The sequence below is a fragment of the Acetobacter sp. genome, assembly GCF_052102375.1.
Taxonomy (GTDB): domain Bacteria; phylum Pseudomonadota; class Alphaproteobacteria; order Acetobacterales; family Acetobacteraceae; genus Acetobacter.
In genome coordinates this window covers 1-91,929 of the sequence record NZ_JBQDXI010000010.1, presented here as the reverse complement: position 1 = coordinate 91,929, position 91,929 = coordinate 1, and the positions used below count along the sequence as shown (strand labels likewise).

Genomic DNA, 91,929 nt, shown 5'->3' with positions numbered 1-91,929 from the left:
CCTGAATCATGGTTACCCATAAATTCAGAACTCAACATAAAATGCAACTGTAGTGCTAGGCTCAGGACCTATTAATTTATTGAACTGAGCGAATGGTTGTGTTTCACAGGCTTACCGATGGAGGGTGGGCCTGTGAATGATGTGTTTATGCTATCTGAGAGGCAGATGAAGCGGATTGAGCCGCTTTTCCTCTGCCGCACGGAGTGCCCCGCGTGGATGACCGGCTGTTCTGAGTGTGATAGTTTATGTCCATCCGTAACTGTCTTCAGTGGAAAGAGCTTCGAAAGCGTATGGTCCACACAAGACTTTGTATAAATGCTTTATCCGGTGGAGCCGCATCGGTGTTTTTGACAGGATCTTTGTCGCTCTGACAGAACAGGCTGGACATTCGAAGCGTCTGATGATCGATGCAACACACCTCAAGGCACACCGGACATCGGCGTCCCTGCTCAAAAAGGAGCTTTTCCCCGCCATATCGGACGGACAAAAGGTGGCCTGAACTCAAAACTTCATGCCGTGTGCGATGATCAGGGCCGACCTATCCGCCTTCATCTGACTGCTGGACAGGTCAGTGATTTCAAAGGTGCTGATGTGCTGCTGGCAGAGCTGTCGGATGAGACAGAGGAAGTCATCGGTGATCGGAGATACGACAGCAATAAAATCAGGCAGTCTCTCGCAGACCGGAACATCAACGTCTGTATTCCGCCAAAGAAAAACAGGACATCAAAGCCATCTTACGACTGGCATCTGTATAAAAAGCGCCATCTGATCGAAAATATGTTCGCAAAGCTGAAAGACTGGCGATGGGAGGCAACGCGATACGACCGCTGCGCTCATACCTTCATGTCCGCAAGCCACATTGCAGCAAGCTTTACCTTCTATCTTAAAGAATGAGTCCTGAGCCTATATTGGCCCCGGCGGCGATATCGACATGCCCGTTCGGCCTACTCAGGTGGTTGCGGCCTATGCGCGTCTGCTTACAGGAGGCACGAGCGCTTCTCAGGATGGCGATTTCTCGGGCATGGACTTTAACGGGGGTGACTTTGATACCGGCTCAGATGGCCTATCAACCGGAAACCCGATCGATTACTCCCTGACGCCCATTCCCTCCTACGAAGACTATGCGGGCATCAGTCTCAAGGGCCTGAAAACGTGGCCGAGCTGCTTTTATTACAACCCGGCTTTCCCGCAGGGCGAGTTCCGCCCATGGCCAATTCCTCAGGCTGGAGCGTGGGAATTCCACATTATCGTGCCAGAGGTTTTGCCCACGACGTTGAAGGCGACGGATGCCATCAACCTTCCGCCTGAATACTGGGACGCCGTGATGTGGTCTGTGGCCGCACGGATAGCACCCTCTTACGGACAGGAAGCATCTCCCACGGTTGTGGCCTCAGCAAAGGCCGCGCTTGCCACTATTCGCTCGGCCAATCTGCAAGTGCCAACCCTCGGCGTGCCAGCAATCCTGACGCCGCTCAACAACCCGTTTTACTGGCCCGGATTGGAGGCACAGAAACTATGAGGAAAATTCTAGTCCTGATTGGGGCCTTACTGCCCTCTCTGGCTCAGTCTGTCCCGGAAATGAACCGCAGGGTTACGCTTGAGGGTCCTACCGGACTGAACGCAGCGATGGCGACAAAGGCTGATGTGAACAAGCCGGTGGTGAGCAATCCCACAATCTCCGGGCCAACACCAAGCGTTGATAACGTGGATACCACGGCTTCTGCTGATCTGGGGCGCTGGCGGTGGACAAACAACAATGGAACGTTTGACCTGAACACGGTGAACGATGCGCAGTCAGCGGTCAATTCCGTTCTGTCCTGCACGCGCAATGGAGCAGTTCCAACGGGTTGCACATTTACAGTCCCCATCACCACGCCCAACGGTGTGTTCGGTCAGCCTCTGGCGGGGGATATTCTGGGGACGTGGCCCAATCTGTATCTGGCCCCGAACATCACGGTATCCAGTGGCCTGACGATTGGGAGCGCATCGTCACCGCAACTTACGCTGCAATCCACGCTCTCATCAAACCCTGTGACATTCTGGCAGGACCCTGATGGAAACGCGAATTTCTCGACAAATTCAAGCAATACGCGTTTCGAGTTCTACACTGCGAACGGCGCTCTGGAAGTGCATGATACGGGCGCAGGAGGAGCCGCCAAGATCAACCTGTACGGGCAGGGCAATAGTATTCCAGCCTCTCTCTGGCAGGATACTGGCGGCGGTCTCTACATGTCTCCGGGGTCCACAAACGGCAGCACGTCAATTTATTCGAACGGGACTGGGGGTATCGCGCTTTACGGTAACCATGTGCAGCTGCATGGGACCGCATCAGGAGGCACGAATGGTGCTGTTCTGGATTTCTTTGGGCCGGGTCAAACAAACCCTGCCTCTATCTGGCAGGATCAATATGCGAACATGTATATTGCGTCACAGGTCGGGAACAGTTGGCTCAATATCGAAGCAGCAGGGACGGGCTATGTTAATGTTTCCAGTCCTCTCAGAAATAGCGGTATGCTGACATCCGCGCCCTTAACTGGCGCTCATTTTGTCTGTGTCGATGATGCAGGCGATATCTATCGGAGCGATAGCGCATGCAGATGATCAAGCGACTGGCCATATTTTTGGGGTTTTTGGCGGCTGCTCCCCTGACGGCACATGCTGACCCGCATTTATCCGGCCCGCTTATCCGGTCCATCAATACTGATTTCTCACGGTACCGGGGAGGCGAGCAGATACGTATGCTCGTCACTCTGTCCAACAGCACAGGGGCGCCGTTTACGGGAACTGTGACGGGGACAGTATCAGGGCGTGGTGTGCAGGTGGGCCAGCCGGTGTCGGTTGCGGTGACTGCGCTCCCGGCAGGCGGGCTGATAATCACAGAGTTGCGCTTTCCATCGAGCCGGACCAACTGGCAGGGGTATTTGGTCACTTTGGTTGCAGCGGACCAGAACGGCCATCAGCTTGATCAGGAAGCAGGGGCGTTTGACCTCTCTACCGACTGGTGGACATACCCTCGGCAGTGCTGGGTTGTTGGCACATATACGGACTGGGGTGGCTGGAAGCCGAATTTGTTCGGTACGCCGCAGCAGGATTTGCAGAGCCTCAACGCTTATCATTGCAACAATCTTCAATTCTACAACATGCTCTACCGCTGGCATAAGCCGTGGACTGACACTCTGTCATGGGTCAATGGTGACGGACAGACTATCAGCACGGATTTGATAAAGCGCCATATATCAGCAGCAAAAACCCTTCGTATGGGTACGCTGATGTATATGCCGATCTATGCTGCCAATTATGGGGTTTCTCCCGGGTTTACACGCGACGGATCAGGGGCGCAATTATCATGGGGGATGTTTACAAAAGCGTGCGGGTCATCATGTACGGTTTCTGATCTGCTAAAATTCAACGACAAAATAGCTTACATGGACCCGAATAATAAGGATTGGCAGGCATACTGGGGTCAACAAGCTGAGTTAATGCGCCAGCGTCTTGGATTTGATGGCATGTTTATTGATACGTTCGGCACGATCAATACCGCGCTCTGGAACTGGGAAGCGTCCCGGATCATAATGGACACCACATATTCCACATTCCTGAAGACGGTTCAGGGGTATGTGAACGGCCCAATGGTCTTAAACCCGGCAGGTTCGTACAATGAGCAGGATCTCGTTCAGTCAGGACGCGAAACTTATCATTTCGTAGAACGCTGGAATAATCCATCTGATATTGGAAACTTTGGTGACTTCCTGACCAAGGCGCGGCAGATCTGGGGGTGGGCGCACAGAACCCCCAACAACATTGGTCTCGACTGGGATATGGGCATGAACAAGACGCTTGGTGCGTCAAAGTCATGCACCATCAATGGTGGCCCCATCGCGTGCACCTTCAACACGCCCGGCGTCCTCTATCAGGAAGCGGCAATGCTTGCGACTGGCGCGCATCACGCTTGGATTGTCGATGGCCAGCAGAACCCCGGGGATGGGGCGCGCTTCATCAGTAATGATGATTTCCCTGTCGGAAACCAGCTCAGTCCAAACCCCGACATGGTGCAGGGTGAGTATGACTACCAGACTTTTGGCGTGGCCTATGAGAAACTGCTGCGGCTGAACATCAGCGCCTCGGCCGCAGCAGTTCCATCCATCACGTCAGGTGCTACGGGCAGCACGACTGCGGCAGCCGGCAAGGTCTGGCTCTTCCAGAACCATCGGAGTGGTTTCGATATCCTGCACCTGCTCAATTACCAGCAGATGAGCGCGACCTCGTTTTCAGACGTGAATGACAACGCGGCCAATGCAGCCGCACCGACAGCCACCGGCGCGCTTCAGGTCAAGATGTACTACACGTCAGGCGGAACGCTTGGTGACCTCTACACAGCCAGCCCGGACGTGAACCATGGGGCTCCGGTGAAGCTGACTTATGCAACGGGCTCTGATGCATCCGGCGGCTTCATCACATTCACACTCCCATCCCTGAAATACTGGGACATGGTCTGGCTTGAGAATGGTGTTGCAGGGAGCGATTATGGAACGCCGTAGGCTTTAAAACCTTCAGGCCGCCTCTGTCTGTGTGTACATGCGGCCTCTATCTGATGTCTCCTCTGCATGAGCAATTCATGCGGGGCAGATCTCGGCGTAGTCGCCACCGTTGTCGGCCTTGCTGAAAAATACGGCCCAGAGGTTTACGAGACCGTGACTAGCGCTCTGGAGCAGAGCAAAAGCAAAACCGGCCCGACTGCTGACCAGATTGCAGCACTGTTTGCCAAGTGCACGGCAGACAATGCGGCTATTCAGGCATCATGATCGGGTATGTTGAAGCCTTCCTTGCGAGAGGCTTCACAGTCATAGGTAATAAATCTAGAAGTATTCAGTAAAACGGCATAGTTTCAGGATTATAAAATCTGAAATATTCAAAACCAATCCCAAAAAAAGAAAACTTTAATTAATTTCATAGGCCTGTAAGAAGCCATTTATGTTGTCGCTCATCAGAAGCTGCATTCTTTCCCTTATAAGAGCTTCGGGCCAATCCCACCATGCTATGGCAAGCAAACGCTCGATGGTTTTCTCGGGGAAACGATATTTGATAACATGGGCTGGATTGCCTCCCACGATAGCGTAAGGCGGGACATCCTTGGTCACCACGGCCGCTGCCGCAATAACCGCACCGGAACCGATAGTCACCCCCGACATAATATTGGCCCGCGCACCAATCCAAACATCGTTCCCGATAACAATATCACCTTTTGTAGAATGGTCATCCGTGGCATCAGCAGCCTCCGGCCATGCAAAAGAAATATCTTTAAAAGGGTAAGTAGTCACCGTATCTGAACGATGATTGCCCAAGATCATCAAGACCTCTCTGGCTATAGAGCAATATTTTCCAATACGTAGACGAGCATATTTTTCTTCGATTACAATTGGTGAACCTTCTGCACCATATGAGTGATCTCCAATTTCCCAACCCCACTCTTCAATTTTGTATGCCAAAGAATGACGTAAAAGCAATTGGAAGATATTTTTACGATGTAACATTACCTAAGCCTTTTTTTGTTCATCTTGCACAATGGCTGGTAAGATTTTCCGTAATAGGCATGAAATGAAATCCTGCAATTACTCACAGAATGAGCATTGAGGCGCTCTAGTTACATGAATGAGGCATGCTTCACCGACCATATATTAATGATACAGTTTCTTCTTTCTTATTTCTAGCTCCTGAATATAGGAAAGTTAGGCTCACGACACATTCTGCAAGATAAAAGATGAAGCCGGACGCGAACGCCTATGGCTAGATCTGCACAGATCCAGTAGGTCTGACATACCAATAGGCCCCTCACCAGCATCTACTGCTGGTGAGGCGAATCATGTGGTCTGATCCCCTGTGTATGCCCTCATACTCCTGCTCCCATAATGAGAGCAAATAGAGCGACCATGTCAAGGTTTATGCGCGTGCTAGGATGTAAGGGGGGGGGAGGGATATACCCACTGGCCCCGCAGCTTTAATGGGCAAATTAATCTAATAAGTTATTGCTTTATATGCATTTATTTCTTGATTGGTGGACCCGAAAGGACTAAAATAAATTTAATATGCATCTGATATAAATAGATATTTTAGGAGGAACAAAGAAAAGTACCCCCAACCATACCCCCTAAAAAAGTCTGACTTTCATATCTCGTTCCCCTTTATATTACTCCATCGCCCTAATAACTGATTGCTCCATAGAAAGTTATTTTCGGATCAACAAACAGGTAAATCGGGGCGGTGAACGTCCTTTTGTGCTTTAGTTATGGGCCATAGGAAAAAGGGGTTTATACGGGCGGATACCCAAAGATAGGCCTCACCCGATTTGTGAGGAGACGATCTTAAGAGACCTTTTTGATCTATTAGACAGGGGGCTTGGTCTTGCGAGGGCTCTTTATAGTTTTTAGGGAATCGTGGCAGAGAAGCCCTCTAAGTATGTTTCAGAATTGTTAAAAATGTTCTTTTTTGAAGTAGCTCCTATATACTTTCCACCTAATCATTAGAAAAATATAGGCAAAATCCAGTCATCTGTTTCCAGTTTGATAGACAGGAACGATAAATTGAACTTGAAGCAAATGCATGATTCCATTGAGGTTTAAAAATTTAACTTAAGATATTCCCAGAAGCTGTTGTCCTAATGAGTTAAATCTGTATAGGATCAAATTAAGCTTGACACGCGAATAAAACGGGAAGGCGACTTGTCTTGAAACCCTTGACAAGCGTACTACGTTATATAGAGAGCCGTGTCTAAGCTTAATAGAGGAACCGTAGCTGTGAAGAACTGAGGGATTAATTCGATCATTGCGAATATGTGGAAGCCATAAGTCTATGATCATATAAAAGCCCAATTGCGCAGCTCACAATGCTTATCATGACCCGTAATTCTTGCGTACCGCGCCTCAATAGGAGATGCCTGCCGTGTCAACAATGACCACTCAACTAGAACAAGCTCTGGGCCTTCTGTTCCCGGAAGGGGGACGGCAGGCTCTAGATGTAAAGTTTTTCTTCGATGCAACTGCGACTGTTGAAGGTCTCTCAGAGCAGATAGCAGTCTGTTTTCAAACGATGAATGACGATCAATATAGCATTGTCGATGTGGATGCGTAATAACATCTAACTTAAAATGACTTTGCCATCTTGACCTTTACTTTAGGTTACGCTTAACCCTTTCCTCTGTATTTAACGAGTATGCAATGTGCTCGTTATGATAGGGGAGAGGGTTTTGTCGTTTTATCGCTTTTTGATGGATTTAGAACGAACGCATGCTGCATTGTTAAGTGTAGCCCCAGCCCCAGCCCCAGCTGTTAAGATTTCCACGATTCTTCGGGTTATCAATCTGTATTGTTCAGAGGTTGGGAAAATTACCTTTAGGTATATTCCTGATCCCACAAATCGTCTTCAGGCAGGTAATTTTATATGGCTTGATGAGGAGCGTACTAGCCCCTACGACGAGCCATACCGGGATGCGATAGTTTATTTAAACGAGTATAAAACAAAAGATAATCTCCCGTTTCGTCGGCTGGTTTCTACTAAAGAGCTGATGCACATTTTTGATAGTTCAGATGAACGTGCTGGAAGTCGAGAAACCGTGTCTAAGCTTTTGGCGGAAATAGCGTCTCAGCCAACATCCGAGTTTTCATCCGCTCCATATAAGGCAGAAGGAGAAGCGCGGTGGAAGGCATATATGGCACTCATCCCTCCTACGTTGCGTGAAAAATATCTCAATGATTATCGTCAAGGTAGCATTTCGGCAGATGATTTATCTTGCCAGTTGCAAGTTCCCGCTTTTGTCGTAGAGGCTGTTATGCTTGATAATGGTGGTTTGTATGAGAAAATGCTCCAGAAATTTCGCGAAAAAGAAGAATTAAGAAGCAAGAGAAATCTCATTAATCAGGGATCCGTAGATTAATAGAATTAATGAGGCCTCACCTTTAAGTGCAGGCCTCTGGTAACTCTGCTAATTTTGCACTGCGGCATTAGCAGCATCAAGCGCTGCCTGCGCAGCATCCCACTCTTCCGCCGTAGGCTCCCGGCCCTCTTTGATCGGGGCCAGAATTTTGCGGATGTCATCAATGATGACGGGCGCTGCTTGCGCCAGGGCTTCGATAGCAGAAACAGCGATAGAAACGTAGTTCATGATTTTTGCTTTCTCTAATGCCTACAAATATGCATGGCAGTGTTGCGGGGCAGGTCATCCGGCCCCGTGACTTGGACGGATTAGTGAGCGGGCAAAAGGGCTGAGGCAGCACGGAATGCATCTTGAGCCGCTTCAATTTCTGCTTGCGTGAGCGGGTCGCCCGCCTTGGCTGCTTTCACGAGCGGGGCAATCTGATCATGCGCGGTGATGAATGAAGACTTGATCTTGCTCACAACAGCTGGATCTGCTGCCGGGTTTTTCTCATATGCTACAGCGAGCTGCGCTGCGATAACGTAAGACTGATCTAACGTGTAAACCGCCTGCTTGCGCTGAAGAACCTGATCTGCGCTGCAAGCCATCAGTCCGGTAGACATAACACCCAGCAGCAACAGAGCGGCACCCGTGCTTGCTGCGGCCTTCTTTTCCGTGCTTTGCACACCCTGCTGGACTACTAAAGCAGATGCAGCAGCAGCAATCAGAGCGCCACCGGGAACAGCCTCGGCCACGATTTTTGTGGCTTCTGGACCGATATTTTCATGCGTGGTGAGGGCATGGACCAAGCCCGCAAGAGTATCGCGGTCAGAAAAGGCTTTAGAAAGAGCACTACTGTTGTCGCTGATCAGTAGCGGCACGGCTGCTGCCAGCAGTGCAACAGAGGCGGATTCGGGCAATGCGCCGAACCATGCCGCAATGCCGGTGCCGAGCGTGAGCGCTACAGCGATGAGAGTAGTAGGCTGACGCACATAAGCACCGATTTTTCCGAGTTTCATTATGCAAGTTCCTTTGCACGCGCCAGACTGGCTGCGTTCAATGTTTCTGTTGAGTTGGTGGGGCTTGGTGCTGAGACAGGGGGCCGTACTGGGCTTGATAAGCCGTTAAATAACAGCCACTCAGCGTGCCTGCGCCGCGTTAAACCGGGGCTGACAACCAGCCGCCCGTTCTGATGCATATGGTTCCAGAACAAGAGCTGATCTGCGGCCGCACTGTATTGCCGGGCATTGAGAAGCCGCAGCAGCGTTGAGCCGGACAGGGCGGCTGTGCCGAGGTTGTATTGAAAATCAAGAAGAGCGCCTTCCTGCTTTGCAGAGAGCGGCACTTTCATCATCTGACGCAGTTTGATCTGCAATGCCGCAATAGTGCTGTTCAGCAGCGCATCTGCGTAGGCCTGTGTGATCACGGGCGTGTGCGCTGTGACGGCGGACCCGTTGGCCAGAGCACGATTGCCCCAGCCGATAGTCCAATAGCCTGCGGGGCATAGGTAGGGCTTGAGAGAACAACCCTCAAATTCGCGTGCAAGCCCTGCCGCGATTGCGCGTTCATCATTCATTTTTTCTTTTCCGGAAATAAAAAAGCCGCGATATGCGCGGCTGTGGGGGCGTGGACTTATTCTGAGCTGATAAAAAAATTAAGGCGGTGCGGTACCAACTCCCAGCATGTGCATGACCCCTTGAACTAGCCCCCAACCAACACCGATGCCGCCAGTTACTAGAAACTGTCGCCAGCCGCGCATTGTTTTGAGTTCTGCCTTGATTGTCGAAATACCGCTCTTGATAGTTCCAAGATCTGACTTTGTTTCAACGTGATATGCTTTCAGCATTGTCACATCTGCTTGCAGGCCGCGCACATGCAGATCCATCATTGCGAACTCTGACCGCGTGATAAACGGATCTTGCGGGACAGTTATGTCAGGCATTTTTTTTGGTCTTTCAGGCACAAAAAAAGCGGCTTAAAGCCGCTCGGTGATGGTAAATGTGGTTTGTTGCCGCGCTGCGGCACCGTAAGGGTTTGACAAGTCACCCCGCTGCACTCGGCCAAATAAGGTGCGCAGGTTTAGCGTTGGCGGGTCTGCTGCCGGGTCCGGAATAAACAGAATGTTGGCGCCAGAGGCTTCTAACAGCGGGAATTGCTCCAGAACCGGCACGTCTGCCAGATCCAAGGATTCATGCGTTACAACCGCTTTGCGCCGGATAAAATTGGGCGTGACAAACTCTCCCCCAGACCGGCCTGTGTTGACTGTGCTGTTAGCGTCAACCGCCGTTGTGCTTTTGGTACTCATGTTGCGCACCGGCTGCCAAAGCGGCCCTATGTAGGCCAGACCAAGCGCCACATAGTCCTCAGAAACGCTGCCATTGTGGTTGATTTCCACCCGAATATCCGTGGCAGAAATAGGTTGTGGCGCGACATGCACCAACTGGACAGGACCAATACTGCCTAACGTCGCAAAGGCACCTGATGCCTGATAAACCTGTGTGTCTCCGTTTTTGACCGTAATGGTCCAGGTTGCCCCCTGTCCCAGATTTGTACGCCCAACATAGAAGGCCTGAACCGGCTCTGCTGGCCAGTAAGCAGCATCAAACCAGACCATATCTTTTTTGTAGCACCAGAACGCGGCTGTTGCGTTGCCCTGTGGGTTTGCCAAATTAGTTACATCAAAAGCACGGCTACCTGCGGATGCTGTGTAACGTGGCGGGCTGCCCGTCAGGGTTGCCTCGGTCACTTTATTATGCAGCCCAAACGCACAATTTGCCATTATACCAACACCGTGAATGTTATTTCGCCATCGCTCGACCCGCGATAGGACTCACCGACCACAAGCCCCGGTAATCCATTTCTCAGGCCATCCACATTTGCAAAAAGCACCATGCTTGATCCTATTTTAAAATCGGCTAACCGATGGAAGGGCACCGTGACATAAAACAGACGCCGCTCAGCTTTTGCCCAAAGGTCGTTTATGGCCTGTGCAACAACACGCGCCGCATCAGCAGATTGCAGCGAGGTTAAAACGTCTGGCGGGCTCACAACTTCCGCTGTAGGGCTGTCAGTGCCAACTGTTACAGCAGACCATGCAGTTTTAAGGGCCGAACTGATAGCGCTGGGGTTGATCTGGTTACCAGAAAGCACGGTGTAGTTTCTGGCGTATGTACACCGGCCACATGTCAACGGCAGGACCAGTTCAGACGGCATATCAGCCTGCCGAAGCGTTAGAATTTCTTCTGGCAAGATGGCATTTTTCGCACCCTTGAAGATAGGCTGGCTTAAAAATGCTGCTGTAATCCCGATAAGCCGCAACGTGCCGTCTCTGTCATACGTCAGCTTGCGCATTGTGCCTTGCAACAGATCTGCCAGCATGTCGGAACCGGTATAGCTTTGGCTGCCATCCCAAAAACACCCCGCATCGCTCACAACTGCTTTTCCGTTCTGGTCAAATGGGTCTGACCAATCAGGCGCGAGAGCGCTTGCCGCTATCCTAACATCTTGTATCAGAACCTGCCGCACAACATCATGCAGCCTATGGGGGCTGTTGTAGTCAGAAAACGCACCAGACCCCGTACAGGTGATTTCGTAAACAGGCGTGCCGCCTAACCGAAAAAATGAACCCCGCTTCCCACTTTCGATTGTGTAGTGCCCTGCTGGCGGGCTGGCAGCAGTAATGTCACTGACCCAGCCATGATATGACCAACTGCCCGCTGTTGAGGCGTCATTCCAGCTACCCGGAAGGCCACCTTCCAAAACAGTGAGGTTTGGCGAACCATCAGATGTTGTCTGGAGCGGCGCATCAGAGATCTGGTAAATCTGATTAATGCTATCCACACAAACAGGCGTGAAGTTGTAGGCAAAGCCCCGCAGACGCGGCTTTACCCGGCCCGTCAGGCCTGCCCCTCCCTCAATCCCGCCTGTGCCAGCATAGGTTGCCAGAGGCAATTTACGGCTTAGCTCAATGGGACCGACCAGTGTCAGCGTGCCCTGTGTATCTCCCACACGCCATGCGGTTGCCGACCCTGAAAAGAGGGGCACACAGCCACTCAACGCAGGATCAGACCACCACCCACGCGCCATATCATAGGTGCGCAGGCCGGTTTTGAGGCTAATTTGTGCCGTATGGTTGCGCACATTAAACGCATCAGACACACCTGCATCGAGATTCAGCGTCAACTGCCCGAATGACTGTGTCATACCGCTGCCAGACAGCGAGATGTCTAGTTCCCGGTCAACATCCGGTAATTCTGATAAGATGGGCGGGTAGCTGATACCAGCTTGCGTATCGACAAAGCCGGTATCAGAAAAATAAGAGGCCGCCCCCAATACTGAGAGCGACCCCATAAAAGCACGTTGCTGCATGGCTCCCCTTATGCTGCTGCTTTAGCGGACTGGAACCTGAGCTCCGTGGTGTTTTTTGCAACAGCCTGCAATATCTGCTGAAGAATTGTTGCAAGTGTTGTCGTGCTGTCCTGTACAATCAGACGCATGGCATCTGCTGTCAGTTTGTCAGTATTCATACTGCCAAGACTTTGCAGCATAGTCTGGATTTGTTTGTAATCCGTGACATAACCAATTCCACCGCCATTCAATTTTTCAGATATACTCAAGAAAGATTGCATATCTTTCTGGACAGAAGCCAGCGCAGTGCTGTCACCACCCAAAGCCTTGCCATAGTCAGTCTGCAAGTTGTCGTTTGCAACTTTGTATTGGTCAGAAACCGAGAGAGGAGATGCGTCAGACAAAGATAAGCCCTGCGCATAATCCCGCAGATTATCGAACGTACTCGATAGCGATTGCTGCGCCTGTTTCTGGTTTGCTAGACTTTGTTCTGAGTATGTGTTCTGAATTTTAAGCCTTTCAGCAGCAAGTGTTTTGTCAAGATCCAGCATTTGCGCTGAGTAATCAGCATTTGATGCATAACTATCACCTAGATAGCTTTGCCACTCATCACTAAGCTGCTGGCGTTGCTGGGCCGCAGACACATCGAAATTCACAAGATCAGATCCAGCCTGATCCCCGATTGCCGCCAAATAGCGGGCCTGAACTGACTGGTCCGCTTGCGTGAGCTTTGTTGCCTCAGCCGCAAGCATCTGCTGTGCTATCGCGTTCCCTTTATCAAGGATGACCTGATAGTCCAGCCCATAGCGTTTTGCTTGATCAGCAGCCTGTGCATATTTGTCCCGCAGATCTGCAACTTGATCGACCAGACTTTCCGCATTGCCCGCAGTGACCCCCACCAGCTCTTTTACTGTGCTGATTTCAGATTGCAGGGCAGAGGTGGAAATTTCCTTGCCGTTCAAGCCTGACAGCACTTTTTGAACATCGCCAGTGTAGCCGGTGATATTGCCGACTGTCACATGCGTTGCATCATCAAATTTACTCACAGAGACATGCAACGCATCGAGTGTATCCGTGAGCTGCACAATGCTTTCAACGGCCTGTGTGTAGTCACTGATACTATCGAACTTTTTCGGCATGATCTGTTTCAGAGCGAGGTTTTCATTCGCCTTGTCGCTGCTCAGATCAACACCGCCCAGCAAGTCAGAGAGAGACGTGCTGCTGCGCTTTTTGCCTTTGTGATAATGGCCGACTTCGCCGTAGTCCCCAGCAGATACTGTAATACCGGCATCACTGTAGACAGAGTTGACTGTATCCAGATCGGTTTGCAGGCTGTCACGCACATCATCAGACGCATGTTTCGTGCGTGAGCCGCCGATGCTGAGCTGACCGTCTGAACCCACCACACTGTCATAGACATAGTGCTTTTTGTTGAACAAGCCGCCAATCACGCCGCCGACTGCACCTAAAACTGTGCCGCCGATCATGGACCCCAATGGGCCAAACATCCCGCCGACGACAGCCCCAATACCCGCACCAACAGCAGCGCCTATCTGCCCTCCTTTTCCGCCGCCAGTTAGTTTAGATGCTTTTTTGCCCACGCTGTAACCAGCCAAGCCACCGCCAATGTCACCCACGGCCATGGTGGCAGCGCCACCCAAGGTGCCTGCTGACTCTATGCCGTCCCCAAAGGAGTGCAGGCCTAGGCTGCTACCAAACCCCGAACTGGAAGCAGTCTTCCCCTCAAGGTTCCCTGCAAAATTTGCGGCTGAGCCAATATCCCCCAGAATTGAAGCAGCACCCCCAGACCCAGCACTTGTGCCAGACCCAAAGAAGCTCTGAGCCTCTTGTGGGGTAAGGCCAGAGCTTCCCACTCCTGAGCCAGCATTTGTGCCAACACCAAAGAAACTTTGCGCCTCTTTTACCGTCAGGCCCGAGCTGCCCACGACCTCACCAGAGCTTGTTACGCCAGCACGGCTGCCCCCAAGATATTGACTGAGACCGCCTGAGCCACTATCAGACGATGAGCCGGAAAACAGCTTATTAACATCTGAGAGCGTATCACGGCCTTTGCCATCAATCTCGTTCAGTAGCGGATTAATGAGGCCCATCTTGATGACGAGGCCCGCTATCTGCGTTTCAATGCCGCTCAGGACATTCTTGAACGACATGCCGGACGAGGTGCCCTGTAGAAAGCCTTGCGTGATGCCGTCTGTGAGCTGGTCTGTCATGCTTGACAAACTGCCCGTGACATCCTGCAAAACCTGCTGCTGGTGCTCGTATTCAGCAGTTGCCTGCGTCACACTGCGGGTCAGAGCAAGGTTTTCTTGTGCCGTTTCCGGCAGAACCGCCCCATATTCGCGGTGCAGTTCCAGGTCTTTCTGCATGACAGCCAGAGAGACTTTCCGTTCATCCGCGTTTTGGCCAAGGCTATCGGTCTCTAACTTGATCATCGTCAGATTATCGCGCAAGCCGTCATTTTGCTGGGCAAGCTGGAAAGCTTTTTGAGCTGTTGTCGCTTTTGACATAGCAGCAACCCGCGTATCCATCGCTTGCCTGAACTCCGGAGAGCCTTTGGCAAAACTGTTGGATGCCTCAGCGTAAGCCTGAGCATAAGCAGTGGCCTGCTCAGCCGTCATGCTGCCCGCTTTATAAGCCGCAGTTGCCTTCTCTTGCCCTTCAGTCTGTGTGGCAAGGGCCGCATTCCCGGCCTGCCACTGCTCCGTAAGGATCTGCTCAGCCCGTGCCTGAGCCGCAAGCACCTGCGCTGCTGTGGCGTGCGTGCCGTTCAGAGAGAGCTGCGCTTGGTCAACCTGCTGGGCCACGGCAATCATCTGCCGCTGATAGCCAGTCAGCCCAGCAGCACTGCGGGCCGCCAGATCCTGAGTATGATCCAGTTCTTCAACAGGGTTACGCAGGTTGGCGATGGCAGCGCTGGTTGCGTCCATCTGGTCTTTCAGGATTTTTACAGACCCGGCATAATCCGTAATCTGTGGATCGCCCGCCTGGTAAGCTTTATTGAGAGCATCCAGCGCGGTTTGCTGTCCTGCGTACGTACGCTGCAAGTCAGCCATTTGCCCGGCTGTACTGGAATCCCCTTTGCTGATGTAGGCATCAGATTGAGCGCGAAAACTGGCCAGAGTTTGCGGGCCGTAGGCTGCTCCCTCTGTTGTATTGGCTACATAGTTCTGTGTCTCCTGCGGCAACGCATTGGGGTCAGAACCATTCTGACGCCATTTATCAACATTTTTTGGCCCCCATTTATAAGCCATGGCGGTGAGAGTGAGATCACCGTCGTATTTTGAATAATAGCCCTTGAGCAGCTTTGCTGCGGCACTTTCATTGCCGTGCAGATCCGTCAGGTCAAAACCAGCCGCATTGTCTGGCATGACCTGCAACGCCCCGATTGCACCGGCAGATGATTTGACGATCTGCCCGGCTTTATACTGGCCTGTGCTGCTTTCTTGCGGTTGGATTTTGTGCAGCAACCAAGACGCATCACTGCTCAAACCCTGCTCAGCGGCCACTGTGTCCAGCATTGCCTTGGCCGCCTGAGCGCTTTGGGCATCTGTCTGGTTTGTAACAGTTTTGGGAGTGACTGCTTCCGCTGGACTTTTGAACTGCGGGTCAGGCGTGTTGCCCTGCTGCATGACATGCGCAAGCGTGCTAGGCACAAGATGCTCTACAGCGCCCTCTACTTCACCATACAGCCATGACCCCCAACCAGAGACGGTGGAAACCGCAGTGCTGGATTTCAGCTTTTCAAGCTTCTCTATGATCTCATTAAGCTTGCTAACGCTTGTGGCAGCCATGCTGACAATACCGCTGCCGATATGCTCAAACGTGAACGTCAGAACATCACCGACACCGCCGGTCTCATCCTTCAGTTTTTTCAGTGCCTGCTGAAGCGGTGTCAGCGCACGGTCTGCTGCGCCTTGCGTATCGGCTTCCAGCGTCTTGAGCACAGCACTCAGCGCCCCAGTACGGTCGCCCATTTGCTGCATGTGCTGCACAGACAGGATGAGACCGGCATCAAACCCCTGCAATCCCTGCTGCGCAAAGTCCTGCGCCGCTTTGGCTGGATCTTGCAAGGCCTGCGCCATTGTCTTTGCCGCATCTGGAACAGTGGTGCCCAGAATGGTGGACAGATTCCGGGCGTCTGTTGTCAGACGGGAAATTTCCGTGCGGTCCACAGTGGGAACAGAGACAATGGTTTGCACGACAGTGCGGCTATCTGACAAAGAAAGCCCATCTGCATCTTTATGCAGTTTGCGTGCCGCCTGCTCAGACGCCGTGGCAATATCGGAATAGTCTTGCCGCGTAGCCCGCAGGCGCTGGCCAAGACCCGCCAGACGCTCTTCCTCTTCCTCTGCTGCATATCCCATCGCGCCGAGCGCTACACCACCAGCCGCAAGGCCAGCGATTAAGGCACCCGGCCCAAGCAGCGCACTGGCAACACGCCCAATGCTGGCCCGCAGGCCGCCCATGACCTGCACCATATTGGGCACCTGATAGAACGCAGCCTGCATGGCGCTGCCACCGGCAAGCACCTGGTCAAAGAATTTATGGGTTTCATCGGCCAGAATACCCATCTCAAACGCAGTGAGCTTTGCTGCCGTTCCGTTGCCGCCGAGCGATGCGCTTTGCCGGTCCAGTGTTGTTTTGGCTTTGCTCACATAGTCATCATATTCTTTTTGAGAGATAACATTAGTGGCAAGGGCGTGTGCTGCTTTTTCTTGTGCTGCTGCGTAGTCACGCTGGGCAGCGGCAAGCGGGACGAGCTCGGCCCGCAGTTTGTCTGCCTCTGCGGCAGCAGCTTCAAAGTCGGCTTTACGGCTGTCCGTATCCGGAGTTGGTGCTGAGACACCCGTGACAGTGTTTATTCTCTGCTGTGTACCGGAAGACAGACGCTGCAAGGCGGCATTTGCTGCTGTGCCCAGACTTTCATAAGCAGTCGTGACGTCTTCCACTCCCTTCTGATACCCGGATAATGACAAATTGCCCGTATCATAGGCGCTTTTCAGGGTGCGGAGAGATAGAATTTCTGCTGCTTGTGCCGCAGTCAGACGGGACGTGACTTCACCTGCACTGGCCCCGCTCTCAGCCATGTTAGCGAAGCTATCTGCCGTGGCTACCAGGTCTACCCGAAGGCGGGCTTCCTGCTGGATGAGGCTGTCAATCTGTTGTTTTTTTGCGCTTAAAGTCCGGTCAACATCTGCCGGTTGCGTGCTACCGTTTGCTACAGCTTCCTGCCCGCGCACGTTAAGACGGTCATACTCATTAAGGGCAAGGCGGATCTGGCGCTGGAGCTTGGCAACGCCATCACCAGCCCGTGCCGCAGCATTCTGCCAGCTTTTGTCAACTGTAGCGGCCTCCTGCGTCATGACCGTGATCAGGTCAGACGCAGAGCCTTTTGCTCCGCCGAGACTGTTTTTGAATGCCGTGCTGATGGCTGAGGCAGAGTTTGCGGTGAGGTCAGCAGCCTCTTGCACACCGGTTAAAGCATTTTCAGCATTGCCCGCACCGATTTTGATATTGTGGCTGATCTGATCAATGCCGTCAGACAGGTGGGCCGTACTGGCCATGAGCCTGCTGACACCAGATAGGCTAGACGCAACAGAGTCCTGCACGGCAGATTTAACGGTGTTCAAACCCTTGGCCAGATCAGCGCTTATCTGCTGCCCACTATCTGCCAGTGCGTCTGCTTTTTCTGTCAGTGCGTCTAAAGCAGACCCAATACTGGCGGCGGCCTGACCGGTTTGATCTTCAACTAAAAATTTGGTGATGATTTCATTCACCTGGCTGGCTTTAGCCATCATCAGTCTCCGTCAGAACAAGGGCGGGGTAAGTAAGGGCTTGACCGGCGGCGCGGTCTTTACGGCGCGTGACGCTGCGAGGCCGCAGACGCTCAAAGCCGGTCTTTTTTGAGAAGCTCAGGCCGCTATCAATACCCTGAGCCTTCAGGACGTAAGGCAACGCACCGCCTCTTGCGTCCTGCCCCTCGGTCAACACAATGAATTTGCGCTGCACTGACAGGGTGGAGAACTGGCGTAGGGTTGCTTGGCGGGCCGCCTCTACAATACCAGGCGGCACACTGGTGATCTGACCGCCTGTGTCGATTTTGCGGGCATAGGGCATGGTGTTGACGATTTCGACCTTTTGCCCCGGCTGTATTGCGGCCAGTGGACGGGTCCAGAGCTTATCGTTCACACGCACAACCCATGCTTTACGAAAAGCGCCGCTGCGAGCTGGAGAACGGTCTTTGCAGTAAGACAGAGCATAGGCCGCTGCTTGCGCAAGATAGGAGAAGACATAGCGGACCATGCCCCCGTTTAGCCTGACGGTCTCTTCACGCTCCCTAAAGCGTCCATCAACACTGGTCAGATAGACGGATGAGGCGCGTCCATCCTGAATGATGCTGTCACGCATAGCACGGCAGCTATTTGCGGCCAGAGATCGCAATTCCGGAGAAGACAGCGTGTTGGCACGGATCGTTGCAACCTGACCGTACAAGACTTCAGCCATGCGCTGCCGTGCCATGCGATTTACTTTCTAAATGCTGTTTCGAGATCCTGCTTGATCTGATCATTGCGCAGGCTGATGTAGGTCCGGTCCAGAATGCTGACGCATTCAATAACAAATTCCCGGTTTTCACCATTCAGGCGGTTGCGGTCACACCATTCCTGTACGGCGCGATAAGGAAGCGGCTGAGGCTTGGTAAAGCCGCGTATGGCCCCCATACCAGCGCCGATGACTTCCGGCTGATGGAGCCGCTCCCCTGCCAGGTCATTCCAGCACCGCCATGGCGTGATGAGCCACGGCAGCACTTCAACATAGCGGGCCTGAGCATCGACAGCAGGCCAATCCCATTCTGGAATGGGGCACCCGTTATATTTTGCGACAACGGGCGCATCATCAATCAGCCAACTGAGGGCTGCGGTAAGTTTTTTTCCGCATCCTCAACCAGCGCTTTACGGGCGAGACCAACGCTGCCTGCGGCCTGAAGTGCCATAATGAGCAGGCCGGTATTTTCGCGCTGCTGGACGGCTTCCTTGAACTGCTCAACCGTCATTTCCAAGCCATCGTCATTTTTAAGGTCAGCAACGCCAAGAATGCATTTTTCAGCAAGTGCCTGCGCCTGGCATTTGTCTGCAACAGATGGCGGAAGTGTATCGGGCGTAACGCGGTCAGGAGAGGCCGGGGTCAAGCCTGTGTTGATTTTGATTGCAGCAGCACGCTGCAAAGCGGCCAGACGGTCAGCATAATCTGCGGTGAACCCGCGTGTGGTGATGGTGAACTGCTCACCTTCTGGCCCGACAAGAATGGCCTGACCATTGTTCAGAGCGTTGCCGTCACGAGTAAAGCGGGAAAGACGTGCCATGGGAAAAACCCTTCAAAAATATGGAAAGAAGAAACAAAAAAAGGCCGCGTAATGCGGCCTTGTGTGGAAGCGATGAAAAATCAGGCTGTGGGCGTAATGCGCGAAATTGCGAACGTGGTATCACCGGGCAGAGGGTTGCCCTCAATATCGAAGGTAGCCTTCACAGTCTGGTTTTTCTGGCTTGTGTTGACCTTGCCGTTCCGCAAAGCCGCATTCAGGAACGTAAAGGCATAGCCGTTCCCATCATCATCGACAGACTTGATAACAATAGGCCCTTGCGTTCCGGCCAGCATGGCATCGTACTCATCCCATGTGCGGAAATAGAATTCGATGGAGCCGCTGGCTGTGAACGAGCCGGAGCGAGCACCGCAGGCATCGGCATGACCGTTCCCGTAATCGTTCCCGGAACCGTCCCGAGCAAGTGTAATGGAACAGTTCGTGACACATCCAGCCGGAGCCTTGCCAAAAATCGTGACCCCAAGAAAATTCTTGACAGTATTATGAACTTTCCCGGTTGGAGCGGCCAGACTTCCAGATGATACATCAGACGGTGAGCGGGTTTCGCTCTTGGATGTAACATCAACACTGACGGTTCCAAACTGCCCTTGCTGAAGCTGGATCTGAACCTGCGTGACAAGCGAGCCCGAATACATCAGCCAGCCGCTCAGCAGCTTTTTGCGGAATGTGTAGGTTTTATCAATGTTGCCATTTACAATTCCAGCAACAGATACTGTGGATTTTCCCGACAACGTAACCGACTTATCCAGCCCCAATGATCCGGGAGAAAATAGTGCAGTAGCTCCGGTCGTTGATATCTGGGTTATAACGGACGAGTAGACTTTCCCAGAATTTCCATCAGTTATCGCAATCGTGTTACCAGCATTGTATTCTGAGAAAAAACCGTTTACTCCGCCATTTTTCGAATCTCCGCACCAGAGCGAGTCCTGACCGGAATTCCCAGAGTCTTTAGATGCAAGAATAAATACTTTGTCTGCTGGTAGATATTTTTTTAGAATATTCCCAGTATCATTCCCCATAACCGCTGATAGCATATCATCAAACGTCTGGCTGGACAGCGCCCCGGAAATAGACCCAGAGGCCTGTACCTGAGTGACAACAGATTGTGTCACTTCCTTGACCGAATTGATTTCATCCGGACGGGCGGTTGTCTGGGAGCTTGTCAGGGTTTCCCCTGTAATGCGCATGAGCTGATAATTACCAGATGGCGGCACGCCATAATTGACCTCCTGCGCGTAGTCCAGAACGGTATCATTAGTTTGTGCGCCAGCAGCAAGGCCGGATGTGGCACCTGTAAACGCCATGGTTTACCCCATAAAAAAAGCCGCCTTTTACGGCGGCTGAATTAGTGAAAACCCTGCTGGCAGGGCTGTGAAAGTTGGGCTGGCTTAGCCCGCAACGCCACCAGAAGTGACCGTGGCGCTGCCACCGGATGATACAGAGCTGCTATTGAGGGTTGCGGTAGCTACTGAAGATGAGGAAGCACTGGGCACTGTGGTAGGCGCATCCGGCTTTGCGGACACAGGCTGCTGGCCAAGGGTCATGAGGCCATAACGGATATTGGCACCCTGTTGCATAGCAAGACACAGCAGGGACGCATCAAACGGCATGGAAACCTGCACGGACTGGCTCAGCGTGAAAGGCTGGTCTACACCACCCATTTCAATCAGAACAGAGTAGCTTTTACCGACTTCCGCTGCGGGCGCGGGGCTGAACTCTGGCATTCCCGCCACTTCCCGGTTCAGCCACGCACCAAAACGCAAGCCTGCGCCGACTGTTGGGGCAATGAGAGCAAGGGCTGCGCTGGTATTGGGGGCCTGTACCGGCGCACCACTCGACAGCACAAACTTGCCAGAGCCTGCGGCAGTTTCAACAAGAGGATAGAATTTCATCATGGGGTTTGCTCCATGGCATCCTGATAGGTGTAGTCCACCATAAGCGTGAACACGTACCAGTTGCCTGCATCATCAAGATTTGGCGGGTTTGTGGATTGGCCCCGATAGAACAGACCGGAAGGCCAGTCTTGCGGGGTCAGTCCGGTTTTTCCTGCACGGAATGCGTTGCTCATGCTTTTGAGATGAGACAGCGCGGTGGGTGTGTTTATGCCGGAGGCCCTGCGCACCATCAGGTGCAGCATGATCTGCCCGGTTTCTTCCTGCTCTGCTTCCCCCATACCCAGCCGGTCGGCTGTGGCACTGGCGATGTCGAGCACCCAATAGCAGTCCGGCCTGCCATCTACTGACGCGATCAGCGGGTCAATCAACTGGAGGCCTGCGCCTTGGCAAACGCTCTGCGCGCGGGCAAATGCATCATTCCAAGCAGTTTCTGAGGTCATTACTGCCCCCCTGCCGCAATGAGCCGCCAACCGCAAATGGTCTGCCGATCATAGATCGGGATTGCATCTGTCAACGTGTAGAACTTGCTGCCATCCGTTATTTCCATGCGGGCGGCTGGCGTGATGCCTGCGGCCTGCACTTCATCTGCCAGAATTTCAGCCACAAACGAGGCTTGCGCCACCCCGGACTGAATGTCTGCCGCAGTGGGTGGCGGGGCGTAAGCCAAGAGAGGCACCCTGATGCCGCTATGCTCCAGAACCATCTGGCGGCCTTTTGTGCGGATCTGGCGGCGGCGGCGGTCTGTGCGGTAACTCACCGGATACCACCGGACTTACGATAACTAATCAAAAGATCCGCCGCCTGCTGTGGAAGACCTCCAGCGCCGCTAGATGCGGCTGCAAATGACGTTGAACCAATGCCTTGCTCTGATTCCTGCCGCAAGTTTGGGTCACGGGTTGCGCCGAGCCAACTTGCAGACGCCGTAATGAGAACTGCCCGCTGGATTGCAGGGGGTATTGTGCCCGGATCGCCCCCAACCGGCGGGATGTACCCCGCTGTGTACGTTACGACATAACGCCCCGGCTGCCAGAGGCAGGACGGTGCCCCGTCAGCCGGATAAATTTGGCCAGATGCAGTGTCTTTGCACAGTGCGGCAACATCATCAGCCGACAGAAGAGTGCCGTTGACTGATAATGCTGTGATGCTGACGAGCGGATAACGGCCAAGGGTTAGTGCAATACGCGCATTTTCGGGATGCAGCTCAATGACATCCCGCCACGTTGCAAAGATGATTGGGCGGCGGATGTAGGACAGGACAGCATCCGACGCACCGAGCAAGTGCCGTGCCAAGTCTGTGTCCTGCGTATCGTCTGTAATTTTCAGATCAGACTTGAAATTTTCCAGACTGGCAAGCGGCACCGGCGGGGCTGGTGCGCTCACCTGGTAAGTGAGCGTTGCCATGCTTATTTGTGGGACGCCGCAGCAAAAGTACCCTTGATGAGCGCCTGCGGGCGGTAGACGACAAGCGCCACACGCTCTTCCGCAATAATGCTGACAAGGCCACTGGTCGCGTTGTTGGCGTCTTCCGTGGAGATCGTGATGGTGGCGTCTTCACGGTCAAAAACCTGAGCTGCATATTTGAATGCACCAGTCATGAAGCTGCCGGGAGCCATTGACAGGCTTTCTGCTACCGGCAAGCCCCAAAGGACTTTACCGCTGATGCCAGACGGGTTGGCAAAAATATAGCGGCTCTGGCCGTCTTTCGTCAGTTCCACATTTGCCCAGTCTACAGGGCTGAGAATGTGGCCGGTTGCCGGATAACCAGCCAGAACCGCCTGCAACATGGCAATGCGCAGTGTGTCGATGGGGGTAGCAGATGCTACGTTTACGCCCGCAGGCGCGGCATAGGCAGTAGACTGGTTCATCAGCCCCAGAATGTTTGACCCTGTGCCGTCACCGTTGAGAAACTGCTGGTCTTCCCGCAGACGCAGGCCATAAAGCAGGCGACCGTTGATATAGGACTGAAGGCCGGGGGCATCTGCCAAAATGCTTTTGCCAGCACGGACAAAATGCCGGATTTCAGCAACAGGCATTTTTTTGAGGTCAAATTTAATATCAGACTCATTGGCCTGCGCACCCTCTGCCGTTTCTGCCGCTTTATTGGTGAAAACCGTTTCCAGCGGATAATCAATAACGCCTGAAGAGGTTGTACCAGGCATCAGCAGATCACGGATTGTCAGGGCCTGATTGGGTGTTAGCTGAATGATACCGGGCTGGCGATCTGCCGACACAAGGCCGGTAGAACCAGACGTTCCCGTTCCACCGTTTGCGGAAATAATGGTTTTTGATTCCACCTTGATACTAACACGCGCGGACGAGCCATGCTGAATGAAAGATTTGACCTCATCGCGTGCGAGGACCTGAGCACCAAGGCTCTGCGGGCCTGTGCCATGCGCAGGCTGGCCGGAGCGGGCGGCTTTCTGCTCCATTTCCGTGACACGAGCGGAAAGAGCGTTCATTTCCGCCAGGGCTTTATCCGCAGAGGCCTTAGTTTCTGCTGTTGCTTCGCCAATATTTTTGACTTCTGCCTGAATGGTCTCGGAAAATTTCTTTACCTGATCCGTTGCATCGGAAAGCTGTTTAACGGCGGCTTTGTATTCGGCTTCTGTAGACATGGGAGTATTCCATAAAAAAAGCCGCCTCAGAGGCGGCTGTGTGGTGCAGGTTAGGCGAGAGAGAAATTTGCCAGACTAGGCGGCAATAACCCCGACAGTGGCGGAGGCTGGCCGCTGAGACTTTTCATCTCAGCAACGACCCGGTGCAGCTCTGGCGGCATGGAAAACCGGGGCTGCTCTAGAGCTGACTTCATGCCGTCAGGCAGCCGGCTGCCTGTCAGGGCTTCGTAAGCATCCTGCATGTGGGAGAGCAGGGTTTTCCGCTCTTCTGCCGTTGGGGCATCGTTCCCTTGCAGGGATGCCTGAAAGATTTTCAGGGCTTCGGCCAGCGCGGTCTGGGCAGCGGTAATGCTGTGCGTACTTTTGCCTTCGCGGCCCATACGCTTGAGTTCTGACACGCGGCTGAGCGGATTGCTGGGGTCATCCACAAGACTGACCTCATGCAGATTAACCCGCTTGATATGCCGCATGGGGCCATTCGGGCTTGCAACTTTTTCAGAGCCGCCTTCCGGCACGCTGTAGCCGATAGAAAGGCCGCCCAGGGCACCATCTTTCACACGCTCATAGAGCAGCCGCCCGGCATCAGTATTAATACCAGAGATCTTGCCTTGCATGTGCAGGCCTTTGCTGTCTTCCTGCACATTATTCCAGACCCCGACCGGCAGGCCATCACCGCCATAAAACCCGTGCATAACATGCATTGGCAGCGTGCGGCCCTGCGCTTTGCGATCGGCCAGTGACTGCTGGAACGCACCGGGCAAGATGATGTCATTATGTGAGTCTGTGTTGCCGAAAATAGAGCCGTAGCCCTCTACCTGTCCGGTTTCTCCAGCCGTGCCTGCTGCAAGTTTGAACTGGAACGGGGCTGAGAAAATTTGCAGGCGGTCATTCATTGTCAGGATCTCCTACAGCGCCTGCACTCGATGGTGCAGCAGGTTGAGAACTTGGTTGCGCTACAGGCTTGAGGCTGGGCTGCACGGCAGCAATACCCACATCTGTAAGCGGTATCATTTGGGCCTGTACGGTCAGCAGGTCGCCGCCCGGCAGAGGCGGTAGGCCTTCTTTTTCCCGCACCTCGTTTCGGGTTTTAATGCCGTTGCTGACCTGCGTTGCCTCTAGCTGGGCACGTGCCTGACTATCGGCCCGTAACAGGGCATCGACATTATGTTTGGCAAAATACCCGTCTTTTTCGGCAGCAGTTAGCAAGCGCCTGGCAATGGCCTGCTCTATCCGTACCAACCAGGGCATGAGGGTGTAAGTGAGAAACCAGAGGTTCATTTGCTCCAGCCCGGAGCCCCATGCCGTTGATTTTTCCATCCTGCCGATCATGACGGGAGCCACACCGAACCAGCGGCAAATTGTCTCAACATTAAAACCACGGGTTTGCAGGAGCTGCATATCTTCTGGATTGAAACCGATGCTCTCGACTGACCACCCACCCTCAAGCAGCGGGGTTTTACCCGCGTTGAGCGCCCCGGAATAGTTTGACAGAATTTCTTGAGCGCGTGGCACCTCTTCTTCTGAAAGCCAGTCAGGGCTTTTGATGTAGGTCTGGCTGAGCAGGCCATTTTTGAACATGCGGCCCGCTGTTTCCTCTGCCGCCATTGCAGACCCGAGTTGCTGGCGACCGGCAGTGATGGGGGAAATGCCCATCATACCGTCCAGACAATACCCTTTGACGTGGAAAATCTGATCTTCTGTCAGGGTCAATGTCTGGCCCTGATAAATGTAGGTGTAAGTAAGAACACCCGTTGCACTGTTGCGTGTGACGGTCATACGGTCTGGCCGCAATGGATTGAGCGCAATAACCGTGCCATCTGCCCGGCGGATAACCTGAGCAAATGCGTTGCCCCAGCACATCAGGCAGCCGACCATACCAGACCAGAACTCCATGGCGGTCATATCTGCATTAGGAGCGGAGTAGAGCAGGCGATAGAGGGGGTGCTGGCGAGCCTCGACAGATTTTCCGTCAGCGCCGCGCTGATAGAGCTTGAGCGGCATTGCCCCGATTGTATCAGAGATCAGCCGGGTGCAGGCCCACACCGTGTCTAGCTGCATAGCGGTATCAACAGACACTAACTGGCCGCTATGCGTTGGCCCACCCGCAATGAACGCGCCCAGGCGCAGGTCTGTCAGAGACACGCCGGTAGCGGTCAGGGTAAGGGCGTTAGCCGCTTTATACAGCCAGCCGCGAACCCTGCTTTTTACGGTCATGTTGTGAGCAATCCTCTCCGCATGAAACTTTTGCGGTTTTTCTTGGGTTGTGGGTTAAGGGACATGAGCTGCACGGCGTCCAGCAGTGACATGAGTGGATCTATCTTTGACCAGCCTGCCGCCTGTTTTTCGATAACGATGGCATTGCCACGGGCTTCCGGCTTAGCGTTGCCGACAGCCCACGCCATAAGCGGCTGGGCGCAGTGGAACAGGGTGTTTCCGGCTAACTTGCGCTCTGTTGTTTTGATAGCGCCGGTCAACTTCCAACCTTGGGACACGCCATGCACCCGCTCGCCCTGCTTAAGGCCGCGCTCCTCCAGCTCAGCCACAAGGTCAGCAACCCCCTGCGTATCCAAGCCCACGCCGCTGAGCTTTCCTGACTTGTCAACATAAGCCACGGTGTCTGCCAGTTCGACCAGGTCTGGCCCGATGTTTGAAACGATTACAAGATCACCGGCCCGCACAAAATCTTCCATGAGCGATGCCTCACGCTTGCGCCGGGCTATGCCTTTTTCCGTCACCCAGCTTTTTTGCCAGTGGAGCCAAAAGCCGGTTTCTGCTTCACGCCCCAAAAAGCTGAGAGACAGGAGGTCATCCATCCCGCCGCCGTCTACGCCGCCGACGATCACTTCTGAGCGCTCAATAATTTCATCCAGCGTCATGCCGGGGTCTGCTTGCTCAGCCCAGAAGTCTGCGCCTGCCCAGCTATCGTCCCGGAGCGCCATGCCGATTTCTATATTAAGATGCTGGGAGGCCCATTTAGCGACCTCATGATCCCCCTTGCCTTTAGCTTTATCGAACTCAGCCTTTAGCCGCTCGACAGTGATGGGCCTGCCAAGATTAGGGAGCACCATTTTCCAGATAGCTGGATTTTCCCAGGGCGGCGCTTCACCGAGCACAGTCTTGGGCCGCTGGATGTCTTCCGGGAACTCATACAGAACCGGCAGAACGTCATTAGCAACAGGAACTTGCGTCTCACCATCTTCGTCAGACAGATAAAACGATTTACCGTCACGGATGGCGCGAGCCTGCTTTAGGTCAGCCTTGAACACACCGCGCGGGGGCGCATCGCTCTGCGTTGTGATGATTGCCAGAAAACCCTCTTCCTGACTGATCATGCCGCCGCGAAGCTGGATCATCACGCTATCAGCCGCAGAATTTAGCGCGATGATATGCTCTTCATCGACTAGAACACCCGCAGGCTTCACGCCGGTCACTACGTTTGTATCAAACGCTTTAATTGTGAGTGTGGCACCCGTAGGCGTGTAAGTCAGGCACTTGATATGCTCTTGCAGCTTGAAACGCTTACGCAATTCTCTATCGAGGAGCACCATACCAGATGCCTGCTTGAACGAGAGATCCGCAATCTGCTTGGTAGGTGCTACAATCAGGAACTCAGCGTTAGGCCGCGTGTTGAGCAGAACAGACGTGAGCATGAGCGCCGCGCCGTAAGTGGTTTTTGAGTTCTTCTTCGGCACGAGCAGGAATAGTTCGCGGATCAAGCGAATGCCGGTCATGGGGTCCAGAGCCCCGTGCAGCATGGCCACGATTTCCCGGAACCATTCACCAGCAGCATCTGCAAGCAGCGGAGTGCCCGCTACGTCAGGCAGGCGGAGCGCATTAAAGAAGGCAACCGCTTTTGCTGCGTGTTCTGGATTTACTGGCTCGATGTCCGGCAGGAGCGACTTGCCCGAGCGGATGCGCTCTCGCCAGTCTGGCCGGGACATTGTGAGCATTTAGTTAATCCGTGATCTAGGAGGCAAAGCTCCGGGAGGTAAACCATCAAAAGGAGACGGCGCTTGCGGCACAGGCTTGCCACTTTCGTCTACCGTTAAGGGCAACTCCCCTTGCCCCGCGTCCAGTTGTTTGGGCGCAATTCGCGCGTGCATGAGAGGGGCCAGCTTGTCGCTAACCATAAGCCGCCAAGATATTGGGGCTTTGCGGTCTCTCAGAATTGCAAGCCAAAGATCGAACGGGGTTAGGTTGGCAAAATCCTGAATGTCTGGGCCGTCATATTCTGGATCTACCTGCTTTTTTTTGCGACCAGAATTATTCCTAGATCCGCCGTGACCATTTGCCATAACATTCACTCAATCCGAAACCAGACTAACTTGAAAAACTTGATTGTTTTCAAACCTTCTTGAAAAATCTGCGGGTGGACCTGGAGCGGTTGGGGTGCCCGAAGGTCTTAGACTTTTGACCCGCCCCCACACCCTCAGCGGGTGTGCCGCTGAGCAGTCCGGGCCGCTCGGGCTTTGATTGTTTTTTTCGTGTGACACGAACCGCAGACTAGCTTGACGTTGGCCGGGTCCAATGTTGCGCCACCGTCTTTGAGTTCTTGGACGTGATCACCGAACAGGCGAGTACCAGTCCGGCCGCACTGCTGGCAGACAGCACCCCGGCTTTCAATGAGTACGCTCATTAATTTCCGCCATGCAGGTGTCTGATAAAACGGGTCTGCTCGTTTAGGAGCAGGCCGCGCTATCCGTGTGTCTATTGCAGTGAGGCCCGCTGGCACGCATTTAAGGCGTGGTGCCATTTGCTGTGCTCCGGGCAATAAAAAAGGCCGTGTAACCGTTTGGCTGCACGACCCCGCATCATGGTCCTTAAAAAACTGTATTTTGGGGTGTTTGGGAAGAGAAAAATGCAGGGTGTGCAATTTTTTTTGCAATCACCTCAACTGCGCACCTGTGCCAGTCGTGTGCCCGCTTGTGATCTGTGCCCATAACTTTGGCTATTTTCCGCCAGTTCCACCGATGCATTCCGCTGATCGGATGCACTATTAGACGCATATTTATCACACGCCGGTAGTGCTGCTCTGAAGGACCGAAAACCTGCACCCAACTCAATACCTGGTCGAGCCGCGATACTTCGTCAGGCTCCGGGCGCGGCGGCATGATATCACTGTCTAGCCGCCCCACATCTTCCAGATCCCGCACGATGTCTGGCCAGCCGCTGCGGGCTCCGGCAGGACGAAGGCCATTGGCAGGGAGGGCTGCAAGAGTGAATGCCGCTTCCTCTAGCCATTCCGTGACCTGCTGCGGCACATTCTGCGCGAAGTCTATTTGCGTGCTCTTACGCTTCACACTCATGCTGCGGCTGCTTTCTTCACAAAGTCAGAAACTTTAGGAGCTGGGCCGTTGCAGCCGTTTCGCGCCCAATCCTTGATAGCATTCTCACATTCACGCTCTGCAATCTGATCAGCGACCGTGAGAACCGGGGCAGGGATGGCACCTGATGCGATAGCAGCCTGAACTGCTTTTTTGAAATAGCCTAGGTGAGACGCTGGCTTGCCGCTGGCACGCTGCCGGTCAGCTACATCAGCCACCACCGAGAGCACTAACCGCTCAATTTCCTCAGCCGTCAGCCCCTTTGCTAAACCATCCGCAACCCACTGCCGGACGGCAGACCAGTTTCCCATGTCCCGTGCTGGATCAAACCCAGCAGCCTCAAAAGCCTTTGGCCCTAGCACGTTGAACAGAGCGTCTATCGCTTCTTTGCTGGGTTCTGCCTGCTTAGCTAAAGCTAAATTAGTATTAGTTTTATTAGCTAGCTTAGCTATAGGCGCGTGGGTTTTTTGGGTTTCCATGGTTTTCCCTCCCTGAATAGCCATAGGCGGCAAGTGTTTTTGTGCGGGGTCAGTGCGCTCGGTTATGCGTAGTTTTGGCGGTCTACCGCCCTTTGCGCCGTTTGCGCGGTTAGCCAGCGTGCGGCGGCTGGGTTGCTGTTCCGGCCCAAACGAGAGCGTTTCTGATGCATCATCCCATGCGAGCAATTGGGTTTCGCATTGGGTTTTGATGTGGGTTTTCAACTCATCAACCGACATGCGAAACCCAATTGCCGCAACATCAGAAAGCGCGGGAATACGGCCCACGCCAAACGTGACGGAGCCTTCAAAACCCATCTCGCAAATAAAGGCCATGAGCTGGAACCACACGCCCATTGCCGTGTGCCCCAGTGCTTGGAGCCGGATATCTGTTGCCATTGCGAGAATTTGCTTCTCTACGCTCTTGCGGGCCATTTTAAAAAACCTTCAACCGGTAGCCGGTGCCTATCTTTTCCATCACGTCACGTTCCAGCAGGTGCTGTAGCGCCGCTTGCAGTTCATCAGGGTTTGCAGCCAGAAGGCGGCACAGCTCATCCTTCTGCACGGCACGACCAGCAGGCGGCTGGCGCAGCTCCGGCATAACATCACCAATATCCGTGAGCTGTAGCCATGCTGCACGGGCACTTAACGGCAAAAGCACCCAGCGACGGTCTGCCATCACTGAGCGCGCATGTTTGCCGAACCTTTGACGCGGAGGCCTCTTCATTGAAGACTATCCTGCTCAGCCACAACCCATGCTGGGCTGCGTTCATCTTCTTCAAGATCCCGAAACCATGTTGTTTCGTTCGTGAACCGCAAGCGGCATGTGCCTTCTGGACCCTGCCGGTTTTTTGGAATGAGAACCTCTGCCTTGCCCAGCGCCATATTAGTGCGGTTCGTCAAATCACTGGTTCTGTTCGCAAAGTCTTCCATGCTTTCTTTATCTTTGCGGGTAAGGCCTGCATCTAACTGCTTCTTGAGATAGTAATGCTCACGGTGCAGCAGCAGCACCATGTCTGCATCCTGCTCCAGCGCACCGGCGTCACGCAGATCTGACAGCATAGGGCGCTTGTCTTCACGCCGCTCTGTTTCCCGGTTGAGCTGCGCAAGCACAACCACCGGCACGCCCAGCTCAATCCCCAACTGCTTGAGCTGGCCAGAAACTTTAGTGATACGCTCATATGAGCGCTGGTCTTCATAAGCAGATCCGGCAGACATCAGTCCCACATAATCGACTACAATAGCGTGCAGGCCTTTTTTGCTACGCGCCATGCGCCGCGCACGGCTGCGCAACCGTGCGACTGTAATGCGGCTTTGCGTGTCTATCTCAAGCGATAAACTGGCAGCATTGGAAACACCACTTTGCAGATCCCGCCACTGCCACTCAGACAGCACTTGCCTGTCACCCGTTTCAGCATCTTCCGGCACGTCATAACGCCGCCCGGTAAAGACTGCCTGCGTTGACAGACCGGCATATGCGGCACCTGCACGGGCGCCCAACTGCGGCGCTGTCATTTCACCAGACCAGAAAAGCACGCTACTGCCAGCCGCCGCTGTGCGGATAGCAATACCCAGACCCAGAGCCGTTTTGCCCATAGCCGGGCGTGCGCCGATGAGATACATGCCACCCGGCATCATGCCGCCAGTCATGCGGTCCAGCGCACGATACCCCCAAGAAATACCGGCCAAGCCGTTGCCCCGCAAAGCGGCCTCACGCGCATTATCTATAGCGTCCTGCATTGCATCAGTCAGGGCAGAGGTTGGCTGTGCTTCATCTGTGCCACGCGCTAGTTCCAGCAAGCCATTTTCAAGGCTGTCAACAATGTCTGCTGCCGTTTCCGTGCCGGGACGGCAGCACCGGTCGAGTGTTTCTGAGCATGTTTTGAACAAGCACCGCCGCACCCATGCATCACGGATAGCAATGGCGTAAGACTTGGCGTTAACCAGCCCAACAACTGACCGCATGAGCACCTGCAAGTGCTCACCAGCCGAGCGCTTGCCTAGCAGAATATCACCCTCGATGTGTTCGCGTATCGTAATCGGGTCAGCTTCCCGGCCCATGTTTATGATGACACGGATGACCTCAAAAATTCGGCCATAAATCGCCACTGAGAAGTGTTCAGGCTCTACAATTTCATCCACACAAGTGTAGGCCTTGTTATTGAGAAGAATTGCACCAAGCAGCGCCTGCTCAGCCGCAACATTGACCGGCGGTTCACGCAGAACATCACCAAACATGCCACCGTCAGCCATGGTTTTCGTTCCTTGCCAAAGGATAGAAGTAATTCAGCGGCTTGCCGTATCCCAAAAATGACAAAACAGCGCCAAAACCTCGGTCTGCATTCTGAATTTTGGATAGGAGCTTTTCATCTATTCCCATTCGTGCCGCTGCCGCCCTCTGGCTTCCGCACTCACGGACAAAATTCGTCAGTTTTTCTTGAATTTGCTTTTTTGATGCTACGGTTTTTGCATCTGTTAAAGACGGATACCGTAGAACCCGCATAAAGCCAAGCGCCCTTACGACCGCATCATCCAGACTTTTGAGGCTGCGGGTATCCCGCAAGGCCTGTTCGTCTACACCTAAGGCACGGGCAAGCTTTACGGCTGACCCATGCTGCCGGACGGCTGCATTCATGATGCCGCAAAACCCATAACAATCGAGAAGGTTTTTGGACATGCTATTTCTCCCTTACGCAGAGAGGACGCTGGGTAAACCCAGATAACACCCGAACCTGACAGCAGAGATCTGGACGAACTTTGTGCCCCCGTGCGAGAGCTACCGTATTGAGCGGGCGCGGCTGGATATAGTGCCGCCCTGCTATATTACGCTCTCCAAAAGAGCGTACCCGGACTACGTCTTTAGACATGAGCTTTGCGCTCCTGCTTGCTTTTGCGCCGAATACCTAAAGCAGAGCGGCGCTTATAGATGGATTCCTGAGAGATGCCGAGTTCTCTGGCTTGCTCACGGACAGGCACGCCAGCATTTGCCCAGCGGCGCAGTAAGCGGTCCATGCTGTAATTTCTGGCTTCCCAGGCGATAGGACGGTTTGCCATCAGTGCAGATCCCGCCAGCGTTCCAAGCCACGCCACAAACCGCGCAATGGCACTTCATGATTGGGAATAATTGCCCCGTTTTCACGCGGTAGCTGCATGACATGAAGCTGAGTAGCGGCGCTGGCATTTGCAGCATCGCGCAAGGATCGCAGGTGATTGCGTATAATCCGCCCTAAGCACGTTCTGGGTATGCTAAGCCGTTTCCCAATTTCCCGGCTGGAAACGCCACTTTCATGCATAGAAATTATCTGGGGAGTAAGGTGCTGATAGAGGGGCTGCATTACGCCTCCCTCACGGCTGGAAAGACAACATGTGGCTTGCCGTCATCAATTATTTTACGCATGGAAGCCTCAAGTTGAGCAAGCTGAAGCCCAGCTTTCTGCGCGTGGCGCAGAACTGTGTGGGCCTCAGCAATGTCTACTTGCCCGTCTTCCAGGCTTTGCAGGCCCTCTTGCAGAACATCGCTCGTAGCCGCAGCAAATTTGCTCAGATCACGCGGAATATTACCCTCCCCAAAATGCATGGGAATGAGCCGGTAGCCTTCAGCGGCTGCCATGGCAGATAAAATGTGTGGGTGCTGGGCAAGCCGGTCTATTTCTACCGCGACATCGACCGGAGCCATGAGCTGGCTGTTGCGGTTGCGGTATTCACCCAACTGGCTACGCCCGACCCGCACACTTTTTTCTACACTGTCTATACCGCCAGAAGCTTCCAGAGCGGTGATAACGGCGGTTTTGAGGGATGCGACAATATTGGTCATGAACGCACCCCCGCAAAGCAGGCAGCGGTATTGCTACCGCTACCTGTACCGTCCATTGTCGTGCTTTCCACAGCCCCAACAAGGGACGATTCTATGAAAAAGATGGATTTCAGCAGCTTGCCACCACAACTACGCGAGATATGGGAGACCCTTGAAAGCTTGGCGGGCTCTTTAGAAAAGATGAACTTTGCGGTGATGGCGCAAACATCTCTTATCGAGGCATTGATTAGAAACGCGCCACCTAAAGCAGCCTTAGACGCCGCTAAAGAATTAGAGGAGCAAGCAGTGGCTGCGCAGAATGCAGAATACAAGGAATTTGCGCTGGAGCTTTCTAAGAAATATAAAAACATTAGCGAAAACCTTTAATAAGGGTTTCTTCCAATTTCTTTATTTTGCTGGAAACTGGTGCTGTTATTTCAGCCTGTCTTTCCTGCTCTGGCCGCAAAAACCACTGGATAACCCGGCCCCCGCTGCGCTGGAGTTTTGACACAGCGCAGCGGACCAAGCCCCTACGGACAACATCCGGCTGACAGGCAGCAGGCGCGGGCGTACTGGTAGCGTTATGAGTTTTCATGCCGCTGCCCGTACCGTCCACTGTTGCGTCTCCAACAACCCCAACAAGGGACGATTCTATGAACGATGAAGACTGGGAAAACATCCAATGGTCGCGCGTAAGCATTATGAAACGCGTTTTAGCTGAGGTCATCAAACGGATGCCGGAGCAGGACAAAAACGCCATTCTGAGCATGATTGAGGACCATGCCCGCGGGGCAGACCAAAGAAACGGAACTGCGTTTGCCAGCATGGCGCCGGGATACGAGGAGATGATGCACGCAGAGAATGTAGCCGCGCAGGAATTGGCTGACATGATCAAGACCCCGCATCATCACTTGATGGGAAAATACGGCCCCGCGTCGTAACACCTAACGCCCTCGCACCGTGCCGCCTTGCTGAAATTATGCCGATGCTATCATTGCAAGTAACGGCACGGTTTTCATCCTCCTCAATCAGGCCATTGACAAACACCTGGCCGGCGCGAACGCACCGCCGCGCTTTACCGTTACTGCACCCAAGAAGATCAGCTACGGCACGGTACAATATACCCTCACGGACAACATCCGGCTGACAGGCAGCAGGCGCGGGCGTACTGGTAGCGTTATGAGTTTTCATGCTGCCTTTTCCCCATCACTTAAATCCCTGAGTTCAGAAAAAATATCTGGCCGCAGAAGATGTCTCGCTATTCCGCTTGCTGCTTCGATTGCCAAAACACGCGTAGCCGGAATACGACCTTTTGCTTTCCAGCTTTGGACGGTCGAGGGCGGAAGACCAAGCAACCGCCCGGCAGCACGCGTCCCTCCCATGGCAGCAATGGCGTCACGGATAATAGTCATAAGTCATCTGTGCGTTTTTTACGCACAAAACGCAAGCGGAATTTACGCACTGACATGTGCGACGGAATCGCACAATATAAAAAAATGACAGAACTCCATGTAACCCAACGGCTTAAGGCACTCCGCAATCGCGCCGGATACACCGTCCGAGAGTTTGCGGAAGCATTGGGCTACGATGATAAGCACTCTTCTTACAGGACATACGAAACGACCTTTAAAAAAGAGTTTCTTCCAATTCCAATGGTGAAAAATATACTCCCATTGTTAGTTGACCACGGTGAACCTCCCATTACAGCCAATGAGGTATGGTCTCTTGCCGGAGTATCGGCAGATGAAGACGGAATTAAAGCCGCCGTAGATCGTGCCGAGAACGCCAGTAAGATTTCCCGCAAAAATAGAGCGTCCCTTCACATTCGAGAGTTTGATGTGTCTCCTCAGGCTGGAGTTGGCTCGTATATTGATCAACATTGCGGGTTGGCCGAAGGGAACGTGGTTTTGGGTGCGTGGGAAATTCCCAAAAATTATATTGAGAGCTACCTTCCTAACTCGGAAAATCTAGCCATCGTAAGGGTGTCTGGAAATTCTATGGAACCTGAGCTGAACGCAGGAGATCGCGTTCTTGTTGATACCGATCACAAGGTGCCGACCCCCGACGGTCTATATGTAATTTGGAATGGGCTCGGAATTGTTATCAAGCAGATTCAAGTTATCCCTAGATCGGACCCACCGAAAGTGCGGATTATTAGCGTAAACCCTACTTACCCATCAGATGAAGCATATCTTTCAGATGTTATTATTAATGGAAGAGTTGTGGGAAAATGGACTTGGAAATAGGAAAAAGAAATGCGATACATTTTAGGTTTTTTTATTATTTCGATAGCATTTAATTACTTCATAGCTTGGAAATCCAATAGACATCGGATTGGCTGGGCTATTATGGGAATTGTATTGCCAATAGCATCAGGAATGGTGGTGTGGGCTCTCCCTAAGCGAGAAACGGTTGTGCATAATAAACACAAAGATGGATCGCAGGACTTGATACCTAATGGAGACAGTCACTTAGAAGAGCCTACCCAGAAACACCATGATTGTGCAGAGAATAATAAGTTAAAAAATGAAGAAACAACAAATATGGCTGAAATGGATCAGGGGGGGCGACAAGAAAATAATAAGGAAAATCTAAAATTAGAAAAAATTTACGATAATGAACCGAGCAATAATGAGCAAATAAAAAGAGGGATTTTATCCGAAAGCAGGTTTTATATTAAAGGAAGTAAAAAGCCCCTATTTTTAGACGTAGAGACCACAGGTCTTCACGGCAACGATGCAATTGTTAGCATTGGTATTTTTCTTTTATATGCTGAAGAAAGTCAAGAAACCCAGAAATTTAGGTATTTGACTTTCCACTGCATTTTTGATCCATGTAAAAAAAGCCACCCTATTGCCGAGAAAATTCACGGATATGATGACTGGACTTTAAGGCATCAGGAACTGTTCGAGCAAAAAGCAGATGAAATTTTAGAGTTGATAAAAGAAAGCGATCTAATAGTCGCTCATAATGTGAAATTTGACGTAAGATTTCTATCTAATGCCTTTTCTAGAGCAGGAATTGAAATTGGGAAATTAAATACGGCTTGCACGATGGAAATGCATGGAGGCAGTCTTGCCGCATGCGCTGATGCCGTAGGGATTACTAGATCGAGTGGGATACACGATGCGGCTGAGGATGCTGCCATGTGTATGTGTCTTTACCTAAAGTCAATGAGCAATATAAATATTCAACAGCTTTACCCCCTACTCAATATTCCCACTATCACTAATTTTATCTTGCCTCCTCCTAGGCCAGACGGGCCACTCCCACGCCGTAACAACATAAAAAAAAGAAATAAAGTCCTCCTTGGAATTTGAGAGCTAAGAGGGCAAGCGGCTTGGCACAAGACTCAAAATAACAAGACTGTGCGGTTTTTAAGCTTGCAAGCTGTGCGGAAAAAACGCACAGTGTCCCTCATCGCCACCACGCGATGGAGGAATGAATGGCACACAACACTACAACTGACAGCCAAGCAGAAGACGATGAGGAAGGTGAAGCCCCGCACTCTGTCCTGTTTGCACTGGAATTGAATTTCTACAAGCTGACAATAGAACTGCTTAGCAGCCTGCCGATGGGGCCAGCTAAATTTCCGGCAAGGCTCTATGTGCCATATGAGATGACGCGCTCTTGGGTACGGGCCGCAGAGAAATTCGAGAAACCAGATGGGTCTTCTGCTCAATTGATTGCGATGGACGCGGTTTGCGGTGTGTTCAACGCTTACCGTCAAGCTGGCTACCCCCGACTACCTACAGACTCATTTGCAGGCATTTTTAACGATGCCGTTTTGCGGGAAATTTCCGCTATTGGCCCAAGGTATGATCAGGCATTGCAAGGCGGTGCAGCATGACTGCCACCAAGCATTGTAACATGCATAAACACACACAGCATTTTGGACGCGCCTGGCATGACGGAAAAAGAGGTGAGCATGGAAGCCAACAGCGGGCCGGATGTGGGCGCAACGGGGGAAGCCTTCCCCTACTGGGCAGCGCAAGAGGCTTTGAAAACAGCCGAGGTTGCCTTAGCGGAAACCGACAAGTCGAGGGAAAGTCTGGGCAAAACAGCTACATCCCTTATTGGATGGGCCTTGCCGTTGAGCGTGGTTTTTGGGGGCGTGGTGTTTGCGCCAACACTACACATGTCACAGCGCACCGCAGCAGCCGCAGGCTTTGTTCTGACAACAGCCGCCGTGCTATGCGCCTTTCAGGCAGTGCGCGTGCGGAATTGGGCAAATGCTGGCCTTTCTCCCGACCAGTGGCTGCACTTGATAGAGCACCCGCCAGCAGAAGCGTCAGCGCTTTATATAACGCTGGAACGCCTGAAGTCCTTGAACAATGCGCTGCACAGGAACGACCAACTGATAGCCACATGCGGCAAGTTTGTGAGCGTAGCGTGGGTTCTTCTGCTGGCCATGCCTGCAATAGCCTTCCTGTGCGGGCTGATTACAACTTTGGTTTTCTAAAAAAGCGGGACAGGTCTCTGGCCAAGGCGGTCACCTGCTCTACATCGCTTGGCACGTCTCCTATAGTTAGTCCGCCGTTGTCTGCGCCCTTTTGCCCTGTGCGCTGCTCAAAAATAGAGTCCCTGGGCACAAATGAAGGCTTGCCTGTATCTTTAGCTGGCGGCTTTTTGTCGCTCATCAGTTTCCTCATCGAGTCTGTTGCAAGCCTGATGATGGAAGGCGCAGGGGTGTTTGGCAACATGCGCCCCTGCCAGCCCTGCGGCGGTGCAGCATGACCAGTACCCCAGCAAACCTACCCCGCAGCACAGGCGTTTTTGTGCGCCGCTACGTGATTGTAGATAGCCGTGGGCAAACCCGGTCTCTTACTGATGCAGCGCTACGGTCACGCCGCGTGCTGCTTGATATTTACGGCAACAATACCGGCTACCTCATGCAGCATTACCCACTGATAGTGGACGGCACTGTTAGTGATGATTTTGACGTTGACGCTGTTGCTGACAGCCTAAAGCGGCAAGCTTTGTTCAATTCTTATCATATCAATGCCGAATGGAACGCGGCTATGCGCAAGCGAGGCCTGAGAGCATGAGCCAGCCGCAAAGCATAGAACTCATGCGGCACGCCCGTGCAATGATCGGCATGTCCGGCAACATTCATCTGCTCAAAATAGCCAGCACTGATGATTGCCCGGAAGCCGCAGCGGCATGGGCACGGGTTATGTCCGTGCTGGAAACAGAAGCATACGCACTGCAAGACGCCGCCCGCCTAGATAGCGCGGTTGTTACGGCACTTGCAGGCAAGCAGGAATAGAAAAAATGCAGTCTTCTACACAGTTTGAACAAAACCGCGCACAACTAGAGCAGGCGGTGCATAACACAGTAACAGACCCCGCTTTGCGCAATGCAATGCTGCTCAATATTGCCGGAATGGCCGCCGCAATGCAGACGGAAATTCGCATGGTAGATGCTGCATTGCGCACCCACCACGCACGCAACCGGGCACGGGGCTTGGCTGGCTGGATACTGAATGTGCGGGAGTGCGCGGCGTGAGTGTGCAGCAGCTACCTGCCGGGCAACAAGCGGGTATTCTTGCTCTCGCAAAAGCCCCGCGTGGTGAATACATTTATCCGGAAGGACACACCAGCGCACTGTGCAACACAGTGGGTGGCAACGTGCCGCTGGTTGACCGGCTGCGCATTAAAAACCGCTGGCACTACCGCCTGACGCCGCGTGGGTGGGATGCCGCAGCCGAGCTGCAAGAAAGACAGCAGGAATGCAGAAATATCACATAGCCCTGACAGCAGCAGGAAAAGGACGTTACCGGGCCGTGCTGACAGATAATTCTGACAGCAGCCAACAGGTTTTTGACGATGTGTGCCGAGAAACAGTGCGCGGCAAGCCGGTCTATGTTGGCAAAGAAACAGGCCCGATAAGCCTCTGGACAGTCATTGTGCAGAAACGAGGCGATTTCTACAGAATAGACGCAACAGACTACAGGTTTTGGATAATTCGCTTTGATGAATGCGAACTGGACGAAACAGACGGGCAAATGTGCATCCAAGGCTGGGCAAAGCAAGCCAGCTTTTGGGAAGAGATAGAGGGAGGGGTGGCAGCGTGAGTAAGTCAGACTTCGAAAGATCATACGTTACAGATCTTTTGGTCACTGCGCTTCTTGATATTCAAGTAGGCCAAATCATCACATATAAGGAGCTACAATCATTAGTTAATCACGATGTTCAGCGGAAACACCGATATTTTTTGGAAAAATCTGTAACAATCTGTCGCAGAAAGCATAAGCGCGATTTTACCACCATTCATAATGTTGGCTTGCAACGTACACCTGCTCAAGATCTAGCAGAACGCGGCAAAGGGCAGATCAAACGCATCAGGAATGCAGCAAAAAAGGGTGCGGAGATTATGGATACCGCCGATCGGCATGACCTGAACCAGTCTCAAGCGCTTGAGCATGATGCAACACGCGGGATTATTGCAGCTATTCAAACTGCCAGCAAACCGCGAAAGAATACACAAACCCAAAAGGGAAATTCCGACCCACAGGTAACGCTATGACTGTAAACAGGACGGCTGCGGCCTACCGGCTGGATGGCAGGAAGACCGGAACCGTCTGGTTCCACGGTGCCACATGACGCGTTACCGCACTTCATGTCACGACACATCACCCCACAACGCAACGCCACGGGGAGCAAGGCTTCGGTCTTGTTCTCCGGGACGGTGCTTATCGTTCCACGTCGTTCCACGTCGATACGCGCTACGGCACAACACGCCACTGCGCACCACAACACAATGCAACGCCACGGGGAGCAGGGCCGAGGCTCTGTTCTCCGGGACGGTGCTTATCGTTCCTCGATGCCGCACGGCGCGACACGCCACTTCGCGATACTTTACGTCACAACGCACCACAGCACAAAGATAGGTGGGAGGCATTATGCCTCCCACCACCTACCAGGACAAAACAATGATCATTCGCAAATGTAATGTCACCATCAAAGGGGTTTCCCCTTATTCACCATCAAAACCAATGGAGGATAAGCCCAAGGAATATACGCACAAAGACTGGGAGGCGGCTCAGTGGCGCAACAAGGCCCATATTGATGCACGGACAGGGAAAGTGTTTATTCCCTTCATGGCTTTTAAAAAAGCACTGACATCCTCGGCAAAACTGACCATCAGAAAAGTTTCAGGCAAAGGCAACAAAACTTTTTCCAGCATTGTCCAAGCGGGCATTATGATTAATACGCCACTCATTCTGGACATGACCCGTGATGACCTGATCCCGGAAAGCTTTCTCTGCTCCGCTACTGGCGACCCCACAGGTAAGGGCGCACGCGTTATGCGGACATTCCCCCGCATTGATAGCTGGGGCGGAATTTTGACGTTTCACATCTTCCAAGAAGATCTGAGCAAAGATGTGTTTCAGGAGTACCTAGAAGAGGCTGGAATGATGATTGGCGTTGGCCGATTTCGCCCCGAAAATGGCGGCGTGAACGGCAGATTTCAGATCTTAAAAACAGAGTGGGAAACAGCATGACCGACAAAACCACAGGCGTATTCGTGCCTCTTGATGATGGAATGCTTAACGAAAGCCAGATTGCCAAAATCTGCAATCCCAAGAAGAGCATGACAGAAAATCTCCTTGCCATCGGCACCCCTGTCACTGGCGGGGAGCTGGAGAGCCTCGGTTACGCCCGATTGATAGAAAATAACAACATTGGCTGGCAGTTTATTAGCCCTGATCAGATAGGCCATTACGCAGAAAAAGGACAACGTGTTGCCGAGGCAACGCCTATTATTTCTGCCCGCGCACTCCTAGCCGCCCGTGATGCTGAGATTGCGCGGTTGCGGGAGGCTGTCACCAAAACTTCTGCTGCGCTGGAGCGCGTTACAGAAGAGAGAATGACCTCCTATCAAGTAAAAAATGGCAGATGGGTGTCAATTCAGGGGGATGATGGCGAGCGGTGCGACATAATACACAGCGATGTAACGACAGACTGTGAGGCCGCAATAATCGTCGCTCATAAAGCCATGGAAGGCGGTGCGGCGTGAGCGAGAAACCGCAACGTGAGCCAGACGGACACTTTCCTTGCTTTCGGACGTGGGTGAATAAGGCCACATCATGGATTGGCGGAACAAACCCTATCTGCTTTGACGCAAAAGGCCGAAGGTGCCGCATAGGCGCTGATTTTATGCACGCGCGGGATGAAGAAACGTTCCCGGTTTATTTCTGGTTTGGCGAAGGGGACGAGACGCCAGCACAGCAGAAAAAGAGCCAGAAACTAGCAGCAAGAAGAAAGAAATGGGCATGATTGAGCCAACAGCACAAGCATTGCCGCAACTACTCAGTATTAAAGAAGTTTCCGCAATGCTTGGAGTAACAGAGCGTACTGTTTACAGATTGTGCGATGAAGAGGGCTTTCCGTCTAAATACAAACTGAGCGTGCGGTGCATTAGGTGGGACAAAGCCGAAGTTACTGCGTGGCTGGACACACGCCGGACACAAAAGAATGCTGCGTAAGAGTTTATTTTCTCTCACGCCCCAACAGATCACTTGGGGGCGGGAAGCCTTCAAGCAATAAATCTGCATATTCCTGAGCCAGCTTCCGCCTGGCCTCAACATGCTGAGCGCGATTGTATGCCGCCTCAACAGCATTAGCCGGGACGTGCGCAAGCATTAAGTCTATAACGCCCCGATATTCAGGGTGCAGATCATTCATTATTGAAGAGAACGAAGCGCGGAAACCGTGCGGCACATGAATGCCGCCATAGCCAGCCCGCTTCATAAAATAGCTGAGTGTGTTTTCACTCATAGCGCGATGCGCCCAACGGGTATTCGGGAACACCATTGGCCCCCGGCCCGTGAGAATCTGCGCGGTTTGTAAAATCTCAATAGCTTGACGTGACAGCGGCACAGTATGACTGCGCTTCATCTTCATTCTATCAGCCGGAATTTCCCATAAATCACCTTTCCATTCATGCCAGGGCATCCCGTGAACCTCGCCTGGACGAACTGCTGTGATTGCTAAAAATCTGATAGCAAGAATTGTAATTGGGTGCGCAGGCAGGCGCTCAAGAGTACGCAGCATTTCCCGCAGCTCATGCAGATCCGTTATCGCCGGTTGCCGCGCACGCCGCACTGGCTTGAGAGCGCCACGCACAGACTCGGCAGGGTTCGTGTCGGTCAGGCCGCAAGCCATGCCGTAAACGAACACAGCAGACACACGCTGCAAAACGCGGTGCGCTGTCTCTCTCGCATCCCTGCGCTCAATAGACTTAATGACGCTCAAGATCATGGGGGCTGTGATAGAACTAAGTGAAAGCTGTCCCAGCTTTGGCCAGACCATGCGCTCTAAACTGGAACGCACATGCCCGCTGTATTTAGCGGACCAGGACTCACCCTTCAGTGCAAGCCAAGCTTCCGCCACGACCTGAAATCGGTCATTCAGGTTTTCAGCCTCAGCCCGCTTCTGCCGCCGTAGTAAACTGGGGTCTATACCCTCAGAGAGACTTTTCTTGGCTTCATTGCGCTGAAGTCGTGCCTGCTTTGTACTGACGGACGGATAATTGCCAAAAACTAGAACGAGCTCTTTTTTCGCAAAGCGGTATTTAAAGCGCCATGACTTAACGCCGTTTGGCTTTATAAGAAGATACAGGCCTTCACCGTCTGACTTCTTATAGTTTTTAGCCTGCGGTTGTAGATTGCGAATCTCCAATTCAGTCAGCACAGGCCGTACCCCCACATCCCAAAATCGTACCCCGCATTGTACCCCCTAAACCCGCGTCCTTGCATGTCAGAACCTTACGGAACATAACAGGAACAAAAATGACAAAACAAAGGTTTTCTGCGGGAAAATGCAGGCTATTGCAATGATGGTCAATTATGGCTGGTGGACCCGAAAGGATTCGAACCTTCGACCTTCGCCTTCGGAGGGCGACGCTCTATCCAGCTGAGCTACGGGTCCATTGGCCTTTCCCTAGCGCAAAGGTGGCGGGCTGCCAAGGGGCTAAAATACCGCCCCGTCAATAAAGCGCTTAAACGCTACCATGATAACATGGAGCAGGCGTACTATATCTGAGCGATGAATGGCTCAACAGGTACCGCATCAGATGCAAGCTGTCGGGAAAGAGAGGAAACACCATAAAATTAGAGCCAGCAGCGTACTGGTCGCGCACTCTGTCTGAAAGGCTGCTATGGGGTGCAAGCCCTTGCTGGTAGGGGTAAACTGTTCCTATGCTGGGCCAGAATGAAGTGTAGGAGTGCAAGACATGTCTGGAAAACGATCAGCATTTAAACTGGTAGCCGCCTTGGCGTTCTCAGGGTGTGTAGCCGTGCTGGGCAACGCAGGGGCCGCCATGGCACAAACGCCGTTTCATGGTCCAGTATTGAAAGTGCCAGCAGTATCCCCACCAATGACGGCGGTGAATGTTGCGCCGGGTGTTCTGGATTACGATGGTATTCCCACAGTTGAACACGCATCCCCCGCCAATGTGGCAGGCCTGATGGCGTATTGCTATGAGCATAAACTGGTAAAGGACACCACTGTACGGTCTCTAGGCCGCAAACTTGCTGCACGAGATGGCGTTAGTACAGACCCGGCTTATGCGTGGGGCGGGGTTGGCCGGTTGATGCTGGACCATAATGCCATGTTTGATATTACAACTCTCAAACCTAATCTTCAGTCTGCCGTATGCAGCCGTTCTGCATTGCGCGGGCCGGACCTGCTGAAAAGCCGCTGATATTTTTTCAGGAAGACCGTTTTTATGAGTGCACCAGCCCATAATTTGACGCCGCAGGATCTGCTGTCCGCCGTGCAGGGCGTGACGGAGAGCGAGACTGACCTGATAGCCACCTTGGCTAACGTGGCGGCTCTGGTTTTTGAAGCGCTGCCACAGGTCAACTGGGCTGGGTTTTACCTGTTTCGGCAGGGGCAACTGGTGCTTGGTCCTTTTCAGGGGCGAGTAGCCTGCACACGTATTCCGCTAGGCAAAGGGGTGTGTGGTACCGCTGCTCAAAGCCGGACAACGCAATGCGTGGCAGATGTGCACAGCTTCCCCGGCCATATTGCGTGTGATGCAGCTTCTGCGTCTGAAATTGTTGTGCCCTTGGTTGTTGATGACGTGCTGCTAGGGGTGTTGGATATAGATAGCCCTGTTAAGGCGCGTTTTGGCGCAGAGGAGCAGGCGCTCCTTGAGGCTGTGGTAGCGTGTGTTGTCAAAGCTGTGCGCGCAGGCAACGTGCCTTTGCCTCTGGCGTTTTAAGGGCCACTCAGACTGGTGAGTTACAGTCAGGTCTGGCATCCGGGAGGCATTATGCATTTACAAAAAATTATCGGCACAGTCTGTTTGCTTTTAAGCCTGAGTGCAGCAGGGTGTGGTTGGCATAATCCGGGCCCACATTGTGAAGGGCCGCACCCGCATGGTGGTATGGCGCAGGGACCGGGTATGACCGGACCTAACGGGAGTGGCGGACTGGCTGGCACCAGCACCAGCGAATACGGTGCCCGCCCGCATGAAAAGCGGCGTTGCTAATCTTTCCGCATTTCTATGCATATCATGGCATAGTGTTGCCATAAGATAAGGTTATCAAGAACGGAGCACACGGATTTCATGCGTGTGTTTAAAAAGGATTTTAAAAACTATGCGTCAATTCACATTGCTTGCCGCAACGGCTGTTGTTGCGCTGACAACAGGTACCGTGGCACAGGCCGAACCCGGTGGCTGCATAAAATATGGTGCCGCTGGCGCCGTTGGTGGCCACTTGGTGAAGCATGGCGTTTTGGGAGCCGTGGGCGGGTGTGTCACTGGTATGTATCGTCGCCACGAGTATCGTAAGGAAGCCAAACAAAAGGCTGCCTTGTATGATCAGGAACATCCTGGCGCCAAAGGTACGTATCAGGAGAAAGCCACCGCTTATGATGTCGAGCATTCTACCCAGCCGGGCAAGATGACATCTGGCACTCCAGCGCCTACAGCAGGCACACCGCCCGCTGCAGGGCAGCAGGATACGCACTTCTAATTTTGTAGTGTGAAATTGCTGAACGGAACATCAGGCGTCTTCTGGTCAAAGGAAGCCGCCTGCTGCGACCGGCAGACTACTATTTTTTGAAAATCGCGCTCATACCCATGAGGCACGAGACGGGGAGGGCGAAGTGACGTCAGCCTCTACTGTGTCAGCTGAGCTTTTACTTCTCCAGTAGGATACGCTGTGGTTTGTAGGTTGAGATACACCTTTCCATTGCGTAGCATTTCTTCCTGCTGAGGGGTGAGAAGAAGGCTGCCGCTCATGCTGGTGGGTGTTGTCCGATGCACCGTTGCAAATGGCAGCGCTTTTTTATTCTCGGCCGCAGGGCCCTGAAAATGAGCAACTTTCATCGGGCCGCTCAGATCTTTCCAGCTAGCAGTGTAGCGTAGAACATGAGCCGCCGGATAAAAGAGTGTATCTACCTTGCCGCTGGCTTTTGTGGGGGCATTATGGTCAGCCGTGAAGGTGCCGCTATAACGCTCACTCCGTTCTGCGTGGGCAGACGTGGCCAGTGCTGTGACACAAGCCGTAGCCAAAACAGTTTTTAAAAAGCTGGAATAATAAGATCTCATGCTTTTGCTCCGCTCTCTACCTTTAACAAACGGTATGGAGAGATGGTGTCAGGAGCAAGGCAGTTTTTATTCAAAATCCCTTAAGGTACCTTCTTCATCTACAGGCCGCCGCGGGCTGCGTTGAAAATGCACACGCGGTTGTGTTGATGCATTTTCCATTTTCTGGCGAATGGTTTTAATCCACCGCTCTGTTGCGCCATCCTGCATGGCAGGACCCTGTTGTGCGGAATAAGACGGGCGGGATGAAAAAGTCATCGGATTGCTCATGCATAAACTGCCATAAAACGAAGCAGGCTGAGTGAGCCTGCAAGGTAAGGGTAAGCAGACTAGGGAATGCCTGAGCACAAGGTTATACAAGCGCAGTGCAAAATGGGTGTGACGTTTTCTTGAAATTCGGCGCGGACTTTCTGCCCTGAAACTCTTAAAGGCCCAGTAAAGTAAGTTCTTTTTGCAAAGCGGGCGGCAGTGCCGCGTTGCTGCTCCCGCTTGCCAGATCAGGCGGGGCATCTTTGGCCTCCAGATACCGCCAGCCCTGAAAAGGCCGTAAGGCTCTGGGTTCAACCCGAATGATTTTTGGCTCCAGTAAAATCAGAGTGCCTTGGGTGCCATCGGGGCGCGTTTCGGTCTGGATATCCAGTACGCGCTGGCGGCAAAGGATAAGGCCGCTGATCACACGGTACAGGGAACCACCCGCCAGTATCTCATCGCTGCGTTTGGGGAAGGAGCGCGTATGCACAACGGGTAGCGCGCCATATTCGGGGTGCATCCGGCAGTTCTGGGCGGATTTCTGGCGTTCGGCCAGTTCTTCCAGAGAGGAGACGCCAACAACCAGCTTGATGAGATTAAGCATACCCCCAGATTAGAACAAAATGGGCACAACGCCTACAGTGTTTTGTAAAGTGGTTCTGAAAAAACGAGCGAGGCGTTTGCCCGCAAGCGCCTCGCTTTTTTCAGAGCAAGGCAGAGGTTAGAGAGACTGCGCCTGCTGTATAAAATTGTTCAGGAAACGCTGCACATCAACCTTCTGCACCAGCGTGACTTCTCTGACATGCTGGCTGCGGGGGGCCATGTCTTTGGCCCAGACACGGGCATGGCCATAGTGGCTCCCTTGGCTGGTATCAATATCCATATATGCTTTTACGGAGTGCTGCACGAGGGATGGGTCAGCCGCAATAGCGGCCGTCAACTCATCCCACATGGGCAACGGGGAATAGTATTTGCTGAGATAGGCCGTAACAGGCGTGTTTTTCTTGGCAATGCGGGCCATGTACTCTTTGCTCATGGCAATATCATTGGAAATATTGCCCACAACGGTAATGGCGGGCCAGGGCGCGGTCAGGGTAATGTGGGCGGCTTCCGGGTCAAAAATCATGTTAAAGTCTGAGGCAAAGTTTGCGTTGCCGGTTACAGAGATCAGGTCCGTATCCAGCAGGCCACCCATAAAGACCAGTTGCTTGGCCGTAGCGGCAAAAGTGGGGTCCAGCCGGATGGCCAGCGCCAGATTAGTGAGCGGGCCAGCAGCCAGAATGGTGACCTGATGGGGGTGTTGATGCACGGCCCGTATCATGAAAAGGGCCGCATTTTCAGGCGAGGCCGCAGTGCTGGGTAGGCCCTCTGCCAGTTTAGGGAGAGCGGGCTGGGTTTCGGAAGCTTTTGCACTATCGCCCAGTCCCCCCCATGCGCCTTTCCACGGAATACGGCCAAACTCCTGTTCATGCAGGCGCATTAATGCCACCGTGTTCAGCAGCGGATAAACTGCGCCGTCAGAGACAGGAATATCTGCTTTATTAGCAATTTCCAGAAAGCGGCGCAGATGCGCTGACTCGGCGTTCTCCCAGTCATCCCCGGTTGTGACGGTAAAACCCAGTACCTTGATGTGTGGGTCAGCTAAAAGAGGAATGGTGGACTGAATGTCAGACCCACCCGGCCCCAGAAAATCATTATCCTCAATAATCAGGGTTGGTTCCTGCGTGCCTTCCGCCCGTGCGGGCTGGGCTGTCAGGCTCCATCCAAGCACCAGAGTGCAGGCTGCGGTCAGACCAAGGCGGGTAAAACGGGACAGGGTGGATGGATGCATGGGGAAAGCCTCGAACACAGAAAAATCCCCGCAGGCTGGTATCGGCCAAGGCCTGATGGGCGGTGATAGCAGTATAGAGAAGGCTTTAAGGCCAAAAAAAGAGCTTTATGTCTGTTGGCCTATAAAAAACAGGCCAACTTTTTTAAGAGCGCTTCAAGGTGCCTATGGACGACCTTGTTTTATACGACCAGCGCGTGCAGCAAAGCCTCAAGGCGCAGGCGGCCTTCAGGGGTGGCGGACAGTGTTGTTGCCGTGCGGTGCAGATAATTTTCTTCCAGCGCGGCCTGTAGAATGGTGGGGTCAGTCGCCTGCTCCAGTGTCAGGCCGGTGCGGGCGGCAAAACGGGGCAGGGATATCCCCTCCTTCACCCGCAGTCCCATAAGCAGCATTTCACGGGCGCGCTCCTGCGGGTCCAGTCTGTCCTGTGATGTCTGCCCGGTGCCTGTGCGTTCCACAAGGTCGGCCCATGGTTCAGGTGCGCGGTGGCGGCGCGTGGCAAAAAGAGCATCACCCTCCGTAACGCGGCCATGAGCACCGGGGCCAAGGCCCAAGTAATCTCCATAGCGCCAATATGTCAGGTTATGGCGGCTTTCACTTCCCGGTCGGGCGTAGTTTGAGACCTCATAATCCGTCAGCCCGTGGCGTGCGGTAATCTCGGCCGTTTCTTCATACAGGGCTGCGGCTTCATCTTCGTCGGGTAGGGTAAAGGCCCCTGTACGGTAAAGCGCCTCAAACTTGGTGCCGGGTTCAATGGTCAACTGGTAGAGGGACACATGGTCTGCGACCAGCCGCAGCGCGGTGTCCAACTCCTGCCGCCAGTCTGTCAGGGATTGGCCGGGCCGGGCGTAAATCAGGTCAAACGTAATGCGGGGAAAAAGCTTGCGGGCGGTTTCAAGCGCCGCCAGAGCCTGTGGGGCAGAATGCTCGCGCCCCAGAAATTTCAGGGCGGCATCATCAAGGGCCTGAATCCCTAGGGATACCCGGTTGACCCCCGCTTGCCGGAAGCCTGCTAACCGCCCGGCTTCAACGCTGGTGGGGTTTGCTTCCAGCGTTATTTCCAGATCTGGCAGCGGCTCAAACAGGGAGGTCGCGTCTTCAATAAGAGCGGCTACGCTTTCTGGCGCCATGAGGGAGGGTGTTCCGCCCCCAAAAAAGATCGATCCCAGTTTGCGGCGGCCCAGACGCGCAGCATCATGCGCAAGTTCTGTCCGGAGGGCACGTGCAAAACGGGCTTCAGGTATTTGAGCCCGTACGTGGGAGTTAAAATCACAGTACGGGCATTTGGCCAGACAAAAAGGCCAGTGGATGTAAAGTGCCAGAGGCTCGGAAGGCTGGGTCAGATTGCCACCTTCACGCCCAACTGCACCACGCGGTCTGGCGGGATGCGGAAGAACTCCATGCTGGAAGTCGAGTTACGCGCCATGAACAGGAACAGGGACATCCGCCAGTGTGACAGGCGCGGCACGGAAGAGCGGGTGATCAGTTCACGGGATGTAAAATAGGACGCTTGCAGCGCGTCAAAATCCACACCGTTAGCTTTCAGGTCTTCCAGTGCGCGGGGAATGTTGGGCATTTCCATAAAGCCGTAACGCAGGATGATACGGTAGATATTGGGAGCCAGTTCTTCAACGGACACACGGTGCCCACGGTCGGCTTCCGGTTGATCAAGGTTCTGCACGGTAACGAACAGAACATGGTCATGCAGGATCTTGTTATGGCGCAAGTTGTGCAACAGGCAGGGCGGCACGAAGTCCGGCGTACCCGTCATGAACACGGCCATGCCGGGCACACGAATGATACGAGACTGCGGCAGGCGGGCAATAAAAGAGCCCATTGGCAGGCTATCCTGCCGCTGGCGGCCGACAATCAGGCCACGGCCTTTTTTCCAAGTGGTCATCATCAGGGTCAGCACACAGCCCAGCAGGACCGGTACCCAGCCACCATCTGGTATTTTCAGGGCGTTGGCCGAAAAGAAGATCAGATCCAGCAGGAAGAAGCTGCCAAACACCGCAGCAACCTTGCCGACAGACCACTTGAAGTGGTGACGGAACACCACAATGGCCAGAATAGAGGTGCAGATGAAAGTACCGGTTACAGCAATGCCGTAGGCGGATGCCAAGGCATCGGAACTGCGGAAGGCAACCACCAGTAATACGGCACCCACGGCAAGAAAGCGGTTGAAGTCTGGCAGATAGATCTGCCCTTCTTCATCCGCATTGGTATGGGTAATGCGCAGGCGCGGCATATAGCCAAGCTGGATAAGCTGGCGGCAGATGGAGAACCCGCCCGAAATACCGGCCTGACTGGCAATGACGGTAGCAAGGGTTGAAAGCACAACCATTGGTACCTGCATCCAGTGCGGGCAGAGCAGGAAGAAGGGATTGGCGAGCGCCTTGGGGTCTGCAATGACCAGAGCCGCCTGCCCGAAATAGTTGAGCACCAGCATGGGCAGCACAAAAAACAGCCACGCATACCGAATAGGCGCGCGGCCAAAGTGTCCCATATCAGCATAAAGCGCTTCTGCCCCGGTGACGCACAGAACCACTGAGCCTAACGCTAAAAACGACAGTTTGCCGTGGTAGAACACGAACTCCAGCGCATAGGTGGGAGAGAGTGCCATAAGAATGGCAGGGTGATGGAGCACTTCCAGCAGCCCCATAACACCCAATGTGCCAAACCAGAGCAGCATGACCGGACCAAAAATGGTCCCCACACGCCCGGTACCCACCCACTGCACACTGAACAGGCTGATGATAACCAGAATGGCAACGGGAATAACAAAGTCATGTGCTGCCGGGACGGTCACCTCCACCCCTTCAATGGCGGACAGCACGGAGATAGCCGGGGTAATAATCCCGTCCCCAAAAAACAGACAGGCCCCCACAATACCCACAAGCCCAAGGCCTATGCGTGTTTTGGGGCTGGAGGCTACACGCTGGGCCAGAGAGGTGATGGCAAGAATACCCCCCTCTCCATTATGGTCGGCCCGCATGATCAGCAGCACGTACTTGACGGTAACAACCAGAATGAGCGTCCAGAAGATCAGGCTTGCAACCCCCATGATCTCCCACGGTTCTACAGAGTGATGGCCGGAGATGACCTCAACCGTAGAGCGGAAAGCATAAAGCGGGCTGGTCCCGATATCCCCATAAACAACACCCAGAACACCCAGGAGTGCTGCAAACCCTACGGGTGCGGCGGTATGCTGGGGTTGGTCTGCGTCAAAGTCCGTAATATGGCGCGGGTTGTGCGACCCCGTGGCCCCGGTTGCGCCCGCTGCGGTTGCATCAGGCTTGTGCGCATCGGGAGATGTGCTGGCTTGATCGGTCATGTCAGTTCAGGCTCCACAATGCACAGGGAAAGAGGTTTCCGGCGGCCTCAATAAGGCCGGGACAGAGGGTGGCGCAAGTCATGATTAAGCGCCCTTGTCAGGCTGTAGCGGGGCGGGGGCCAAAAATGGCGGTCCCGACACGCACCAATGTGGCGCCCTGAGCAATGGCTTGTGGATAGTCAGCTGACATGCCCATGGACAGGACAGAAAGCCCATGAACCTGCGCCATGCTGCGCAAAAGCTGAAAGTGTGGCACCGGGTCCTGCTCTGCCGGTGGAATGCACATCAGTCCTTTCAGGCGGTCCCCAAACCGGGCGCGGCTGGCGCGGATAAAGGCATCTGCCTGCTCACGCGGGACACCAAATTTTTGGGGCTCGTCACCCGTATTCACTTCTATCAACAAGTCAGGCATCCGGCCTTCCGTGTCCGCTGCTCTGGCCAGTGCGTCTGAAAGGGCAGGGCGGTCAAGGCTTTCAATCATGTCTGCAAGCCGTACGGCGTCTCGTGCCTTGTTGGTTTGCAGGCCACCAATCAGATGCAGGCGAATATCCGGGTGGCTAGCCCGTAGTGCGGGGAATTTGGCAGCGGCTTCCTGCACCCTGTTTTCACCAAATATACGTTGGCCAGCCTTTATGGCTTCCTGCACGCTGGTGGCAGGGTGGAATTTGGAGACAGCCACCAATGTAATTTCAGAGGGGTCTCTGGCTGCGGCACGGGCAGCGGTATCAATCTGGGCGCGCACATGCGCGAGTCTGTCTGCCAGAAGGAGGGGAGTGACCATAAAATTACAGAGCTTCTCACATTCATGAATACAGGCACACCGCGCAGGGGCGGTGTGATGTCCATGATACTCTAGCTCATATTACGCCTGAAAGGCACCCTGCTTGCGCAGAGGCAGACTTCAGCCCTGTGCAGATGCACCATACGGGGTAATGAGAACAATTTTGCCGCTATGGTTGCCCTCTTCCAGCGCCTGATGCGCCGCCGCCGCATCAGCAAGCGGGTATGTTGCATGGATAAGCGGCCGGATTTGCCCTGCGGCAAGCAGAGGCCAGACATGTTCCTGTAACTGCCGCGCAATCAGGGTTTTGGCGGTGGCATCCCGTGCCCGGAGGGTGCTGCCAGTCACAACCAGACGTCTGGTCATAATCCGGGCCAGATCTGCCTTTTCCGCCTTTGCGCCACCTTGTAGAGCGATGATGACCAGTCGTCCGTCCTGCGAAAGGCTTTTGAGGTTTCGCTCCAGATAAGCACCACCAATCATGTCGAGAATAAAATTCACCCCTTTCCCGTCGGTCAGGGTTTTAATCTGTTCGGCAAAATCTTCTTCGCGGTAGTTTATGGCTTTGGCCCCAAGCTGTGTGCATAGGGCACATTTTTCAGCGCTGCCCGCAGTTACAAAAGCCTGACCGCCAAAGGCTTTGACAAGCTGGATGGCAGTTGTGCCTATGCCACTTGCTCCACCATGTATCAGCACCCGGCTGCCAGTGGCAGGAAGGCTAGGCATGAACAGGTTGGACCAGACGGTAAAATAGGTTTCCGGCAGCGCGGCAGCCTGCACGGCTGTGAAGTCTTTTGGCCACGGCAAGCACTGGCCTGCGGGCACAAGGCAGTATTCCGCATAGCCGCCACCGTTGGCTAGGGCGCAAACGCGGCTTCCTATGGCAGGCATGGTCTGCCCAGCAAGCGGTGCGCCACAGGCGGCAACTTCGCCCGCAATCTCCAACCCTAGTCGGGGGTTGGCGCCGGGTGGTGGCGGGTAGAGTCCTTGCCGTTGCATAAGGTCCGGTCTGTTCACGCCTGCGGCCATAACCCGCACCAGTACTTCGCCCCGGCCCGGTTGCGGGATGGGGAGCGTAGCAAGGAGCAGCACGTCTGGTCCCCCCGGTGCATCAAAGCATACGGCCTGTAATGTGGAAGGAACTGGATGGGCGGACGCAGGGGTCATGATGTGCTCTTGTGCTGTGTAAGCAGGCAAGCGCATCAAGCCGCATTTTGTTTCAAACCAAAAGAGTGTGCGGCTTCACGTCTTGGATAGGCCTTGCAGTCCGCACCCTTAAAACAGAATAAGTGTACAGAGTCCGCCAGTCAGGATCATGCTCCAGAATGTCAGCAAAATCATACGATGGCGGATTGTGGCGCGGGCCAGAAGCTGCATCAGCGGGTCAGGGGCTGTTTTGCCTTCTTCAGGCTGGGGGGATGTGTGCAAAGGTTGGACGGCTGTACGCTCAGCGGTTAGCTGGTAGGGGCTATTGCTGTAGCCCACACCTACGGTACGCATCAGGCTGGTTTTAAACTGTTCCAGTTCTTCTGTGCGGTACACCACGCGCCCGTCCAGCATACGGGCGGCGGGGGTGCAGCGCAGTGTGCGCAAAGCCCAGAAGGTTGTAGCATTTACCCCCAGATACCGCACGGCATCCTGCCGTGACAGAACCGGCCTGCCCGGAAAGCTGATCAGGAGCCCGGTTGAAGAGCCTGCGCTGTGCATAACATCTCCTTATCTCAGGGTTTTGTACGATGTGCAGGGTAGAAACGTCGTTATGTGTCCGTCTAGCCTACAAAATAACAGCATGATGCCTGTCTCAGAGTGACGGGAAGCTGTCTACAAGATCAAGGAAAATCTGGTCACTTTGTGCCATGTGGTGGGCTGCGGAGGCACCAGGGCGGGCAGGTAGTTCTCCAGCACGTGACAGTTCATCACGTATCAGGTTTTCGAGCGCAGGCAGGCGGGTGGTGTTGCCTAGTTCATGCGTGCGGGCTTTAGCCGCTACCAGACCGTTAATGTCATTTTTCAGGCTCTCTGAAAGCTCTGCGTGTTCCATCAAAGTCTGTAGGTTCATGGGCGGTCTCTGCTCCGGCGCCAGCCTGAGGCAGCGGATGGCAAGGGCCGGACGCAGGGCATAAAAATATTTCTTAACTGGAACGGGGCCGTCAGAAGACAACCAGCGTTCCGCGGCATTGCGGCCAAGGCTTGCGTAATGGTGAGCAAGGGCGCGGGCATCCAGTACATCATCAGCCAGCAGGGCCAGTTGGCGGATAACAGGATGATCCGTCCTGTAGCGAATGGGCGAGCTTATCCATTCACTGATAACAGCATTGGATTTAAGCAACAGCAGAAGCGCTTTGCGGATATCCCAGCCATTGAGGTCGATCTCCCCTTCAATCGGGGATTCAACAACATCCCGCCCGGACTGTAGCTTCAGGTACCAGTTGCGCGGACGTATGTAGAGAAACCGGATATCGTAATCGCTGTCGGGTGAGGGAAAGCCCCATGCGCGTGAGCCAGACTCAACAGCAAGAAGAATATGAATATTTTCCTGCTGTTCTAGCCCTGTGAGCCGATGAGCAATTTCGGTTCTGAGAGAGGGTGAGATAGGGTCCACAGTCATAAAAAACGCTTAGCCTTTGTGTTTTTCCCCCGCCAGTTCACGGCGGGTGCGCTCCAGTTCCTCAGCGTAACGGCGCAGCACGTATCGTTCGCTCAAAAGGCCCATCACCATACCCTCCTCGTTCACAACAGCCAGAGCCGGGCGCGTGGTGCGTTCAAAAGAATCTAACGCGACAGACAGGGAGGTACAGGGCGGCAACGTAATATCTCCTTCCTGCACAAGCTCCGTGACAGGAGTAGTGTCATTATACCGGCGGGAGTGGAGGGACACGTTTTCTATTATGCCAACATACCGGCGTTGTGCGTCCCGCAGCACAATATAGCGCGGCGTTGCACCGGGGTAGGCATCCCGCGCTTCTCCCACACTGGTTGTGGCGGAAAGCGTTGGCACTTCTGTACGCATCATGCGCTCAACGGTCAGGTTACGCATCCAACCAACGTCAACGCCAGACCGAATATTTTCGCCACGTAAATGGAAACGCCATGTTGCGAAGGAATAGCCAAACGTGCGCCGGACCGTCAGGGAAGATAGAATGGCGGACACCATGACCGCGCTGGTCAGGGGAAGGCTGCCTGTGGTTTCCAGTGCCAGAAAAATCATGGTCATGGGCCCACCAATGACCGCAACCGCTAACCCGCACATCCCCACTATGGCACATACGGAGACAGGTAGCGCCATGAGCGGGGACAGAACACCGGCAAACACAGCGCCAGTGAGCACGCCAAGATACAGGGAGGCAAAAAAGAGCCCGCCACGAAAACCCGACCCAATGGAAATAGCGGAGGCCAGAGCCTTTAACCCCAGTAACCCCAAAGCCAGCAGGAGAGGGGGCGTATTGAGCAACCCGGCCCGCATGGCCATGTGCCCGGAGGACAGCACGGAAGGGGAGACAAGAGCCAGAAGCCCAACAAGAGCACCGCCAACAGCAGGTTTTGACCAGACAGGTAGAGGGATTTTTGTAAAAATCCGTTCTGTAAGCGTTACGCCTTTCATGAGCGCAACCCCAACCAGCGCGGTTACAATGCCTAGTCCGGCAATAGGTAGAAACGCTATTGGCGGGATGCTCTCCGGCGCGGGAACCTGCACAGGCGGCAGCACCATGCCGGTTGTGTGTACGACACCGAGGGCAACGACCGATGCCAAAGCAATGGGGGCCAGAGCCGTAAGGGTATAAGTGCCGATAATCAGTTCAAACGCGTAGAACGCGCCAGCCAAGGGCGCATCAAAGGCAGCGCCGATAGCACCAGCAGCTCCGCAGCCTACAAGAAGCCGGACATCCGCCCGGTGCATGCGCAACTGTCGCCCAATGCGGGAGCCTAGTGCCGCCCCAAGCTGACTAAACCCGGCTTCAAGCCCCAGAGAGGCCCCACACCCATTTGACAATATGGTTTGGCAGGCAACCAGTGCGCTATCACGAAGAGACATCCGGCCCCCGTGCAGTGCATTGGCCTCTACCGGGTCAACAGGCCGGAAGCGTTTGCTCCGTGCCAAAGCGTAGCTGAACAGGCCAAGCAGAAGGCCACCTAGAGAGGGAACAAGCAGCGCCCGCACAGGGTCCACAGTCGCCAGACCAGATAACCGGCCTGTTGCGGGAGAGAGCAGATGATGGGCAAAAAGAGTAGTGCTCGTCATGATACTGACGACAGAGCCGGCAAGAATGCCTGTCAGGGCCGCAAGGGCAATCAGCCACAGGCTGTTGGTACGCACCAAGGCCCGCAAAGCTGCCAGAAAACGCGGCGGCGTGGTGTGGGTACGCATATGCTCCAGCAGGCCTGTCATGGGCGTGCCAGCATGGGCATGGGAAAGGCTACGCGGTGCATCACTGCACTATCATGCCTGTTCCCATCCGCCGGAGCAAAGGTATTCTTTCTTTAAAAAACCTAGGCTGGGGGCTGTGCTGCAAGAATACGCACTGCATCGTCAGCACTCAGCGTGTAGTGGAAGAAGGTTTTGTAAAAGTCCTGCACTTTCTGCGTCATGTTGACATCCTGAAACAGGGTGGGGTGAAGCTGCTTTGCGGCCCATTGTATCTGGAGCAATTCTTCATACCCATACCGGTCCCATGCAAAGACACCTTGCGGGCTGACAGCCCATTTGCCGTCCTGAAAGGCTTTAAGAGTGCGGAGAGGGGACGTTGCGTCCGGCGCGCCGCTGGCTGGGTCCAGAATAATGAAGTCCGGGTTCCATGCAGCAATTTGTTCAAAAGTGGTGGGGCGGTGGTTGCCGGTTACGGTGGCTACGTTGCGGCCGCCAGCGGTGGTAATCCAGCTATCAATCAGTGTGTCCGTACCGTCCACCTGCAAAGGGTTGAGTTTTGCAATATGCAGCACCCGTGGGCGTTGTGCAGCATCAAGCGGAGCCAGCCGTTCTTGAATATACTGCAACGTATTTTCCATGCTTTTGCGATACAGCGCCGCCGTGTCCCGTGCGTAGGGGGTGCCCAGTGCCTGTGCCGTCATGTCCAGAGACCGGAGCATGTCCGGCCACGTCACATAATGTGCGTTCAGCACGGTCAGGCCTTTGTGGCGGAGGGTTTCTGCCTGCCCCTGATCGGACACAAAAACCAGATCAATTTTACGGTTTAAAAGATCTTCAGGGTCTGCCGTGTTAGGGCGTACACCCGTTTTTGCCTGACGCAAGGCAGGAGCGACCTTGAAAAGCCATGGGCGGTCTTTCGGATTTTCTGCCGTAACCTTTATCTTGCTGGCAGCGCCTAGCATGACAAGGCTTTCGTTATGGGCAAACCATAAATCTGCAATGGCTGAGGGCGCATCCGGCACCTGCACAACCGTTCCGCCCATATCTGTTACCGGGCGGGCAAAGGCGCTGGTGCTGGCCAAGGCAGTACTCAGGCCCGCCATCAACCCGAGAGCCAGACTGGCGTTGCGTGTGGCGACCGCGCGTTGACAGATACCAAGCCAGAAAGATGAATATACCCGCATTACAGGCCCCTCATGACATTATAGCCGTATAGCATAAAATATAGAGAGGGGCTGAGCAACGGAAAGTCAGGCAATAACCGTGCGGTTACGGCGCCATGTATCTTCCAGCGCGTCTGCCGGGTCCTGATGGGTGTCACTCCATGCACCTTTCTGCTCCGGCGAATGCGCCAGTGCTTTCCATGCGCCAGTACCTGCCTGCCGTTCCAGCGTAACAGCCCATGATGGTGGAATACGGGTGAGCAAGCGCTCCATTTTTTGCCCGGAAGTCAGCGGTTTTGCGTAGTTATGCCCCACCTGATTGATCTCCTCACGTCCGACCTTCCAGAAGGATAAGGTCTCTCTTCAAACCCGATTTATATGGGGAGGGATGGGGGATGACTGCAACAGGGACCCATTAGGAAACAGGTGGTTATTTCCGTCTTGTTAGTCAGAACACATTAGAGTGTGGATTGATGGTAGAGCCGGAGCAGAGCTGTAATCAGCGTAATTGAGTGTAGAAGGCTGTTTAAAGAACCTTCAGAGTGCTTAGGATTTTCGTAACGATGTGGGTGGCTGGTGCTGTGGCATCAATTTCAACAGCCCGTTCATGCACTTCGGGTGGCTCCAGAGTGTTAATCTGGCTGGGGAGCAGGCTGGCGGGCATATAGTGACCTGACCTGCCAGTTACGCGTTTGAGCAAAGTGTCGTGGTCGGTCATAAGATGAATGAAAATGGGGTCCAGACCTGAGGCTCTCAGCACGTCACGGTAAGACCGTTTCAGAGCCGAGCAGGTCAGTATTGCCCCGCTGCCCGCCTGTGCACACTGTTCCAACCATGCGCGGCACTGGTTCAGCCACGGCAAGCGGTCTTCGTCAGTAAGGGGTGTGCCAGCGGTCATTTTTTGTACATTGTGGTGGGGATGCAAGGCATCCCCTTCCTGAAAAGGCCAGCCCAGTTCTTTATGTAAGCCTTTTGCAATGGTTGTTTTGCCACTACCCGAGACACCCATCACAACCAAAAGGCTTTTCTGCACATCCTGCATCATGGCCTGATCCGGCAGCTTTTATGGAGCGCTTTGTGTCGTCCGCTTATGTGTTGGTTCAAGGATTTTGATACCTTCAGGGCCAGCGGTGATGGTTTGTGTGGCCATGTGCAAAAACAGCCCATGCTCAATAACCCCAACAATGCCGTAAATGCTCTGGCTCAGGGTGTCCGGGTTTTCTATCGGACCAAAAACACAATCCATGATCAGGTTTTTTTCATCTGTCAGATAAAAAGACCCATCCCGGTGTTTGCGGGGGGCCACATGAGCGCCCAGACGTGCCAGACGGGTAGCAGCACTTTCCCAGCCAAAGGGGACAACTTCTACAGGGACAGGGCAGAGCATACCCAGATGCTCTACATATTTGCTGGCATCCGCAACAATGACCAACTGCTTTGCCGCAGCCGCGACTATTTTCTCACGCAGTAATGCGCCACCACGGCCTTTGACCAGATTGAGTGTGCCTGGTTCAATTTCGTCTGCGCCGTCAATGGCAATATCCAGGTCAGGATGTTCGCCAAAACTGGTTAGGGGAATGCCTTCTTCCCGTGCCTGTGCCTCAGTCGCATCGGACGTAGGAATTGCGCAGATACGCAGTCCTTCTTCCCGGATGCGGCGGCCCAGTTCAGCAACCACAAATGTCGCGGTGGAACCCGTCCCAAGTCCTACGGCCATACCGTCTTTTACCAGTGTGGCAGCCTGTATGGCGGCCTGTTGTTTGAATAGAGCGGCTGGGTCGAGCGGTTGGCCTGTCATGGTTTTGGTTCCTTAAAGTCTTTTTTGTTCGTTTCAGGCAGAGGGTGCGGCCGCAGTATCAAGCAGCCAGCGGACCTCGCCCATAGCGGTAATCTGGCTTGCTGGGCAGGATGGGTCTAGGGCGCGAACTTTGGCAACGGTCTCTTTTTTGCCAGCGCCTTCTACCAGAAACACGACATGTTTGCTGGCATGAATGGCCGGATAGGTGAGGGTAATGCGTGTGTAGGGGGCGACTGGGGGAATGCACGGAGCCACCCATGCCGTCTTTTCCTGCAACACTGGCTGGCCGGGGAAAAGAGAGGCCGTATGCCCATCAGCACCAAGGCCGAGAAGGTTGACATCAAACAGGGGCCTGTCAGCCTCAAAGCGGTCAGCCCCGTAAAACTGTTTCAATTGGGCTTCATAACTATGGGCTGCTTCTTCGGCAGTGCCTGTGCCAGCTATGGGGTAAATATTGGCTGCTGGTATAGGGGCTTTAGAAAAAAGGAGCCGCTGCAACATGCCAAAATTACTGTCTTTATGGTCATGCGGCAGAAAGCGATCGTCACCCAGAAAGAAATGCATGCGTGCCCACGGGAAGCGGCTGATGTAAGGTTCGGTCGCCATCAGGCTGTAAAGTGCCTGAGGCGTACTCCCGCCTGACAGGGCAAGAGCGAAGGGACCGCTGGTTTTGTTGAGCGCCTGCTCCAGCAACCAGTCTGCAAGGTGCCGGGTTGTGGCGGTCCGGTCCGCAAAAACCTCGACTGCTGCTGTACGGGTGTCATGTCCAGTCATGGTGTAGGGGTCCCCTTTTCTCATACAAAATGCTCAAGCCAGCGCACCACGCTGCTCTTGTTGGCATGTGGCTGTCCGATGTCAACAGAACAGGGGCAGGAAAGTAAGCTTGACGTGTTAGCCGGAATTAGTCGGCTCTTGTCGCGCGTGGCAGAATGAGTGTTTCCATAGCCTTTGACCAACCTTCCTGCTCATTGGTGGCAGTAATGAAATGAGCATGCGCTTTAACGGACGCACCTGCCTGCCCCATGGCAATAGCCAGCCCGGCAGCCTTGAACATTGGCAAGTCGTTATTCATGTCCCCAATGCACGCGACTTCCTGCGGGGAAATACCGTAAAAATCTGCCAACTGGCGTAGGGCATAGCCTTTGTTGGCATTGAGGGGGGTAATGTCCAGATACCACTGGGCGGAGCGTGCAACGCTGGCGCGCCCATCCAACAAGGCCCCGATTTCCATTTCCTGCCGGGTCAAGGCTTCGTAGTCAGCCGTTGATCCTGTTATTTTGCCCACGCCATCCAGATAAGCGTCAAAAGACGATACAACGGTGGGGTTCTGCCGCAGTGCGCGGCGTTCTGGCTCAACATAGGCCCCGCCAATATCCGTGGTCAGCCAGTCCCGACCGCGGAACAGCCAGGCGTCGATATCATGAACCTTCAGCATATCCAGCGTATCACGCATGACATCCGGCGTCAGGCTAAGCTGGGAGCGAATGGAGTGATCCGGGTTGAAAATGCTGCCGCCGTTCAGCGCGCCGTAAGGGGTGTCCAGTTTCGTGGCCTCAAGATACATCTCGATGCCGGAGGCAGGGCGACTACTGACCAGACATACCGGCACACCAGCTTGCCTAAGCGCTTCAATGGCGTCCAGCGTGTGGTGGGTAACCTGTTTTTCAGGGGTGAGGAGCGTGCCATCCATGTCGGACACAACCAGCTTGATTTTTGAAGCTGGAGCCGGGAGTGCAGCCAGAGTGGCGCTTTCGTTAACCATCATGAGGGCTGTACGCTCCTAAAAATCTGTAAGGGGCAGCCTGCCGGACTGTTTCTGCATCCGGCAGGCCGCCCTGTTTAATGTACCATGAAGTTACAATAAACGTGGCCTTAGACCAAAGGTTTACTCTTTGCTTTCAACGTGGCCACCAAAGCCGTACCGCATGGCGGAGAGCACTTTTTCTGCATAGGTGTTGTCAGAACGGGAGCGGAAGCGTGTGAACAGCGCAGCCGTCATGACGGGTACAGGCACTGCTTCTTCAATGGCGGCTTCAATGGTCCAGCGCCCTTCACCGGAGTCATTGACCTCACCGGAGAACTCGGACAGGTCGCCATTTTTGGTCATCGCCTGAGCTGTCAGGTCCAGCAGCCAGGATGAGACCACGCTGCCACGACGCCAGACTTCCGCAATATCTGCCATGTTCAGGGAGAAGCGTTCTTCTTCTGCCAGAAGAGGGGAGTCCTTGCGGTACATCACGTCAAAGCCTTCTGCGAAGGCCTGCATCATGCCGTACTCAATGCCGTTATGGACCATTTTGACAAAATGGCCTGACCCGGCGGGGCCGCAATACAGGTAACCCTGCTCCGCACGTGGGTCGAGATTTTTGCCTGAGTCACGTCCCGGTGTGCGGGGAATATCCCCTATGCCGGGTGCCAGAGCGGCCAGAATAGGGTCAATATGTTCAGCAGCGGCTTGCGTGCCGCCATACATCATGCAGTAGCCGCGTTCCAGACCCCAGACGCCGCCGGATGTCCCAACATCAACGTAATCAATGCCTTTTTCAGCCAGAAGTTTGGCGCGGCGAATATCGTCTTTGTAGTAGGTGTTGCCACCGTCAATAACGATATCACCAGCCTGCATCAGACCAGCCAGAGACATCACGGTTTCTTCCGTGATGTCACCCGCAGGTAGCATAGACCAGACAATCTTTTTGGGTCCGGACAGTTTGGCAACAACGTCTGCCAGACTGGTGGCACCTATTGCGCGGCCAGAGTCTGCGCGCTCAACAACTTTGCTCACGGCAGCGCTGTCGCGGTCATATACCACCACATCGTGCCCATGTCGTGTCAGGCGGACGGCAATGTTGCCGCCCATTCTACCAAGCCCGACGATGCCGATCTGCATCTTTTTATCCTTCTTGTCTGGTTATCACACTGCGGCGTGTATGGCCTGTGCCAGAGCAGCTAGCCCTGCTTTCAGGTCACCGCGAATGTGTACGCGCAGGGCGCGGCGGCCACGTTCGGCCAGTACGTCAAAGTCTCCGCGTGCCTGTGCGGCCTTTACCACCCCGAAGGAGTAGCTGGCGCCCGGCACAGGCAGGTCGTGCGCATCATCTGCCGTAATTTGCAGGAAAATACCACTATCGGGTCCGCCTTTATAAGCCTGACCGGTGGAGTGCAGGAAGCGCGGCCCAAACTCCGCTGCCGTGGCGACGGTTTTGGCATCCCGAATTTTCAAGCGGGTATGCTGGATCCATTCACGGGTGGCGGTGTCCCGTTCAATATAGGCCAGCAGACCTACGTAGTCGCCAGCTTTAACACGGTCGAAATGGGCTTTAAGCACGGCTTCAGCGCTGTCTCCTTTCAGGGCGGCAGCGTTCTTTTTGTCCGCAAAAAATGCAAACGGGCCAAATTCCGCAAAGGGCGTTTCCGCAGGCAAGCTGCCAGTTTCGTTGTAAGCGTCAGTCAGCTTGCGGGTTTCGATCTTGCTGGCTTCAACATCAGGCTGATCGAATGGATCAATCCCCAGGAAGGCACCTGCCACGGCCGTTGCTAGCTCCCAGCGGAAGAATTCCTGAGCAATCTGGCGCGTCGTGTGCAGCGTAATGGTTACGACAGGCTGTCCAGCGTCAATAAGCGTGGAGATTGCTTCATCCTGCTCATGACGGTGTTCAGGAGCCAGACGCAGATAAACGAACAGGCGGTCTGCACCATAGCGCTTGGGGCCACCCAGTGTTTCATCATCAATCGGGATGATGCCTTTGCCATGTTTGCCTGTGGATTCTGCCACAAGCTGTTCCATCCATGCACCGAAGTCTGCAATCTGCGGCGTGGCAATAACGGTCAGTTTGTCGCGGCCAAATTGAGTGGCTGCAACCCCCATGATGGTCCCCAGCAGCACGGCCGGGTTTTCTGCTGGCGGCACACTCGCATCCGCCGCCCGAACACCGCGCAGAGCATCTTCAAGGAATGGCTTGAGTGCAATGCCAGACGCAGCAGCAGGGACCAGACCAAAGTTGGACAGAACGGAGAAGCGACCGCCAATTTCAGGTTCGCCAGCAAAGATTTTCCAGAAACCGCTCTTTTTGGCGTGGGCTTCCAGCTTGGAGCCGGGGTCTGTGATGGCCACGAAATGAGAGCTAGCGTTCTCGCCCAACGCCTTTTGCGCAAGGTCATGGAAATAGGCCAGCATGATGTTTGGCTCAAGCGTGCCGCCGGATTTTGACGCCACGATAAAGAGTGTCTGTGCCGGGTCTATTTTTTTGGCATAAGTTGCAACCTGCTGTGGGTCCGTGCTGTCCAGCACATACAGGTGCCCAAATCCTTCATGCTTGCCAAAGGTCTCTGCCAGCACTTCCGGGCCAAGGCTGGAACCACCCATGCCCATAAGCAGAACCTGCTTGAAGCCACGGGCTTTGACCTCAGCCTGAAAGTTTTCAAGCTCGGCCAGGTGGGTCATACGGTCTTCAACAATGTCCAGCCATTTTAGCCATTTGGCTTCTGGCCCATTGGTCCAGACAGACGCATCTTTTGCCCAAAGTTTGCGGAGAGTGCCTGCTTTACGCCACTCTTCCAGTCCTTTCTGAATAGCAGCGTCAAGGTCTGCGGGCAGGGCGGCTTTGGTGCTGGTTAGCTTGTTGCCCAGCAGCGCTGTCTGTTTAGCAGCAACGGAACCAAGCAATGTATCAAAAGCCTGCTCAAAGGATGTTACGCCTTCGTCCACCAATGTGCTGGTGACACCCTCAAGATTCAGGCCAAGGCGCTCCGCTTCAGCCAGAATATGGCGGGCTTCGTCCACACCAGCAGTCAGTGTTTCAGCAACGGTGCCGTGGTCACGGAATGCATCCAGCGTTGCTGGGGGGACAGTGTTAACCGTGTGCGGGCCAATCAGGCTGTCAACATAGAGTACATCGCTATAGGCTTTGTCTTTGGTGCCGGTGGACGCCCAGAGCAGGCGCTGAGGCTGTGCGCCCGCGGCTTCAAGGGCTTTCCAGCGTGGGGTCTGAACAACATCCTGCCAATAAATATAAGCCAGCTTGGCGTTGGCAATGGCCACCTTGCCCCGCACGGCAGCAAGGGCTGCGGCTTCTTTGTCACCGGCCTTGATACGATGGTCGATTTCAGCGTCAATTTTGCCATCTATGCGGCTGACGAAAAAAGAGGCCACAGAGGCAACGCGGGAGAGGTCACCGCCCTTTTTGTGCAGGTCTTCAAGCCCGGACAGCCATGCTTCCACCACTGCTTTGTAGGCTGAGAGCGCAAAAATCAGCGTGACGTTGACGTTGATACCCGCAGCAATTGTTTGACGGATGGCGGGAATGCTCTCCGGTGTGGCCGGAATTTTAATCATCAGGTTGGGTTCGGCTACATCGGCCCACAGGCGTGCTGCCTCGTGTGCTGTGCCTTTTTCGTCCCGTGCCAGATAGGGGGAGACTTCAAGGCTTACGAAGCCGTCTTTTGCATCGGTGGCCTTGTACACCGGGGCCAGAACGTGCGCTGCTTTTTGAATGTCGTGTACTGCCAGTTTTTCGTACAACGTGCCGGGGGACACAATTTCATGCGCCAGAATAGACTTCATCTGTGCGTCATATTCAGTGCCTTCACCCATGGCTTTTTGGAAAATGGCGGGGTTGGAGGTCACGCCGCGTACATCATCTTCGGCAACAAGGCGTGCCAGAGACCCGTCTTCAACAAAGGAGCGACGAATGAAGTCGAGCCACGGAGACTGTTGAGCAGAAGCAAGAGCCTGTACCGGGTTAGCCCCTTTGTTGTGTGACGCGGTCATACACGATGTCCTTTTATTTTATTTAGTGTGTGGTCGCCCCGGAGTAGGGGGACGACCGTGCTCTATTATGGGAAGTACAAAAGCAACCTTTAGAAAAGTACCGTAATCAGCTTGCCTGACGGCGGGCTGCTTCCAGTACAGCTTCTGGTGTAAAGCCGAATTTTGTCATCAGCTTGGCTGCTGGAGCAGAAGCACCAAAACCACGCATGGCAATAATGTCGCCAGTCAGGCCAGCATAGCGGTCCCAGCCAATGGCGGAGGCTGCTTCAATGACGACGCGGCCCGTGATGCTAGGGGGCAGCACACTCTCACGGTAGGACTGGGGCTGTGCTTCAAATAGCTCCCAGCTTGGCATGGACACAACGCGAGCGGGAATGCCGTCAGCGCTGAGGGCTTCGTAAGCGGAAACTGCCAGAGAGAGTTCGCTGCCAGAGGCAATGAGAATAACTTTTGGTGTCTCTTTGCTATCGGCCAGAACATAGGCCCCTTTTGCTACGCCGGATGCAGGAGCATAGCGGTTGCGGTCCAGCGTAGGCAGGTTCTGGCGGCTGAGTGCCAGCGCGACAGGGCCGTCCTGCTTTGCAATAAGGAAGCGCCATGCTTCAGCAACTTCGTTGGCATCGCCGGGGCGTATGGTTGTCATGCCCGGTGTGGCCCGCAACTGCACCAGTTGTTCGATAGGCTGATGGGTCGGGCCATCCTCACCTACGCCAATGGAATCATGCGTAAAGACATAAGTGACTGGCTGATGCATCAGGGCCGCCAGGCGGATGGGCGCCTTCATGTAATCAGAAAAAATCAGGAACCCGGCGCAGAAGGGGCGTAGGCCATACAGCGCCATGCCATTTACAATGGCCCCCATGGCGTGTTCGCGCACACCAAAGTGGAAGTTACGGCCAGCGTAAGAGCCATTCCATTCTTTCGGCTGGAAGCTTTCTTCGCCTTTCAGCAGGGTTTTAGTGGATGGGGCAAGATCAGCAGAGCCGCCCAGAAGCCAAGGCAACTTGCTGGCGACCGCATTCAGCACTTCACCTGAGCTTGCGCGGGACGCAATGCCTTTTTCGCTGGCTTCGTAGGTCGGGATTGCTGAATCCCAGCCCTCTGGCAGCGTACCGCTGAATATGGCGTCCAGTTCAGCTGCCTGCTCAGGGTAGTCCGTCCGGTAGGATGCGAACAGCTTTCCCCACTCAGCGCGCGCTTTGGCACCGCGGGCACCAAGGCCTGCCTGCATGTGGGCCTGCACACCTTCTGGCACGTAGAAGTTTTTATCTTCCGGCCAGCCATACGCTTTTTTGGTCGCCTGAATTTCAGCATCGCCCAAAGGCTCGCCATGGGCCGCCGCGGTGCCAGCTTTGGTGGGAGCACCCCACGCAATAACGGAACGGACCAGAATAAAGGTTGGGCGTGTTGTATCAGCTTTAGCCTGCGCCAGAAGGTCTTTCAGGGCTGCTGTGTCGTTAGCGTCTGTCAGTTCCAGCACCTGCCAGCCATAGGCAGCAAAACGCTCGGCCACGTTTTCTGTCAGGGCAATATCGGTAGAGCCTTCAATGGAGATGCGGTTGGCATCATACATCCACACCAGGTTGCCCAGTTTGAGGTGGCCAGCGGTAGAGGCCGCTTCACCGGAAATGCCTTCCATCATGTCACCATCCCCGCACAGGGTGTAAACATGATGGTTGAACAGTTCAAAGCCCGGTTTGTTGTAGCGAGCGGCTAGCCATTTTTCGGCCATGGCCATGCCTACGGAGTTGCCACAGCCCTGACCGAGTGGGCCAGTTGTGGTTTCAACGCCTGTGGTGTGCCCATATTCCGGGTGGCCAGGTGTTTTGGAGTCAAACTGGCGGAACTGCTGAAGGTCTTCCAGTGTCAGGGCAGGGGCGTTTGTTACCTTGCCCTGTGTCACCTGACGCACACCAGCCAAATAGATCAGGGAGTAGATCAGCATGGAGGCGTGGCCAATGGACAGCACAAACCGGTCACGATTAGGCCAGAGCGGGTCTGCCGGGTCGTAATTCAGGACGTCCTGCCACAGTGTATAGGCAACCGGTGCCAGCGCCATGGCCGTGCCGGGGTGGCCGGAATTGGCTTTCTGCACGCCATCCATAGAAAGGGTGCGGATGGTATTGATACACAGGGTATCGAGAGTGGCCGTCCCGCCAGCTTCCGCACCGTGCGGTGCGCGGAGAGGGGTGGGAAATAAGGCGCGCATACTGACCTGTCCTCCAAAATGGGCGTTAATTGGCCCGCAAAAATAGCCAAAGGCACGGCAAACAGGGCTGCTTTTGCCCAAATGCCCTGTAAGCTTCCGCTGCAAGCGCACAATCACACGCTCAGGGACTACTCGGCAAGAGAAGACGGTGCTGTAGGCGCGGGATCTTTCTAAGTTAAGGGCCATAACGCCGTCGTCAGCCTTCTGTCCTGCGTCGCTCCCGCCCTGACCACAGGTCCTCATAATGTGTTTGTGTCATACGAACGTTTTTCAGCGGGAAGGGAGCATGATCTACATCTTCACATACCCGTGATCTCGCTTTGCAGCGGAGGTGTCGTCTATGGTTGGCTGGAAAAGAGAGAAACGCTGCACAGTCTGCTGCGTTTGCGCTATGACAGACATAACGGGACGAGGAGGGCAGACTAAGCCCCGCAGACCGTGCCGTGCCAGTAACCCACCAGATGCCCGGAGTGTGGCCCTATGACAGTAAACCCCAATCAGGACACAACACAGGCACCTGCTGGCGATTTTACGTCACAGCAGATTGAAGCCTTGTTCATGAACGCCGCCCGTGAAGGGGAGGCCGATCTGCTAACCAGTTTTCTTGAAGCTGGCATGAACCCGGATTTGCGCGCTGAAAAAGGCTATACCCCCCTCATTCTGGCGTCCTACAATGGGCATGTTGAAGCCGTTGCCACCTTGCTCAAACATGGCGCAAACCCGGATTTGCAGGACGAGAAAGGGGCCACAGCTCTGGCCGGGGTGGCTTTTAAGGGCTTCCTACCTATCGCGCATGTTTTGCTGGAGGCAGGGGCCGGGGTGGATGTCGCCAATGGCGTAGGCCGCACACCGCTTATGTTTGCTGTCATGTTTGGGCGTGATGATATGGCACGCTTTCTCCTTAAAGCCGGTGCCAACCCCACACGGCGGGATGGTGAGGGGCTGAGTGCGCTTGATCTTGCACAGCGTCAGGGCAACACGGTACTGGCCGCCGCCATGCAGGATATGGCCGCAAACTAAAGAGGGCTGCTAGAAAATAGACTCAAGGGTGGCTGGGCTTTTTCCGGCTAGTGCCTTACGCTAAGGGAACAAAGGCGGCCAACCGTGTTGAGCCGCCTGTTTTTTCTGCGCGGATAGTCACATGAGCCGTTTCTGGAGCCCCCTCGTTCACCGTCTTACTCCCTACGTGCCGGGGGAGCAGCCCAAGATGGCGGATCTTATCAAGCTCAATACGAACGAGTTTCCTTACGGTCCGTCCCCCCGCGCGCTGGACGCCATGCGCGCTGCTGCGGATGACACATTGCGCCTCTATCCGGACCCAACCGCGCTTGCCTTGCGCACAGCACTGGCAGAGCGTGTTGGGCTGACGGCTGAGAATGTCTTTGTTGGCAATGGGTCCGATGAAGTGCTGGCGCATGCGTTTCAGGCTTTTTTCAATCACGGTGACCCGCTGCTGTTCTCAGATGTCACATATAGTTTCTATAAAGTTTATTGCGGCCTTTATGATTTGCCCTACCGCCTTGTGCCTCTGACGGAGGATATGGCGGTGCAGGTAGAAGATTTCACAGGCCCCTGTAGCGGGGTGGTGGTCGCCAATCCCAATGCCCCGACAGGCACAGCCATAGGGCTGGACGCCATCAAACGGCTGCTTGCCATGCACCCTGACCGCGTTGTGCTGGTGGATGAAGCCTATGTCGATTTTGGGGCGGAAAGTGCCGTATCTTTGGTGAAAGAGCACTCTAACCTGCTGGTGGTACAGACTTTCTCCAAATCCCGCGCCTTGGCTGGTGCGCGTGTGGGCTTTGCCTATGCCCAGCCTGACCTGATTGAAGGTCTTGTACGGGTAAAGGACAGCTTCAATTCCTACCCGCTGGACCGTATTGCACAGGCAGGGGCTACGGCTGCTGTGCTGGACGAAGCATGGTTTCGCCAAGGGATTGAAAAAGTTATCTCTTCCCGCACCATGCTGTCTGCTGGCTTAACGGGTCTGGGTTTCGAGGTCTTGCCATCTCACGCCAATTTTGTATATGCTCGCCACGCTGACCGCGATGCAGCACAATTGGCCGCCAGCCTGCGGGAGCGTGCCATTATTGTTCGGCATCTGCGGGGTGAGCGTACGTCTTCGTGGCTGCGTATAACGGTCGGAACCGACCCGCAGTGCAACATGCTGCTCTCAGCCCTGCGGGACATCCTGCACCGCAACAGCTGAACCTTCACGCTCTTCCGCCCAGTATTTTGCCGGGTGGGGAAAGTGCGTGGACTTTGCATCAATATTCAGGGTGACACTTGTCCCTTGCCTGCCACGCAGACAGGGGGCCTATTTTTATGTGCTTTCTGGCAAATGCTGCTGCATTGCGGAAAGTTTTTGAGAGAGGGAGTCAATCTCATGCGGGCATTTCATGGTCAGCTTTCTGACAACCAGCCTATTCGCCGCAATCTGGCTGAAAAACAGAAGCAATTGCGGGACCTGAAAGAAACTCTGGCTAGCATGAAGTCTCACACGTCCCCTGCATTGCGGGACAGTGTGCGGAAACGGATTGCCCAGTTGGAAGCAGAAGTTACGGCTGCCCCCGCCCTTAAAAGTGGCCAGAAGCCTTCTGAAGCACGCACTGGCACAGCACGCACTGGCGGGGCAGCAGCAGGGCAGGCGCGCCGCCCTATGCGGTCGCGTTGAGTATCGCCTGCGAAGGTAGGAGTTTGTAACATCCACCACCCGTGATATGTAGCGGGCGAATCTACAACGGTCTGACAGTGTGGTGCTCTGCTTACGGTAACACCTGTCAGATCATTTCATCTTGGGTCGTCATTTCGGACAGCAGGGAGTTGAGTGATGGCCGGAACCACCTCATCCACCATGCCGGATCTTGTTTCTGAAGGCGGCACGCTTTTGCGGGATGGCCTGATCTGGGCCATTTTCTGCCGCGTAGGGCATGAACCGATTGAACTTGAGCGGGACGTTGTCATGCAACGTCTTGCGACAGGTGCCTTCCCGCAGCCCTATGCCGATATGGAAGGCTGGGCCTGGCTGCACTTTGATATTGTGCACACCCTCTCCCGCGCGCAGATTGAGAGTATCCCTTCGTTGCCGGAAGAAGTACGGCAGGTTCTGACCAATCTGGAACGCAGTATTCGTCTGGATAATGAAGACGAAACAGTATTCGGTGCGCTACCAGCCTTTGACGACACCACGACGGATGATGACCGGAATGTCAGCACATGGCGCTTTGCCTTGCAGCCTGACCTGCTGGTTACAACCCGCAGGCACCCCATCCCGGCGTTGGGCGTAGTGTTTCACGAACTCCAGCGCGGCCTTATTCCACGCTCTCCCGCCAAGCTGGTTGACCGTGCGTTGCTGGAATTTGCGGACACGCTGCGCCGTGACTTCGCCCGTTTGGATGACCAGCTCGACCGAGCCGAAGACGTGCTGCTGATGCTTGACCGGGATACAGATCTTGGCCGTATGAGCAGCCTGCTGGGCGTTGTACGGCGGCGCTCAACAGAATTACGGCGTGTCTTGGCCCCTGTAGACCGTATCTTCCGGGATGAAGAGCTGGAACTGCCTGAATGGGCGGAAGATGACCTGCGCGACCGTTCCCAGCGGCAGGTTCATGCAGCATTGGATGACCTTTTGGCCCTTCAGGACCGTGCGCGTTCCTTGCAGGATGAACTCACCTCCAATCAGGCGGAAGAAACCAACAGGCGCCTGTATATCGTGTCGGTTGGTACAACCCTTATGCTGCCAGCAACGTTTGTGACCGGTTTTTTTGGCATGAACACGGGTGGTATGTTTCTGACTGATGGATCGTGGGGCACGGTGGAAGCCGGGGGGTTCTGCTTCATTATTATGCTCGGGACATGGTTTGTCCTGAAGCTGACCAAGCTTCTGTAAAATACGAGTCCACAAGCGTGGGGCTACTCGGCTGCTCTGTAAACTGTTGGGTAAGTGTGCCTGCCGGTGTTGGTGGGGTAGTACCAAACAGGAGCTTCAAAACAGGTGATTAGAAGAAAGTCGGCTGGTCACGCAGTGCGCGAATGAAGAAAAGTTGCGCAGACCAAGCGTTAATCTTTTATGAAATACCTTTGGCGGCTGATGATTTTTGCCAGCTTACGCGCTTAATACGCGGGTCTTAACTTTTGTTATGGTCCCACATGCTGCATTTTGCTCCTTATTCAGCGATGTCTTTGCTCGCGCTGGCCGTCTGCTTTTTGCTGGTATGCGTTTTTGAATTCGTGAATGGTTTTCACGATACCGCTAACGCAGTTGCCACTGTTATTTATACTCATTCCCTCAAGCCTAAAGTTGCCGTGCTTCTGTCCGGCTTCATGAACTTTGTAGGGGTTCTGGCAGGCGGTATCAGCGTGGCATATGGCCTTGTTGAATTGCTGCCAGCGGATGTTCTCTCTCCACCAAACGGGGACCCTGCCGTTCCAATGCTGATAGCCCTGTTTGGCACGGCACTGGCATGGAACCTGTTTACCTGGTGGTTTGGTATTCCCAACTCCAGCTCACATTGCGTGATTGGGGCCCTTATTGGTGTTGCTGTGGGGGATGCCCTTTTACATACACGGTCGATCGGGAATAGCGTTGACTGGTCTCAGGTTTGGAAAGTTCTGACCACGCTGGCCATTTCTCCTCTTCTAGGCCTCATTGGTGCAGGGATTCTCTACACCCTGATGAAAATTTTCATCAAAGACCCAGAATTGTATCAGCCGCCACAGGGTGAAAAGCCTCCGCATAAGTTTGTACGTGGCCTGCTTATCATGACCTGCACAGGCGTGAGCTTTTCCCATGGCAGTAACGATGGGCAGAAAAGCATTGGCCTGATTATGCTGACCATCATTGGTATTCTTCCGGCAACTTTTGCCCTTAGTCCCAATGCAGCACCCCACATTGCCCAGATTGCACCGCAAGCTGTGATCGCAGCCCCCCTGATTGACAAGTACGATCATGATGGCCTGCGGGACGAAGCTGTGGCATCTGTTGCACGGTTGCAGAGCACAGACCCCACAAAGGTTGTGCCGTCCATGCTGCGCGCAGACATTTATGAAGTCATTGCTGGCCTGAAGGCTGTGGCGTCTAACCCGCAGGCAACGGCTGAAGAAAAGAAGACAGCCAAAACCATCAGCGGCGTTCTGCGTCCGACTGTTGAATATGCACCATGGTGGGTCCGTCTCCTGAGCGCTCTTTGCCTGGGTATTGGTACCATGGTGGGGTATAAGCGTATTGTGCATACGCTGGGTGAAAAGATTGGTAACACCCATCTGACACCTGCTCAGGGTGCATCGGCTGAGTTGGTCGGCGCAGGGCTTATTGCGACTGCGGGTTACACGGGTCTACCTGTGTCCACCACTCACATCATTACCGCAGGTATTGCGGGTACAATGATTGGGTCAGGGAGTGGTATTAACCCAGCCATGCTGACCAAAATTGCGCTGGCCTGGGTTTTCACCCTGCCTATTACCGTAACAATTGGCGCATGCCTGTTTTATGTCATGAGCATGTAACGAGTACCGGCACCCGGAAGCGCCATGTTCAGGTGCTTCGGGGTGCCAAAAGAATAATGAAAGCCCCAAAAAGACAAATGGCCGCTCCAAAGAGTTCCCATTTATCAGGGGAGCGGCCTTCAACCAGACGCATCCAGAGTAGGGATGCCGTAATATAAACACCGCCATACGCAGCGTACGCTCGGCCAGCACTATCGGCATCAATACGGGTAAGCAGCAGGGCAAAAACTGCAAGGCTGCACAGCCCCGGCAGAAGCAACCAGGCTGACTTTCCCTCTTTCAGCCAGAGCCACGCTGCAAAACAGCCCGCTATTTCAGCAAAGCCAGCCAGAATATAAATCATCAAAGGTTTGAGAAGCAGCATCAACGGTGCTCGCCTGTAAAGGTACTACTCGTCTGCGCCGGTGGCGGCACGGTAGGCTGCCAGAACCTCGTGTGTTGGCCCGTCCATGTGAATATGGCCACCATCCATCCAGACCAACCTGTTGCACCATGTTTCCAGTATGTTCAGGGCGTGAGAGGTAATGACCAGAATATCCGTCCCGCCCACTACGGCGTGCAGGCGCTTGGCAGCCCTTTCCTGAAAATGGGCATCCCCCGCCATAAACCATTCATCCATGAGCAGAATTTGGGGGGTGGTGGCGGTCGCCAGACCAAACCCCAGACGGACTCTCATGCCGCTGGAATACAGCCTGACAGGTAGGTCCAGAAACTCTTCCAATTGAGCAAAGGCCTCAACATCTTTTTCAAGCTGTTTGATCTGGCGTGGGGTCAGCCCTTTATGTAACCCGACAAGAGCAATATTTTCGCGTCCTGTCAGGTCTTCGCTCATGCCGGAATTTACATCCAGCAGGGTCGCAACCTGTCCTTGAATATGCACGTTGGGGGCATCTGGCATATAAATACCAGCCATGACCCGGAGCAGTGTCGACTTGCCGGCCCCGTTGTGACCAATCAAACCAACCCGTTCCCCTGTCTGAATATGGAGCGAAATATCGTTAAGGGCTTGAACCTCTACAGTCCCATTTTCTGCTTTTGAGAGCGTAACTTCGCCGCCCGTCCGCTTCTTGGCTGTGGGTGCCAAAATAGATCGGCCGCGTTTGAGCAGCATTTTTTTGAGAGAGCGGGCTCCCCCATGGAAAATGGGGAAGGAGAGAGAGAAATTCTCAATATCAATGCTGGAGCGAGTGTGTTTCTCTGCCTGTGTGGGAGGGGGAGAAGAAGTACTCATACCCAGAACGCCAGTCTGCTACGGGACCGAGCGAACGATATAAAAGCGATCACGCTTAAAGTGGCGCTGAATCCCAAAGAAATTATCCAAGCTGTTTCTGTTGGTACTTGCCCCAGGAAAGGGCGTCGTACAATTTCAAACAGGGAGTAAAACGGGTTGAAATATAACCACCACGCGCCGTCTTTCAACTGCTTGGGCTCCCAGATGATGGGGGTTACATAAAACAGAATTTGCAAAATACTGCCCACAATAGGGGGTACGTCACGGAAACGTGCGCCTACAGTCCCCAGGAGCAGGCACCAGGCCACGCTGTTGAAAAGCCAGAGCGCCATAGCTGGCACGGCTAAAAGCACAACACTTCCCGGCCATACGCCAAAAACAATGAAAACGACAATTGGCACAATAACTGTGTAGCCCAGAATCAAGCCGCACCGGATAGTGGTCCGCAGCGCTTGCACCGTATAGGGCATTGTGACTGAGCGGATGCTGTCTGCTGCCCGCGTGAAGGTGGAACAGCTTTCCTGCACAAGCGATGAAAGGCCATTTTGCCACAGAATCATCGAAATTGAGAGGTATGGTAAATAGTCTTTAAGTGTCAGATGAAAAAGCTGCGAATAGATCATGCCCATGGCAGCAATCATGATTGCCGTTGTCAGCGTGAGCCAAAAGGGGCCGAGCGTGGAACCACTGAACTGTAGTCGCACATCCAGCCATCCGAGTTTTGTGGCGAGCCGCCAGAGTTTGAACGAGTCCGCAATATCCTGTGAGGCCATGCCGAATCGGGATTTAAGCCTGCGCTTTGTGGCTGGCGGTTTGGGTTCGGCGCCGTGTGGGTTCGGCGTTGCAGCCAGCAGAGTGCCAGATGAAAAAGCAGGATCAGTAGCAGGAGTGTTCAAGGTCATGTTCTCTCGCCTATCCGATCAGGCTTTTAGCCGCAACCGTTTGTCCAGCGGGATCATACGGACGGGCCAGTTCATGTTGCACGGCAAGGGCAGCCGTTATAGATATTTAAAAGATTTTCTTACCATAGACTCTCGGGAGCGCTTCCGGTCTGTCCGGTACGAGTACTCCTCGTCTTTAAGGCAGGGCGTATGCAAGCCATGATAACCGGGCTAAAAATCCAAATTCAGACTGTCTCAGCACAGTCAGGGCGTAAGGTGTTGCGTCGTCTTGTGCGTACCACCCCTGTGCTGGGCCTGCTTGGTTTTCTGGCGGCATGCGCCGGGCAGCCCACGGGTGGCCCATCGGTTCCCGTGGCAGAAGAAGCAGCCCAATATCGCGCCCACGCGCGCTCCTATTATGCCCCGCCCGGCCCGCCGGAAGATCCTTGGGGTCCCTACATTCAGGAGGCGGCTAAGCGCTTTGACGTGCCGGAAGTGTGGGTGCGTGCCGTCATGCAGCAGGAATCAGGCGGAAGGCTGTTCCACAACGGTAGCTTTGTCACCTCTGCGCCCGGCGCTATGGGTTTGATGCAGCTTATGCCCCCCACTTATGATGAAATGCGCGCGGCCTATAACCTTGGCTCAGATGCTTATGAGCCGCATGACAACATTATGGCTGGCACCGCCTATTTGCGGCAGATGTATGATACCTATGGCTCTCCCGGTTTCTTGGCGGCTTACAATGCAGGGCCGGGCCGTTTGGAAGACTTTATTACCCGCAACCGTATTTTGCCGCGTGAAACACGTAACTATGTGGCGGCAATTGGCCGGAAAATAGTTGGGATCTCCCCGGCTAACAGATCACAGGCGGATATTCTGGTTGCCAGTCATGACTCCATGGCACAGTCTTATCAGCCTGTTCTGACCAATAGTGCTACCAGTGCAGTGAGCACAGCTTGGGCAAACCGTTCTGCAGGGGGCGCAGCCACGCAGCCCGTGCAGGTTGCCAGCGCTGGTACCGGCGCGGGTACCTCAACTTACGGTGCTGACTGGCACCCGCTAGCGCGTAACACTGCCACCACAACAGCGCGGAACGATGTCAGTTCCGTCTGGGCGAAGCGTCTTGCGGCTGACGGACAGGCAGCCCCTTCAGCCTCTGCGCCGGTACAGGTTGCCCAAGCGGTTGATGCCTCTGATCCTGTGCCCAACCCCTCTGAGGACACATCGTCAGACGATGCCGTGGCGTCTGATAATGCGCCCGTCCTGCGTGTAGCTGCAGTTACAACGCCACAGCAGCAGGCTCCTGTAACGCCACCAACCGGTAAGCATTTACACCTTGTTTCTCCAGCAATGGCTGAGCCTGCCCCGTTGCAAAGCAGTAGGATGAGAGCCAACACCCCTAAAAACTGGGCCATTCAGGTGGGAGCTTTCGGGTCGGCGTCACTCGCCCAGCAGGCAACTGGGCATGCCAAAACAAAAGCAAGCAGTGCCTTGTCCGGCGCTAAAGCGCAGGTCGCTACGGTTCAGGTTAAAAAGAGCCGTTTGTATAGGGCTCGTTTAACAAACCTGTCTCATGATGATGCAGTCGCAGCCTGCCGTAGCCTGAGTGGGTGTGTGGTGGTGTCGCCAACATCCCAATCCTGACTACTGCGAGGCACTACCTCCTGAAAAATGGCGCTTTAAGCGCCATTTTTTGTAAGGAGTATCTTATTTATTTGCTTTTACGTTTTCTGCTGGCTGGGTGTTATGTGCCAATGGTGCATTTTCGCGGCCAGAGTATCGGTCAATAATCTGATCGACCGCAGCCGCCGCTTCCTGTGCGGCTACTATGGCAACATCCCCCCAGTAATGGTCGAGCGAATGGGCCTCAATATCATGAAGCTGCGTTGCAGCTCCGGCTTCTTTTCCGGCTTTGTCCGTTACACGCCAAACAATCTCAATATGTTCCTGTGGGTGATGGGTAGTGCCAACCGGGCCGGGAGAAAGCTTGACCTTGCCGGTTACGGTATAATCTGCATTTTCAGGAGTGTTCTGTACGGCATCTGGCGTTTTGCTGAACCATGTGACAAATGACCGCGCCAGAGAAATATTGCCGTCTCCCGGTGCCCCTTCAACCCCTGTGAAATAAACGCGTGCGGCCCGGTGCTTCAGGCTCTTGGGGTCTTTTTCCATATCGTCAGCCTGAATGCCGGTCAGAACAGACGTAATGCGGGGGGCAGCATCCACCGCTACAGCATGAAGTGTTTGTGCATCTGCCGTTGACCAGAGGGCTGCTGACACGGGTGCGCCTTCCTGCGTGGCACGGATGGTATTTTTGGGGGTCATGACCATGTAAACAGGAATGACCTGATCCCCTTGCGTTTTCGCCCGCATTTTCAACCACCAGTCTCCGGCGCGTACAGGTTGGGCCATGGCAGGAATAGTCTGCTGCAATAATTCCTCAGCAACCGCTTTGGACCAGAGCTGTGCACCTGCTTGCGGAAGCAGGGCTTCCGTAGGGGTTGGTACATCCAACCGCGCTGGAGGGGCATTCCCCGCTAATTCCTTGGCGGCCTTGCCGGGGTTGGAAAAAGGGTGTGGCACGTCAATGCAGCCTGCCAGCAGAAAAAGCGCTGAAAACGGGAGGCAGGCATGGCGTAGGGGACGCAGCATTAGCGGTTCACTCCCGGTGCAATAACTGAAATCTGGTGCCCAATGGGACCACCACCTGCCAACGTGCGTCTGCGGTGGCTGAAAAAGCGTTTGTCGTCCGTAAGCGTATCAACCCCCAAAGCGGCGGCTTGCCCTACACCTGCATGCCGGAGGCGAAAAACACACCAGCCCGCAAGATCAAACTGAAAATGGCCAGGCCGTTGGCCGGGGGCAAAAAATTGTGCAGCCTTTGGGTAGGCAGATGTAATGGCAGACCGCATGTCTTCACCGGTTTCGTAGCTTTCCTGTGCAATGCAGGGGCCTACTACGGCCTGTATATCTTTGGCCTCTGCGCCAAGCGCCTGCATGGCCTGTAGTGTTGCTTCAAGAACACCGGCCAGAGCCCCTCGCCAACCAGCATGAGCCGCACCGACCACCCGCCCATCTGTTGAGGCAAAAAGCACAGGCGCACAGTCTGCCGTAATAGTGCCAAGGGCAATATCAGGATTGGTGGTGACCATGGCGTCTGCCTCACCGCCGCTTCCTGCCGGCCACGGGGTCTGGGCTGTGATGACATGTGCACCATGCACCTGCGTGACCCCCAGTAAAGACGAGGCTGAAACCCCTATCCACTGTGCAACGCGGGCACGATTTTCGGTCAGGTTTTCTGGTGTGTCACCAGACCGGGTGGAGCAGTTCAGGCTTGCATAAGGACCAGTGGAAACGCCGCCTTCCCGTGTAAAAAAGCCGTGCCGTGCCTGCGTAAGGAGCGGGCTTGTCAACGGGGAGAGCAGGGGGCCATTTTTACCTGTGTCGAGAGTCATGCTGCTGGTCCTTTCATAAAGCTGGTGGCGTTGGGAGAGAGGGCGATGTCAGGGCCATAACCCGGAAAAGATGCCCCATTCTCTCTGGCGCAGCCAGACGGTCCGCAGCCTGACGCAAGGCAGCGGCTGTTGTTGGGTGAGCCTTGCGTGCAAGTTGCTCAGTGCGTTCCATTAACCCCAAAGCACATAAAAATGCTCCTTGTGTGACGGCGCCACATACTTTTGCACCGCCCCCTCGGGCGGCTGCGGCAAAAGCTGTAAAATCGACATGGGCTGTCAGGTCTGCCGTGCCGGGGGCTTCAAGGGGAGGTGCTGGATGTCCCTTTCGCAGGGCCTGAAGCGAGTCACCCGTCAGGTGTGAAAAGTGGCCATAATCAAGAAACAGCGCAGCACCGGGCGAATGGGTAAAGCGCTGCCCGAGTGAGCGGGCTATTGCAAGGGCTGGCTCGCATACTTCAACAACCACATTATCTTCAAACGTGCGGTCATCTGGCAGGCTTGGGGCAGCGCAGGGCACGAGATGGAATGTACCGTCTGTCACGTAACGTTCCTGCCAGCCGGTGGCAGGACTATGCTCAAACTGCCGGATGGGTAGTGCGTCCAGAAACTCGTTGGCCAGCAGGATCATGGGCCCGGCTGGTAGGTCTTCAATGCCGTTGTGCCAGAGTGGCGATGTGTAGGGACGCAGGGCATCAGCCTGCGCGCGCTGCATGAGTGGCGATGTTTCAACCAGATGCACACGGGCGGCATCGGCCATATCCGGTACAAGCTGGGTTATCAGGCGCAGAGCATCCGCCATAAGCGTGCCGCGCCCTGGCCCCGCTTCTGCAAGAATAAAGGGGGAAGGACTGCCCATGCTCTGCCAGACGGCAACGGCCCAAGCGCCTATAAGCTCTCCAAAAACCTGAGAGAGTTCTGGAGCTGTCACAAAGTCTGAGAGAAGCGGGTGGGTGGCGTAATACTGCGCGTTGGCGCGCGCCATGAAAATGTCCAGCCGTTCAGCGCCCTCAGGCAAAACGGCTGGATCAGTTTTATGATGCTGAGGCTGGTGTGACATCGGGCTCAGGCAGGCCTGCATAGGTCGGTTTGCTGCGTGCATGCACCATAAGGGCTACACCCGCTACAATCATGGGCACACACAGAAGTTGCCCCATTGTTATGCCGCCGGGCAGAAACCCCAGAAAGGAGTCCGGCTCACGGAAGAATTCGCAAAAACTACGAGCGCACCCGTATCCAGCCAAGAACAGACCAGCCAGAAAGCCGGGCCGCTCCCGTATGCTCTGTTTGCGGGAGGCAATGAACATGATGGTAAAGAGCAGCACACCCTCCGTCAGGGCTTCATAAAGCTGGGAGGGGTGACGGGGTATTCCACCCGCATCCGGGAAAATCATGGCCCAAGGCAGGCTGGCGGGTGCTTCCCGCCCCCAGAGCTCTCCGTTAATGAAGTTTGCCATACGCCCGAGCGCCAGCCCTATGGGCACGGCTACGGTGCCACGGTCCGCGAAGGCCAGAAAATTGAGCTTATTGCGCCAAGAGAACAGCGCCATGGCAATAATGACCCCTAGCGCGCCGCCATGAAACGACATTCCTCCATGCCACACTTCCAGCATGCTGAGCGGGTGTGTCAGGTAATATCCGGGCTGGTAGAACAGCACATAGCCCAGGCGGCCCCCAAGCAGCACGCCCATCGTGACCCACCCCAGGAAGTCATCCGCCTGCTCCGGGCTGCATACGCGGGGGGCCAGCACAACCAGCCTGCGTAACAGGGCAATACCCAGCACAATGCCGACAATATAGGAAAGGGCATACCAGCGGATGGTCAAAGGCCCCAGATGCACCAGCACCGGGTCAAACTGAGGGAAAAGGAGAACGGGCAGCATGGGACGGTATCCGGTCAGGCAGGAAACAGAGAAGGGTTATACGTAGGGATTAGGCGTTGCCAAATAGTCCTGCACATAATGGCGTATGCCGTCTTCAAGGGAGGTAAAGGGTTTAGAATAGCCTGCGGCCCGCAGACGTGTCAGGTCTGCCTGTGTGTAGGACTGGTACTGGCCACGTAGGCTTTCCGGCATATCAATAAACTCTACCTGACGTGGCATGCCCGCAGCATCGCATACGGCGTGGGCCAGATCGAGGTAGGAGCGGGCAGTGCCGCTGCCACAGTTGAACAGGCCAGAAACTGTGGGCGTATCATAAAGCCATAGCATGACATCCACCACATCCCCGACCCAAACAAAGTCACGGGACTGCTGGCCATCTGCAATATCAGGACGGTCAGAACGGAACAGGCGGGCGGGTTTGCCAGCCTTGACCTCGTCATACTTGACCTTGACCACAGAGATCATTTTTCCCTTGTGGTATTCATTGGGGCCATAGACGTTAAAGAACTTCAGCCCGGCCCATTGCGGCGGGCTTGGCGCACGCTGCTTGAGCATTTTCATGACCTGCTGATCAAAAACATGCTTTGACCACCCATACAGGTTAAGGGGTTCAAGCGTGCTGAGGCGTGCCGGTGCATCAGAAAAGAGTTCAGGCTTGTCAGCGGCACCGTAAGTGGCAGCGGAAGAGGCGTAAATGAAACGTACCTTGTTGCGGGTGCACCAGTTCCACAATTTGTGGGACAGCGCCACATTGGTACGCCACACAAGGTCTGCATCACGCGCGGTGGTCTCGCTAATGGCCCCCATGTGGAAAATAGCTTCCACTTTGGGGTTGGTCAGCAGGAAGGCGTCCAGATCTTCCGGCGCAATAATGCGCGCAGGCGGGTGGGCTGCAAGGTTCCGCCATTTCAGGTCAGAGCCAAGCCAGTCCACAATAAGGGTTTCAAGCCCGCGCTTGGCGAGGGCTGCCTGAAGATACGAGCCGATAAAGCCGGCGCCACCGGTGATGATAATCATGACCCGGACTATAAAGCGGTGCTCTGTTTGCTCCAAGATGCCAAGCGCACTTCCTGCGCGCTTTTTATTTTAAGATATTGCTTTGAAGTTTTTAGGGTAAAAGGGCAGCAGGAAAGGTGTTGAGGTAAGCCGGACTGGTATTGCCCCAGTAGCCTTAGATGATGATTATAGGGATTTCTTGATGAAGAAGCTTCTTATACCGGCAATCATTCTTGTCGGTCTTATTTTTATCGCTGGGTCCAGCTATAACCGTTTTATGGGCGTAGACCAGAACGTGCAGGAACAGATGGGCCAGTTGCAAAACGAAGTGCAGCGCCAGTCTGACCTCATCCCTAATCTGGTGAACACTGTCAAAGGCTATGCAACGCATGAGCATGATACGCTGACAGATTACGCCAACGCCCGCTCAGGCGAGGCCGCGCTGAACAAGATTGACCCGACCAAACTGGATGACGCTGCCCTCCAGCAAAAAATTCTGGAAGCACAAACCCGCAACGCACAGCAGATCAAGGCCATCAATGCGGTGGTTGAGCAGTCTCCACAGTTGCAGGCTAATGAAAACTTCAAAAGCCTGATGGTTCAGCTTGAAGGCTCACAGAACCGTATTACCGTTGCCCGTCAACGCCTGCAAAAATCCATTCTGGCGTATAACCAGACTGTTGCGCACTTTCCCGGCAACCTGATTGCCAACATGCTGGGCTTCCATAAGCGGGTTTATTACGAAGCCTCTCCAGAAGCACAGACCCCCCCTGTGGTGGACTTCTCCAAACACTAAAACTGGGTTGTGGGTTACCGTTTGTAGGGCAGGGTTTGATGAAACTATTTTCTGGCTTTGAGCGCGTGTCTTCCCGTCTGCCACGGTGGTTTGGTCTGGGGGTGGCTGTCTGCTGCGTACTGGTTCTTGGTGGCAGCATGGCATGTGCCCAGACTGCTGCGCCCACGTTGCAACGCTGGGTGACAGACCCTCAGCATGTATTGAGTGCAGATGAAGAAGCGGCTTTAAGTCAGAAACTCTTTACACTCTCCCAAAGCCTGCCCGGTAACCCGCAGATTGCCATTGATCTGCCCGGTCATGTTGACGATATTGATGCTTACGCCAACGAGACATTTCAGAACACCGGCCTAGGCCGCAAAGGCCATGATAATGGTGTGCTGATTATTCTGGCAGTGGAAAGCAGGCAGTCGCGCATTGAGGTCGGGTATGGGCTTGAAGGCGTCCTGACAGACCTGCAAAGTAATGACCTGCTGCGGGCTGCACGCCCTGCTCTGAAAGCAGGGCAGTATGCAAATGCCCTGAATGGCATACTGGATGGTATGGCAGCACTTCTCAAAAATGCAGAGGACACATCTCCACAATCCCCGGTTGATGCCACAACAGATGCGTGGGAAGGTCTCACGGGTTTAGTTGTGGTCATTCTGCTGTTTGTGGTGCTGCCTCTCTATCTTATACGGCGTGCCCGGCGGCAGAAACTGCAGAACCCCGGTTTTGCGGACCCACAGGCCCAGCAGGAGCGCAGCGCCACATGGGGCTTCTGGCTAAACCTTATTCTCAATATTCTCTCAGCCTTTTTGCAAGGCGGAGGGCGTGGAGGCGGCGGTAGTGGCGGCAGTTCCAGTGGTGGGTCTTTCCGTGCCGGTGGCGGTAGTTCCGGTGGGGGTGGTTCACGGGATAGCTGGTAAGCATAGCCTGTCAGCACAGTTTGCCTTAAAGTGCCGGTTTTCAGCCTTCAATCAGAAATGGATGCATCATGTCACAGGAAATTACAGTAGTGGCTCGGGTTAAAGCCAAACCGGGTGCGGAAAAAGACGTTGCCGCAGCCATGGTGGCGTGTGTGCCGGAATCCCGCGCTGAAGCCACCAATTTGCAGTATGTGCCAAACAGAGATCTGGATGATGCCCAGACCTTTGTTTTCATTGAGCGCTGGAGCAGCCGTGAGGCCTTGCAGGCCCATATGGACACGCCCCATTTCAAAACTTTGGTTGAGAGCCTGAAAGATAAGGTGGCAGAACCTCTTTCAGTGTATATCCTTCAGCCTCTTGTAGCCTGAGCGCGTTAGCGCAGCTTGTAGGAGACTATGGGCAAGTTACTATAAAAAAGGCGGGGCCAATTTGGCTCCGCCTTTTTTTGTGCGTGGTTGGGTAAAGCGTTATCTCAGAACATATTGCTGAAACACGACCACAAGCCCCATCAGCAGCGTCAGAAAAACACTGTGCTTGAAGGTGCGGGCCAGTACAACACCTTCCTGCCCTTTAAGAGAGGTAACAGCCACCCCGGTGGTGATGTTCTGAGGGGAGATCATTTTCCCCATGACGCCACCGGCGGAGTTGGCGGAGGCAAACAACACAGGGTCAAGTGAAAGCTGGTGTGCAGCGGCAACTTGCAGGTTACCAAACAGCGCATTGCCTGAGGTATCGCTTCCCGTCAGGAAGACGGCAATCCACCCGAGGAAGACAGAAACCAGAGGGAACAGTACGCCGGTGGAAGCAACCCCATAACCCAAAGTATAGGTCATGCCGGAATAGTTCATCAGGAAAGCCAAGCCGATTGTGAGGGCCACGGTAATAACTGCAAGCCAGCCCTGTTTGGCGGTTGTGACCAAAGCTGCACTGAACTGTTTTGCTGAAGCCCCGGTCAGTAAGGCCGTCAGAATGGCAGAGACAAAAATGGCTGTGCCCGTGCCCAACGGCTCAAAGTTCCAGATTGCGGCATACGGCTTTTGATAAAGGGAGATAAAAACCTGTTTGTCCAAACCGGGCCAATGAACAGGCGTTGCACCAATTTTTGAAAGGTGCAGGGTATCCCAGATAATAACCACCAGAATAACCACAATCCAGGGAATCCAGCCCTGCCAGTGTGGGCCTTGCCATGCACCGGCTTTTGCAGGTGCCTGTGTCAGGTGTGCCGCATCAATGGCATAAGCGGCGTCAGGCTGGGGAGACCAAACTTTAAGAAACAGAATGGTGACAACCAAAGACACACTGGAGGACAGAACGTTGCTCAAGTTGTAGCTAATATAGGTTGAAACCAGCACCATGGTCAGCGCAAAACTGCCGCCAGCTACCAGCAGTACGGGCCAAAGCTGCTTAATAGAACGCCAGCCCGCATAAAGTGCCACCACATAAAATGGAATAAGGCAGGCAAACGGCGCAAGTTGCAGCCCAATTGTGCTACCAAGCACAGGCGCTGGCAGCCCTGTAATGGAGGAAAGTACTGTAATGGGAATACCCAGCCCGCCAAAAGCCACAGGTGCTGAGTTAAAAATCAACACATAGGTCAGTGCTTCAAGGGCCGGGAAGCCAAGCATAATCAGCAAAGCGCTGGTGATGGCAACAGGTGTACCAAACCCGGCAACGCCTTCTAGTGCGGCGCTAAAGCAGAAGCCTAACACCACGAGCATGACGCGGCGGTCATTGGGGAGATGTTTGATAATCCACATGCGGAAGGCATCAAACCGGCCTGTCTGGGTTGCAATATTGAACAGAAACAGGGCGCTAAGCGCAATCCACATAACGGGTAGGAAAGAGAACACCATACCGTTTGTAATGCTGGCAAAGGCGAGAGAAACTGGAAGTTTCCAGACCGTTACCGCCATGACAAGACCGATAATCAGGCCGCCCAGCGTTGCCTGCCATGCAGGACGGCGCAAAACCCCCATCATGATAAGCGTTACAAAAATGGGAGATGCGGCGAGAAGGAAAGAGAGAACAAGGCTGTTCCCAAAAGGCACAAGAGGCTGAGCAAACATGGCAGGCTCTTTTAAATAAAGACAAAGTTGCTTCCTGCAGAGGGAAGGTCGGATGTATAATGGCTGTTATGCAAAATTAGGCACGTCACGTTTCTGTGTAACACTTCGTGAGCATCCAGCCCGTTGCGGCTTACAACGTATGCTAGGATGCGTTTACTGTAGGAATGCCTTGGGCGTACATCCGTCAGCATTGAACGGAAAGTTCACAAAAAACGTAACAGGTGGCCGCCGAAAAATTGCCGGAATGTCATGTCAGTCACCTTATGGTCTATAAAAGTGTTAGGCGTGGAGTATGCAAACCAGCGGCAAGGGCGGAAGAACAAAAAGGCAGGCGCCCTTTAGCCGGGATGCCCGATGCGGAGGTGTGCCATTCTCTGGCGTGCTCAAGCATTGCTGTGCGGCCACGTTCTGGACTGCCATGGTTGTCAGCGTAGCACCGCCCAGTAAGGCAGGGGCTGAGTCTTACCGTTTATACCGTGAAGTTTCACAGGCGTGGGCAGCGCGTGGGTTTGCAGCGCGGCCGTCATCGCCCTCCTACGTTGCGCCGGGTACAGCGAGTGACCCGTGGGGCCCTTACATCAAACAGTCTGCCAAGCGTTTCGCCATTCCTGAAACATGGATCCGTGCTGTCATGCATCAGGAGTCCGGGGGGAAGCAGTATCTTGGCGGGCAGCTTACAACATCCGGTGCCGGGGCTATGGGGTTGATGCAGCTTATGCCCGCTACCTACGCGGATATGCAAAGCCAGTATAACCTTGGCTCCGACCCATATGACCCGCATGATAACATTATAGCAGGTGCTGCCTATATTCGCCTTATGTATGATAAATACGGCGCACCGGGTTTTCTGGCTGCCTATAACGCTGGCCCAAGCCGGGTGGATGACTATTTGAGCAATGGTCGGCCCCTGCCGGATGAAACTGTGAATTATGTGGCTGCCATTACGCCTAATCTTGGCGGTGGCGTTGCGGTGCGGGGTGACTGGGCACCTGTGCCTGTGCAGCAGACAGGGGCTACCAGCACAGCGCCAGAGTCCTATTATACCCGTACAGACCTAACACGTACCGCTGACGGCTGCCTGCGCGACCCTAACGCCGAATATGACCCAACAGGCGCTTGCCTGATGGACCGGGATACTCCTCATCCAGACCCAGTGCCTGAAACACCTGCACCAGTTACGGCCATTGCACAGGCCGACAGTGCAAGTGCCCCAGTTGGAGAGAGTGAGCCAGAAGCAGGCAATACGTATGGCGTGCCGCAACCAGCCCAAGCGGTTCAGGTTGCAGCCCTCGCAGCGCCGCGTCCGGCAACGTATAAAGCAAGTGCGCTACCGCTCGCCTCTAATACAGCCGCCACTTCGCTTCCACGCGGTGTAAAGCCCCTTACATTGCAACCGAGGCAGGCCATAGCCTCAGTCACACCCGCTATTGGGTTTTCTGGTCACCAGCTTGGGGGCGTACCCTATAATGGTCAGCAGGGAACCGTGCAGGTTGGGGCGTTTTCAACTTATGCAGAAGCGAAGCGTGTTGCGGAGAAAAGCACACGAGTTCTGGCATCACGTTCGCTCCATGCAACGCCGGCAGTTCGGCCTGTGCAGGTTTCGGGAAAATCTTTTTACCGGGCGCAACTTGTTGCAGAGAACCGGACACAGATTTCCGGTGTCTGCCAAATTCTGCATGCCAGTTCCGTGCCCTGTATTCCTGTAAAAAATGGTTAACTGGTATTATTGTTTTTTGAAGAGTAGATTTTTTCGATCTAGGATTAATAAAGAAGGAATTGCTGGCGCAGCGCACGGAAAGCCGTAAGGTCTTTTTCCCACGAACCTGCCAGAGTGGCTATATCTGCACCGCGTGCCAAGAGAGGGCGGAGTTTGGAAGACCCGCAAAGCTGGTCGAAAAAATGCCCATCGCCGCGCCATATTGATGTTTGAGAAAGAGCCTGAGCACTTCTCAAAAAAGTCAGACCAGCGGTTATGGGGTCGAAACAGCTACGATCCGTTGCCGTACAATGAATACCATGCAGCAAGGTATTGCTAAAAGGCCCAGCTAGAGGTGTAAACCAGACATCTCGCACAGCACTGCCAGGGTGGCTTTGCTGCTGGATATGGTCGGCCCATTTGCTCCCGTCAGGCTGATCCGCCCCTAGATATTGAAACGGGAGTGCTGTGCCTCGCCCAACCGAGAAGCGTGTCCCTTCAAATAGACAGGTGCCGGGGTACAGTAGGGCTGTGAGTGGTGTTGGCATGTTGGGGCTTGGGGGGCACCATGGCAGGCCTGTCTCATCAAAAAATTGGGACCTTTGCCACCCCGAAAGTGGAATAACCTCCAGCGGTGCCGGTCGCCCTGCTCGTGTGGGAATGAACTGCGCATTAAAAAGCTTGGCGAGTTCAGCCAGTGTCATGCCATGCCGGAGTGCAATAGGAGCGCGGCCTACAAAGGAAGCCAGAGAAGGTTCCAGAACAGGGCCTGTAGCATCTTGCCCGGAAAGAGGGTTGGGGCGGTCAAGCACAATAAGCGGAAGTTGGAGCTGGGCGCACGCCTCAAGGCAGTCAAACAGGGTCCAGATGTAAGTATAAAACCGCGCGCCAACGTCCTGAATATCAAAAACAAGACAGGTTATACCGGAATTTTTTAAGATATCCTGAAGGTTTTTCCCCGTTTTCATGTAAATATCGTACACGGTGCAACCTGTGCGGGCATCTACGCTCTGGGGTTCAGCATAGCCTTCTCTAGCGCTGCCTCTAAAACCGTGTTCTGGCCCAAAAATGGCTTGAAGGTGTACAGCAGGACTTTGGTGCAGGCAGTCAACCACAGACTGCAAAGTAGCATCTACACTGGCTGTGTTTGCCACAATGCCAACCTTGTGGCCTTTTAACGGGGCGTAATGGTCTTGCCTAAGGGTTTCAAAGCCCGTTTGAACTTTGGTGAGACTTTTGGATGAACACTGTGCAAGCGCGTGTTTGGACAAAATACTACCAGCGGAAAGCTGGATGCCTGCCTGTAAAACAGAACGCCGGGAAAAAGAACGCATGACTTGGCACCTGCCGTTTGAATGAGGATGACCAACGGGAGGGGGAGTATGCCAAATATACTCAATTTCGGGAAGGAAATGATTTTCGTGTCAGGAGGAGGCAGAGCGTATGGCTAATATCATAGTACTGCAAAAGAGGTGATTTTATCTCCTCTTTTGCAGGTAAAGACAGGCGTGTTGTGTTTCAGTATCTACTGAGCCAAGTAACCACCATCGACCGGGAGGACTGCTCCTGTGATGAAGGATGCTTCGTCTGATGCAAGAAAGAGAATGGCGTTTGCAACTTCCTCAGGTTTTCCCATACGGCCAAGAGGATGCATGGAAACAACTTTTTCAATCCCGTCCTTCCCCAAACCTGCAACCGCAGGCGTATCAATAGTGCCGGGTGCAACGGCGTTTACCCGTACCCCCTTGTCGGCCAGATCAATGGCCAGATGTTTTGTGAGACCGGAGGCCACAAATTTAGCAGGTCCGTAAACAGCTTGCCCTTTCTGGCCAGCAAAAGCAGAAATGGAGGATAGGCAAACAATGACACCACGGCCTGCCTTGACCATCTCAGCCGCAGCATATTTGCAGGACAGAAACATGCCGCGGCCATCTACAGCCATTGTGTGGTCCCACAGGTCAACAGTAGCAGAGGCCAGATCTGCTTCAGGAATAACTCCGGCATTCGCAACCAGAATATCAATGCCACCAAAAGCACTGATGGCGTCTGCCATAAGGCGTTTGATATCGGCCTCGCTCGCGACATCTCCAGCCACAGCAATAACCTCCGCGCCACCGGCCTTTAGGTGGTTGGCCAGTTCCTCCAAAGGTGCTTGGTCACGATCATTTAGGACAAGCTTTGCACCTTCCCGGGCAAAGCGTTCTGCTGTAGCGCGCCCCATGCCACGCGCTGCGCCCGTAATAACGGTAACCTTGCCCGCAACCCGACCTGCCGCCTGAATAGTCATGACCAAACCTTTTTCATAATATACTAAAAAATAAAGAAATTTAGAGATGAATTAGCTTTTCAGGAAGGGCTTTCCTTCATGCGCAACCAGCAGGTCGTGCATGTCTGTTGCATGTTCTTCTTCTTCTGCCAGAATATGCTCAAGCATGATACGCGTTGTCGGGTCTTTGTCGCCAAAATAGCGTATCAATTCACGGTAATGTTCAATAACCAGGCGTTCTGCTACCAGGTTCTGGCGTACCATTTCTACAAGCGTACCACCTTTGCCGTATTCGCTGGCAGAACGAGTGGCCAGACCTTCGGGGTCAAAGTTGGGAATGCCGCCCAGTTGGTCAATACGGTTGGCCGCAGCCAGCATGTGTGCCCGTTCTTCCTTGGCGTGGGTTGCAAATTCGTTTGCAATACTTTCGCTCGTTAAGCCCTCAACAGAAATCGAGTGCATGGTATAGCGCAGCACGCACACCAGCTCAGTCGCAACAACTGTTTGCAGCAGGTCAATGGCCGTTTGCACATCGCCCTCGTAGGTTGGGGTTACAGCCCCTTTTTCAATGGACTTCTTTGCGCGCTCACGAAGCGTTTGCACATCCGTCAGAAAGCTGTTGTCAGAAGCCTTTGCCATGGTGATTTCCTGTTCATGAATTTGCAGTTCTATCCTGTCAGGCAGGATAATCTGCTGGTCAGAACAGATTGTCTGGGGGATGGTTGCATTTTTTCTGGCTGTTGAAGTTTTTTCATAAAAACTGAACAAAACTTATTTTGAAATACTGTTCTAAAAATTAGTGTTTTTGTAAGTTTCGTTTTTCTAAAGTTTATTTTAGTGCGCCACCATGATGGGCAACACACCAAAATAAACTTTGAGAACGTAGAGACGGTATGCTGCGGCAGTATTGTTCCACCTACCGTCCTGCGGGGTGTCAGTGACCCGTTACAGGGCGTAACGCTTCTTCCAGCCACGATGCTGTGTTGAAAAGATGGTCATCTTTGTTCTGCACCTGCATAGCCATCAGGCCAACAGGGGCGGTCCCTGCTGTATGGCAAGGCAGGCTTATGGCGCAGCCATCCAGAAAATTCGTAATAGTTGGGTTGCGGAGCAAAAGTAGATTGGTGTGCGTATAAACCGCGTCTTCCGTCAGGTCCGCGATGCGTGGTGCGATAACAGGTACAGTTGGGAAAATAAGTGCATCATACTCGTGCAGCAGAGTGCTTGCATGAGTAATCAGTTTTTGCCGCGCCTGCATGAGGGCGATGTAGTCTACAGCACTTTGCTCCTTGCCGCGTAAAATACGTTTCAGGACAAAGGGGTCATAGAGTGCGGCTTTGTCTGCTATTAGCTCCTGATGCCACGACAAGGATTCAGGTGCCGGGAAGCCCCCAAATCTATTGGTATGGGGTAGGGTTTTCAAATCCGGAAACTCTACGTCATGCAGTATGGCACCAGCCTGCTCCAGACGGCGCAACGCCGCCTGATAAGTAGCGCTGACGGTGTTGTCCATACCGTCCAGAACATAGGTTTGGAGCACACCAAGGCGCGGTGCAGTAACACGGTCTGCCGTGGGGCATTCTGTCCAGAGCGGGGCGTTGCCGGAAAGTGCACGGTCCGTCGCCCAGCAACACGCCACAGTGCGACCCATGTTGCCAACGGAATCAAGCGTGAAGGAGAGGGGTATGGTGCCTTGTGTGCTGATGCGTCTGGCGGTGGGTTTGTAACCGACCAAACCTGTTAGGGCTGCGGGAATACGGCAGGAGCCTCCTGTGTCACTCCCAACACCAACAGCGGCCATGCCGTCCGTGACGGAAATGGCAGCACCGGACGATGAGCCACCGGGAATGCGCCGCTGGGCACGGTCCCACGGATTAGCGGGCGTGCCGGTATGCGGGTTGATGCCAACGCCAGAGAATGCAAATTCCGTCATGGTTGTGCGGCCAATGGAAACAAGGCCAGCTTGTTTGGCACAGGCTATCGCTGGGGCGTCATGCTGCGCCAAAGGTGCGTCTGCTAACACGCGGGAGCCTGCCGTGGTACGGCTCCCGGCTTCATCAAACAGGTCTTTTACAGACATGGGGATACCTGCCAGAAGCGGCAGGGGGTGGCCAGCCTTGCGGTGCCTGTCAATTGTATCGGCCTGCTGGCGTGTGGTCGCTGCGTGAGTGTGAATAAAGGTATTGTGGCCTTCGCCTGTCGGGTCCGCAATGCGTGCCAAAGCCTGTTCAATCAAGCTGCGGCTGTTTGTCTGCCCTTGTGCCAGAGCGCGTGCCGTGTCGAGCAAGGGGAGGAAGGGGGTAGGCATGGGGATACTCCGCACAAAAACAGGCTTGCACAGAACTGTGCCCTATAACGGCGTGTTTGCAAAAAATAAAAAGTCGGCGGATTCAACCGGTCGTCGCAACACCTTAATATTGGAGGTGTAGACGATGACA

101 protein-coding genes, 1 tRNA gene and 2 pseudogenes are annotated in these 91,929 nt (G+C 54.2%); 37 read left to right on the top strand and 67 right to left on the bottom strand.

Annotation, left to right across the window (positions count from 1 at the left end; genetic code table 11):
- Window positions 1-132: 132 nt before the first annotated feature.
- The 5 genes and pseudogenes from ACTIDN_RS06560 to ACTIDN_RS06540 all read left to right on the top strand — a co-directional run bounded on the left by ACTIDN_RS06560 (window position 133) and on the right by ACTIDN_RS06540 (window position 4,802).
- Window positions 133-894 (top strand): annotated as a pseudogene (locus tag ACTIDN_RS06560) (IS5 family transposase).
- Window positions 895-931: 37 nt separating this feature from the next.
- Window positions 932-1,519: a hypothetical protein gene (locus ACTIDN_RS06555; RefSeq protein WP_441376431.1), complete on the top strand. Its 588-nt coding sequence runs from the start codon at window positions 932-934 to the stop codon at window positions 1,517-1,519.
- Window positions 1,516-2,601, top strand: coding sequence for a hypothetical protein (locus tag ACTIDN_RS06550; protein WP_441376430.1), 1,086 nt, complete (start codon window positions 1,516-1,518; stop codon window positions 2,599-2,601). Before ACTIDN_RS06555 ends, ACTIDN_RS06550 begins: the two co-directional genes overlap by 4 nt.
- On the top strand, window positions 2,592-4,538 hold the full coding sequence (locus tag ACTIDN_RS06545) for a glycoside hydrolase family 66 protein (RefSeq protein ID WP_441376429.1): 1,947 nt from the start codon (window positions 2,592-2,594) through the stop codon (window positions 4,536-4,538). Before ACTIDN_RS06550 ends, ACTIDN_RS06545 begins: the two co-directional genes overlap by 10 nt.
- A 66-nt stretch (window positions 4,539-4,604) precedes the next feature.
- Window positions 4,605-4,802, top strand: a complete 198-nt coding sequence (locus ACTIDN_RS06540) for a hypothetical protein (RefSeq protein WP_441376428.1) — start codon at window positions 4,605-4,607, stop codon at window positions 4,800-4,802.
- A gap of 135 nt (window positions 4,803-4,937) precedes the next feature.
- Here the strand turns inward: ACTIDN_RS06540 and ACTIDN_RS06535 are convergent, their stop codons facing one another.
- A complete protein-coding gene (locus tag ACTIDN_RS06535; RefSeq protein ID WP_441376427.1) occupies window positions 4,938-5,531 on the bottom strand; it encodes a CatB-related O-acetyltransferase in 594 nt (197 codons plus the stop codon).
- 1,405 nt (window positions 5,532-6,936) lie between these two features.
- Between ACTIDN_RS06535 and ACTIDN_RS06530 the strand changes: the two genes are divergently transcribed.
- Together ACTIDN_RS06530 and ACTIDN_RS06525 are read left to right on the top strand one after the other, a co-directional pair.
- A complete protein-coding gene (locus ACTIDN_RS06530; RefSeq protein ID WP_441376426.1) occupies window positions 6,937-7,125 on the top strand; it encodes a hypothetical protein in 189 nt (62 codons plus the stop codon).
- Window positions 7,126-7,240: 115 nt separating this feature from the next.
- Window positions 7,241-7,927 (top strand): hypothetical protein, encoded by a 687-nt coding sequence (locus ACTIDN_RS06525; protein WP_441376425.1) that lies wholly within the window; start codon window positions 7,241-7,243, stop codon window positions 7,925-7,927.
- 48 nt (window positions 7,928-7,975) lie between these two features.
- On the opposite strand, the gene ACTIDN_RS06520 is transcribed toward ACTIDN_RS06525, so the two are convergent.
- From ACTIDN_RS06520 to ACTIDN_RS06380, 29 genes are all read right to left on the bottom strand, one after another.
- Complete coding sequence (locus ACTIDN_RS06520) at window positions 7,976-8,155, bottom strand: hypothetical protein (protein ID WP_441376424.1); 180 nt, start codon at window positions 8,153-8,155, stop codon at window positions 7,976-7,978.
- An 80-nt stretch (window positions 8,156-8,235) separates the two neighbouring features.
- Window positions 8,236-8,925 (bottom strand): hypothetical protein, encoded by a 690-nt coding sequence (locus ACTIDN_RS06515; RefSeq protein WP_441376423.1) that lies wholly within the window; start codon window positions 8,923-8,925, stop codon window positions 8,236-8,238.
- Window positions 8,925-9,482 (bottom strand): lysozyme, encoded by a 558-nt coding sequence (locus tag ACTIDN_RS06510; protein WP_441376422.1) that lies wholly within the window; start codon window positions 9,480-9,482, stop codon window positions 8,925-8,927. The genes ACTIDN_RS06515 and ACTIDN_RS06510 overlap by 1 nt, the downstream gene beginning before the upstream one ends.
- Window positions 9,483-9,560: 78 nt before the next feature.
- Window positions 9,561-9,848: a hypothetical protein gene (locus tag ACTIDN_RS06505; RefSeq protein ID WP_441376421.1), complete on the bottom strand. Its 288-nt coding sequence runs from the start codon at window positions 9,846-9,848 to the stop codon at window positions 9,561-9,563.
- Between the two features lie 33 nt (window positions 9,849-9,881).
- Window positions 9,882-10,685: a hypothetical protein gene (locus ACTIDN_RS06500; protein ID WP_441376420.1), complete on the bottom strand. Its 804-nt coding sequence runs from the start codon at window positions 10,683-10,685 to the stop codon at window positions 9,882-9,884.
- Window positions 10,685-12,274 (bottom strand): hypothetical protein, encoded by a 1,590-nt coding sequence (locus ACTIDN_RS06495; RefSeq protein ID WP_441376419.1) that lies wholly within the window; start codon window positions 12,272-12,274, stop codon window positions 10,685-10,687. The genes ACTIDN_RS06500 and ACTIDN_RS06495 overlap by 1 nt, the downstream gene beginning before the upstream one ends.
- A gap of 8 nt (window positions 12,275-12,282) precedes the next feature.
- The gene (locus ACTIDN_RS06490) at window positions 12,283-18,072 is read right to left on the bottom strand and encodes a phage tail length tape measure family protein (protein WP_441376418.1); all 5,790 of its coding nucleotides are present in this window, start codon (window positions 18,070-18,072) and stop codon (window positions 12,283-12,285) included.
- Window positions 18,062-18,793, bottom strand: coding sequence for a hypothetical protein (locus tag ACTIDN_RS06485; RefSeq protein ID WP_441376417.1), 732 nt, complete (start codon window positions 18,791-18,793; stop codon window positions 18,062-18,064). The genes ACTIDN_RS06490 and ACTIDN_RS06485 overlap by 11 nt, the downstream gene beginning before the upstream one ends.
- A 5-nt stretch (window positions 18,794-18,798) precedes the next feature.
- The gene (locus tag ACTIDN_RS06480) at window positions 18,799-19,080 is read right to left on the bottom strand and encodes a hypothetical protein (RefSeq protein WP_441376416.1); all 282 of its coding nucleotides are present in this window, start codon (window positions 19,078-19,080) and stop codon (window positions 18,799-18,801) included.
- A gap of 92 nt (window positions 19,081-19,172) precedes the next feature.
- On the bottom strand, window positions 19,173-19,634 hold the full coding sequence (locus tag ACTIDN_RS06475; protein ID WP_441376415.1) for a hypothetical protein: 462 nt from the start codon (window positions 19,632-19,634) through the stop codon (window positions 19,173-19,175).
- A gap of 80 nt (window positions 19,635-19,714) precedes the next feature.
- Window positions 19,715-20,956 (bottom strand): phage tail tube protein, encoded by a 1,242-nt coding sequence (locus ACTIDN_RS06470; protein WP_441376414.1) that lies wholly within the window; start codon window positions 20,954-20,956, stop codon window positions 19,715-19,717.
- Window positions 20,957-21,040: 84 nt separating this feature from the next.
- Window positions 21,041-21,547, bottom strand: a complete 507-nt coding sequence (locus ACTIDN_RS06465; RefSeq protein ID WP_441376413.1) for a hypothetical protein — start codon at window positions 21,545-21,547, stop codon at window positions 21,041-21,043.
- Window positions 21,544-21,987, bottom strand: coding sequence for a hypothetical protein (locus ACTIDN_RS06460; protein ID WP_441376412.1), 444 nt, complete (start codon window positions 21,985-21,987; stop codon window positions 21,544-21,546). The genes ACTIDN_RS06465 and ACTIDN_RS06460 overlap by 4 nt, the downstream gene beginning before the upstream one ends.
- Complete coding sequence (locus ACTIDN_RS06455; RefSeq protein ID WP_441376411.1) at window positions 21,987-22,304, bottom strand: hypothetical protein; 318 nt, start codon at window positions 22,302-22,304, stop codon at window positions 21,987-21,989. Before ACTIDN_RS06455 ends, ACTIDN_RS06460 begins: the two co-directional genes overlap by 1 nt.
- The gene (locus tag ACTIDN_RS06450; protein WP_441376410.1) at window positions 22,301-22,948 is read right to left on the bottom strand and encodes a hypothetical protein; all 648 of its coding nucleotides are present in this window, start codon (window positions 22,946-22,948) and stop codon (window positions 22,301-22,303) included. The genes ACTIDN_RS06455 and ACTIDN_RS06450 overlap by 4 nt, the downstream gene beginning before the upstream one ends.
- A 2-nt stretch (window positions 22,949-22,950) precedes the next feature.
- A complete protein-coding gene (locus tag ACTIDN_RS06445; RefSeq protein ID WP_441376409.1) occupies window positions 22,951-24,162 on the bottom strand; it encodes a phage major capsid protein in 1,212 nt (403 codons plus the stop codon).
- A gap of 50 nt (window positions 24,163-24,212) precedes the next feature.
- Entirely contained in the window at window positions 24,213-25,055 is an 843-nt protein-coding gene (locus ACTIDN_RS06440; RefSeq protein ID WP_441376408.1) for an HK97 family phage prohead protease, read from the bottom strand.
- A complete protein-coding gene (locus tag ACTIDN_RS06435) occupies window positions 25,048-26,376 on the bottom strand; it encodes a phage portal protein (RefSeq protein ID WP_441376407.1) in 1,329 nt (442 codons plus the stop codon). Before ACTIDN_RS06435 ends, ACTIDN_RS06440 begins: the two co-directional genes overlap by 8 nt.
- The gene (locus tag ACTIDN_RS06430) at window positions 26,373-28,112 is read right to left on the bottom strand and encodes a terminase large subunit (protein ID WP_441376406.1); all 1,740 of its coding nucleotides are present in this window, start codon (window positions 28,110-28,112) and stop codon (window positions 26,373-26,375) included. Before ACTIDN_RS06430 ends, ACTIDN_RS06435 begins: the two co-directional genes overlap by 4 nt.
- Complete coding sequence (locus ACTIDN_RS06425; protein ID WP_441376405.1) at window positions 28,113-28,457, bottom strand: hypothetical protein; 345 nt, start codon at window positions 28,455-28,457, stop codon at window positions 28,113-28,115. It abuts the gene before it with no gap.
- Between the two features lie 134 nt (window positions 28,458-28,591).
- On the bottom strand, window positions 28,592-28,798 hold the full coding sequence (locus tag ACTIDN_RS06420) for an HNH endonuclease signature motif containing protein (RefSeq protein WP_441376434.1): 207 nt from the start codon (window positions 28,796-28,798) through the stop codon (window positions 28,592-28,594).
- Window positions 28,799-28,982: 184 nt separating this feature from the next.
- Window positions 28,983-29,468, bottom strand: a complete 486-nt coding sequence (locus ACTIDN_RS06415) for a DUF6362 family protein (protein WP_441376404.1) — start codon at window positions 29,466-29,468, stop codon at window positions 28,983-28,985.
- A complete protein-coding gene (locus ACTIDN_RS06410; RefSeq protein ID WP_441376403.1) occupies window positions 29,465-30,397 on the bottom strand; it encodes a hypothetical protein in 933 nt (310 codons plus the stop codon). Before ACTIDN_RS06410 ends, ACTIDN_RS06415 begins: the two co-directional genes overlap by 4 nt.
- Window position 30,398: 1 nt before the next feature.
- A complete protein-coding gene (locus ACTIDN_RS06405) occupies window positions 30,399-30,641 on the bottom strand; it encodes a hypothetical protein (RefSeq protein WP_415507187.1) in 243 nt (80 codons plus the stop codon).
- A 44-nt stretch (window positions 30,642-30,685) separates the two neighbouring features.
- Window positions 30,686-32,215: a DnaB-like helicase C-terminal domain-containing protein gene (locus ACTIDN_RS06400; RefSeq protein WP_441376402.1), complete on the bottom strand. Its 1,530-nt coding sequence runs from the start codon at window positions 32,213-32,215 to the stop codon at window positions 30,686-30,688.
- Complete coding sequence (locus tag ACTIDN_RS06395; RefSeq protein ID WP_441376401.1) at window positions 32,208-32,639, bottom strand: hypothetical protein; 432 nt, start codon at window positions 32,637-32,639, stop codon at window positions 32,208-32,210. The genes ACTIDN_RS06400 and ACTIDN_RS06395 overlap by 8 nt, the downstream gene beginning before the upstream one ends.
- 182 nt (window positions 32,640-32,821) lie before the next feature.
- On the bottom strand, window positions 32,822-33,016 hold the full coding sequence (locus ACTIDN_RS06390; RefSeq protein ID WP_441376400.1) for a hypothetical protein: 195 nt from the start codon (window positions 33,014-33,016) through the stop codon (window positions 32,822-32,824).
- Window positions 33,016-33,159, bottom strand: a complete 144-nt coding sequence (locus tag ACTIDN_RS06385) for a hypothetical protein (protein ID WP_441376399.1) — start codon at window positions 33,157-33,159, stop codon at window positions 33,016-33,018. Before ACTIDN_RS06385 ends, ACTIDN_RS06390 begins: the two co-directional genes overlap by 1 nt.
- 137 nt (window positions 33,160-33,296) lie before the next feature.
- A complete protein-coding gene (locus tag ACTIDN_RS06380) occupies window positions 33,297-33,776 on the bottom strand; it encodes a hypothetical protein (RefSeq protein ID WP_441376398.1) in 480 nt (159 codons plus the stop codon).
- 93 nt (window positions 33,777-33,869) lie between these two features.
- On the opposite strand from ACTIDN_RS06380, the gene ACTIDN_RS06375 reads away from it, so the two are divergent.
- On the top strand, window positions 33,870-34,142 hold the full coding sequence (locus ACTIDN_RS06375; protein WP_441376397.1) for a hypothetical protein: 273 nt from the start codon (window positions 33,870-33,872) through the stop codon (window positions 34,140-34,142).
- Here ACTIDN_RS06375 and ACTIDN_RS06370 read toward each other — a convergent pair.
- Window positions 34,126-34,455: a hypothetical protein gene (locus ACTIDN_RS06370; RefSeq protein WP_441376396.1), complete on the bottom strand. Its 330-nt coding sequence runs from the start codon at window positions 34,453-34,455 to the stop codon at window positions 34,126-34,128. The two genes, ACTIDN_RS06375 and ACTIDN_RS06370, sit on opposite strands and share 17 nt — an antisense overlap.
- 1 nt (window position 34,456) lies before the next feature.
- Here ACTIDN_RS06370 and ACTIDN_RS06365 point away from each other — a divergent pair, with 1 nt between their 5' ends.
- A complete protein-coding gene (locus ACTIDN_RS06365; RefSeq protein WP_441376395.1) occupies window positions 34,457-34,696 on the top strand; it encodes a hypothetical protein in 240 nt (79 codons plus the stop codon).
- A 246-nt stretch (window positions 34,697-34,942) separates the two neighbouring features.
- Here the strand turns inward: ACTIDN_RS06365 and ACTIDN_RS06360 are convergent, their stop codons facing one another.
- Window positions 34,943-35,167, bottom strand: a complete 225-nt coding sequence (locus ACTIDN_RS06360) for a transcriptional regulator (RefSeq protein ID WP_441376394.1) — start codon at window positions 35,165-35,167, stop codon at window positions 34,943-34,945.
- A gap of 54 nt (window positions 35,168-35,221) precedes the next feature.
- Between ACTIDN_RS06360 and ACTIDN_RS06355 the strand changes: the two genes are divergently transcribed.
- The 14 genes from ACTIDN_RS06355 (at window position 35,222) to ACTIDN_RS06290 (ending at window position 42,246) form a co-directional block, all read left to right on the top strand.
- Window positions 35,222-36,001, top strand: a complete 780-nt coding sequence (locus ACTIDN_RS06355) for a S24 family peptidase (protein ID WP_441376393.1) — start codon at window positions 35,222-35,224, stop codon at window positions 35,999-36,001.
- Between the two features lie 9 nt (window positions 36,002-36,010).
- Entirely contained in the window at window positions 36,011-37,075 is a 1,065-nt protein-coding gene (locus ACTIDN_RS06350) for a 3'-5' exonuclease (RefSeq protein ID WP_441376392.1), read from the top strand.
- A 125-nt stretch (window positions 37,076-37,200) separates the two neighbouring features.
- Window positions 37,201-37,605 carry a hypothetical protein gene (locus ACTIDN_RS06345; protein WP_441376391.1) on the top strand — a complete coding sequence of 135 codons (405 nt, stop codon included), beginning with the start codon at window positions 37,201-37,203 and terminating at the stop codon, window positions 37,603-37,605.
- A gap of 57 nt (window positions 37,606-37,662) precedes the next feature.
- Window positions 37,663-38,217 (top strand): hypothetical protein, encoded by a 555-nt coding sequence (locus ACTIDN_RS06340; protein WP_441376390.1) that lies wholly within the window; start codon window positions 37,663-37,665, stop codon window positions 38,215-38,217.
- Window positions 38,218-38,357: 140 nt separating this feature from the next.
- A complete protein-coding gene (locus ACTIDN_RS06335; protein ID WP_441376389.1) occupies window positions 38,358-38,492 on the top strand; it encodes a hypothetical protein in 135 nt (44 codons plus the stop codon).
- Window positions 38,489-38,803 carry a hypothetical protein gene (locus ACTIDN_RS06330; RefSeq protein WP_441376388.1) on the top strand — a complete coding sequence of 105 codons (315 nt, stop codon included), beginning with the start codon at window positions 38,489-38,491 and terminating at the stop codon, window positions 38,801-38,803. The genes ACTIDN_RS06335 and ACTIDN_RS06330 overlap by 4 nt, the downstream gene beginning before the upstream one ends.
- Window positions 38,800-39,024, top strand: a complete 225-nt coding sequence (locus ACTIDN_RS06325; protein ID WP_441376387.1) for a hypothetical protein — start codon at window positions 38,800-38,802, stop codon at window positions 39,022-39,024. Before ACTIDN_RS06330 ends, ACTIDN_RS06325 begins: the two co-directional genes overlap by 4 nt.
- A gap of 5 nt (window positions 39,025-39,029) precedes the next feature.
- On the top strand, window positions 39,030-39,263 hold the full coding sequence (locus ACTIDN_RS06320) for a hypothetical protein (protein WP_441376386.1): 234 nt from the start codon (window positions 39,030-39,032) through the stop codon (window positions 39,261-39,263).
- The gene (locus ACTIDN_RS06315) at window positions 39,260-39,505 is read left to right on the top strand and encodes a hypothetical protein (RefSeq protein ID WP_441376385.1); all 246 of its coding nucleotides are present in this window, start codon (window positions 39,260-39,262) and stop codon (window positions 39,503-39,505) included. Before ACTIDN_RS06320 ends, ACTIDN_RS06315 begins: the two co-directional genes overlap by 4 nt.
- Window positions 39,487-39,831 carry a hypothetical protein gene (locus ACTIDN_RS06310; protein WP_441376384.1) on the top strand — a complete coding sequence of 115 codons (345 nt, stop codon included), beginning with the start codon at window positions 39,487-39,489 and terminating at the stop codon, window positions 39,829-39,831. The genes ACTIDN_RS06315 and ACTIDN_RS06310 overlap by 19 nt, the downstream gene beginning before the upstream one ends.
- Window positions 39,828-40,283, top strand: a complete 456-nt coding sequence (locus tag ACTIDN_RS06305; RefSeq protein ID WP_441376383.1) for a hypothetical protein — start codon at window positions 39,828-39,830, stop codon at window positions 40,281-40,283. The genes ACTIDN_RS06310 and ACTIDN_RS06305 overlap by 4 nt, the downstream gene beginning before the upstream one ends.
- A gap of 376 nt (window positions 40,284-40,659) precedes the next feature.
- Window positions 40,660-41,262 carry a hypothetical protein gene (locus tag ACTIDN_RS06300; protein ID WP_441376382.1) on the top strand — a complete coding sequence of 201 codons (603 nt, stop codon included), beginning with the start codon at window positions 40,660-40,662 and terminating at the stop codon, window positions 41,260-41,262.
- The gene (locus ACTIDN_RS06295) at window positions 41,259-41,777 is read left to right on the top strand and encodes a hypothetical protein (RefSeq protein ID WP_441376381.1); all 519 of its coding nucleotides are present in this window, start codon (window positions 41,259-41,261) and stop codon (window positions 41,775-41,777) included. Before ACTIDN_RS06300 ends, ACTIDN_RS06295 begins: the two co-directional genes overlap by 4 nt.
- Before the next feature lie 250 nt (window positions 41,778-42,027).
- The gene (locus tag ACTIDN_RS06290; protein ID WP_441376380.1) at window positions 42,028-42,246 is read left to right on the top strand and encodes a helix-turn-helix transcriptional regulator; all 219 of its coding nucleotides are present in this window, start codon (window positions 42,028-42,030) and stop codon (window positions 42,244-42,246) included.
- 4 nt (window positions 42,247-42,250) lie between these two features.
- On the opposite strand, the gene ACTIDN_RS06285 is transcribed toward ACTIDN_RS06290, so the two are convergent.
- Together ACTIDN_RS06285 and ACTIDN_RS06280 are read right to left on the bottom strand one after the other, a co-directional pair.
- Window positions 42,251-43,453 carry a tyrosine-type recombinase/integrase gene (locus ACTIDN_RS06285; protein WP_441376379.1) on the bottom strand — a complete coding sequence of 401 codons (1,203 nt, stop codon included), beginning with the start codon at window positions 43,451-43,453 and terminating at the stop codon, window positions 42,251-42,253.
- 160 nt (window positions 43,454-43,613) lie between these two features.
- Window positions 43,614-43,690 (bottom strand) — tRNA-Arg (locus tag ACTIDN_RS06280).
- 304 nt (window positions 43,691-43,994) lie between these two features.
- Between ACTIDN_RS06280 and ACTIDN_RS06275 the strand changes: the two genes are divergently transcribed.
- The 4 genes from ACTIDN_RS06275 (at window position 43,995) to ACTIDN_RS06260 (ending at window position 45,744) form a co-directional block, all read left to right on the top strand.
- Entirely contained in the window at window positions 43,995-44,465 is a 471-nt protein-coding gene (locus tag ACTIDN_RS06275) for a hypothetical protein (RefSeq protein ID WP_441376378.1), read from the top strand.
- Between the two features lie 24 nt (window positions 44,466-44,489).
- A complete protein-coding gene (locus ACTIDN_RS06270) occupies window positions 44,490-44,987 on the top strand; it encodes a GAF domain-containing protein (protein WP_441376377.1) in 498 nt (165 codons plus the stop codon).
- Window positions 44,988-45,038: 51 nt separating this feature from the next.
- Complete coding sequence (locus tag ACTIDN_RS06265; RefSeq protein WP_441376376.1) at window positions 45,039-45,257, top strand: hypothetical protein; 219 nt, start codon at window positions 45,039-45,041, stop codon at window positions 45,255-45,257.
- Window positions 45,258-45,366: 109 nt separating this feature from the next.
- Window positions 45,367-45,744, top strand: a complete 378-nt coding sequence (locus tag ACTIDN_RS06260) for a hypothetical protein (protein WP_415507212.1) — start codon at window positions 45,367-45,369, stop codon at window positions 45,742-45,744.
- A gap of 146 nt (window positions 45,745-45,890) precedes the next feature.
- Here the strand turns inward: ACTIDN_RS06260 and ACTIDN_RS06255 are convergent, their stop codons facing one another.
- The 20 genes from ACTIDN_RS06255 to tkt form a co-directional block, all read right to left on the bottom strand.
- Window positions 45,891-46,322: a CHRD domain-containing protein gene (locus tag ACTIDN_RS06255; RefSeq protein ID WP_441376375.1), complete on the bottom strand. Its 432-nt coding sequence runs from the start codon at window positions 46,320-46,322 to the stop codon at window positions 45,891-45,893.
- Between the two features lie 66 nt (window positions 46,323-46,388).
- Window positions 46,389-46,589 (bottom strand): hypothetical protein, encoded by a 201-nt coding sequence (locus ACTIDN_RS06250; RefSeq protein ID WP_441376374.1) that lies wholly within the window; start codon window positions 46,587-46,589, stop codon window positions 46,389-46,391.
- A 154-nt stretch (window positions 46,590-46,743) separates the two neighbouring features.
- The gene (locus ACTIDN_RS06245; protein ID WP_415507215.1) at window positions 46,744-47,172 is read right to left on the bottom strand and encodes a DUF1489 family protein; all 429 of its coding nucleotides are present in this window, start codon (window positions 47,170-47,172) and stop codon (window positions 46,744-46,746) included.
- Window positions 47,173-47,289: 117 nt separating this feature from the next.
- Window positions 47,290-48,399, bottom strand: a complete 1,110-nt coding sequence (locus tag ACTIDN_RS06240; RefSeq protein WP_441376373.1) for a nucleoside hydrolase — start codon at window positions 48,397-48,399, stop codon at window positions 47,290-47,292.
- A gap of 179 nt (window positions 48,400-48,578) precedes the next feature.
- Window positions 48,579-49,739, bottom strand: coding sequence for a radical SAM family heme chaperone HemW (gene hemW / locus ACTIDN_RS06235; RefSeq protein ID WP_441376433.1), 1,161 nt, complete (start codon window positions 49,737-49,739; stop codon window positions 48,579-48,581).
- Window positions 49,736-51,730, bottom strand: coding sequence for a potassium transporter Kup (locus ACTIDN_RS06230; protein ID WP_415507217.1), 1,995 nt, complete (start codon window positions 51,728-51,730; stop codon window positions 49,736-49,738). Before ACTIDN_RS06230 ends, hemW begins: the two co-directional genes overlap by 4 nt.
- Before the next feature lie 97 nt (window positions 51,731-51,827).
- Complete coding sequence (locus ACTIDN_RS06225; RefSeq protein WP_441376372.1) at window positions 51,828-52,511, bottom strand: YggS family pyridoxal phosphate-dependent enzyme; 684 nt, start codon at window positions 52,509-52,511, stop codon at window positions 51,828-51,830.
- Between the two features lie 120 nt (window positions 52,512-52,631).
- The gene (locus ACTIDN_RS06220; protein ID WP_441376371.1) at window positions 52,632-53,678 is read right to left on the bottom strand and encodes an NAD(P)H-quinone oxidoreductase; all 1,047 of its coding nucleotides are present in this window, start codon (window positions 53,676-53,678) and stop codon (window positions 52,632-52,634) included.
- Between the two features lie 108 nt (window positions 53,679-53,786).
- Window positions 53,787-54,218, bottom strand: coding sequence for a hypothetical protein (locus tag ACTIDN_RS06215; protein ID WP_441376370.1), 432 nt, complete (start codon window positions 54,216-54,218; stop codon window positions 53,787-53,789).
- A gap of 94 nt (window positions 54,219-54,312) precedes the next feature.
- Window positions 54,313-55,119, bottom strand: coding sequence for a nucleotidyltransferase domain-containing protein (locus tag ACTIDN_RS06210; RefSeq protein ID WP_441376369.1), 807 nt, complete (start codon window positions 55,117-55,119; stop codon window positions 54,313-54,315).
- Between the two features lie 9 nt (window positions 55,120-55,128).
- Complete coding sequence (locus ACTIDN_RS06205) at window positions 55,129-56,898, bottom strand: chloride channel protein (RefSeq protein ID WP_441376368.1); 1,770 nt, start codon at window positions 56,896-56,898, stop codon at window positions 55,129-55,131.
- A 101-nt stretch (window positions 56,899-56,999) separates the two neighbouring features.
- Window positions 57,000-58,061, bottom strand: a complete 1,062-nt coding sequence (locus ACTIDN_RS06200; protein WP_441376367.1) for an ABC transporter substrate-binding protein — start codon at window positions 58,059-58,061, stop codon at window positions 57,000-57,002.
- A 66-nt stretch (window positions 58,062-58,127) separates the two neighbouring features.
- A complete protein-coding gene (locus ACTIDN_RS06195) occupies window positions 58,128-58,355 on the bottom strand; it encodes a hypothetical protein (RefSeq protein ID WP_441376366.1) in 228 nt (75 codons plus the stop codon).
- A 211-nt stretch (window positions 58,356-58,566) separates the two neighbouring features.
- Window positions 58,567-59,085, bottom strand: coding sequence for a gluconokinase (locus tag ACTIDN_RS06190; RefSeq protein ID WP_441376365.1), 519 nt, complete (start codon window positions 59,083-59,085; stop codon window positions 58,567-58,569).
- 18 nt (window positions 59,086-59,103) lie between these two features.
- On the bottom strand, window positions 59,104-59,838 hold the full coding sequence (gene rpiA, locus ACTIDN_RS06185; RefSeq protein WP_441376364.1) for a ribose-5-phosphate isomerase RpiA: 735 nt from the start codon (window positions 59,836-59,838) through the stop codon (window positions 59,104-59,106).
- 33 nt (window positions 59,839-59,871) lie between these two features.
- Window positions 59,872-60,612, bottom strand: a complete 741-nt coding sequence (gene pgl / locus ACTIDN_RS06180) for a 6-phosphogluconolactonase (protein ID WP_441376363.1) — start codon at window positions 60,610-60,612, stop codon at window positions 59,872-59,874.
- Between the two features lie 127 nt (window positions 60,613-60,739).
- Entirely contained in the window at window positions 60,740-61,603 is an 864-nt protein-coding gene (locus tag ACTIDN_RS06175; RefSeq protein WP_415507228.1) for a Cof-type HAD-IIB family hydrolase, read from the bottom strand.
- Between the two features lie 120 nt (window positions 61,604-61,723).
- Window positions 61,724-62,725, bottom strand: a complete 1,002-nt coding sequence (gene gnd / locus ACTIDN_RS06170) for a phosphogluconate dehydrogenase (NAD(+)-dependent, decarboxylating) (RefSeq protein ID WP_441376362.1) — start codon at window positions 62,723-62,725, stop codon at window positions 61,724-61,726.
- 24 nt (window positions 62,726-62,749) lie between these two features.
- Window positions 62,750-65,605, bottom strand: coding sequence for a bifunctional transaldolase/phosoglucose isomerase (locus ACTIDN_RS06165; protein WP_441376361.1), 2,856 nt, complete (start codon window positions 65,603-65,605; stop codon window positions 62,750-62,752).
- A gap of 106 nt (window positions 65,606-65,711) precedes the next feature.
- The gene (gene tkt / locus ACTIDN_RS06160; RefSeq protein ID WP_441376360.1) at window positions 65,712-67,814 is read right to left on the bottom strand and encodes a transketolase; all 2,103 of its coding nucleotides are present in this window, start codon (window positions 67,812-67,814) and stop codon (window positions 65,712-65,714) included.
- A 480-nt stretch (window positions 67,815-68,294) separates the two neighbouring features.
- Between tkt and ACTIDN_RS06155 the strand changes: the two genes are divergently transcribed.
- The 5 genes from ACTIDN_RS06155 (at window position 68,295) to ACTIDN_RS06135 (ending at window position 73,319) form a co-directional block, all read left to right on the top strand.
- A complete protein-coding gene (locus ACTIDN_RS06155; protein ID WP_441376359.1) occupies window positions 68,295-68,834 on the top strand; it encodes an ankyrin repeat domain-containing protein in 540 nt (179 codons plus the stop codon).
- A gap of 121 nt (window positions 68,835-68,955) precedes the next feature.
- Window positions 68,956-70,023 (top strand): histidinol-phosphate transaminase, encoded by a 1,068-nt coding sequence (gene hisC, locus ACTIDN_RS06150; protein WP_441376358.1) that lies wholly within the window; start codon window positions 68,956-68,958, stop codon window positions 70,021-70,023.
- A gap of 177 nt (window positions 70,024-70,200) precedes the next feature.
- Window positions 70,201-70,488 (top strand): hypothetical protein, encoded by a 288-nt coding sequence (locus ACTIDN_RS06145; protein ID WP_441376357.1) that lies wholly within the window; start codon window positions 70,201-70,203, stop codon window positions 70,486-70,488.
- A 156-nt stretch (window positions 70,489-70,644) separates the two neighbouring features.
- On the top strand, window positions 70,645-71,703 hold the full coding sequence (locus ACTIDN_RS06140) for a transporter (RefSeq protein ID WP_415507235.1): 1,059 nt from the start codon (window positions 70,645-70,647) through the stop codon (window positions 71,701-71,703).
- Between the two features lie 260 nt (window positions 71,704-71,963).
- On the top strand, window positions 71,964-73,319 hold the full coding sequence (locus ACTIDN_RS06135) for an inorganic phosphate transporter (RefSeq protein WP_441376356.1): 1,356 nt from the start codon (window positions 71,964-71,966) through the stop codon (window positions 73,317-73,319).
- 28 nt (window positions 73,320-73,347) lie between these two features.
- On the opposite strand, the gene ACTIDN_RS06130 is transcribed toward ACTIDN_RS06135, so the two are convergent.
- From ACTIDN_RS06130 to ACTIDN_RS06120, 3 genes are read right to left on the bottom strand one after another with little or no spacing between them, the layout of a single operon-like run.
- Window positions 73,348-73,683 carry a YnfA family protein gene (locus tag ACTIDN_RS06130; protein ID WP_441376355.1) on the bottom strand — a complete coding sequence of 112 codons (336 nt, stop codon included), beginning with the start codon at window positions 73,681-73,683 and terminating at the stop codon, window positions 73,348-73,350.
- 24 nt (window positions 73,684-73,707) lie between these two features.
- Entirely contained in the window at window positions 73,708-74,550 is an 843-nt protein-coding gene (locus ACTIDN_RS06125) for an ABC transporter ATP-binding protein (RefSeq protein WP_441376354.1), read from the bottom strand.
- Window positions 74,547-75,452, bottom strand: a complete 906-nt coding sequence (locus tag ACTIDN_RS06120) for an ABC transporter permease (RefSeq protein WP_415507239.1) — start codon at window positions 75,450-75,452, stop codon at window positions 74,547-74,549. The genes ACTIDN_RS06125 and ACTIDN_RS06120 overlap by 4 nt, the downstream gene beginning before the upstream one ends.
- A gap of 198 nt (window positions 75,453-75,650) precedes the next feature.
- Between ACTIDN_RS06120 and ACTIDN_RS06115 the strand changes: the two genes are divergently transcribed.
- Window positions 75,651-77,075 (top strand): transglycosylase SLT domain-containing protein, encoded by a 1,425-nt coding sequence (locus ACTIDN_RS06115; protein ID WP_441376432.1) that lies wholly within the window; start codon window positions 75,651-75,653, stop codon window positions 77,073-77,075.
- Window positions 77,076-77,138: 63 nt separating this feature from the next.
- On the opposite strand, the gene ACTIDN_RS06110 is transcribed toward ACTIDN_RS06115, so the two are convergent.
- From ACTIDN_RS06110 to rfaD, 5 genes and pseudogenes are all read right to left on the bottom strand, one after another.
- Entirely contained in the window at window positions 77,139-78,083 is a 945-nt protein-coding gene (locus tag ACTIDN_RS06110) for a hypothetical protein (protein WP_441376353.1), read from the bottom strand.
- Complete coding sequence (pgeF, locus tag ACTIDN_RS06105) at window positions 78,083-78,886, bottom strand: peptidoglycan editing factor PgeF (protein WP_441376352.1); 804 nt, start codon at window positions 78,884-78,886, stop codon at window positions 78,083-78,085. The genes ACTIDN_RS06110 and pgeF overlap by 1 nt, the downstream gene beginning before the upstream one ends.
- A pseudogene (locus ACTIDN_RS06100) lies at window positions 78,883-79,943 on the bottom strand (class I SAM-dependent methyltransferase). Before ACTIDN_RS06100 ends, pgeF begins: the two are co-directional and overlap by 4 nt.
- Window positions 79,918-80,766 (bottom strand): prolipoprotein diacylglyceryl transferase, encoded by an 849-nt coding sequence (gene lgt / locus ACTIDN_RS06095; protein WP_441376351.1) that lies wholly within the window; start codon window positions 80,764-80,766, stop codon window positions 79,918-79,920. Before lgt ends, ACTIDN_RS06100 begins: the two are co-directional and overlap by 26 nt.
- Window positions 80,767-80,802: 36 nt before the next feature.
- Entirely contained in the window at window positions 80,803-81,783 is a 981-nt protein-coding gene (rfaD, locus tag ACTIDN_RS06090; protein ID WP_415507288.1) for an ADP-glyceromanno-heptose 6-epimerase, read from the bottom strand.
- Between the two features lie 181 nt (window positions 81,784-81,964).
- Here rfaD and ACTIDN_RS06085 point away from each other — a divergent pair, with 181 nt between their 5' ends.
- The 3 genes from ACTIDN_RS06085 (at window position 81,965) to ACTIDN_RS06075 (ending at window position 83,831) form a co-directional block, all read left to right on the top strand.
- Entirely contained in the window at window positions 81,965-82,558 is a 594-nt protein-coding gene (locus ACTIDN_RS06085) for a LemA family protein (RefSeq protein ID WP_048838414.1), read from the top strand.
- 38 nt (window positions 82,559-82,596) lie between these two features.
- The gene (locus ACTIDN_RS06080) at window positions 82,597-83,463 is read left to right on the top strand and encodes a TPM domain-containing protein (protein WP_441376350.1); all 867 of its coding nucleotides are present in this window, start codon (window positions 82,597-82,599) and stop codon (window positions 83,461-83,463) included.
- A 68-nt stretch (window positions 83,464-83,531) separates the two neighbouring features.
- Window positions 83,532-83,831 (top strand): putative quinol monooxygenase, encoded by a 300-nt coding sequence (locus ACTIDN_RS06075; RefSeq protein ID WP_441376349.1) that lies wholly within the window; start codon window positions 83,532-83,534, stop codon window positions 83,829-83,831.
- A gap of 99 nt (window positions 83,832-83,930) precedes the next feature.
- On the opposite strand, the gene ACTIDN_RS06070 is transcribed toward ACTIDN_RS06075, so the two are convergent.
- Window positions 83,931-85,529, bottom strand: coding sequence for an L-lactate permease (locus tag ACTIDN_RS06070; protein ID WP_441376348.1), 1,599 nt, complete (start codon window positions 85,527-85,529; stop codon window positions 83,931-83,933).
- Between the two features lie 364 nt (window positions 85,530-85,893).
- Between ACTIDN_RS06070 and ACTIDN_RS06065 the strand changes: the two genes are divergently transcribed.
- Complete coding sequence (locus ACTIDN_RS06065) at window positions 85,894-87,246, top strand: transglycosylase SLT domain-containing protein (protein WP_441376347.1); 1,353 nt, start codon at window positions 85,894-85,896, stop codon at window positions 87,244-87,246.
- Window positions 87,247-87,290: 44 nt separating this feature from the next.
- Here the strand turns inward: ACTIDN_RS06065 and ACTIDN_RS06060 are convergent, their stop codons facing one another.
- From ACTIDN_RS06060 to ACTIDN_RS06045, 4 genes are all read right to left on the bottom strand, one after another.
- Window positions 87,291-88,559, bottom strand: a complete 1,269-nt coding sequence (locus tag ACTIDN_RS06060; RefSeq protein WP_441376346.1) for an exo-beta-N-acetylmuramidase NamZ family protein — start codon at window positions 88,557-88,559, stop codon at window positions 87,291-87,293.
- A 191-nt stretch (window positions 88,560-88,750) separates the two neighbouring features.
- The gene (locus ACTIDN_RS06055) at window positions 88,751-89,512 is read right to left on the bottom strand and encodes an SDR family NAD(P)-dependent oxidoreductase (RefSeq protein ID WP_441376345.1); all 762 of its coding nucleotides are present in this window, start codon (window positions 89,510-89,512) and stop codon (window positions 88,751-88,753) included.
- Between the two features lie 51 nt (window positions 89,513-89,563).
- Window positions 89,564-90,130, bottom strand: a complete 567-nt coding sequence (locus ACTIDN_RS06050; RefSeq protein WP_441376344.1) for a ferritin-like domain-containing protein — start codon at window positions 90,128-90,130, stop codon at window positions 89,564-89,566.
- A 295-nt stretch (window positions 90,131-90,425) separates the two neighbouring features.
- Window positions 90,426-91,799 carry an amidase gene (locus ACTIDN_RS06045; RefSeq protein WP_441376343.1) on the bottom strand — a complete coding sequence of 458 codons (1,374 nt, stop codon included), beginning with the start codon at window positions 91,797-91,799 and terminating at the stop codon, window positions 90,426-90,428.
- Window positions 91,800-91,929 lie beyond the last annotated feature (130 nt).

What these genes read in the sequence shown, in the direction of transcription:
- ACTIDN_RS06300 (WP_441376382.1), top strand. Translation starts at nt 40,660, where the DNA reads ATGCCTCCCACCACCTACCAGGACAAAACAATGATCATTCGCAAATGT.
- ACTIDN_RS06215 (WP_441376370.1), bottom strand. Translation starts at nt 54,218, where the DNA reads ATGCACAGCGCAGGCTCTTCAACCGGGCTCCTGATCAGCTTTCCGGGC.
- ACTIDN_RS06465 (WP_441376413.1), bottom strand. Translation starts at nt 21,547, where the DNA reads ATGATGAAATTCTATCCTCTTGTTGAAACTGCCGCAGGCTCTGGCAAG.
- ACTIDN_RS06340 (WP_441376390.1), top strand. Translation starts at nt 37,663, where the DNA reads ATGACGGAAAAAGAGGTGAGCATGGAAGCCAACAGCGGGCCGGATGTG.
- ACTIDN_RS06325 (WP_441376387.1), top strand. Translation starts at nt 38,800, where the DNA reads ATGAGCCAGCCGCAAAGCATAGAACTCATGCGGCACGCCCGTGCAATG.
- ACTIDN_RS06355 (WP_441376393.1), top strand. Translation starts at nt 35,222, where the DNA reads ATGTGCGACGGAATCGCACAATATAAAAAAATGACAGAACTCCATGTA.
- ACTIDN_RS06350 (WP_441376392.1), top strand. Translation starts at nt 36,011, where the DNA reads ATGCGATACATTTTAGGTTTTTTTATTATTTCGATAGCATTTAATTAC.
- ACTIDN_RS06220 (WP_441376371.1), bottom strand. Translation starts at nt 53,678, where the DNA reads ATGACCCCTGCGTCCGCCCATCCAGTTCCTTCCACATTACAGGCCGTA.
- ACTIDN_RS06415 (WP_441376404.1), bottom strand. Translation starts at nt 29,468, where the DNA reads ATGAGTGTGAAGCGTAAGAGCACGCAAATAGACTTCGCGCAGAATGTG.
- ACTIDN_RS06290 (WP_441376380.1), top strand. Translation starts at nt 42,028, where the DNA reads ATGGGCATGATTGAGCCAACAGCACAAGCATTGCCGCAACTACTCAGT.
- ACTIDN_RS06245 (WP_415507215.1), bottom strand. Translation starts at nt 47,172, where the DNA reads ATGCTTAATCTCATCAAGCTGGTTGTTGGCGTCTCCTCTCTGGAAGAA.
- ACTIDN_RS06165 (WP_441376361.1), bottom strand. Translation starts at nt 65,605, where the DNA reads ATGACCGCGTCACACAACAAAGGGGCTAACCCGGTACAGGCTCTTGCT.
- ACTIDN_RS06085 (WP_048838414.1), top strand. Translation starts at nt 81,965, where the DNA reads ATGAAGAAGCTTCTTATACCGGCAATCATTCTTGTCGGTCTTATTTTT.
- ACTIDN_RS06060 (WP_441376346.1), bottom strand. Translation starts at nt 88,559, where the DNA reads ATGCGTTCTTTTTCCCGGCGTTCTGTTTTACAGGCAGGCATCCAGCTT.
- ACTIDN_RS06425 (WP_441376405.1), bottom strand. Translation starts at nt 28,457, where the DNA reads ATGGCAAATGGTCACGGCGGATCTAGGAATAATTCTGGTCGCAAAAAA.
- ACTIDN_RS06075 (WP_441376349.1), top strand. Translation starts at nt 83,532, where the DNA reads ATGTCACAGGAAATTACAGTAGTGGCTCGGGTTAAAGCCAAACCGGGT.
- ACTIDN_RS06505 (WP_441376421.1), bottom strand. Translation starts at nt 9,848, where the DNA reads ATGCCTGACATAACTGTCCCGCAAGATCCGTTTATCACGCGGTCAGAG.
- ACTIDN_RS06175 (WP_415507228.1), bottom strand. Translation starts at nt 61,603, where the DNA reads ATGATGGTTAACGAAAGCGCCACTCTGGCTGCACTCCCGGCTCCAGCT.
- ACTIDN_RS06145 (WP_441376357.1), top strand. Translation starts at nt 70,201, where the DNA reads ATGCGGGCATTTCATGGTCAGCTTTCTGACAACCAGCCTATTCGCCGC.
- rpiA (WP_441376364.1), bottom strand. Translation starts at nt 59,838, where the DNA reads ATGACAGGCCAACCGCTCGACCCAGCCGCTCTATTCAAACAACAGGCC.
- ACTIDN_RS06510 (WP_441376422.1), bottom strand. Translation starts at nt 9,482, where the DNA reads ATGAATGATGAACGCGCAATCGCGGCAGGGCTTGCACGCGAATTTGAG.
- ACTIDN_RS06130 (WP_441376355.1), bottom strand. Translation starts at nt 73,683, where the DNA reads ATGCTGCTTCTCAAACCTTTGATGATTTATATTCTGGCTGGCTTTGCT.
- ACTIDN_RS06430 (WP_441376406.1), bottom strand. Translation starts at nt 28,112, where the DNA reads ATGCTCACAATGTCCCGGCCAGACTGGCGAGAGCGCATCCGCTCGGGC.
- ACTIDN_RS06115 (WP_441376432.1), top strand. Translation starts at nt 75,651, where the DNA reads ATGATAACCGGGCTAAAAATCCAAATTCAGACTGTCTCAGCACAGTCA.
- pgl (WP_441376363.1), bottom strand. Translation starts at nt 60,612, where the DNA reads ATGACTGGACATGACACCCGTACAGCAGCAGTCGAGGTTTTTGCGGAC.
- ACTIDN_RS06435 (WP_441376407.1), bottom strand. Translation starts at nt 26,376, where the DNA reads ATGACCGTAAAAAGCAGGGTTCGCGGCTGGCTGTATAAAGCGGCTAAC.
- ACTIDN_RS06135 (WP_441376356.1), top strand. Translation starts at nt 71,964, where the DNA reads ATGCTGCATTTTGCTCCTTATTCAGCGATGTCTTTGCTCGCGCTGGCC.
- tkt (WP_441376360.1), bottom strand. Translation starts at nt 67,814, where the DNA reads ATGCGCGCCTTATTTCCCACCCCTCTCCGCGCACCGCACGGTGCGGAA.
- ACTIDN_RS06555 (WP_441376431.1), top strand. Translation starts at nt 932, where the DNA reads ATGCCCGTTCGGCCTACTCAGGTGGTTGCGGCCTATGCGCGTCTGCTT.
- ACTIDN_RS06405 (WP_415507187.1), bottom strand. Translation starts at nt 30,641, where the DNA reads ATGGCAGACCGTCGCTGGGTGCTTTTGCCGTTAAGTGCCCGTGCAGCA.
- ACTIDN_RS06125 (WP_441376354.1), bottom strand. Translation starts at nt 74,550, where the DNA reads ATGAGTACTTCTTCTCCCCCTCCCACACAGGCAGAGAAACACACTCGC.
- ACTIDN_RS06390 (WP_441376400.1), bottom strand. Translation starts at nt 33,016, where the DNA reads ATGGCAAACCGTCCTATCGCCTGGGAAGCCAGAAATTACAGCATGGAC.
- ACTIDN_RS06265 (WP_441376376.1), top strand. Translation starts at nt 45,039, where the DNA reads ATGCATTTACAAAAAATTATCGGCACAGTCTGTTTGCTTTTAAGCCTG.
- ACTIDN_RS06485 (WP_441376417.1), bottom strand. Translation starts at nt 18,793, where the DNA reads ATGGCACGGCAGCGCATGGCTGAAGTCTTGTACGGTCAGGTTGCAACG.
- ACTIDN_RS06055 (WP_441376345.1), bottom strand. Translation starts at nt 89,512, where the DNA reads ATGACTATTCAGGCGGCAGGTCGGGTTGCGGGCAAGGTTACCGTTATT.
- ACTIDN_RS06360 (WP_441376394.1), bottom strand. Translation starts at nt 35,167, where the DNA reads ATGACTATTATCCGTGACGCCATTGCTGCCATGGGAGGGACGCGTGCT.
- ACTIDN_RS06330 (WP_441376388.1), top strand. Translation starts at nt 38,489, where the DNA reads ATGACCAGTACCCCAGCAAACCTACCCCGCAGCACAGGCGTTTTTGTG.
- ACTIDN_RS06205 (WP_441376368.1), bottom strand. Translation starts at nt 56,898, where the DNA reads ATGACAGGCCTGCTGGAGCATATGCGTACCCACACCACGCCGCCGCGT.
- ACTIDN_RS06370 (WP_441376396.1), bottom strand. Translation starts at nt 34,455, where the DNA reads ATGCTTACGCGCGACCATTGGATGTTTTCCCAGTCTTCATCGTTCATA.
- ACTIDN_RS06240 (WP_441376373.1), bottom strand. Translation starts at nt 48,399, where the DNA reads ATGCATCCATCCACCCTGTCCCGTTTTACCCGCCTTGGTCTGACCGCA.
- ACTIDN_RS06155 (WP_441376359.1), top strand. Translation starts at nt 68,295, where the DNA reads ATGACAGTAAACCCCAATCAGGACACAACACAGGCACCTGCTGGCGAT.
- ACTIDN_RS06520 (WP_441376424.1), bottom strand. Translation starts at nt 8,155, where the DNA reads ATGAACTACGTTTCTATCGCTGTTTCTGCTATCGAAGCCCTGGCGCAA.
- ACTIDN_RS06550 (WP_441376430.1), top strand. Translation starts at nt 1,516, where the DNA reads ATGAGGAAAATTCTAGTCCTGATTGGGGCCTTACTGCCCTCTCTGGCT.
- ACTIDN_RS06445 (WP_441376409.1), bottom strand. Translation starts at nt 24,162, where the DNA reads ATGTCTACAGAAGCCGAATACAAAGCCGCCGTTAAACAGCTTTCCGAT.
- ACTIDN_RS06490 (WP_441376418.1), bottom strand. Translation starts at nt 18,072, where the DNA reads ATGATGGCTAAAGCCAGCCAGGTGAATGAAATCATCACCAAATTTTTA.
- ACTIDN_RS06420 (WP_441376434.1), bottom strand. Translation starts at nt 28,798, where the DNA reads ATGAGCGTACTCATTGAAAGCCGGGGTGCTGTCTGCCAGCAGTGCGGC.
- ACTIDN_RS06250 (WP_441376374.1), bottom strand. Translation starts at nt 46,589, where the DNA reads ATGAGCAATCCGATGACTTTTTCATCCCGCCCGTCTTATTCCGCACAA.
- ACTIDN_RS06535 (WP_441376427.1), bottom strand. Translation starts at nt 5,531, where the DNA reads ATGTTACATCGTAAAAATATCTTCCAATTGCTTTTACGTCATTCTTTG.
- ACTIDN_RS06410 (WP_441376403.1), bottom strand. Translation starts at nt 30,397, where the DNA reads ATGGCCCGCAAGAGCGTAGAGAAGCAAATTCTCGCAATGGCAACAGAT.
- ACTIDN_RS06080 (WP_441376350.1), top strand. Translation starts at nt 82,597, where the DNA reads ATGAAACTATTTTCTGGCTTTGAGCGCGTGTCTTCCCGTCTGCCACGG.
- ACTIDN_RS06045 (WP_441376343.1), bottom strand. Translation starts at nt 91,799, where the DNA reads ATGCCTACCCCCTTCCTCCCCTTGCTCGACACGGCACGCGCTCTGGCA.
- ACTIDN_RS06365 (WP_441376395.1), top strand. Translation starts at nt 34,457, where the DNA reads ATGAAACGCGTTTTAGCTGAGGTCATCAAACGGATGCCGGAGCAGGAC.
- ACTIDN_RS06475 (WP_441376415.1), bottom strand. Translation starts at nt 19,634, where the DNA reads ATGGCACGTCTTTCCCGCTTTACTCGTGACGGCAACGCTCTGAACAAT.
- ACTIDN_RS06230 (WP_415507217.1), bottom strand. Translation starts at nt 51,730, where the DNA reads ATGACCGATCAAGCCAGCACATCTCCCGATGCGCACAAGCCTGATGCA.
- gnd (WP_441376362.1), bottom strand. Translation starts at nt 62,725, where the DNA reads ATGCAGATCGGCATCGTCGGGCTTGGTAGAATGGGCGGCAACATTGCC.
- pgeF (WP_441376352.1), bottom strand. Translation starts at nt 78,886, where the DNA reads ATGACTCTCGACACAGGTAAAAATGGCCCCCTGCTCTCCCCGTTGACA.
- ACTIDN_RS06190 (WP_441376365.1), bottom strand. Translation starts at nt 59,085, where the DNA reads ATGATGCAGGATGTGCAGAAAAGCCTTTTGGTTGTGATGGGTGTCTCG.
- hisC (WP_441376358.1), top strand. Translation starts at nt 68,956, where the DNA reads ATGAGCCGTTTCTGGAGCCCCCTCGTTCACCGTCTTACTCCCTACGTG.
- ACTIDN_RS06210 (WP_441376369.1), bottom strand. Translation starts at nt 55,119, where the DNA reads ATGACTGTGGACCCTATCTCACCCTCTCTCAGAACCGAAATTGCTCAT.
- ACTIDN_RS06545 (WP_441376429.1), top strand. Translation starts at nt 2,592, where the DNA reads ATGCAGATGATCAAGCGACTGGCCATATTTTTGGGGTTTTTGGCGGCT.
- ACTIDN_RS06495 (WP_441376419.1), bottom strand. Translation starts at nt 12,274, where the DNA reads ATGCAGCAACGTGCTTTTATGGGGTCGCTCTCAGTATTGGGGGCGGCC.
- ACTIDN_RS06320 (WP_441376386.1), top strand. Translation starts at nt 39,030, where the DNA reads ATGCAGTCTTCTACACAGTTTGAACAAAACCGCGCACAACTAGAGCAG.
- ACTIDN_RS06255 (WP_441376375.1), bottom strand. Translation starts at nt 46,322, where the DNA reads ATGAGATCTTATTATTCCAGCTTTTTAAAAACTGTTTTGGCTACGGCT.
- ACTIDN_RS06345 (WP_441376391.1), top strand. Translation starts at nt 37,201, where the DNA reads ATGGCACACAACACTACAACTGACAGCCAAGCAGAAGACGATGAGGAA.
- ACTIDN_RS06275 (WP_441376378.1), top strand. Translation starts at nt 43,995, where the DNA reads ATGTCTGGAAAACGATCAGCATTTAAACTGGTAGCCGCCTTGGCGTTC.
- ACTIDN_RS06470 (WP_441376414.1), bottom strand. Translation starts at nt 20,956, where the DNA reads ATGGCGTTTACAGGTGCCACATCCGGCCTTGCTGCTGGCGCACAAACT.
- ACTIDN_RS06395 (WP_441376401.1), bottom strand. Translation starts at nt 32,639, where the DNA reads ATGTCCAAAAACCTTCTCGATTGTTATGGGTTTTGCGGCATCATGAAT.
- ACTIDN_RS06460 (WP_441376412.1), bottom strand. Translation starts at nt 21,987, where the DNA reads ATGACCTCAGAAACTGCTTGGAATGATGCATTTGCCCGCGCGCAGAGC.
- ACTIDN_RS06140 (WP_415507235.1), top strand. Translation starts at nt 70,645, where the DNA reads ATGGCCGGAACCACCTCATCCACCATGCCGGATCTTGTTTCTGAAGGC.
- ACTIDN_RS06540 (WP_441376428.1), top strand. Translation starts at nt 4,605, where the DNA reads ATGAGCAATTCATGCGGGGCAGATCTCGGCGTAGTCGCCACCGTTGTC.
- ACTIDN_RS06400 (WP_441376402.1), bottom strand. Translation starts at nt 32,215, where the DNA reads ATGGCTGACGGTGGCATGTTTGGTGATGTTCTGCGTGAACCGCCGGTC.
- ACTIDN_RS06500 (WP_441376420.1), bottom strand. Translation starts at nt 10,685, where the DNA reads ATGGCAAATTGTGCGTTTGGGCTGCATAATAAAGTGACCGAGGCAACC.
- ACTIDN_RS06110 (WP_441376353.1), bottom strand. Translation starts at nt 78,083, where the DNA reads ATGCTGCGTCCCCTACGCCATGCCTGCCTCCCGTTTTCAGCGCTTTTT.
- ACTIDN_RS06440 (WP_441376408.1), bottom strand. Translation starts at nt 25,055, where the DNA reads ATGAATGACCGCCTGCAAATTTTCTCAGCCCCGTTCCAGTTCAAACTT.
- ACTIDN_RS06120 (WP_415507239.1), bottom strand. Translation starts at nt 75,452, where the DNA reads ATGACCTTGAACACTCCTGCTACTGATCCTGCTTTTTCATCTGGCACT.
- ACTIDN_RS06295 (WP_441376381.1), top strand. Translation starts at nt 41,259, where the DNA reads ATGACCGACAAAACCACAGGCGTATTCGTGCCTCTTGATGATGGAATG.
- lgt (WP_441376351.1), bottom strand. Translation starts at nt 80,766, where the DNA reads ATGCTGCCCGTTCTCCTTTTCCCTCAGTTTGACCCGGTGCTGGTGCAT.
- ACTIDN_RS06225 (WP_441376372.1), bottom strand. Translation starts at nt 52,511, where the DNA reads ATGGTCACTCCCCTCCTTCTGGCAGACAGACTCGCGCATGTGCGCGCC.
- ACTIDN_RS06515 (WP_441376423.1), bottom strand. Translation starts at nt 8,925, where the DNA reads ATGAAACTCGGAAAAATCGGTGCTTATGTGCGTCAGCCTACTACTCTC.
- rfaD (WP_415507288.1), bottom strand. Translation starts at nt 81,783, where the DNA reads ATGATTATCATCACCGGTGGCGCCGGCTTTATCGGCTCGTATCTTCAG.
- ACTIDN_RS06375 (WP_441376397.1), top strand. Translation starts at nt 33,870, where the DNA reads ATGAAAAAGATGGATTTCAGCAGCTTGCCACCACAACTACGCGAGATA.
- ACTIDN_RS06310 (WP_441376384.1), top strand. Translation starts at nt 39,487, where the DNA reads ATGCAGAAATATCACATAGCCCTGACAGCAGCAGGAAAAGGACGTTAC.
- ACTIDN_RS06050 (WP_441376344.1), bottom strand. Translation starts at nt 90,130, where the DNA reads ATGGCAAAGGCTTCTGACAACAGCTTTCTGACGGATGTGCAAACGCTT.
- ACTIDN_RS06380 (WP_441376398.1), bottom strand. Translation starts at nt 33,776, where the DNA reads ATGACCAATATTGTCGCATCCCTCAAAACCGCCGTTATCACCGCTCTG.
- ACTIDN_RS06200 (WP_441376367.1), bottom strand. Translation starts at nt 58,061, where the DNA reads ATGCGGGTATATTCATCTTTCTGGCTTGGTATCTGTCAACGCGCGGTC.
- ACTIDN_RS06260 (WP_415507212.1), top strand. Translation starts at nt 45,367, where the DNA reads ATGCGTCAATTCACATTGCTTGCCGCAACGGCTGTTGTTGCGCTGACA.
- ACTIDN_RS06270 (WP_441376377.1), top strand. Translation starts at nt 44,490, where the DNA reads ATGAGTGCACCAGCCCATAATTTGACGCCGCAGGATCTGCTGTCCGCC.
- ACTIDN_RS06450 (WP_441376410.1), bottom strand. Translation starts at nt 22,948, where the DNA reads ATGGCAACGCTCACTTACCAGGTGAGCGCACCAGCCCCGCCGGTGCCG.
- ACTIDN_RS06070 (WP_441376348.1), bottom strand. Translation starts at nt 85,529, where the DNA reads ATGTTTGCTCAGCCTCTTGTGCCTTTTGGGAACAGCCTTGTTCTCTCT.